This window comes from Snodgrassella alvi (assembly GCF_002777425.1).
GTDB classification, from domain to species: domain Bacteria; phylum Pseudomonadota; class Gammaproteobacteria; order Burkholderiales; family Neisseriaceae; genus Snodgrassella; species Snodgrassella alvi_B.
On sequence record NZ_MDVC01000115.1, the window covers coordinates 115,344 to 202,531 of the forward strand.

Here is an 87,188-nt window from a genome sequence, read left to right on the forward strand (position 1 = left end):
ACAAATAAAAATGGATTACAGATAATTGAAATCAGGGCACTGCCCAGAATCAGGTCACTGGCCAATGGTGGCAGAATGTTGTATACCGCCCCCAGACTGGCAATCATAAAGGAGAATTCACCAATCTGTGCCAATGCCACTGCGATTGTCAGTGCAGTTTGTGGCGGATATCCGAATACGCGCACAATCAGAAATGCCCCCAGACTTTTGCCTATGACCACCACCAGCAGGGTTGCCAATAGCAATAATGGTTCACGAATAATAATACTGGGGTCAAACAGCATGCCTACTGAAACAAAAAACAGTACGGTAAAAAATTCGCGCAAGCCACTGGAAGCATCTTCAGCAGTATGGTTCATGCTGGTTTCACTGATAATGGCGCCAGCAAAAAAGGCGCCCAGTGCAAAAGATACGCCAAAAAGATAATTTGCCAGTATGGCACAGCCCAAAGCAACGGCAATCACGGCCAGCCGGAAAAGCTCAGGACTACCGGTGCCAACCACCCGCTGTAACGACCATGGAATCAGTCTGCGCCCGAGAAACAGCATCACTAGGACAAAGGCGATAATCTGGACACTGGTTTTGCCAAGCAAGTAAAGCAGATTAGCACCTGAAACACTACCCTGCCCGGATAGAACCGGTGCCAGTGCTGGAATCATCACCAGCACAAATACCATGGCTATGTCTTCAACAATCAGCCAGCCGGTAGCAATTCGTCCCTGAGAAGAATCGCCCAGATGCCAGCGTTGCAAAGCCGCTATCAGCACAACGGTAGAAGCACATGATAGTGCCAGCCCAAACACTACGCCCGCACCGGTACTCCAGCCGGCCAGCCAGGCCAGTAGCCAGCCCAGCAGGGTAGCCAGCGCTATCTGAATCAGCGCACCCGGTATGGCCACACGTTTTACAGCCAGTAAATCACGGATAGAAAAATGCAGCCCCACTCCGAACATCAGCAAAATCACGCCCAGCTCAGCCAGCTGCTGCGACAAGTGCATATCAGCAGTAAAGCCTTTGGTATAAGGGCCAACGATTATGCCTGCCAGCAAATAACCAACGAGTGGAGGCATACGCAGTTTATGCGCGATATAGCCAAGTACAAAGGCAAAAAATAAACCACCAACGATGGTTTCAACCAGTGGAAATGAGTGATGCATTGCTTTCCCAGAGTAATAATTAGTAATAGTAAATAATCTATACTAGCGAAAAAATCCCAACAAATAAAAGCTTTTATAAGATTTTAGGTTATAATTATTGTTTCTTATCCAGATTTTTCATATCTTATGCTTAAATAGCCCTATTTATTTACTGCGTTGCTGAAAAGGGTAACTAAGATGGCCAGATTTGTTACCAGAGTTAATCAGCCAGACTGAAAAAGGTTATATTGCGGTTTTTTCCGGAACACGGTTAACAATATTTAATTTTATGCCTGTTTTGTACTTAATAACGCTTGTTAATTTCACTATAATATTGGTTTAGGAAAGTATTTATTAATGACAATAGACCGAATACCGCCGGTTGTAGCCAATCCGGGTAGAAGCGCATTATTTATTACCCTTGGCATTCAGGATAATGATGCGGCCATTGCCAGATTGCTTGAATTCATCACCGGTTTCTCAGCTTTAGTACGCAGTATGCATGGCCGTTTTCACGATGAAAACTTCAATGCATTAATGGGGATTGGTTCGGATGCATGGGACAAATTACGCCCGGGAAAACCGAAACCAAAAGAGTTAGTGCCCTTTACCGCTATCAAAGGCGCCAGACACACAGCCGTAGCCACACCAGGCGATTTGTTTTTTCATATTCGCGCAGACCGTCAGGATATTTGTTATGAAATGGCTGCAATGATTCATGAATTGCTGGCAGACGCTACTTATTCTATTGATGAAGTAAGTGGCTTTCGTTATCTTGATGGACGCGCCATTATTGGTTTTGTTGATGGTACGGAAAATCCGGAAGATACAATCAGAACTGATTATGCACTGGTAGGTGATGAAGACCCGTTGTTCCGCAATGGTAGCTATGCCTTTACCCAGAAATATCTGCATAATATGCAGACGTGGCGGCAATTATCAGTGGAAGAGCAGGAAAAAGTCATTGGCCGCCGCCGTTTCAATGATATTGAACTGTCTGATGAGGAAAAACCGCCAACGGCACATAACAATGTCAGTAAAGCTTATGATGCTGAAGGCAATGAGCTGAAAATTGTTCGCGCCAATGTTGCGTTTGCTCATCCATCGAAAAATGAGTATGGCACGTTTTTTATCGGTTATGCACGTTCTTTTGCGGTAACACGCCAAATGCTGCAACATATGTTTACAGGTAATGCCGAAGGGCATGTAGACCGCCTGCTGGATTTCAGTACCCCGGTTAGCGGCAGCCTGTATTTTATTCCGGCACCGGATTTGCTGGATGAATTTGATTCGTAGGTTACTATTGCATGTTTTGATTCAAGGGGAACTTGCTACAAGACTGCGCCAGATTCGAATCAACAACGATTTATTACAACATTTCAATAAAGGAAAACTGTTTGGATGGGTAGTGTACTTTTTTTACAGGCAATTACGGTTATTTTTTCGCTGTCTATTGTCACCACGCTTTTAAATAAACGTTTATTTGACATGCCGCAGGCCATTGGTGTGCCAATTGTCTCCGCGATTCTGGTATTTTCCCTGCAATGGGGTATGAATCTGTTCGGGCGCAATCATTTTATCCATGTGGATATCATGGCACTAAAAGCCGCCGTTAGCCATATTAACTTTTATGATTTTCTGGTAAACGGCGTAATCTGTTTTATCCTTACCTCTTCTGCCCTCAAGTTCAGGATTTCCGATCTGAAACGCTACTGGCGCCAAATTCTGATTCTGGCTACATTGGGCTTGCTGTTATGCTCGACACTCTTTGGCAGCCTGCTTTATGCATTCCAGTTCTTGGTTGGCGATCATGTGCCCTTGCTGGTATTGTTACTGCTGGGTTCGGCGCTTGGGGCTACAGACCCTATCGGCATTAAGGGTGTATTAAGCTCAGTGCGCACACCTCGCCACTTAATGGTAAAGCTGGAAGGTGAATCATTATTCAATGATGCCATGTGTATCGTGGTATTCATGACTATTCTTACCCTGATTAGCGGACAGCATGTTTCACCAATTGGTGTGGTGGAGAATTTTTTCTATGAAATTGTGGTCGCGGTGATTATCGGGTTTATTTTCGGTATTGGTGCACTGCGCCTCTTGCATGGCAAACATGAAAATGAGTCACTGATTCTGGCAACAGCACTGCTGGCTTCCGGTTCCTACCTTGTGGCTTATTTTGCTCATGCATCCGGCCCGATTGCCTGTGTGGTAGGCGGCCTGATTGTCGGCAACAAATGGCAGGAAGTATTACAGAAGAAAGAAATTGATGATGTTAACAATTTCTGGCATGCGGTAGAGGGTATTATTAATTCGTTTTTGTTTACCCTGATTGGCCTGGAACTCTTCATTGTTGATATGAGCAAAACGCTGGTTATCGGCGGTATTGTGGCGTTTGTATTGCTTCATTTAAGCCGTTTTATTGGCAATATATTGGCATTTATGCTGTTTCCGAAAGTGTACAAGAAAAGCTATCATGGCAGCCTGACCATTTTGTCATGGGGCGGTGTACGCGGTGGTATTTCACTGGCTTTGATTCTGGCTGTAGCCAATATGCCGGCACTGGCCAAATACAGTGATATTCTGGTTGGATACACCTTTATCTGTGTACTGCTTTCCGGTGTAGTATGTGGTCTTGGTTTACCCGAAGTGCTCAATGCGTTTTATCACAATCCAAATGAGCCGAAAACTGGTTTTCGCGGCTGGTATCAGCGCCAGTGTCACCGCTTTAACCGCAGTGGTGTTATGTATACCATTGAAGAGCGCTCCGATGGTTCAGAGTACATTTCCGTCTATAATCCGATAGCTGTGGCCACAGCGGCCGCTGATCCGAGTGAGGAAATTGCGCTGACTCCAGAAGAGTTAAAACAGAAAGTAGATAAACTGGAAAATCCAGATAATTTCTAAATGAAATCAGTAAAGGCCAGCATAAGTATGCTGGCCTTTCTTTATGATACACAATTGCAAAAACAAATTCCGATTGGCTGGTTTACTTACTCCAACTGAGCTTCTACAAACTGTTTAACCGCAGCAGTATCATTATCCATCACGGTAACATGTTGAGGTAAATCCTCTAATCCGGCAAGATTATCAGGGCGCGGAATCACCACGCTATCACCGACTGCCTCATGAATGGTTTGGGCAAATTTGGCGGCCTGCGCAGTTTCCAGACAGATAATGATTTCGCCCGCTTCGCGCAACTGCCGCGCCACCTTTACCCCATCTGCTGTATGCGGATCAATCAGTTCACCATCTTGTGCATACACTTGAGCAATGGTTTGCAGGCGGTCAGCATGGGTACTTTTACCGGCAGCAAAGCCATACTGATGCTGAATTTTATCCAGCAGATGGCTTAAATCAAATCCGCTGCCCGTAGCCACTTGCTGCCATAGCTGCTGAACCTGTGCGCCATCATGGTCGAGTAAGTCGTAAACAAAGCGTTCAAAATTGGATGCTTTGGAGATGTCCATTGATGGGCTGGAAGTTACAAAAGTATGCGCTGCATCGCGAGGACGGTAATGACCGGTATTGAAAAACTCGTTCAATACATCGTTTTCATTAGTAGCCACAAGCAGACGATGAACAGGCAAGCCCATACTACGGGCAATATGTCCGGCCAGTACATTGCCAAAATTACCACTGGGTACACAAAATGATACTTTCTGCTCATTAGTACTTGTAGCGGCAAAATAGCCTTTAAAGTAGTACACTACCTGTGCCACAATCCTTCCCCAATTGATGGAGTTAACTGTACTCAGGTGATAATGAGCTTTGAAGGCATGATCATTTTGCAATGCTTTCACAATATCCTGACAATCGTCAAACATGCCCTTAATGGCAATATTGAAGATATTACTGTCCTGCAAACTATACATCTGCGCACGCTGAAAATCGCTCATTTTGCCAAATGGCGATAACATGAATACATTTACCCGTTCTTTGCCACGCAAAGCATATTCAGCAGCAGAACCGGTATCGCCACTGGTAGCACCAATAATATTCAGATAACGGTTTTCACGCTCCAGCACGTATTCAAACAGATTACCCAGCAACTGCATGGCCATGTCTTTAAATGCCAGTGTTGGCCCATTCGAAAGCGCCTCAATGCGGATACCATCATGTAATGTTCTCAGCGGAGTGATTTCATTATTACCAAACACTTCTGTGGTGTAGGTTTGATTAATGATTGTCTGCAAATCTGCTTTGGGAATATCGGTAGCAAACAGACTGATAATCTGCATGGCCAGCTCGGCATAACTTAATGAACGCCAGTCATGCAGGGTAATTGCATCAACATGCGGATAGTTTTGTGGCAATAATAAACCGCCATCATCGGCCAGACCGGCCATTAATGCCTGACTGAAGCCTTTTGGCGCTGTCTGCCCTCTGGTACTAATGTATTTCATTATTTCTCCTGTATGATTATCCAACCATATCTGGACCAAGTTAATAACACTATATTTATAAGCTACATACCTCAGCCTGAGATGCAACAAATCCAGCTACTCTTTGCTGGCGCACCTGAGGATCAACCATTTTTGCAACTTCTTTGATATTAAGCTTGCGTTTGTTGCGTTCAGCAACACAGCTACAATATGGCTTACGCTCTCCTGACAAGTCAATTGTTCCTAACCCTTGGATACGCAGCGGCTTGCTCAACTGACGCTGACATTCCTGATTAATCATATATCCGGCAATGCCAGAAACCAGCCCATATTCTGAGTTCTGGTCATATTTAATGCAAACCCCTATCACCACCAATATAAAAATAAGCAAAAACAATATCTTATTCATTGATTTCCTTAGTTCGATTAAAATCAGACTAAAATACAACTGTCCTTTTTATATGTCATGTAATCAAGACGATTATACACATAGTGCAACAGTTATATACCGAGCAAAATTTATACAATCAGGTACAATATATTACACTAACTACCGTGTACTGAATGACACGACATGGATTTATTTAATCAGAAACCTTTACCACCACTGGCAGAACAGCTACGCCCGCAGAATCTGGATGAAGTAATTGGCCAGCAGCACCTGATTGGTACAGGTAAACCATTACGGGTTGCTGTAGAAACCGGACATCTGCACTCCATGCTGCTTTGGGGGCCACCAGGTGTAGGCAAAACCACGCTGGCACGTATTCTGGCACAAAGCTTTAATGCCCAGTTTATTCCACTGTCGGCGGTTTTTTCAGGGGTAAAAGAAATCCGCTTGGCCGTGGAAAAAGCCCAGCTGGCTTTACAGCACGGCCAGCGTACCATCCTGTTTGTAGATGAAGTACACCGCTTTAATAAATCACAGCAGGATGCATTTTTACCCTATGTAGAAAACGGCGTGTTTACCTTTATCGGCGCTACGACAGAAAATCCCTCTTTTGAAGTTAATCCGGCACTTTTGAGCCGGTCGCAGGTTTACACCCTCCATTCACTCAGCATCGAAGAACTGCAACAGCTACAGCAAAAAGTTTTCAGCCTGCCTGAATTCAAATCTTTCACCATTGCTACCGATGCGCAAACATTAATCCTCAACAGTGCCGATGGCGACGGCCGACGCTTTCTCAACTTACTTGAGCAACTGATCCATACTGCGCAGGCACAACAACAGACTGAAATCAGTGCAGCCTTAACAGCCAGTACTCTGGGCACTCAGTTACGCCGTTTTGATAAAGGTGGTGACAGCTTTTACGAACAAATTTCAGCATTACATAAATCTGTGCGTGGTTCTCACCCCAATGCTGCCCTATACTGGTTTAGCCGTATGCTAGATGGCGGTGCAGATCCGCGCTATCTGGCACGGCGGATTATCCGCATGGCTTGGGAGGATATTGGTCTGGCTGACCCGCGGGCAATGCAGATAGCCAATGATGCTGCCCTAACCTATGAACGGCTTGGCAGCCCTGAAGGTGAACTGGCTCTGGCACAGGCAGTGTTGTATCTGGCTTGTGCTGCCAAAAGTAATGCAGGTTATGTGGCTTATAATGAGGCGCGTGTATTTGTCAAAAAACATCCGTCCAGTGAAGTACCAGTACACTTGCGCAACGCTCCTACCAAACTGATGAAGGAACTGGGTTACGGTCGTGAATACCGTTATGCCCATGATGAACCGCATGCTTATGCGGCCGGTGAAACCTATATGCCGGAAGGTATGGATGAACCGGCATTCTATCAGCCAGTAACACGCGGACTGGAAATTAAAATCGCGGAAAAACTGGCTTTTTTACATAATCTTGATGAAGAGGCCGGACAGAATGAAACAAAATAAACAATCATTGTGTACGATTGATACGCAACCATTCGGCTTGATAGATGACGAAAGCACTACTCTGTGGACACTGGCAAACAGTGATGGCATGCAGGTATCGATTATGGACTTTGGTGCCATCATTACTTCGATTGTGATGCCTGATAGAGACAACAAGCCGATAGAGTGTGTGCTGGGCTTTGATAGTGCTGAAGACTATGCCAGCACCAGCTATCGTAGCAACAACCCGCATCTAGGCGCGGTAATTGGCCGCCATGCCGGCCGTATCAGCCATGCCCGTGCGCCACTCAATCAGGAGCTTATCCAGCTCACCCCCAATCAGGGTGAACATCATATGCATGGTGGCTATACCGGCTTCGACCAGAAATGGTGGACAGTCAGTGCTACCTACGCAGATGAACATGCAGCTTCTGTTACCCTGCAATTATTCAGTGCCGATGGCGAAGAAGGCTACCCCGGCAACCTGAATGTACAGGTATGTTATACCCTGACTGCGAACAATGAATTAAATGTTGATTTTAGCGCTCAATCAGACCGAGATACTTTTATCAATCTTACCCAGCACAGTTATTTTAATCTGGCTTTGCATGAAAATACTGTCAGCGAGCATCAGTTGTGGCTGTTACCACAGGAAATTATCGTTACCGATAAAGACATGATGCCAACCGGTGCTATTACCAAAGCATCGGCGGCACTTGATTTTCACTCTGCCCGTCCAATCGCTAACAGTGTTATTGATACAGCCTATGTATTACCACTGCATTCAGCCAACAGCATAATCGCACGCATAAGCGCACCAGATACTGGCCTGTCCATGGCGGTTAAAACCGATGCATCAGTGATGGTGGTTTATAATGCCCAGCATCTGCCCGAACAGCAGCTACCCAAGCGTAAATCACTCCGGCCATTTGCTGCTATCTGTTTTGAGCCACAAGGCTATACAGATGCTCCTAACCAGCCTGCTTTCCCGAATAACATTCTGCGCGCCGGTGCTACATTTAAACAGCAGATTACCTACATATTCAGCCGCGATCCTATGCAATCCATTATCAGTTAATGGCTAAGGCAGGCACTACTATTTTTGCCACACCAGTTTCATATGCAAAACAAAAACGATTGCCAAACGGAGTAAATGTACAGTAGCGGGCAGCCATATCTGCAGTATGAACGTGATAAAATAGGGACTTCTTTTACTCAATCAACACTGCCTATCATGAAATGGAATGATATTCATGCCATTGCATTCGATCTGGATGGCACTCTGGTCGATTCAATTGCCGATTTATGTGCTGCTGCCAATCATATGCGCGCTGAGCTGAACTTATCGCCGCTACCGGCTGCTGAATTGACCACCTACGTAGGCGATGGCCTGTCCAGTCTGGTACACCGTGCACTCAGCGGCAGTAAAGATGGTCAGGTAGATGAAACAAGCTGGACGCAGGGCTTTACTGCCTTTATCGCTTATTATCGTACTCATTTAAGCGTTCATACCCGCCCGTATCCAGAAGTAGAAACTGCGCTGGCACTGTTCCGTGCCCGGGGACTACCTTTAGCGGTAATCACTAATAAAAATGAAATTCTGGCCGTGGAACTATTGTGCCAGCTCGGGCTGGCTGATGCATTCAGCCTGGTTGTGGGCGGTGACACACTGGCCGAAAAGAAGCCCTCCCCCATGCCTTTATTACACACGGCGGAAGTATTAGGCGTGCCAATCGCAAATTTATTGATGGTGGGCGACTCAGCCAATGATATTCTGGCTGCCAAGGCTGCCGGTGCATTAAGCTGTGGGGTAACTTGGGGCTATGCCGACATGGGACAGCTAGCACAAAATGCCCAAACCAAACCAGACATCATCATCGATAACCTGCCACAGATTGATGATGGTATGCGTCATCATGGTGACAGCGATATCCGTGCATGAAGCAAAAAATCAGTTTACGCGCCCGTGCCATTACCATACTGGCACGGCAGGAAATCAGCCGTGCCGAACTGGCACGTAAACTGCGTCCCCATGTTGACGAGGGCGATGATCTGGAAGCCTTACTGGATGAGCTGGAACAGCGGCACTGGCAATCAGATGCACGTTATGCTGAAACCTATATCAACAGTAAAAGCCGGATGCATGGCAATCTGCGTTTACAGCAAAGCCTGAAACAAAAAGGGGTAGATGCTGAGCTGATTGCAGACTATTTACCAGACAAAGATGAACAGATAAGTAATGCTGTAACTGTATTGCAGAAAAAATACCGTAAGCCGCCGGCTGATTTGAAAGAAAAACACAAATACATGCATTTTCTTGCCTATCGTGGCTTTAGTATGGATATTATTCATGCTGCAATTGAGCAGGCATGGGCAGATACTGCCCTGCCTGATGAAGATGAATACTGGCAATAGCAACGGAACCAATACAAGATACATCAGATTTCATGTATAACCATGATAAATCAGCCAGCCATGTATCCTCAATTCAGCAAATCATTATCTAAAAAAAGCCCGGTTAAATAACCGGGCTTTTTTTATCGATGCCTAACCTCAATGCAAACTAACATCTTCACGTTTTAGATGGTCGTTACTGGTGCCTGTGGGCTTACCAGACCAGTAGCTAGCCAGAAACGAACCGGAAATATTATGCCACAACGAAAATATTGCACCGGGCAAGGCTGCCATCGGTCCAAAGAAGCTGGAACCCAATACAGCGGCCAGACCAGAGTTCTGCATGCCTACTTCCAATGCCAGCGTGCGACAGACGGATTTGTCAAAACCAAACAAACGGCCACCCCAGTAACCGCCAATCAGCCCCAAGGCATTATGCAGAATCACCCCAATGACAACAATGGCTGTTTCAATCCCGATTTTATCACTACTCAGTGATACCACAGTAGACAATACGATGATAATCAAGCACATGGTAATCAATGGTAGTGAAGGTACAACTTTTTTTACCAGTTGCGGCGCAAAATAATTAATGGTTACCCCGAAAGTGATAGGTAAAGCCACAATCAGTAAAATCTCCTTCAGCATACTCATAACTGGTACAGCAATAGATGCAGCAATATACATTTTTGCTAATAATGGCGTTGCAAAGATACCCACTATGGTAGACAAAGCACTAATAGTCACCGATAGTGCTACATCACCCTTGGATAAAAACACCATTACATTGGAAGCAGTACCGCTGGCCACACACCCTACCAGCACCATGCCTGCCTGCAATTCTGGCGACATATCCAGCATCTTGGCAATCAGCCATGCTGCCAGCGGCATAATCAGGTAATGCAAACCAATACCGGCCACTATAGGAGTCGGCCGTTTCAGTACTCGAGTGAAATCCTCAATTTTCAGTGTCATGCCCATGGATAACATCACCAGCATTAACATTTCAGAAATATAAGGTTTTAGCGGAATAAAAACAGCAGGATTACGATAGGCAAAGATAGAACATAAGGCTGCCCACAATGGGAACAGCCTTGTAATAATGGCAATCACGAGAATCGTCTCATGCGATGATAGAAATCAGCTTAGGCAGCCATAGCCTTGATTTTGGCAGCCAAACGACTTTTATGACGTGCTGCTTTGTTTTTATGAAAAACACCTTTATCAGCAATGCGATCAATCACTTTAACGCTTTCGCTGTAAGTAACCTGAGCGGCAGCTTTATCACCTGCTTCAACGGCTTTCAATACTTTTTTAACCGCAGTGCGAAAAGCGGTACGCAAGCTGGCGTTGTGAGCACGTTGTTTCAGTGCCTGACGAGCGCGCTTACGAGATTGTGCACTATTGGCCATCAATATCTCCTAACATACATATACAAATCATGAAACGCAGAATTTTAATGACTTCGCAGCATAAAAGCAAGTGCCCCTGTTGTTTTTTAGCTGGAAATCTATGCAGACAAGTAATTAAGATTGCTTGTCTTAGTCTGTTTTCTCGTCCTTAATGATGGCATTTTCCGGCAGCTGGCGAAAGTAATCACTGCGCCAGTATGCCTGTGTTCCTTCCTGAATCAGTACCAGACACACAGCTGCCAGTGGCAACGCCAACAACATGCCAACAAAACCGAGTAGCTGCCCAAATGCCATTAACGAAAAAATCACCCAGAATGGTGACAGGCCAATCCGGTCACCCACAATTTTTGGAGTAACAAAAAAGCTTTCCAGAAACTGGCCTACTGCAAAAACACCCCACACCATTAATAGTCCTGTCCAGCCATCAAATTGCAATAATGCCGCCAGTGTTGCTAGTAACAGACCAGTAAAAGCCCCCAGATAAGGCACAAATACCAGTAAACCAGCAACCATACCAATAGCAAATCCGGATTCCAGCCCCACCAGTGCCAGCCCCAACCCATAAACCATTCCCATGATTACCATAACCAACAATTCACCACGCAGGAATGCACCCAGTACCGTGTCCATATTGGTAGCTATGCGGTTGTAAGTTGGTAAAGCGCGGCGAGGAATCAAATGGCGGATACCTGATGTCCAGCGATTCCAGTCCAGCAGAAAATAATACAGTAAAAAAGGCAATAGCAGCAGATTGGTAATCCATTCCACCATGCCACTGCCATGCTGCCACACCATGGGCAATACCTTCGATGCAGCATCCTTAATGCTGGCATTATGGGTTTGAATCCATTGCCCTACATATCTGGACATATAATCCACATCCCAGCGAATGCGTATATGAAAAGTCTGATTCAACCAGGGAATAAGCTTATGATGAACCCAGTTGAGAAAATCGGGTAATTTAGCATAAATACTGTCAAACAAATTAATCAGCATCGGTATAACAATCAGCAACAAAATCACAATCACGCTCAGCCCAAGCAACATGACCAGCATGGCCGCTACCGAACGGGACATTTTCAGACGATGGAGTTTTTCTACCAGCGGATTCAAAATATAAGCCAGTACTCCGGCCGCCGCAAAGGGCATCAGAATTGGCTTCAATCCGATAAACAGGCCGATGGTGACCAATAGCATCAGTCCACCAATAATCCACGGGGTGATATTAGAATGCTTCTTGCTGTTGATATTCATTAAACTTGTACTCAGACTGATTATTAATAAAAATATAAGCCCACAGCAATATGCAGACAATGATTTAGCTGCACATTATTTCTGATAATAACTGAATAAATACCGTTCTGGAATGACTAAGTGCATCTTTATAGTTAAATTTATATATTATTTGTATATATAATTAATATTGAGTAAGCAAAATTTACCTATTAACAACAGTGTATTTCCTAGCCAATAAAAAAGCTGTTCGATAATACTCGAACAGCCTGCAATACAAGCATTTACTGCTTATTTTTTGCGTTGGGGCGGCAAATCAGTACAAGTACCCATCGCCACTTCAGCAGCCATGCCTATGGATTCACCCAGTGTCGGATGCGGATGAATTGTGCGGCCGATATCGTCTGCGTCACAGCCCATTTCGATGGCCAGACAGATTTCACCAATCATATCGCCGGCACTTGGACCAACAATAGCGCCACCGATAATCAAGCCACTGTCCGCATCAAAAATCAGTTTGGTAGCACCCTCGCTGCAACCATTGGCTACAGCGCGGCCGGAAGCTGCCCACGGGAATACCGCTTTGGTGATTTTCACACCTTCTTTTTTGGCCTGATCCTCTGTCATGCCTACCCATGCTACTTCTGGATTGGTGTAAGCCACGCCCGGAATCACGCGTGCATCAAAGTAAGCCTGATGGCCGGCACAGTTTTCAGCGGCCACGTGAGCTTCATGCACAGCCTTATGCGCCAACATCGGCTGACCAACAATATCACCAATAGCAAAAATATGCGGCACATTGGTACGCATTTGCTTGTCAACATTAATAAAGCCACGATCAGTTACGGCTACACCGGCATTTTCAGCACCAATCAGCTTACCGTTAGGTGCACGACCAGCAGCTACCAGAACCAGATCATAGCGTTGTGGTTCAGTCGGCGCCTTGGCTCCTTCAAACGTAACATAAATACCATCTTCTCTGGCTTCAACAGCCGTGGTTTTGGTATTTAGCATAATATTATCGAAGCGATGTTCGTTTTTCTTCTGCCAGATTCTAACCATATCCCGGTCAGCGCCCTGCATCAGACCATCCATCATTTCCACCACATCCAGACGTGCGCCCAGTGTACTGTACACCGTACCCATTTCCAGACCGATAATGCCACCGCCGATAATCAGCATTTTTTCAGGCACAAATTTCAGTGCCAGTGCGCCAGTTGAATCAACAATGCGTGGGTCTTCAGGAATAAACGGCAAATTGACCACACGGCTACCGGCAGCAATAATGCTGTTCTTGAAAGCCAGTGTTGTTGTTTCACCAGTTTCAGCCCTGCCTTCACCTGAAGTCAGTTTTACTTCAATATGATGTGGGTCAATATAGCGGCCATTACCACGGATAATATCCACTTTACGGGTTTTAGCCATGCCAGCCAGCCCACCAGTCATTCTGGCTACAACTTTTTCCTTGTAGCTGCGCAGCTGATCAATATCGATTTTCGGTGCCGGATATTCGATACCGTTGGCTTTGAGTTCTTTAACTTCATCAATTACCGCTGCATTGTGTAGCAAAGCTTTGGAAGGGATACAGCCCACATTCAGACACACGCCACCCAAAGTAGCATAGCGTTCTACAATGGCGACTTTCAAGCCTTCATCGGCCGCTGCAAAAGCAGCAGAATAGCCACCCGGACCACCACCGAGCACAACAACATCATATTCGGCATCACTGCTGCCACTGTAACTGGCAGCCTGTGGTGCGGCGGCTGGTGCACTTTCCGTTACGGGAGCTGCTACTGCTTCTGCTTTGGCCGCAGCTTCTATCACTGCAATCACACCACCTTCAGAAATTTTATCACCAACTTTAACTTTAACTTCCTTCACCACCCCGGCAGCTTCTGCCGGTACATCCATAGTAGCCTTGTCAGTTTCCAGCGTAATCAGCGTATCATCTACCGCAACGGTATCGCCCGGTTTGATTTCTACCGCAATAATATCGACATTCTGATAATTGCCAATATCCGGTACTTTTAATTCAATTAAGCTCATGGTCTAACCTTTTGCCTAGCTGTTGCAATTAACACAACAGAATTTACCTGTATTTCATGTATGCAGGCTGCCAGAAACCCAATTGTTTTCAGGCAGCCTCTAATTAAAGACTTACAGAGATACGCGGCGGAAATCAGCCAGCAACTGACTGATAAATACCAGAAAACGCATACCGGCTGCACCATCAATCACACGATGATCAAAAGACAGTGACAGCGGGCATTGTAAGCGTGGTTCAAATTCCTTACCATTCCAGCTCGGTTTAATCTGGGATTTGCACACACCCAGAATAGCCACTTCCGGCGCATTAACAATCGGCGTAAAGCCAGTACCGCCAATACCGCCCAAAGAGGAAATGGTAAAGGAAGCGCCCTGCATTTCCTGTGGTTTGAGCTTGCCTTCACGAGCACGTTTACTCATGTCGGCCAGTTCCTGCGTGATTTCCTTCAGGCCTTTCTGGTCGGCATTCTTGATAACCGGCACCACCAAACCATTCGGCGTATCCGCAGCAAAGCCAATATGGATATATTTTTTCAGAATCAGGTTATCGCCATCAAGCGAAGAATTGAATTCTGGAAATTCCTGTAAAGCTTTCACGCAAGCCAAGATAATGAAAGCCAACGGAGAAACTTTAATACCGGCACGTTCCCATTCTTTGTTCAATTGTTTGCGGAATGCTTCCAGATCAGTCATGTCTGCATCTTCATGCAAAGTAACATGAGGAATCATTACCCAGTTACGTGCCAGATTCTGACCAGATATTTTCTTGATCCGTGACAGCTCTTTAACTTCGATTTCACCAAATTTGCTGAAATCTACTTTAGGCCACGGCAATAAATCCAGCCCACCGCCAAGTGATGCACCTGCACCACCCTGTTCAACTTTCTGCATCACAGATTTAACAAAGCTACGCAGGTCTACCGGTGTAATACGTCCTTTACGGCCACTACCAGTTACACGTCCCAGGTCTACACCCAGTTCACGAGCCAATTTGCGTACAGACGGGCTGGCATGGGCTTTTGCAAAACCTTTTTCATCAATATCAGAGCTACCAAAGGCCTGTGGAATATGGCTCTTGATTTCGGCACGCAAATCATTGTTTTCAGCCGTTGGAGTTGCAGCAACCTGTTTTTTGATTTCTGCGGCTTCTTTTTGTGCCGGCGTTGCTGGTGCAGCCGCATCAGCACTGGCAGATGCAGCAGCCACTTCAATCAGGGCACTGCCTTCAGAAACCTTGTCACCTACTTTCACATGTACCGCAGTTACCTTGCCGGCAACTGTAGACGGTACATCCATGGTGGCTTTATCAGTTTCAAGTGTAACCAGTGTCTGGTCAACAGCCACTTCATCACCGACTTTAATATCCACCTCAATCACATCTACATTCGAGAAATTGCCGATATCAGGCACGTTCACCGCAACAGCCTGTGTAGCTGCATTGGTTGTTTCACTGGCCGCCGCTTTGGCTGGTGCTTCAGCTGCTGTGGAAGGAGCGGTTGCAGCATTGGCTGCTTCCACTTTCACAATTACAGTACCTTCAGAAACTTTATCACCCACCTTAACCAGCACTTCCTTAACCACACCAGCATGGTCAGCAGGCACATCCATAGTGGCTTTATCGGTTTCAAGCGTAATCAGGGTATCATCTACCGCAATGCTATCGCCAACCTTGACCGCCACATCAATAACATCGACACCAGTATAATTACCGATATCTGGCACTTTTATTTCTACAATCTGACTCATCATTATGTCCTTTGGTGACAGCAGGCTTACACCTGCGTCCGACAATCGTTAGCCTCTAAGCCAACAAAACCTGCCTGAAAGGCATATGCATTCAGGCAGTCGGTTCATTAGCGTGTCCAGCTCGGCTCTACATCAGCCTTGATACCATATTTATTGATGGCATCCTGTACAACCTGTTTGCTGATCTTACCTTCATCAGCCAGGCCACTCAGGGCAGCCACCGCCACGTGGTAACGGTTGACTTCAAAGAACTCACGCAAATTGTCACGAGAATCACTGCGACCAAAGCCATCAGTACCCAGCACAGTAAATATATCCTGTGGTACATAGGCACGGATACGGTCAGCAAAGTGACGTACATAATCAGTTGAAGCCACAACCGGGCCTTCGTGACCAGACAGCAGTTCAGTCACATAAGACACTTTCTGCGTATCAGTCGGATGCAGACGGTTGTAGCGCTCAATATTAATACCATCACGATACAGTTCGTTAAATGAAGTTACACTCCAGATATTCGCATCTACATCAAAATCCTGTTTCAGCAATTCTGCAGCAGCAATCACTTCCTGCAAAATCACACCACAGCCCATCAACTGTACTTTCAGCTTGCCGCCAGTTCCTTCCTGCAACAGATACATACCTTTCAGAATCTGCTGCTCGATACCTTCACGCTGTGGCATGGCCGGATGTTTGTAATTCTGGTTCATCAGGGTGATGTAATAGAACACATCCTCACGCTCTACATACATACGGTGCATACCGTGCTGAATAATCACAGCCACTTCATAGGAGAAAGACGGGTCATAAGAAATACAGTTTGGAATCAGCTCAGCCTGAATATGGCTGTGGCCGTCCTGATGCTGCAAACCTTCACCATTCAGTGTCGTACGGCCAGCGGTGCCGCCCAGCATAAAGCCGCGGGCACGCTGATCACCAGCAGCCCAAGCCAGATCGCCAATACGCTGGAAACCGAACATTGAATAGTAAATATAGAACGGAATCAGTGGATAATCATTATTGGAATAGCTGGTAGCCGCTGCAATCCACGAGCTCATGGCACCCGGTTCATTAATACCTTCCTGGAAAATCTGACCATTTTTTGATTCTTTATAGAACATTAGCTGGTCATGATCCTGAGGCGTATAAATCTGGCCTTTCGGATTCCAGATACCATACTGGCGGAATAGGCCTTCCATCCCAAAAGTACGGCTTTCATCCGGTACAATCGGCACCACACGTTTGCCAATATTTTTATCTTTCAGCAACGTACTCAGAATACGTACAAACGCCATTGTGGTAGAGAACTCACGGTCACCACTGTCCTGCAACTGCGGAGCAAACTCACTCAGTGCTGGAACTGTCAACTGTTCGGAATCAGGATGACGATATGGCAGGAAGCCACCGAGCTGAGCACGACGCTCTTTCATGTATTTCATTTCTTCACTGTCTTCAGGCAGACGGAAGAACGGCAGAGTATGTTCCATCTCTTCATCAGTTACCGGAATCTGGAAGCGATCACGGAACTGTTTCAAAGATTTCATGTCCATTTTCTTGGCCTGATGGGCAGTATTTTGTGCTTCACCGGAAGCACCCATACCATAGCCTTTAATGGTTTTAGCCAGAATCACTGTCGGACGGCCATCCGGATTATTCACTGCTTCGTGGTAAGCCGCATACACCTTGTGCGGATCGTGACCACCACGGTTTAGTGACCAGATTTCATCGTCTGACATATTTGCCACCATGGCTTTCAGTTCAGGCGTATTGAAGAAGTGTTCACGCACATAGGCGCCATTTTGTGATTTATACATCTGATAATCGCCATCAACACATTCTTCCATGCGTTTTTTCAGCAGATTATCCTTATCCTGTGCCAACAGGGCATCCCATTTGCTGCCCCAGATTACTTTCAATACATTCCAGCCTGCGCCACGGAAATTGCCTTCCAGTTCCTGAATGATTTTTCCGTTACCACGTACCGGGCCATCCAAACGCTGCAAATTACAGTTCACGACAAAAATCAGGTTGTCCAGACCATCACGTGCAGCCAGTGCAATTGCACCCTGACTTTCCGGTTCGTCCATTTCGCCATCACCACAGAATACCCATACCTTACGGCCCTGAGTTTTGGCCAGACCACGGGATTCCAGATATTTAAGCAAACGTGCCTGATAAATACCCTGTATTGGTCCCAGCCCCATGGATACAGTCGGAAATTGCCAGAAATCAGGCATCAGCCATGGATGAGGATAGGAAGACAGACCATTACCATCAACTTCCTGACGGAAATTACGCATCTGTTCTTCAGTCAGGCGGCCTTCAACGAAAGCACGGGCATAGAAACCAGGTGCACTATGCCCCTGAAAGAATACCAGATCGCCTTCCTGGCTGTCTGTTTTACCATGCCAGAAATGATTAAAACCAACATCGTATAAAGTGGCGCAAGACTGGAAGCTGGCAATATGACCACCCAGCTCAAGATTCTTCTTGCTTGCATTTAACACCAGTGCTGCTGCATTCCAGCGCACCAATGAACGAATGCGATGTTCTAATTCATGATTGCCCGGTGATTTTTTTTCTTTACCAACAGGAATAGTATTCAGATAGGCGGTGGTAGCACTGAACGGCATATAAATACCTCGGCGGCGAATATAGCGCACCAGGTTTTCCATCAAATAATGAGCACGTTCAGGTCCCTCTTCTTTCAGCACCGAACTGAGCGAGTCCAACCATTCCTGGGTTTCAATCGGATCGATATCTTGATCATGGAAGTCAGCAGACATAGCAATATCCTCTTTCATATGGGATTGAGTCATGAACAAAACACTTTATGTTGTTGCTATTTCATCTAATATTTTCTTTTTTTAACCAATTGCTTTACCAAATTGATTAGAAAAAATACATATAAATTCAAACAACTTACAATAAATCTGCATAATCTTAATTCAACAAAAGCATATATTATTGTGATGCAACATACTGTATTTTAGCCTAAATCGTACCAGTGTAATGCGTAAACAGCAATGTCTTTTTACACCAATTTTCTGATTTAAAACAAACAAACAAATAATCACAAATTAATATATATCAGCTACTTAACAGCCCTTTTTTATGCCAGAATTCGGTAATCAGATAAAAAAAAAGTAAATATAAATAGTTAAAATTGTAATAATAAACAATTGTCATTAACATAAACTATTATTCATTGTACTTTTTCAAGAACAAAATCTGTACAGCAATTCAATACAATGATTCACATGGACTAACTGTAAAAAAACATTCTCCATATAAACATTGTGACTATGGCTAATCAAACTTTCTCACCATATAATCACAAACAGCATAATCCCAATAAAATAATTTGTATACTTTTAACTATAAAAGCTTAATTTGTAAATTCTTAACCATTAATGCAGTATAATTTTCAAATTATCCTAATTTATTTAACCAAAATTTATACATCTGGTTTCGATTAGTCCAATATCGGAAAGTTGTTTTCTGCTGCGCCATAGCTATTTAGCCTGCCACATTGTGCACAGGATTGCGAAACAACCGTCGATAATTCTTGGCAAAATAAATTTAGTTATATGCTAACAAAAATTAAAAGATAGCAGCCAAAATCACATAACCCATCCTCTGCTAGCGCAGCACATCCCTTTAAACTTTAGCTTTATGCCCCCAACTTTAATAGTATAGTAATTTGAAAATCTAAAGAAATTTCCGCAAAGGATAGAACATGGCTGAACGCAACTATTATGAAATTCTGGGTGTAGACCGCAAAGCCAGTGATGACGATATAAAAAAAGCCTATCGCAAACTGGTACGTAAATATCATCCCGATGTCAGCAAAGAACCCGATGCCGTCGCCAAAACCAGCGAAATCAACATCGCCTATGAAACCCTGCACAATAAGGAAAAACGCGCAGAGTACGATGATATGCTGGCTAACCCTTTCCGGCATGGCAACCAGCAAAATAGTGGCGACCGTGGTGGCTATGACTACCAGCAATACGACTTTGATCCAAGCCATTTTGGTCAGAACGGAGCTTTTGGTAGCGGAGATTTTCGCTTTGATGACCTGTTTTCTGCTTTTGGCAGCAGTGGCCGGCATGGCTTTCAGCAGAATCGTACCGACCCGATGCGCGGTGAAGACCAGCATGCCGAGCTGGTGATTGATATTGCTGCGGCCTATCAGGGTGCTCAGCGCAATCTGTCACTGGATATGCCCACATTGAATGCTCATGGACAAATGACATACGAGCGCAAAACCCTGAATGTAAAAATTCCGGCAGGCATCACTGAAGGGCAGCAGATTCGGCTTGGTGGTCAGGGACTACCGGGCTTTAACGGCGGTGTCCCCGGGGACTTATACCTGAAAATCAGCTTCCGTAATGAAGAAAATCTGTATGTCCAAAATCGCAAAGATGTTTACCAGCGCATCAATGTTGCACCATGGACAGCAGCTCTGGGCGGCAAAACCGATATCACCACCCCAGCCGGAGCGTTAAGCGTGAATATTCCAGCCAATAGTCATAACGGTCAGAAAATGCGCCTGAAAGGTAAAGGGATACCAGCAAAAGAAGCCGGCGACTTATATCTGCTGATTAATATTGTGCTGCCACAAACCAGTACCGAAGCCGACCGTGCCGCATGGCAGGCACTAGCCTCACATTATGCTGCTTTTCAGCCCCAGAACCACGTTTGATAGCAGGAGCGCAAAATGAATAACAACCAACAAGATGTAGAATTAAGCTTTGATGATCTGGTTCGCGCCTGCGACAATCAAAGTAACTGGATATTAAGTTTGATTGCCGAAAGTGTTATCCCCGTTGAACAGGAACCACAATTGGCGCGTTATACCGGCTATCACATGGCTATAGCCCGCCGTGCATGGCGCATCCATCGTGATTTCGATGCCAGTGCCAGCGCAACAGCCCTCATTTTGCAACTACTCGATGAAGTGGAAGACCTGCGCCGGCGCAGCTAGTCTAGCTTAAATTATTATCAGATATGCTGCGCCATTACCGGTCATTATCCGGCAATTGCGCTGAACCCATCCGCCGTAAGATCACATTGGCTTTACGGTGGATTTCCTGATCATGCGGATGGTCGATATAATAAAGCGGTCTGGGCACACGAACAGCCAGTTTCGCCGCCTGTTGCGCAGACAGTTGCATCGCGGTACGCCCATATATCGTTTCACTTGCAGCTTCTGCTCCGAATACCCCATAGCCCCATTCAATCACATTCAGATATAAAGCAAAAATTCGGTCTTTATTGGTCGTAGCCTCAAGCAAAGAAGTAATCACCGCCTCTTCAGCCTTGCGCCAATAATGGCGGCTTTCAGATAAGAACAGATTTTTAGCCAATTGCTGGCTAATAGTTGAACCACCTGCCTTAATCCTGCCCTGATGTTGATTTTTTTTAATTGCCGTGCGAATACCATTCCAGTCGAAGCCGTCATGCTCGGCAAAGCGGGCATCTTCCGAAGCAATCAGGGCTTTTTTCAGATTGGGCGAAATCCGGTTATAAGGTACCCACTGATAATTTAATTGGGTATCTGGATGGGTTGTGGCCAATTGTTGCATACGCAATAGCATAAACATAGTGCGGTGTGGCGCTACAGCACGATAAGTTAACAGACTGCCATACACATAGGTATTAAACAGCAAAAATATCGTCACCAGCATAATTAACAAATTGCGCACTAGGCTCATGACTGCTCCATTTCCTCGCGCATCTGTCTACTTACCGGCCGAATATCCGGCCTGAACCCATGCCATAACTCATACGAAGCTGCCGCCTGAGCGACCAGCATACCGAGACCATCTGCCAGCTTTGTGCATCCGGCCGCCTGTGCCTGGAGCAAAAAAGGAGTCAGCTTTTGCGCATACATCATATCGTATACCAGTTGCGCCCGTGCCAGTACAGCTGGTGGCACAGGTAATTCCTGCCCATGTAAACTGCCAGAGGTAGCATTGATTATTACATCATAATGCGGCTCAATCTGAGTTAACTCACACCAGTTCACCGCATGCTCCTGCGCCAATATCTGTGCTTTTTCTACAGAGCGGTTGGCAATCATCAATGACGCTGGCTGTTGCTGCAAAAGCGGCAGAATCACGCCACGGGCTGCTCCACCCGCACCCAACAATAATATATGCTTGTTATGCAATGAAAAAGACAGTAACTCTTCAATTGCCCGCACCAGCCCGATACCGTCAGTATTGTCCCCCAGCAAATGCCCATCGCGCCAGAACAGCGTATTGACCGCTTTTGCAGCCTCTGCCCGTGCAGTTAACACATCAGCCAGCCTGAAAGCCTCGTGTTTGAAAGGCACAGTCACATTGGCTCCCATCCCGCCTGTAGCAAAAAACTCGCGCGCAGTTTTTGCAAAATCATCAAGTGGAACCAGACGCCGTTCGTAGATTAATTTACGTCCTTCCTGAGCTGCAAAAGCCTGATGTATTTGTGGAGAACGGCTGTGCGCTATCGGATTCCCAAATACTGCAAACATACCCTTTTCCTCCCCTACTGCGTAAATAATTATTACTATTATCCAGACTACGCGCACGAATAGCAAAATAGCAACCAGATTCAGAAAGCAATTTATTGCCTCCCCTTCAGCATATAAAAACCGGCACCGCCACAAAATATCAATTATTTTGATATATCGATTAAGCACAAACTAGCGTATCGACCATAGTTTTATCCTTTATCTAACAGTACCCTGCAAGACATATCTGCTGATATTTATCCCGTAAAGTAGCCAATTTTGCAACAATTAAAAAATTTCTTTATATTTAACCTAAATTTGCTATATTATCTATAAATTACCAACTATTTTACATTTTTATTATCCTTCAACTCTAATATAGCCTGATTACATCCAGGTAAACACATAACTACTTATCAATTCGCTGGCTTTAATTAACCTGCTAGTTCAAAAAATAACCTGATAACTGGCCAACACCTAAACCCTCAATTTATTGGTTTTGCGCCTGCATAGTGCAAAGCAATTGATACAGTATTTATCCGGGATGAATCATGCATACTCGCCAGATTGCCGTTCTTCAAGCATCAAATAAATTACCAGTCCACGTTAAACTGGGCTACGCCATCGGGCAGATGGCAGACTCACTGGCCTATAATCTCTTTTATGTTTTTTATCTGTTTTTCCTGACTAATGTTGCCAACATCCCCGCCGGGCAGGCTGGCACAATTGTCCTGATTGCCGTTATCTGGGATGCAGTTGCAGACCCGCTGGTGGGTCAGTTTTCAGATACCCTCAGCTCGCACTGGGGACGACGCAGACCATTAATGCTGGCTGCTATCCTGCCATACACCCTGTTAATGCTCCTTTTATATACAGATATCTCAATCTTCAGTGTGAATCAAAAAACAGTATATTTCACTGTAATCGCCATTCTGTTCTGGTCTGCTTACAAAATCTACGTGATTCCTTTCTACACCCTCGGTGCGGAAATGACCAACGACTTTGATGAGCGTACTTCTCTGCGGGTATGGGCTAGCTATGCCCTTAATCTGGCGGTACTTGTTTCATCTTCCGCACCACCACTAATTGTCAAAGGGATTGTTGGTGCAGGTTGTAGCGTGAGCACTAGCTGGTTTGGAGTCAGCCTGATATTTGCCATCCTAACCCTGATTAGCGGCCTTACCTGCTGGTATCTTACCCGAGGTTATGAACTGCCTGCCCGGAAGAGACAATCTGAAACAGATAGCCAATACCGTCCTTTGGCCTTTATCGGTGAAGTTTTTAACAATATGTTTGAAATTGGCCGCCTTTCATCCAGCCAGTTTCTTGGTGCTTCGGTTTTTTTCTGGTCGGCGGCCTATGCACTCAGTACCGGCGCACTTTATTATTTATTCCTAAACAATATGGCTTACAGTGAACAGGATGCAGCAATCAGTTTTCTGATTTTTAGCCTGCTGGCTCTGGCTTGGCTGCCAATAGTGAATTACACCGCCCAAAAATTTGATAAGAAAAATGTCTATTATTTGTCCATGCTTATCAGCTCCATAGGCACAGGGCTATTCTATTTTTGTGGTTTTCCCAGCAGAACCATGCTGCTTATCTATTTAATCTTACTACAGCTTGGCAACAGCTATTTCTGGACGGTTTATTATTCAATGATGTACGACATATGTGAACTGGATGATTTTATCAATAACAAGCGGCGGGAAGGTGCCATTACTGCCTTAATGTCGTTTCTACAAAAATTCGGTAGCGCACTATCTATCTGGTTTATCGGTTTTTATATAGACAAACATGGCTATATTTCTTCCAGCGGGCAACAAACCATTACTCAGCCACCACAAGCTTTGCACGCTATTTTGGAGTTGAATACCTGGATTCATGCACTAGCAGGATTGCTGGCCGCACTTTTTGCCATTGCCTATCCCCTGACCCGCAGCCGTTATCAGGCATTACTCACAGCCCTACAGGCCAAAAAAGAGCAACAACCCTACACCACCAGCGATTTCAAACAATTGTTATAAGCATCATCATAAAATTGCCATACAACCAAACAATCAACAAATTATGAAATACAACTATGCCTACTGTTTTCCGTATCTGCTTGAAACCGGATAGATAACCACACCACCCTAATAACATCAGTTAATAGTTCACAAAATCTGATATAAACTGGAATAAATATCCACAACAACATGTTTTTAAATAAATTAATTTAAAAGACATCCCAAAGCCGGCCTTTTTTTACATCAGTGCGTTTTTTTTGCAAAGCGATTGTGGCAGAATCAAGCTAACTTAAAGAGAGTACACTACTCTCCAGACCTTAATGGGAGTCCTGAAATGTCAGTAAAAGATGTAGTAAGCCTGATTGAAGAAAACGAAGCCAAATTCATAGATTTGCGTTTTACCGATACAAAAGGCAAACAGCAGCATGTATCCGTACCAGCCCGAATTGTGCTGGAAGACCCTGAAGAATGGTTTGAAAATGGACAGGCTTTTGATGGTTCATCCATCGGTGGCTGGAAAGGGATTCAGGCATCTGATATGACCCTGAAACCAGATGCGTCTACAGCATTTATTGACCCTTTTTACGATGACACTACCGTGGTTTTAACCTGTGATGTCATCGACCCAGCCAATGGACAGGGTTACGATCGCGATCCTCGCTCCATCGCCAAGCGTGCCGAAGCTTATCTGAAATCCACCGGCATCGGTGACACCGCCTTCTTTGGTCCAGAACCAGAATTTTTCGTGTTTGACGGCGTAGAATGGCAAACCGACATGAGCGGCACCCGCTACAAAATTCATTCTGAAGAAGCAGCATGGTCTAGTGGCGAATCTTATGATGGCCAGAATACCGGCCATCGCCCGGGCGTTAAAGGCGGCTACTTCCCAGTTGCACCAGTTGATTCCGGTCAGGATTTACGTTCAGCCTGCACCCAGACTCTGGAAGCCATTGGTATCCCGGTTGAAGTACATCATCATGAAGTGGCTACTGCCGGCCAGATGGAAATCGGCACCCGCTTCAACACACTGGTTCGCCGCGCAGACTGGACACAGGACATGAAATACGTGATTCAGAATGTAGCGCACAACTTTGGCAAAACCGCTACCTTTATGCCGAAACCCATTCTTGGAGACAATGGTTCCGGTATGCACGTGCATCAGTCTATCTGGAAAGACGGCCAAAACCTGTTTTCCGGCGATGGCTATGCTGGTCTGTCTGACTTAGCACTGTATTACATCGGCGGCATCATCAAACATGCCAAAGCACTGAATGCATTAACCAATCCGTCAACCAACTCCTACAAACGTCTGGTACCGCATTTTGAAGCACCAACCAAACTGGCCTACTCTGCCAAAAACCGTTCAGCTTCAATTCGCATTCCGTATGTAGCCAGCGCCAAAGCACGCCGCATCGAAGCACGCTTCCCAGATCCTACCGCCAACCCTTATCTGGCTTTCGCCGCATTGTTAATGGCCGGTCTGGATGGTATCCAGAACAAAATTCATCCGGGCGACCCATCCGATAAAAACCTGTACGACCTGCCACCAGAAGAAGATGCATTAGTACCAACCGTATGCGCATCTCTGGAGGAAGCACTAGAAGCCCTAAAAGCTGACCACGAATTCCTTACCCGCGGTGGTGTATTCAGCCAAGACTGGATTGACAGCTACATCGAATTCAAGAGCGAAGATGTAAAATGCATCCGCATGGCGCCACATCCGCTTGAATTTGAAATGTATTACAGCCTGTAATCAGACATATTAGCATCAAGCTAACTCATCAGACCGTTCACTTCAGGATACAAGCCTAACCGGCACATTCATCCTGCCAGTGCAACGGTCTTATTCATATCTGCTTATCGGCCTACCAATAAAATAAGCCTGTAGCAACTTATCTCCTGCTAGAATCTTTCAGCACAGGTATACAGAAAAAGCATATTCTTCCCAGTTCTGACACTTTCTGTACAACTCAACATAAATTTTCCTAACACAACAATAACCCACATCATAGTAAAAATAGTAAAAACAGGCGGTTACTTGTGTATCATTCTCGCTATTAACCTATCACATCACAGCCATTCATAGCAGTGATGCTAGCTATACGGTAACATTATACCTATCTGAAGCCGAAACAATTTCATTATGACCGCGCAAGACATGCTCGCCACCGTAGACCTGGGTTCCAACAGCTTTCGTCTCCAAATCTGTCACAACCAGAATGGCCATTTGCAAGTAGTAGATTCCATAAAGGAAATGGTGCGACTGGCCGCCGGACTGGATGAACAGAAGAAGCTTGACCAGGCTTCCCAGCAACGCGCATTAAACTGTCTGGCCAGATTCGGGGAAAGACTGCGTGGTTTTGAACCTGATCACGTACGGGTTGTTGCAACCAATACTTTCCGTGTAGCCAAAAATATCAGCCAGTTTATCCCACAGGCCGAAGAAAAACTGGGTTTTCCCATTGATATTATTGCCGGACGTGAAGAAGCACGCCTGATTTATACCGGTGTCGTCCATACCCTGCCACCCAAGGGTGAAAATATGCTGGTAATCGATATCGGTGGAGGTTCAACTGAGTTTGTTATCGGACATGAATTACAACCAGCCATCACCGAAAGTCTCAGCCTGGGCTGCGTGTCCTACAGTATGCGCTTCTTTCCACGCGGTAAAATAAATAACAAAAATTTTCAGGCAGCTGTCAACAACGCCCGTGCCGAAATCCAGCGTATCTCAGTAGCACTAAAAAATATTGGCTGGGACTACGCCATCGGTACATCAGGTTCGGCACGTTCCATTCGCGATGTCATTGCTGCTGGCGATGAATCCATTGATGCCATCACTGCCGCCCAAATGCACAAAATTGCTAACCACATTATCACTGCGGGCAGCACCAAAAAAGCCAAACTGGAAGGATTGAAATCAGACCGGATGGAAGTCTTTGCAGGCGGTCTAGCCGTCATGATTGCTGCTTTTGCCGAGCTGAACATCAGCGAAATGACCGTAACCGATGCGGCACTGCGTGATGGCGTATTTTACGACATGATCGGACGACAACTGGGCGACGACATGCGCAACCAAACTATCGCCGACTTTCAGAAACGCTACCATGTCGACACCATTCAGGCACAAAGAGTCGCCAGTCTGGCACAAATGATATTCAACCATCTAACCTCCGCCATTACCCCGGTTCATTTGGAACAGTGGCAACAATACGTACGCTGGGCGGCACAACTACACGAAATTGGCCTAGACATTTCCCATACCGGCTTTCACAAACACGCCGCCTATATTCTTGATCAGGCTGATATGCCCGGTTTTTCCCGCAAAGAACAGCACATTCTCGCCACCATGGTACTGGGGCAACGCGGAGACCTGCGTAAAATTGCAGAATTCACTCAGCAGGAAATGCTGTGGCTGGGCATACTTTCACTACGACTGGCTGCATTATTCTGCCGGGCACGGCAGGATATTCAGATACCGGTAAACCATTGTGACATCCATTACCACAAAGGCGATAAACAATTGATTATCAGCATCAGCGCAGAATGGTTAAAACACAATCCGCTTACCGCAAGTGCCTTATTGCAGGAATCTGCTTTATGGCACAAAATTGACTTACAGTTAGAAATCAAGGCTATCTAAACCCTATTTAGTCAAGGATGTCATATGAGTACACCGCCACGTGTTTCCAGTAATAAACAGGCTCAACTACATAACCTGCCCAGTCTGGCACATCGCAGCAATGTCAACAATATGCCGGCACAATCACTGACTATTACCCAGATTACATCCAGACAACTACTCACTCACAGCTATACCGGTGCCGATATATGCTGTGGAAACATACCAGCCCCTACAAAAGACAGGCTTATCTGGATTCATCTGATCGGAATTACCGATAATGAGCAGCTACACCAGCTATTACAAACATTTAACATCCATGAACTGGCCATGGAAGACATCCTCAGTCGCAAACAGCGCCCGAAAATCGAAAATTACGGACATTATCTGTTTGTGGCCGCACGTGTTTTTGCCTATAAAAAACAGAAACTGCAATACAACCAGATTTACATCATCATCGGGCAAAACTACATCATCACCTTCCAGTTCGAACCACTTGGATTACTGCAAGTGATCCGCGAATACATCCAGTACAATTACAGCGATATCTACCACAAAGGCATTGATTTTCTCGCTTATTCATTACTGGATCGCATTGTCGATGATTACTTCGTTACAGTAGATGAATTTGATAATCGCGTCGAAGGTTTAGACAAACAATTATTTAGCAACAGCAACAAAAACCTGTTGGTTTCCATCCACCAACTGAAACGCGATGCCATCAACCTGCGGCGTACCCTGTCACCCATTCGAGATATTGTCGGCCGTATCGTACACAATGAGTTTCCCCTGTTCAGCAAAGACATTCACGTCTATTTACTTGATGTTTACGACCATACCCAGCAACTAATGGAAACCCTTGACAGCGCACGCGATACCGTAATGGGCATGATGGATGTACATTTATCCTACCAGTCCAACCACCTCAATGAACAAATGCGCATGCTCACCGTGTTCACCATTATCGTAATGCCACTGAATGTCTTAACCGGCATATATGGCATGAACTTTGACAACATGCCTGAACTGCACTGGCACTATAGTTACTATGTAGTACTTGGCCTCATGGTCACCATCATCATTACCATGATAGCATATTTCCACAGGCGCCACTGGTTATAACCATTGGTAATTTCTATAAAAATAAACAATCTTCACAGAAAGAAACTAATTGACATATAAACACTCATATCAAAAGTAATTCCATCATACCTACACCATGCCTACCGCAAGGTGCGCAACATCAATTCGCCATGCCGGTACTAATTACCAAAGTATTAGCAAACTTCATGGTAATGTACATGGTGGCAATTTACTCAAACTGCTGAATCAGCTAGCCTATACCTATGCCAGTCGTTATTCTGGTAAATATGTAGTAACATTATCGGTGGATCAGGTAATATTTAAAGTACCTATTCACGCAGACGAGCTAGTTATCTTCTACGCCTCAGTCAATCATGTAGGACGTACTTCCATGGAAGTAGGCATCCGAGTAGAGGTGCAAGATATTCAGCACCGCAGTGCCTGTCATACTAATAGCTGCCATTTTAGCATGATAGCTGTTGATAAAAACGGTAAGCCCACTGTAATACCACCACTAAACATAGACAGCGAAGAACAGGCTCGCCGTTTTCAGGAAGGTGTCATTCGCAAAGAAGCACGCTTAAAGGCTGCGAAAACCAAACACAAACCATATATCTGATTATTATTGAAAGTAGAAATAAATGTTTACAGGCATCGTTCAGGGTTTAGGTATCGTCACCGCCATCAATGAGCACCATCAGCTACGTACACTACAGGTGCGCCTGCCTCAAGGCACCAGTGACAACCTCTGTATTGGCGCTTCCATCGCCAATAATGGCTGCTGCCTCACCATTACTGCCATCAAGGGCGATGAAGTATGTTTCGATGTAATGGCAGAAAGTCTGGCCAAAACCAATCTGGGACAACTCCAAGTGGGCGACGCAGTGAATATTGAACGTGCAGCACGTTATGGTGATGAAATTGGCGGCCATGTCATGAGCGGTCATATTTTTACCACCACTACCATCAGCCGGATTGAAGACACCCCGCACAATCGTACCGTCTGGTTTAACCTCCCGGATAACGCCAAACCCTATATCCTCACCAAAGGCTTTATTGGCCTCAATGGTTGCAGTCTTACTATCGGAGATGTAACCGAAACTGAATTTAATGTACATCTGATTCCCGAAACCATGAACCGAACCCTGTTTGGAAGCTGTCAGGTAAATGATTGCATTAATCTGGAAATAGATGCACAAACGCAAGCAATTGTTGATACCGTGCAAAAATACATGCAACAGCATGCAGCTAAATCAAATATTAATTAATTTCCGAATCTGTTTACCACGGTTGGGCAACACCGTGGTTCCACCATATAATTTTTATAATCAAATCAATTAGAAAATTATCATATAACTCACATCTTAACAATGTAACATGCATAGAATAGGCTATATTAATAAATTGGGTGATAAGCATTAAAAACACTTAGTAAACAACATCTCTCTTGCGGAACTGAACTGGTGACTTACCTTCTAACATTGACTGATTTCATCACTAGTCCTGTTCCAAAAATACCAGCCAGTAAGGTATATTGACAATATTACAGCTGGCAAAATTAACAATCCCATTCCAAAAGCCATCGTTCCAGACAACAGACAGAATAGAACATTAGGTATACCACAGCAGTGGCCATGATTATTAAATATCCATTCAAAGCAAACTCTAAAAAGCACCGCATATAGCATAATTAAGAATATTACTGTTACAAAAAAGCCACTACTTCTAATGGTAAAGTAAAGGTCTTCATAAATATCCATATCTTTATCGCATAGATAAAACATTCAAAATTTATAGATTGGAAAATTTTTTTACTGCTTTCTCCTACCCCCCTATAAAAAACAAAAACATCCTATCAAAATAGAGTATTAAAAGAACATGAGCTGTAATGACAATGTGGTAACAATTTATACTATTCCATATCAAGTCTTACTAAAAATTTATAATTTTCAAGTTTCTATATATCCAGTATCTATTCATCTGATATAGCAACAACAATTATCAATAAAAAATAATTAAAACAATTTATTAGCCATAAGAAGATTGAAAACATATTAATAAGCTGTACTGGTATCAATACTACTTAATAAGGAATATAGTTAAAAGATAAGAATATTGAGATAAAATCTAAATTGTTAATATTTATTAATTTATATTAAATATTAACAAATATTCCATATTTAGTTTATTTATATTTAAAATAATACTTTTATTGCAGTATTTTATTTATTTAAGTTAAAAAAGAGGATAAAGCAATATGAATTGGTTCATCAGTTGTGTTACCACAAACTACCTAAACTTTCAAGGTCGTGCTCGCCGTAAAGAATATTGGATGTTTACATTAGTTTATTTCTTAATAGGTTTGGCACTAGGCATACTTCTGAAAATTTTGGGAATGCAAGGTTTAGCTAAACTGGTTCAAGTAATTTTAATACTGGCGTTTTTTTTACCAAGTCTGGCAGTTACAGTACGCCGCTTACATGATACAAACAGGTCTGGTTGGTGGTGTTTAATAACTATGGTACCATTTTTGGGATCAATAATATTATTTATTTTTATGCTGTTAGACTCCACCCCGGGTGACAACAAATATGGCGTAAACCCAAAAGAATAGAATGTCTCACAACCTCATCAAGGTTCTTGATGAGGTTAATCGAGCTAATTTTCATACACAGTAATTTTATCAGAGCTATTCTTAATTAAAAAGTTGTTAATTGCGTATACAAACTTTTATTTGCATCATTATAAACACTGCTTAGCCAAGCTTAATCTTCATTTTCAACGCAGGTTTAACTTCAGGTTGATACTTTGCCCCTCCCCTTAAATACCAGCGAACCAAATAACAAGCCAACAATGTTGCAGGCAAAATTAATAAACCAACTCCCATAAGCATACTGCCGATTGTCAGGCATACAAAAGCATTAGGTAAACCACAGCAACAACCAATAACAACAAGAACTTTTAGAAAACGATTAGAAGAAACATTAAATATCCACCCGAACATCATAATTAATAATATTACTGTTGCAAAGAAAGCCATCACACCCAGTGTAAAATAAAAAATATCTCTATTATCCATGTATTCAGGCATTGGAAGAATGCGCAAAAAACGTAAAACTGGAAAAGCTTTTCCATCTCCTACAATTCCGATAAAGAAACATGGTGAACCGATAATCAAGGAACCTAGACATATCAAAAAACGTTTTACAAATGTGGTATTGGTATATTCTTTTTCCATATCGACCTCCATTTAAATATGTATGTTAACTTAAAGAACCGTTTATCAAAGATAATACATAAACTAAACATAGCTTCAGATAATTTTTTATATAAAATGATTTTAATTACATCTCATACTATTAATGACTTTTAGGTTTTAAAAGTTATAACTTCAAATGCAAGCTTTTATCCGCATTAAGTATAAATTCGAATTAGCCTAGCTTAATCTTCATTTTCAACGCAGGTTTAGGTTCAGATACATAAGGTTGCCAACCTTTCAAATACCAATACACCAAATAGCAGGCTAATATATCCAGAGGTAAGATTACTATTCCAGACAAATTAATAAAACTGATCACTACATGGGGAATAGCACAACATGTCCCTGTAATAACCATGACTTTAAAAAATAAATTTGGTTTAACATTAACTATCCAACCGATTATCATTACAATAATAATGACCGATGCCAAATACGCTGACCAGCACCATAGTAAATGTGAAATTTTTTCATTCTTATCAACAAGATTTAAAATAACAAAATAGATAAAAATCCAAAAGGGAGCAACAGTTATAAACAATGCAAAAATTGAAAAAGCTAAACGAGAAAAAAATATTGATGATTTAAAATAATTCATAATACCGCCCATTGCTTTCTTTTTAACACACATTAATTTACATTAATATACAAATTATAATTTTAATAGTCAATAATTTCTTTAGCTATTTCAATATACCTTTATCGTCGCCAAGTTTAGTTTTCTTAAACAAATAAAATTAAATTTATATTTCTAAATTACATTATTTCACTTATATATCAAATTTATAATATAACAATTGCCTTTTATCAACAGCCCTATGTGCAGCAATATAAAACTATCTCCATTTTACCGCACACAATTATTTGTAAGCATTTAGTTGTTTAGCAAAATTATATTACTCCACATAAAATATTAATTTTTGTAATTTTATGAAAAATTGGTTATAATAAAAAAGTCCCTTATGATATTAAACAGTATGTTAAAACCTTACTTTTTTGATTACTGAATCATCAGATTTTGATTAGGTTTATTGTAATAAGCGAGAATAAAAATGACAAAAGAATGTATTGGTGCAGTTTTCTTACAGCGCGTAATATGCTCTTTATCCACTTTAATCTTCAGTTCGTGGCCTATGTTGCTGGCACTCATTGCAGATGGCGGGAAAATGCCTATTTTAAAGTTGGTTAAAGTATTTACCGACGATATAACACTAAATTCAGGTGATATTTTATTCATCATGGCCTTTTTTGCCATATTGATACTTTTAATCATGATAACCGGCTGGATTTTTAATGTTACGTCTAATTTGTTCTTAAAAATACTGGTTGTTATTGGCTGTATTTGTGGCATACCTAACACAATTATATCGCTGATACTATTTATCGGCGGCGGCTTTCTGATTTTGCCAGCAGCAATTTTGGCCGTATATCTTACTAACTGGTATTTCAAAGGTGGTGCAGATTATCCCATTGAGCAGAAACCTAATATTATTCTGAAAATAAAAGCCTGATAAATATTTCACACTTCGCTCGATAAAGCCAATGCAGTAATCATGCTGTTATACATACAGCAATCCGCTTGATATTAATTTATAAATTATTCGTAGTTTCCTAGTTTCATATATTGAGTTTAAAGAGCAGAGAAAAACAAAAAAACAGAATTAATTTATTATTGATATTTTAAGTATCAGCCTTTTGATAAAAGCAAGCTGCCGCCACCAATCCAGAGTACAATAGCGTTTATTTTGCTAAGAAAGCGTTGTCTACTATCATGAGTATTGCCACCATCCCAGAAATCATTGCCGATATCAAAGCCGGCAAAATGGTTATTCTTACAGATGCGGAAAACCGTGAAAACGAAGGCGATTTAACTATGGCCGCACAGTTTGTCACACCAGAAGCAATAAATTTCATGATTAAACACGCCCGCGGCCTGGTTTGTCTGCCTTTGGAAGAAGAAATTGTCGACCGCCTGCGTTTACCTCTGATGACCCAGAATAATGGTGCTCAGTATGGTACTAATTTTACCGTTTCCATTGAAGCAGCACACGGTATTACTACCGGTATTTCGGCCGCAGACCGCGCTCATACCGTACAGGCAGCAGTATCTCCTACGGCCAGAGCAGAAGATATTGTTCAGCCTGGCCATATTTTTCCATTACGCGCGCAAAAAGGCGGGGTTCTGGTGCGCACTGGGCATACCGAAGCCAGTGTTGATTTAGCCAAACTGGCCGGTTTGATTCCGGCTGCGGTTATCTGCGAAATCATCAATGACGATGGTACTATGGCACGCATGCCGGAATTAATGCTTTTTGCAGAAAAGCATGGGATTAAAATCGGTACCATTGCTGATTTGATTGAGTATCGAAGCCGCCATGAAAGCTTGATAGAAGAACTCGGCGTTAATAATATCCATACTACCTGGGGTGATTTCACTCAGCATGTATACGTGGATCAATTATCAGGTGAAACCCATCTGGCTCTAGTAAAAGGCAATCCGGCAAATGCTGAAGAAGTACTAGTACGGGTACATGAACCATTCAGTGCCATGGATTTTCTGCAACCAGACCAACTGCATACCTGGCCACTACCTGAAGCCATGGCACGCATACAGCAGGCTGATGCCGGCGTAATCATTCTGATGCACCGCACTGAAACAGGTGCCACCCTACTCGACCGCACCTTACCCAAAGGTACACACCAGGCTAGACAATGGGATAGTAAAACCTATGGTATTGGCGCGCAGATATTGGCCGGCCTGCAAGTAAAACGCATGCGAGTTATGGGCAAACCTTCAGCCTTTACCGGCCTGAACGGATTTGGCCTTGAAGTAACCGGATTCGAAGAGCCAGCTAGATAATATTTCTTTACTAAACAAGTATATATTTTAGTAGCACATTTGAAATACAATACGCCCCCTCAGGCTGTCTAAATGATGGGATGTTACCGGATAGGGACATTACATCATTCAGACAGCCTATTGTAATGGCTGTTTTTCAAGGATGGTATTTAATGCAACTGACCCCGCAAAAATGGGCTGCTTTCGGTTTAACTTTTGGCTGCATTGTATTCGGGCTGGGTAGCCTGATTGTCAAATTTGTCTCCATTGGTTCCTATGCTATCGCCTTATGGCGCGTATTGATTGGTGGTATTGTTTTTCTGTACCTCAGCCGGCATTTTGGACAAAAATTACCCACAAGCGGCAAAGCAAAACGTTTTTGCATTCTTTCCGGCGTATTTTTAGGCTTTGATCTAGCATTCTGGCATGAAAGCATTCACGCCGTTGGCCCGGGGATATCTACTTTACTCAACAGCATGCAGATATTTTTTCTAGCTGCAATTGCGTGGTTTTTCTTTGGCGAGCGCCAAAATAAACTGCAACTATTCAGCATGCTACTGTCTGTCGTCGGCATTTTACTGATTGCCCATCCAGAGCTCAGACATAATACCCATGGTGGATACGGTATCTTTATCGGCTTAATTTCCGGTGCAGCCATGGCTGCCTCCATGGCCTGTATCCAGCAGGCGCATCAGGCAGAAACGGTTTCATTATTTCCACTGATGCTACTGATAAGTGTTGGTGCAGTTAGTACTTTAATTGTGCCAAGCATATTGATTGATTCAAGCCATTTCTGGCCGACGAATATGGCAGATGTACTTATGGTCATAATATATGGTGTGGTTATGCAGTGCTTTGCCTGGGGGTTGATTGCTTATGCGGTGCCGCTACTGTCGTTAACTTTAACTGGCCTATTATTATTAAGTGAGCCGGTAGCCGCCATTTTAATTGATTATTTTTTTCTTAATAAACCAATTAATACAGTGCAGTGGACTGGCACAGCACTAACCTTACTGGCCATATATCTGGGGTCACTCAAACCCAGAAGCAGCCAGAAAAAAACCGCTTAAAGATTCCACGCTATCGACAAATTCGGTAAAATCAGGATGCTAAACATTGGCGTCTGAATGCTCACTATAAAAGTATTTTATTCTGGTTCACCTACCACGCCAATGGCATAACTGAAGAAAAAGGAAATCAAATGAATACCATCACCCCAGAATACAATGGTTCTGGCCTACGCATAGGCATCGTACAGGCACGTTTCACTAATCCAATTGGTGCTCAATTGGTTAAAGCCTGTACTGAACGTTTGGTAAAACTGGGGGTTAAGGATAGCGATATTACGCTGGCCACCGTGCCCGGGGCATTAGAAGTACCGCTGGTATTGCAAAGCATGGCACACAGCGGTAAATTTGACGCATTAGTAGCCATCGGTGTAGTTATCCGCGGTGAAACCTATCATTTCGAACTGGTATCCAATGAAGCAGCCGCTGGCGTGTCTCGTGTTAGTCTGGATCACCAGATACCAATTGCCAATGCCATCCTCACCACTGAAAACGATGCTCAGGCACTGGCACGTATGCACAATAAAGGCAGCGAAGCAGCAGTGGTGGCAGTAGAAATGGCCAATCTGCTCAAAACCCAATATTGATTATTTACTTAACAAGGACATTGTATACATGTCAATGATTACCCCTCGTCGCCGTGCACGTCAGTTTGCCGTACAGGCGCTATATCAGGCACAGTTGAACAAAGAAGAATCAGCAGCCATTATTGCGCAGAATATCCGTGACAATGAATATTTTGCCAAGGCAGACGGCGAGTTGTTTGCCCAGATATTTTTTGGTGCCTATAACAACCAGCGCGATTACATGAAGCGTATCCGCCCTTTGCTTGATCGGCATGAAGATGAACTCAATCCGGTAGAACGGGCGGTATTGTTAATGGCCTGCCATGAACTGTCAGCCATGCCAGAAACACCACATCCGGTAATTATTAACGAAGCTATTGAAATCACCAAAACTTTCGGTGGTACAGATGGCTATAAATTTATCAATGGCATTCTGGATAAGCTCTCAGCAGAATTGCGTGTTCCTTCATAAAGAATCTGGCACCCCAAAAGTGAAAACAGACAGGTTGATCAATCAACCTGTCTGTTTTTTATTAATCACAATTAAAAATATATATTTTACATATTATTTCATCAAAAATCAGTATTGCAGGATACTCATCATTTACTTACAATAAAACATCTTTTATTACATATATTATCAAAATACTGATATGCGAAAACAATATCGTATCAAACCAAGCGCATCAGGTTCTGATCAATACATAGAATCTATGCCGGCATTGGCAGATGGAAAACTAGAGCTGGCCACACCTGCCTATCGCCTGTGTGCAATAACCATCAATCAGCTATTCCAATATATCATTTTTTTGCCTATATCTATCTATTCACTATCAGCATTATTTGAAGCTATGGAGGAAGAGTATGATTCAGATGAGTTAACAGAGTTTTTTCTGGACTGGCTTACACTACCGCAAACGCTGACTATAATCTGTTTAACGATAATGGCACTGATTATTTTTACTGCATGGCAAATAAACTGGATGACTAAATATGGTCAGTCAATAGGTAAACGCATGCTAAATCTCAGGGTAATCAGAACCAATGGTGATAATCCCGGCTTTGTACGCAATGTGATTTTGCGTGAAATCGTATATCAGTTAATAGTAGTAATAATAGGTTCATTAACTTTAGGTATTGGTTATTTTGTCTTTATGTTTTTTCCGGCTATGGTATTTATTAATAAATGGCAGCGACGAACATTACCGGATTTTCTGGCTGATACAATAGTTGTCAGAGATAGAATGGCTGAGAAGCCTATAAAAGTTAGAATTCCCAAACGTTAATCAGATATTCTAATTGTAGGTGTTACGGTATTGTTACTAAGTCTGTATAAGATATTTAATACTCAGTATGGATAGCGAATCAATAGTTCAAACCAGCAATCATTTAATCGCTCAATAGAAAACCGGTTAATTTGAACAATAAAAGTTGTCATTGCTATTCATCAAGCACCACCCATCACTAACTGTAACGTAATTATTTATACTCTATCGAAAAACTGATAAGAGTATAAAAATCGAAGTTGAATATTGATTACAAAAAATTATAGAATTGATAAGCAATATTCTTTAAAATATTTAACAGTATTTTTTATAGTTTTATGCATACTAATTGAAGCAGAAGTAACGATTAATGTTATTTACTCAATTTCCATCAACTAATTTTTAGAAAAATCAACTATGTCTAATACCCAAGAAAACTTTTCAATAAATAATCATGAATATGACCATACAGCAGATATGGAAATTGAAGTGGAACTTGCCAGTCCCTGGAACAGAATTAGCGCATATATTATTAACAGTCTATTATTAACTTTGGTTGCATTTATTGGCGTTATACTCTCTCTTTTTTTTGTTAAATTTGTCTTACGATCTAAGTCTGAAGATATTGTAATTCTAAGTTTAATAATATGCATTTCTATATCTCTATTAATCTATGCTATCTTTCAATTTATACAAATGAGCAAAACCGGACAATCTTTTGGCAAACGTCTGATGGGTATTAAAGTTATTGGCATTGACGGACAAAATCCAGGTTTTGTTGGTACTGTATTACTGCGTGAAGGTATCTTTAATATAATTGCGGAAATTATTTCAGTTACTTTTGTAGCTATATTTGTTCATTTATTTAACTTTCCCGAGCTAGCTACTGAATTGTTATTTGCTTATCTGCTTCCGTTTATTTGCCTAATTATGCTTTTCCGAAAAAGTACAAATCAACGTACCCTTCAGGATTATTTAGCCAGAACAATAGTTATAAAAGTAGAGAAATAGTCATATAATAATCATATAGATAATATATATTAACATATACTATCTCGAAAAAATAAATCTAGGCTTACACTGGAAATTTGTTGGCAAAATTACTGTAATCAAAAGTCAGCCTTGAATCTACAAACATCAATGGCCCGCATATGCTGGTGCGCATATATTATGCTGGATAACTAGTGCTGCCGATTAGAATACTGCTCATTCATGCTTTACGTAAAGAACTGTTTTTCGAAACCGACCGCTATATTGTTAAATTAGATAAACTATATTATAAACAGGATGATAGTATTATCCATACCGCTACTACTGATGCAAGGATTACTAATATCGATCAGTTAAGCCGCCATATCTCCTGTCTGTGTAAAGTTGTACCGGCTACGCTAAAATATTATATGGAAGAAAGACAGTATCCATTCAGAATTGGAAAAGTGCGATAAGTCGATTTATCATAAAATTTAGTAACAGAATTAACAGTTATCTATAAAAGCAAAACATACAAAATTTGGGATAGATTCAATGATAGTAAACACACAACAACATTCAGATTCAAATAATAATCAATCAAAATTGTTTATGACTGAATCCCGTGGATCAGTTGCAGTTGAATTGGCTTCCCCGTGGAGGAGAATTGCAGCATACTTAATTAATAATGCAATATATTATTCTATTATTTTTATAGGTCTGCGCATTTACAACGCAACATTTGATTTTGAATCTGAGGCCTTAGGACAAAATATTGTACGACCTTTTGAATTATGGTTTCTTTCTGACTATCAGTCTACTGAACCAGTCTCATCTGTTTTTGGATTGCTGTTTGTTTTTGAAAAAACACATGATCTATCAAGTATATTTTTATATATTATTTTACCAGTAACCATTTTTGCACTTTGGCAAACTATACAGATGAGTATCACAGGACAATCTATTGGTAAACGATTCATGAAAATCAAAGTCATCAAAACCACTGGACAAAATTCTGGGTTTGCTAGTACGGTACTGATGCGTGAGATTTTATTTAATATTCTCGTGGGATTAGCATTATTATTTATATTCACACCAACAAGCATTAACTTCATACTATCCTCATTTAATACGCAATTCACTTTGATTATAATTATATATTTACGTAAACTTATATTCCCATTTATTTGTTTAATTATGCTATTTTTCAAAAAGACTAATCGCCGTACTTTATAAGATTATCTTGCTAACACAATTGTAATCAAAGTATAACGTCATAGTGACATAAATATTCATCGCTACTAATACACCAATTATCATTAATCAGTTAAGTTAAATACAGAGCTGCTAAATAACACCTGCAAAAGATTTTATAGATTGAATAATTACTTTAATGCTTTCTAATTAAGTAGAAATTTATAATTACAGTTGCATTACTATTTATATAAACAGCAGATATATCCGTTCAGTTAATGATTTATATTTTGTCAATTTAGCTATAAGTTAACAAATTAAATATAAAATATTATTTATTCTGTAAAAATAAATTTTTTATTATATAACTTTAATATATCTTATATTTATTTATGGATAATCCTACATATGATTAATTTTTTTCCTCTTCATCCAATAGTAGCCTAGCAGATGATTATGAAATAGAAGTTGAACTAGCCTCTCCGTGGATACGTATTGCTACTGTTTTAATTAACTGGCTCATTTTTCATCTTAGTATAATTCTGGGCACACTTTTTTGGGCTTTTAGCCAAAATGTTGCACAGTGCCCTAGCCGAGAAAATATGTATAATACTGGCTGCTTTAGTTCCATTATTAATGTATTTTATTGGTCAGTGCATTATGATGAGTACAAAAGGTCAATCTTTTGGTAAAAAATTGATAAGAATAAAGGTTATCGGGATAGATGGTAGTAATCTCGGTTTTATTGGAACTGTTTTACTCCGTACAATAATTCCTGCTGTTGCCTTAACCATAATAGGTCTGTTATTGAATCTGATTTTTTATCCAGATATCTATACTGTACTAAGTAAGCCTAACTTTATCTCGTTATTTTTTTATATTATTTGTCTGTTTATGTTATTTCGCACCACAACCTATCGGCGCACTTTAGAAGACTATCTGGCCAAAACCATTGTAATTAAAGTTTAATCCTGAGTTTACAAATATCAACTGCCTGCGTACCATGCTGGCAGTTGTTTTACATTTACAGATAAAAAAACATTACAAGGGAATGATCATGCCACAATACCGTTCACAGACTTCTACACACGGGCGCAATATGGCTGGTGCGCGTGCACTATGGCGCGCAACTGGGGTTGCCGATCATGATTTCGGCAAACCTATTATTGCCATCGCCAATTCTTTTACTCAGTTTGTTCCCGGCCATGTGCATTTACATAATATTGGTCAGTTGGTCGCACGCGAAATTGAGCGTTCCGGTGGTATCGCAAAAGAATTTAATACTATTGCCGTAGATGACGGCATTGCCATGGGTCATGAAGGGATGCTGTACAGTCTGCCTTCACGCGACCTGATTGCCGATAGCGTTGAATATATGGTTAATGCCCATTGTGCAGATGCACTGGTGTGTATATCCAACTGTGACAAAATTACCCCGGGCATGCTGATGGCGTCGATGCGCCTGAATATTCCAACCATATTTGTGTCCGGCGGCCCGATGGAGGCCGGTAAAATCATCGCCACGACTAGTGGACAGCAACAGATGCGCAAGCTGGATCTGATTGATGCCATGATTGAAGCCGGTAACGATAAAATCAGCGATGAAACTGTGGCCAGTATAGAACGCAGTGCCTGCCCTACCTGCGGCTCCTGCTCCGGCATGTTTACGGCTAATTCAATGAACTGTCTGACTGAAGCACTGGGCTTATCTTTACCCGGTAATGGTTCTTTACTGGCTACCCATGCATTACGTAAAGAACTGTTTCTCGAAGCTGGACGGCGTATTGTTGAATTAGCCAAACGCTATTATGAGCAGGATGATAGCAGTATTCTTCCTCGCAGCATTGCCACCAAGGCAGCGTTCAATAATGCCATGAGTTTGGATATTGCTATGGGCGGTTCTACCAATACAGTATTGCACCTGCTTGCCGCAGCTACCGAAGCTGGGGTTAATTTCAAAATGGCCGATATTGACCAGTTAAGTCGGCATGTACCCTGTCTGTGTAAAGTTGCACCAGCTACGCAGAAATATCATATGGAAGATGTACATCGCGCTGGCGGAGTAATGGCCATTCTGTCCCAGCTCAATCGTGCCGGCCTGCTAGATACCAGCGTGCATACTGTCCACATGCCCACGCTGGCAGATGCGATTGCACACTGGGATGCAAGCGATCCGGCCAATACAGAGGCAAAACAACGTTATCAGGCAGCACCGGGTGGTGTACGTTCAACCGAAGCTTTCTCACAAAACTGTATGTGGCCATCGCTTGATCTGGATCGCGCAAATGGCTGTATCCGTGATAAAGAACACGCCTACTCACAGGATGGCGGTCTGGCGGTTTTGTTTGGCAATCTGGCTGAACGTGGTAGTGTGGTGAAAACCGCCGGTGTAGACGATAGTATTCTTAAATTTAGCGGTCGTGCCCGCGTATTTGAAAGTCAGGATGAGGCGGTTGAAGCCATTCTGGGCAATCAGATTGTGGCAGGTGATGTGGTTATTATCCGTTATGAAGGCCCTAAAGGCGGCCCCGGCATGCAGGAAATGCTTTATCCAACCAGCTATCTGAAATCCAAAGGCTTAGGTAAAGCCTGTGCCCTGCTCACCGATGGCCGTTTTTCTGGTGGCACATCCGGCTTGTCGATTGGCCACGCTTCGCCAGAGGCAGCTGAAGGGGGCAATATTGGTCTGGTACACGAAGGCGATATTATTGAAATTGATATTCCTGCACGCCGGATTCATCTGGCTGTATCCGATACTGAATTACAGCAACGCCGTGCAGAGATGGAAAGCCGCGGTGCCCGTGCATGGAAACCTGTACAACGTCAGCGCCATGTTTCCGTTGCTTTACGCGCCTATGCCGCAATGACTACCAGTGCTGATACCGGTGCAGTACGTGATGTAACACAAGTAGAACGACAGGATTAATGGCTTCTGAAAAGCTACCCGTTTTGCTACGGAAAAAAATTACCGGTTAGCAAAACGGGTTTATTTTTGTGGTAAACAAACCTGTTAAATAATCGCCAGTCATTTATCTGTCATCAACTGAGGCAAAGCCAGCCAGAATAGCGATATGCGGTTAAACATGCTATGGTAACAATATTGCATTATGTCTTTTAACTGTTTCACCATGTCTACTACTGCTTTTCCTTTTCCAGTTAGTGCCGGCACTCTTGCCAAACTGGCCAAGCTCAATATCAGTAATATCTGGGATTTGGCTCTGCACTTGCCTTTACGCTATGAAGACGAAACTCATATCACTCCAATTGCTGATGCCCAGACGGGTGCACCGGTACAGATTGAAGCAACGGTAATCCATCAGCAAATACAATTTCGTCCACGCAAACAGTTAGTAGTACAAGTCAAAGATGTGTCCGGCCATGTTTTGTATCTGCGTTTTCTACATTTTTATCCTAGTCAGCAAAAACAACTGGCAGAAGGCAATGTGATTCGTGCGCTGGGTGAAATCAGACATGGTTTTTTTGGTGATGAAATGGTACATCCCAAAATTCGTACTGATATCGACAAAGGATTGGCCGAAAGCCTGACACCAATCTACCCTACAGTTAATGGACTGAATCAACCCACTTTACACCGCCTGATTCAGGCTGCGCTTAAGCATCTGCCTGCCGACGATACCCTGCCAGCCGAGCTATTACAACAATTGCAGTTACCGCCCTTTCTGGAAAGTCTGACTTTTTTGCATTCTCCCCCACCCGAGTACACGGCGCGGGACTTACATGAAGGTACTTTACCAGCATGGCAGCGGCTGAAATTCGATGAATTGCTAGCACAGCAATTGTCAATGCGGCTGGCTCGCCAGCAACGTTTGAGTGGTCACGCCACAGCTTTATGTGGTGACGGACGCATCAGTCAACCTTTACTGGCTAATCTGGGTTTCGCCTTAACCACGGCACAACAGCGTGCCATTGCTGAAATCACTAATGATTTGGCACAAACACATCCGATGCACCGTTTATTGCAGGGAGACGTGGGCAGTGGCAAAACTATTGTTTGTGCACTTGCTGCCGCGGCAGCAATGGAAGCGGGTTTTCAGGTAGCGGTAATGGCGCCCACAGAAATTCTGGCTGAACAGCATCACCTGAAATTTCAGCAATGGTTTGCGCCATTGGGAATCAGGATTGCCTGGCTTTCCGGCAGTGTGCGCAAAAAAGCCCGCGAAGAGGCCAAAAATGAGCTGGCAAACGGTACGATTCAACTGGCCGTTGGTACGCATGCGCTGTTTCAGGATGATGTGGCTTTTCATAATCTGGGATTGGTTATTGTTGATGAACAACACCGCTTTGGTGTAGCCCAGCGTCTAGCCTTAAAGAATAAAGGAGATGATGTACATCAGTTGATGATGTCTGCCACACCGATACCGCGCACACTGGCAATGAGTTTTTTTGCTGATCTGGATGTTTCGGTGATTGATGAACTGCCGCCCGGGCGCACGCCGGTAGTAACCCGTCTGGTGAACAGTGCGCGCCGGCATGAAGTGGAAAAACTTGTGAAGCATACTTGCGCTCAGGGGCGGCAGGTATATTGGGTATGCCCATTGATTGAGGAATCGGAAACCTTACAACTACAAACAGCAGTGGATACTGTTGCCCAATTACAGGCTGCCTTGCCGGAACTGACCATAGGCCTGATACATGGCCGTCTGAAACCTACAGAAAAAGCGGCTGTGATGGCGGCATTCGTCGAAGGCAGTACTCAGGTACTGGTAGCAACCACTGTGATTGAAGTGGGTGTGGATGTGCCTAATGCCAGCCTGATGGTTATCGAACACGCGGAGCGTATGGGACTAGCGCAATTGCATCAACTGCGCGGGCGTGTGGGTCGTGGCGCTGCGGCCAGTCGCTGTGTATTGCTGTTTAGTGAGCCGCTGGGCGATTTGGCTAAAGCGCGCCTGAAAGTAATTTATGAAAATACTGATGGTTTTGAGATTGCCAGACAAGATTTAAACATCCGTGGCCCGGGAGAATTTCTGGGAGCACGCCAAAGTGGTGTGCCCATGCTGCGTTTTGCCAATCTGGAAGAAGATTTGCCATTACTGGAAAAAGCTCGTGATCTGGCACCGATACTGATTAGCCAGCAACCAGAAGTAGTCAATAAGCATTTGCAACGCTGGCTGTCTCAACGTGCCGCTTATCTGGGTGTATAAGTTGAGTTCCGCTGTATCCGCAACATGATTAAAACTTATCCAGTTAGCACACTAATAAGTAAGGTTTTTGAAACAAATAGCAGCCTGATAAATACATCACAGCGACAAATTATAAACAAAATAAAAAACCTGCTTGAAAAAATCAAGCAGGTTTTCAGAATCTGGCACGCCCACGGGGAATCGAACCCCGGTTACCGCCGTGAAAGGGCGATGTCCTAACCGCTAGACGATGGGCGCGTTGGCTTGATGGTGCACCCGGAGCGATTCGAACGCCCGACCCTCTGGTTCGTAGCCAGATACTCTATCCAACTGAGCTACGGGTGCATTGCTTTCGAACTCGTTTAAGAGTCACCGAAAATCAAGAAGCGCGATAATACGCAATAATCTGTTCTTTGGCAAGCAAAAACGGGGGTAAAAATGAAATAAATATTTATATTTATGATTTATATAATTATTTTATATAAGCTTCAGGCACGAGATCTACAACATACCAATACCGGATACCTCACGCGCCAGTTTCGCTGCGGTGTTATCCGTCATGCCGCCGACAAAATCCAGCACTTTCATATAGGCCAGATACAAACCATCGTCTCTGCTTAGCTTCTGCTCCTTCAATAAGGATAAGGCCAGCTCCTGCCGTTTGCTTAATTTATCGGTTTTAATAAATGCATACACAGCCGGTACCAGCAAGCCCAGTATCGAACCAAGACAGGGAAAAGTAGCGATTTCCGTAATCAGCTTACTCTGGTGGCGGAATATCCTTGTCCGTGCCAGCTCCTTGGCTGCATGCAGTGCCTCATTTACGTCCGGGCTGGCCAGAGCAAGTAAATCTTTGCCGCGAAAGGAGCCATTTAATAAATCACCGTGGTGTTTGATAAAAGTATGCGCAATATCATCTACCGCGCGGCCAATAGCAATACCACGCAAACGAGCACAACGTTCCTGACTAGCATACGAATGCCATTCATATTCTTTATTGGTTAGTCTGGACAGGATTTGCTCTACTTCATCAACCTGTAATAAGCCCAGCTCCACTGCATCTTCCAAATCCAGCAAGGCGTAACAGATATCATCGGCAGCTTCCATCAGATAAGATAATGGATGCCGTACCCAGTGATTTTTACCTGACTGTGGTAGGCCAAGCTGCTGAGCAACACAACGGATAAAAGGCAGCTCTGTCTGATAGATATTAAACTTATGCCGTCCCTGCTCAGCCGAACTTGTCCAGGGGTATTTCAGCAAGGCACCGATAACTGCTGCGGTGAGCCGCATACCGCCATCGTTCTGATACATTTCCAGACTGGCCACCAGTCGCAGGCTATGTGCATTACCTTCATAAGTTTCAATATCATTGCGCTCGGCAGTGCTTAGTTGCTGTAAATAATGCGCATGCTGCGGGTCACGAAACCATTCTCGCAGTGCATCTTCACCGGTATGCCCAAATGGCGGATTACCAAAATCATGCGCCAGGCAGGCTACCTGTACTATCGCACCAATATCGGCAGCATGACTGCCCGGTGGTAAAAAATTACCGGCAGCCAGCATAACGCCGACACGATTGCCCAAACTACGCCCCACACTGGCTACTTCAACACTATGAGTGAGGCGGTTGTGCGTGTGGTCATGCAAAGCAAACGGATGCACCTGCGTTTTACGTGCCAGACGACGAAAACCGCTGGAAAACACCACACGATCATAATCTATGTGAAAATCAGTACGTAAAGCCTCCGCGCCTTCTTCACTGGAAGCGGTCACAGTAGGCACGATACAGCCATTATCCGGTTTAAAACGTTGGGCACTTAATAATTGTGTCCAGTTCATACAGTATGGCGAAGTTGTTTTCATATTCAGACAGGTTGACAGGCTGAAAGCGCCATAAATCTTTCACTGGCCGATATCATCAATTGTTATCATTCAGCCCTGTTTCAACTCATATATTCCTTCATTATTATGCTGGCTCAATGATAACATGCTGTAACCTATACCGTAATCAAAAACGGTTTTTCCATTCCCGCAAACAGGTAAATACTGCCAGTGGCTCAGTGGACTGCTGCTCAGGCAATCCTTTCTGCACTACTGAAGTGATAACTGGCAGCTGGCTGGTACGCAAAAAAGGATTGATATCACGTTCATGTGCCAAACTTACCGGTAATGTGGGTAATGTTGCTGTCTGCGATAATGCCTGCCTGATTGCCGGATTATCAGGCTCTACAGCCTGAGCAAATTTTAAATTAGCTGCCGTATATTCATGTGCCGGATAGAATAAAGTATCTTGTGGCAAGCTGTTTAAGCGCTGCAAGCTGGCAAACATTTGTGCCATAGTTCCGGTAAATACCCGCCCACAACCGGCACTAAACAGCGTATCACCACAAAATACCCGTTGCTGGCCGGCAGAATCAGCCAATATATAAGCCAGATGATCAGCAGTATGACCGGGAATATGCCATACAGCTACCCGTTGTCCAAAGGCTTCAAATTCGCTACCCTCATTTACTGCCCTGTTCACCTCGGGCCACTCACCCCAACCAACAACCTCACACTGGGGATAGTGTTGCTTTAACGCTGCTACACCACCAGTATGGTCATGGTGTGCATGGGTAAGCCAGATAGCATTCAGGTTTAACGCCTGTGCAGCCAGATAATTCTTCACCACGGCCGCTTCACCCGGGTCTACTACTATTGCCTGATTCCCTTGCCGCAACAACCAGATATAATTATCCGACAAGGCTGGTAATGGAACGATTTGCATCATGGCTTACTCCTGTTTTAGCAATACAATAGCCAGTACTGTAAGGCAATCAGAGTTTTGCCGTCATGAATCTGGTTATTAGCCAATGCTGTACGCACTTCATCCCGACTTAGTAGCAATGGTTCAAGAATCTCATCTTCATCTGCTGCCAGTGCACTATTGGGCTGCACATTTTCCGCCAGATAAAGATACATTTTTTCATCACCGAAACCGGGCACAGTATAGAAAGTATGAATAAGTTTAACTTCTGCTGCGGTATAAGGGGTTTCTTCCGCCAGCTCCCGCAAGGCTGCATCAGCCGGATCCTCATTTTTGCCATCCAGCTTGCCCGCCGGAATTTCCAGTAATGCCTCTCCCACCGGATAGCGCCACTGCCTTACCAGTACCACTTTCTGTTCAGCAGTCACGGCCAGTACCGCAGCAGCGCCGGGATGCTGTACTACTACCCGCTGTGCCTGATTGCCATTCGGCAAACTGACTGTATCCTCAAACACATTTAAAAATGAACCTCGATAAATTTCTTTGCTGGTAATTTTGGTTTCGGTTAAATTCATATTAATACTTTTTACAGTGACTAAAACCCTAGCGTAGTCATTTCAGTTGCTCATAGCAATATAGGATACTGCTTTAGCGTAAAATAAATAACTCTATATCCATATTTTTTACTGAATTCATTATGTATTTATCTTTATTCGCCATCGCCAGCGGAGCTGCGCTGGGCGCCATTTTGCGCTGGCTGCTGGGTATCAGCCTGAATTCACTTCATTCCTGTCTGCCGTATGGCACCTTAGTGGCCAACTTGATCGGAGCCTATCTGATTGGCCTATCCAGTGGCCTGTTTATGCATTTAGTGAATATTGCACCCGAATGGCGATTGTTTGTCATCACCGGTTTTCTTGGCGGACTGACTACTTTTTCAACTTTTTCGCTCGAATCTGTGCAATTACTCCAGTCACAACGCTATGCTATTGCCATAACCCATATGCTGCTGCATACAGGCGGTTCCTTACTGCTCACCATACTCGGTTTACTAAGCGTACACTGGTGGCTGAAAATCGCCTGAAACAGCATCATGTGTTTATCAGCCGTCCACAGGCTGCGCTGGTGTTTCCAGAATGAGCTGGTATAGCGCCGCATCCAGCCAGTGGCCGAACTTGAAACCAATCTGCGGCAATGTGCCCACATGTTTGAAGCCAAGCTGCTCATGCAGGCCTATGCTGCCACTATTGGCTGCATCAATTACACCCATTAATACATGCATATCTGCCTTTTGTGCACGCGTAATCAGCTCCTGCATCAGCTTGCGTGCCAGCCCCTGCCGCCGGCAGTCATTGCGTACATACACACTGTGTTCTACAGTATATTTATTAGCCGGATAATCTCGGAATGCACCCCATGAAGCAAAGGCCAGCAGTTCTCCCTGCCCGTTTACTGCACCAATTACCGGACAGTTGCGCGCACGCTTGGCTGCAAACCAGCCTTCCATGAATGACAGTGAGCGCGGTTCATAATCATACAGAGCAGTAGAACCAGCAATAGTATCGTTAAAAAGTGCCAGAATGGCTGCCGCGTGTTCTTTTTCCGTACAGTCTACCAGCTTTACCGTATCATTCCTGTCTATATTCATTATCTTTCTCCCATATAAAAAAACTGCCTGTAAACACAGGCAGTCAGCACACAATCAGACCAAACCTTTTTTGGCCAGATAGCCTTCATAATCACCCAGATAATACTCAAAGCCGCCTTCACCATCCAGCTCAAGAATCTGCGTAGCCAGACTGGAAACAAACTGGCGATCATGAGATACAAACACCAGCGTACCCGGGAATTTTTCCAGCGCCATATTTAACGCTTCAATGCTTTCCATATCCATGTGGTTAGTGGGTTCATCCATCACCAGCACATTCGGTTCCTGCAAAATCAGCTTGCCATACAGCATACGGCCTTTTTCACCGCCCGACAGTACTTGCACCTGCTTGCCCACTTCATTGCTGCCAAAAAGCAAGCGCCCCAACGTACCGCGAATTACCTGCTCATCATCGCCTTCTTTACCCCACTGGCGCATCCACTCAGTTAAAGTCATCGGTACATCAAAATCATTTTCGTGGTCTTGCGGATAATAGCCTACCTGTGCTTTTTCCGCCCATTTAACTGTACCTGTATCTGCCTTGATACCTTCGTTACAGGCTTCATCGTATGCACCGGCCAGTAATTTCAGCAGAGTGGATTTACCGGCACCATTCGGGCCGATAATGGCCAGTCGTTCACCAGCATCCAGCATCAGACTTAACTTGTTAAACAATTGCCGGTCGAACCGTTTGGATAATTCCTGCACTTCCAGCGCCTGTCGGTGCAGTTTTTTCTTATCGTCAAAATTAAAGCGGATAAACGGACTCTGACGGCTGGATGGCTTCACTTCTACCATATCGGCCTTGATCTTGTCTGCCAGTTTGGCACGACTGGTTGCCTGCCGTGCCTTGGATTTATTGGCAGAAAAACGCGCCACAAACTCCTGCAATTCCTGTAGTTTTTCCTTGGCTTTGGCATTGTCTTTCAGGGTACGTTCACGAGCCTGAGTTGAAGCCAGCATATAATCATCATAATTCCCCGGATACAGTGTAATGCCACCATAATCCACATCGGCCATATAAGTGCACACTTCATTTAGGAAGTGGCGGTCGTGTGAAATAATAATCATAGTAGATTCATAGCTATTCAATACCCCTTCCAGCCAGCGAATGGTATTGATATCCAGATTATTGGTGGGTTCATCCAACAGCAGCACATCCGGTTTAGAAAACAGTGCCTGCGCCAGCAGTACGCGCAGTTTAAAGCCGGGCGCCACTTCACTCATACTGGCATTATGTAAATGCTCATCAATACCCACACCGGCAAGCAATTCGGCGGCACGTGCCTCAGCCGTATAACCGTCATACTCGGCAAACTTAGCTTCCAAATCAGCCGCGCGCATATAGTCATCTTCAGTAGCATCTGGATTGGCATAGATAGCATCACGCTCTGTCATAGCTGCCCACATTTCCGTATGCCCCATCAACACCACGTCCAGCACCCGCATATCTTCATATGCAAACTGATCCTGACGCAGCTTACCCAGCCGCAACCCCTGATCGATGGCAACTTCACCACTGCTAGGTTCCAGATCACCACCCAGAATTTTCATAAAAGTTGATTTACCTGATCCGTTGGCACCAATCAAACCATAACGATGGCCGCCACCGAATTTCACTGACACATTTTCAAACAATGGCTTAGCGCCAAACTGCATCGTAATATTATTGGTACTGATCACAGGAATGTTTCCTTTAAAATCCTGACAAAATAGCTTAATTTTAGCACAGACACATGCCAAAATTCGGCAATCCCTGTACTGACGTTTACAATATAGTCATTTAAAATATAAAAAACACTTTTTATCTACTACAAATTCATAGTGATATGGCCAAATTAAGCCCTAAACTAATAGCCTTATTATTGCTCTGTGGTGCCATTGCAGGTGTGGCCGGCATGGCGCTTATCGGCTTATTGCATCTTATTCAGCAGATAGTTTACGGAATTTCCCGCGTTAATGGCATCACTTTTCGTAACATAGTCGAACAAACCAGCGCTACACATCGGCTACTGGCCTTAAGCGGCTGTGGCGTGGTTGCCGGCACAGGTTGGTTCTTACTACACCGTTATGCTTCCAAACTGGTTGATATCAAACAGGCAATCGGTAACAGTGCCACGCCTATACCACTAACTACCACCTTGATTCATGGCCTGCTCCAGATATTTACCGTAGGTATGGGTTCTCCCCTTGGACGTGAAACAGCACCACGTGAAATCAGTTCGGCACTTGCTGATTATATTAGCCGTCGCTTATCTATCAGCACTGAGGAGCGCAAAATCCTGCTGGCCTGTAGTGCGGCTGCCGGTCTAGCTGCAGTTTTTGATGTGCCACTAGCCGGTGCCCTCTTTGCGCTGGAAACCTTACTATTCAGTTTTCAGCGTAATCATGTTATCGCTGCTTTAATCTGCTGTACGACTGCTGCCTGGGTCGCCCGTCTGGGGTTAGGCAGCTTGCCAGCCTATCAGCTACCAGTCTTTACTTTGAACAGCCCTCTATTAATTTGGGCACTGCTGCTCGGCCCGGTAATCGTTGCCAGCTCATGGTTGTTACAACGCCAGCTGGCCTACTGTAAACCAGCCGCTCGTAGTAATCCCAAACTGATTTTTATCAGTATAGCTGCTTTTATATTAATTGGTGTCATGGCTATATGGTTACCAGAAATACTGGGTAATGGCAAAGCCGGTAACGAACTGTTGTTTAATGACAGTATTGGCTGGCATTACGCTCTGGCACTGCTAATCAGCAAATGGCTGGCACTGCTGCTGGCAACCCGTGGCGGCGCTTATGGTGGCTTTATTACCCCCTCAATGATGCTCGGCGGGCTCATCGCATTACTGGCAGCCACAGCATGGAACAGCGTACTACCATCAGTGCCCGTTATTGCCGCAGTGGTGACTGGCGCCACCGTTTTTCTGGCCATACAGCAAAAAATGCCCCTCACCGCCATATTATTTGTACTGGAAATAACCAATATCACACCAGACTTTATCATGCCTGTGAGCCTGTGTCTGCTTACCGCATTACCCTGCCAACAGCTCTTAAACAAACAGTAAACCAAAAGGATTCGCTATCAGCCTAAACCGGACAGGTTTCGGCTTCTGCCAGCCAATCGTGTATACGCAAATATTCTGCCAACTGGGTTTCAGCAGAACCCATTCCTGGTTCGTACTGGTATTCAAAGCGGGCTAAAGGCGGCATTGACATCAGAATTGACTCAGTGCGTCCGCCGGCATGCAAACCAAACTGCGTACCGCGGTCGCACAACAGATTAAATTCAATATAGCGCCCGCGCCGGTATAACTGAAATTGTCGCTCCCGTTCTCCATAAATCATATTTTTACGTCGTGCCACAATAGGCAGGTATGCCTGTAAATAAGCTGCACTTACCGTCTGTACAAAAGCAAAACACTGTGCAAAATCCCAACGGTTTAAATCATCAAAAAATAAACCGCCCACACCTCGTTGCTCCTGCCGATGTGGTAGATAAAAATAACGATCACACCACTCTTTAAATTCGGTATATACCGTTGTACCAAATGGCAAACACGCCTCACGCGCCACCTGATGCCAATGCACCACATCTTCCGTAAATGGATAAAATGGCGTCAGATCAAAACCTCCGCCAAACCACCAAACCGGCTTGGCCTGTTCAGGATAGGCCACAAACAGACGCACATTGGCATGGCTAGTTGGAACATATGGATTACGCGGATGTACTACCAGTGATATCCCCATGGCTTCATACGGAGCACCAACCAGATACTGGCGTTGCTGTGTTGCTGAAACTGGCATCGCTTTACCCGTTACATGGGAAAAATTTACGCCAGCCTGCTCAAACACAGCACCGTCTTTCAGCACCATACTGCATCCCTTGCCCAGACCACCAGACCATTCATCTGCCACAAACCCCGCAGCACCATCCTCCTGTGTCAGAGCTTCAGTTAAACTTGCCTGTAAATTTTTAAAAAAATTTAAAACTTGATTAAACTCATCACAACTCATGAAAAAACCGTGAACTAAAATTAATTAATATATGTATAATATCAATTAATTCTTATTAAAAAATAATTCAAAAAACCAGATTTTTTAAAATTAAAAATATTATGTAAAGAAAGTATTTTACTGCACATTTATCATCATCAAGAGGCTAATTACAACATTCATACCTAATAAATGTGTTCCAGACAGCGCAAACAGCATCTCTTTAATTCACACAATATACTAAACAAGGAAACCAGAATGAAACTTTATCTTTATGACCATTGCCCCTACTGTGTACGTGTCCGCATGATATGTGGTAAAAAAATCGTACCAGTAGAAAATATTTACCTGCTCAACGATGATGAAGACACACCTAATAAACTAATCGGCACGAAAATGGTACCGATTTTGATGAAAGACGATGGCAGTGCCATGGGTGAAAGCATGGATATTGTGCACTATATCGACCAGCTTGCCGGTGATACTTTATTAAACAGCACAGTTCGCCCCGAAATTGAAGGCTGGATAAAAATTGTAGATACTTACCGCAATTTCCTTACCTTGCCGCGCTGCATCAGTATTAATCTGCCCGAATTTGCAACTCAAAGTGCCATAGATTATTTTGTTAACAAAAAAACAGCTATCTATGGCGATTTTCAACAACATCTGCTTAACAGCCAAATCTATATTAAGCGCCTGAGTGCCGATTTGATTGCATTGTCACCATTACTTATCAGCGATTGCGGTGCCAGCGGTACATTTGGCATAGAAGATATTCTGTTATTTCCATTACTGCGCAATCTGACCATGGTTAAAGGTGTTGAATGGACGGCACCAGTACTTGACTACATGCACAGCATCAGCCGCATTACTCGAATTCCGCTGTTTGATGACCGAGTCATCTAAAATTTCTTCTTTGTCCTAATTGGCAGGCGATACTATGTATCGGCTGCCTTTTTTATTAGATGATATTCATAAATATCAACTTATAATGAGTTTACCAACATTCTAGTGTTGCAAATTACTCACTGCCACAATAAATATTGATAAAAGATTAACATTCTGCTTAAATTTACTGTATACATAAACAATATAGAAAATATAACCATGTGATTATCAAGAAAACTATTTATTCATTTTCTATCTATTAATGAATAATCAACTTTAGAGAAAATACATCATGTTTAAAACCAAAACCGTTTCAGAAGTACTGATTGATGTACTGACCGCAGCAGGAGTAAGCAACTGCTATGGCATCATCGGTGACACCCTAAATTTTGTCGGCAAGGCCATCGAAAAAAGCAGCATTAACTGGATACATACCCGCCATGAAGAAGCTGCTGCATTTGCCGCCGGTGCTGAAGCCTTGATTACCAATAAACTCACCGCCTGTGCCGGTTCATGTGGTCCTGGCAGCCTGCATCTGATTAACGGTCTGTACGAATCCAATCGCAACAATGCTCCTGTCATTGTGATTGCCAGCCAACTGGCGGCCACATCAATGGGTACTGGATTTCCTCAGGAAGTGGATTTCCTCAAAGTTTATCAGGACACCAGCGTATTCTGTCAGATGGTTAATCAGCCACAGCAAGCACAGCGTATCTTCATCCAGGCAGCTCAGACAGCAATTAATAAGCGCGGCGTAGCCGTTGTTATCCTTCCCAGCGACATCAGCAAAATGGAAGTAGTCGAACAACCGATAAAAATCTGGCAGCCGCAGCCAGTTACCCGCCCGAATGATAATGAAATCGAAGAACTGGTTAAAGCCATCAATCAGGGTAATAAAATCACCATTTATGCCGGTTATGGTAGTAAAGATGCGCATAACGAAGTGATTGCCCTGGCTGAAAAACTTAAGGCACCAGTTGTACACACTTCACGCGCCAAGGACAGTATTGCCTGGGAAAACCCCTATCAAATAGGCATGACCGGCATGTTTGGCACCAAAGCCGGCTATGAAGCAGTCAAAAACTGCGACACCTTATTATTACTTGGCTGCGGCTTTGCATGGGCAGAATACTATCCAGAAAACGCTAACATAATCCAGATTGATCACGATGCGACTCAACTAGGTTTACGTCATCCAATCAGCCTGGGACTGGTAGGCGATATTAAAACTACCCTGCAAACTGTTTTACCCAAAATTCAGCCACATAGCGACAGCAGTTTTCTGGATCACCATACCGCTTTATTTACCAAAATCATGGATAAATATGAAGCTTATGCCACACCAGACGACAAACATCCAATTCATCCGCAACAACTGATTGAACTGATAGACAAGCATGCCGACGACGATGCCCTGATTACCGCTGACGTGGGCACTCCTATGTTATGGGGTGCACGCTACCTGACCATGAACGGTAAGCGACGTTTTCTTACCAGCCTGAAACATGGCACCATGTCAAACGGCATGCCTCAGGCTTATGGATTGCAGAAAGCTTTCCCAGCACGGCAAGTAATTTCCTTATCTGGTGATGGTGGCCTAGCCATGCTGATGGGTGACCTGCTTACCGCCAAACAGGAAAATCTGCCGATTAAAATAGTTGTTTTCAACAACAGCTCCCTCAATTTTGTTGAACAGGAACAAAAAGGCGAAGGACTTGTAGAAGTATTTGTTGATTTGAAAAATGGTGATTTTAAAACCATTGCCGAAGGCTGTGGCTTCAGCGCCCAGAGTGTCAGCAAATCTTCCGAACTGGAAGCCGCAGTACAAACCTTTCTGGCACATAAAGGCCCCGCTCTGCTGGATGTCGTAATCAGCGATAAAGAACTGATGCTGCCGCCAGCAATCAGCTATGAGAATGTGAAAAACATGGTTTGGTATGGTTCCAAGGCCATACTTGAAGGCAAAGGCAAAGACGTTATCGACATGATAAAGAATAATATCTGAACTTACCAAACACAGGCTCACTGCTTAGACTTTACCATAGCAGTGGGCTTTATTTATCGCTGCAAGTATGCAAGTGCTGCTGCATAACTTCCATATCAATACCAGCTTATCAGGAGTACATACTGAATCTGCTCGCCAGCTTACAATAGTATTTATAAAATATGAAACAATGAAAGGATATTAATTTAAAATATTTAGAACATTAATATGCTTTAATTCTGCATATCAAGTTTAGTAATATTCAAATCAGCTGTTGCTATCCGCACTGAAAATATCATCAAAAGATTGATTGCCCATAACCCTACCAAGTTTATGTTTAAGTATCGTAGATATATTAGAAAATAAACAATCTCCCATGCTGATCCGTTTAACACCTAACTCTTTGAGCTTTTCAAAACCAGGTAGATCAGGCATAGCCATAACATTAATAGGTAACCGAGATTTATCTACAAGAAATTTAATATCTGATTCATGCACTAAACAAGGGATAAAAATTCCATCAGCACCAGCTTTTGTATACAGTTCAATGCGTTTTTGGGTTTCATCCAGCTTATTCGGAACATTTAATAAATAAGTATCTGTTCGGATATTAAGAAAAATATTTAGATTAGCTTCATTAAGTCTGCTTTTAACCTCATGAATAATATTAGCGAAGCTTTTACCATCAACCAGTATTCGTTCTTCATTCACAATACTATCCTCAAGATTAATTCCTGCAATTCCATATGTAGCCAGCTCCTTAATATTATTGACTATTTCAGTTGGTATTCTGCTATACCCTGCCTCCATATCAACTGAAAGAGGTAAAGATGTGTTATCAGCAATTCTTTGTATAACATAACACAACTCCTTAAATTGCATCTTTTCTCCATCTTCATAGCCAAGCATACAAGCAATCGCAGCACTGGAAGTACCAATAGCCTGAAAACCTAGTTTTTCGGCTATCCTGGCACTATTTGCATCCCAAACATTACATAGTATTAAAGGATAAGAATTTTTATGTAATTCATTAAATGTCATAATAAAACCTCAGAAGTTATTGATGACATTAATAATAGAATTAATAAATTGAATACGACAACCTAAGAATTGACAAGTATTTTTTTATTTAGAGCACTAATCACATATAGCATTGATTATTAAACATTATGTACTATAAAATAAATAAGACTACTGAAACTTTCAACCCAGCGGCGATTTGCATCAAAGTCATTTTCAATATCATTCAAAAACAAAAAAATATTCCTGATACATTATTTTATCCATATAAATATTACAGCATTAAATGATTAATTTCAGATACAAAAGTACTCAAGCTATTCTGAATTATTCATCTGCCTGAGTAGCCGGCAATCAGCCTCAAGTATAAAAAGATAAATACTTCATTTTTAACAACACTCAATCTAAATTTAATAACCATTAAAATCATATAGTTAAACATTAACACTAATTAATCCTTTTCAATCAAAATAATTTAAAGTATTGTTATTTCTTAACCTTTATTCAACATGAATAAAGGTTATCTGTCAGCAGGGTTTTCGAACAGTCAGGCATTTTTGACAATGCGGGAAAACTTCTGGCTCTAAGATTAATATGATCATTCAACGCTGTAATAGACTACCCAGCCATTGATATAGAATCAATAGCTGGGTAGTTTTCGCTTTACCATGTTTATATTTAGATGCTGCAATGTCAGTCTGAAAATAATCAGACACTTGAAACTTTTGACCTTTTATATAGGTAATTTTATAATAAGCTAAAGTAAAGAAATTGCAAAGGAGGTATATATAAATGCCGGCAAAGGTGACATTTACAGAGGCTAAAAACTTATACGAATCAAAATTTCCAAATAATAAACTGATTAAGTTTGAATCAGCATCAAGACCTTGTTCTATATTATGTTACAAACATGGCTTGGTAGAAGATTTAGGTTTCAGGAATTTAAGGCTCTCCAAATTTGGTTGTCCTAAATGTGCACGGGATCATCGTAGGCGAGGCGTTGACGCTAAAATTAAGCAGTATTTAGATATGAATTCTAGTAAACGTTTAAATAAGGTTAAGAAATTTGGTGATACCGTACCTCGTAGAACAGATAAAACCAGACGGATCAAGTCCTGTACCTTAGCAGAATCTCCGGTGGAGTATAGTAGTAAAGGATCTACTGCCAAACACGCTTTAAGTAATAAAGCGCGTACTGGGCAACTTTCTTCATCTCATGTACAGCCAGTATTCGATGATAAGCCAGAAGATTTACCAAAAAACAACTTTGCTCTAGTACCGTATCATAGTGATGTAAAAGTGGCTGCCGGATTAGGGCGTTTTAATAATACTCTTGAAACTTTGCCTATTCCTTTAAGTCTACCTGAGCTACAAAAGTTAGGCGTTCAACCAAATAACATTATTTGTTGTCGAGTTCCTGATGATAGTATGGATCCAATACTACAAGATGGTGCTTTGGTAGGAATTGATACGGCGGAAACTGAGATTCGTAGTGGAAAAATTTATGCGTTTATTGACAATGATGGTTGGTCGTATATAAGAATTTTAGTTAAGACGGACGATTCTCGTATAAAGATTCATAGTTACAATTATTCTTATGAAACAGAGATAGTTATTCCTGAATCAATTCGTGTTATTGGCCGTTTGTTCTGGGCTGCCTCAATATTTTAGGCAAATTGTAATCAATTGCTGCATCAAGTACGCCATCTTATGCATTACAAATATTCAAAATATTGACCAATGCTTCAGGTTTGACAGGATTTACCTATCTACTTAGCTACCGAACAGGGTTCACCTAAAAACATATAGATGCTTTAATTATCACGATAACCGGCGAACAGCCTGCTTTACTTTACGATACCATGCACGCTGTTGCCGTTTTTCCGGCATACCGGCAGCTCCATACTGCCAATTAATATATTGAGCCAGTAAAGCAGCCAAACTATCATTAAGTAAACCATGTTCAGCCAGAATAGCCTGTAGTTCCAGCGGGCCGATGGCCGATAACTCCGTCTCGTCCCCTTCTATAACAGCCTGCTTAAGCAGATTGATACCATCAGTCAATGGCTGCGCCTGCATATTTCCCTGCTTACGCAGCCAGATAATCAGTGGCAGCGCAGTAATCATAATCGCAATCGCAATCACCAGTAACAATGCTGACTTGGGTATATCTTTTAACTTAAGCCAGTCCAGTATCGAATTTTGGCGGCCAGAGTCATAGTTAACTACCCATTGCTGCCAGTAAAACTGGCCTTTATCCAGATATTTTTGTAATAATGGATAAGGTGAAGACAAACCAGCTCGCTGTTCTGCTGGCAAAGCATTTTCCACCCCGTTTTCCACCCGTACTGATGAAACAGCACTGGTTGGGTCTACCCGCTGCCATTTACCTTTTTCTGCTATCCAGATTTCTGTCCATGCATGAGCGTCCTTACTGCGAATCTGCCAGAACTTTTCATCAGGATGGTATTCGCCTCCCTGATAGCCAATCACAATTCGTGCCGGAACACCTACCGCACGCGCCAGCCATACAGTAGCATCTGCATAGTCTTCACAAAAACCTTCTTGACTACTAAATAAAAAATAGTCGGTTTTATTCAGAGATTCATGACTGCGTTTTGGTGTTAGCGTATATTGAAAACCACCATTACGAAAATAAGCCAGTATATGGCGGATAAATTCCTCACTGCTGTTGGACTTCTTAGCCAATTGTTGCGCCAGCCGGCGGGTTTCAGGATTAAGTCTGGCCGGCAGTTGGGTATAGTAATTCAGCAAACTCCGATCCATTTGCTGATGCAGATAAGGTACCAGCTGAGAATATAAATGCACCCGGCGCAAGCCTTCCCGACTTTTATTCACCCGTACCACATTTCCCACCCGCCGGCTTAAATCAGACTGACTGTCTGCCAGTGGCTGATCCAGCGCCGGTATACGACCATGATCATCCTGAATAATCAGCTGATAGCCCACCAGCCTGCTATCAGGTCGCTGTGCTAAAACAGCCCTGTCTGACAACTGCAAAGTATCTTCATCGGTATACTGTTCTTTCACAGCATGCCACTGCCCGTCCTGATTATTACCCATCACCATCACGCGCCAGTATAGATCGGCATTGCGAGGCATCACATCATTATCAAAAGTAACATTAAACGCCAGTGCATTACTCGGAATCAGATTACTGATACTGCCAGCGTCAAGCGTATCTGATAACCCAGTTATGGAAGATTGCTGTGGCTGCGGTACACCCCATAATGGCGCATCCTTGCGCGGTACCACCATAAACAGAATCACGGCCAGCGGAAAAGACAGAACCAAAACCAGTGCGCCCTGCCGCATAGCGGCAACCGGATTAATACCAGCCAGTAAGCCCAGCGAAGAAATCAGGCAGAATAAAGCCGCAATCAGCCATGGTGCCATCAGCATGCTTTGATTAAACAGCAGGCCGCCACCCATTAAGATCAGCTGTGCCAGTAACAATATCTGCCAGTCGCGCAGAGTTTCGCCCTCAAAAGCCTTAAGGACAATCATCAGCATCAGCAGCGAAACACTGGCATCGCGGCCTATAATTGTTCCAATACGAAAATATACCCATACAGCAGTAGCCACCAGCAATAACACCAGTGCCCACAGCGGCAGCTTTTTAACATTGGTAAAAAGCAGGGCTACACGCACAATCAACAGCACAGCAAATGCGGCGCCTACGCTCAGTGGCAAATCAAATAATAAAGGTAAAGCTACCCACGCCAGCATCAGCAATAAAATAAACTGCGTACGTACCGGAGGAGATTTACGTAAAAAAATCGGATCAGCAAGCCACATCACCATCTACCCAAAGCATTCAGACATTGTGTCCGCTGAGCAGTAGCTGCCTCATAGCGCTGCCGCGGTAATTCCAGTATATACTTTTCTCCACTGACATCTGCTGCCAGAACACGATAACACATCATACTGGCCATTTTTTCCAGACTGGTACCCTGCGGATAATCACGATAGGAAATCAGCAGTGGCTGTACCTGCGTACTACCCTGCTCAAAATACTTATCCAGTAAATCACCTGTTTTGGCATAGTGCTTCCATGCAATCTGTCGCGGTGAAGTGGTATTCTGATGTGGCAGCAAATATGCCGGGTCCTGACCGCTCAAACTGATTTGTGTACTCTGCTCATCGCCACTGGCTCTTGCCGTAGGGATATTGTGCTCAACGGGTTCGGGAAAAATCACAATCTCATCAGTAAATTCCCAATGTGTTTTAATCATCAGCAACCCAAATGGTGCCATACTGGCACCAGCCAGCATCAGCGTGGGCAGAATCCCGCGCCGCTGTGGTGGTAATGTCCAGACAAAATCTGTATTTTCGGGTGTAATCGTCCATAACTGCCAGTCGCTGGCGGTACCGGTTATCTCCTGTGCTGTTTGCAGCCACAACCAGCGCGTGCGTTTACAGCTATCACAGGCACGTAAAGTCAACACACAATCTTTACCGGCAAAGTATTCCTGCTGCGGCACAATAGCCAGTACCAGCCCAGTAAGCTGACGTATACCGGCAAGTGCACCAAACAGCAATATACCCAGTAACCAGAATACCAGCGCATAGGCCACATTTACCTGATAATTAACCGCCATAATCCACAACAGAATACAGGCGATAGCCAGTCCCCAGCCCATGCGTGTCAGATTAATGCGCACATTACGGGCACGCAAAGCAGTATGCCCATCAATAAGCGTGGGTGCCGGTACCTCAGACCACTGCAACATAATCCAGCATCTCGGTGAGCAGCGTACTGCTTCTGGCTTGACTTTGTAAAGGTTGCAGACGGTGCGCAGCCACTGCTACCCATACTGCCTTCACATCTTCCGGTACCACATGTGCCCGCCCATGCACCCAGGCATAAGCCTTGGCTGCCTGCACGACAGCCAATCCGGCACGCGGGCTGAGGCCAACAGCAAACGTACCCGGTGTGCGCGTGGCCGCTACCAGACGGTAAACATAATCTGCCGCTGCCGCAGATAAATTAACTTTAGCTACTTCCGCCTGCCACTGCTGCAATATTTCCCCATTGCAGACAGCTTTAAGACGCGGTACAAACTGACGACGCCCGCCTGAAAGATAGAGCTGCTTTTCTTCTTTTTCTGCCGGATAGCCAATACTCAGACACATCATAAAGCGATCCAACTGCGATTCAGGCAGGGGATATGTACCCAGTTGTTCAGTTGGATTCTGGGTAGCAACTACCAGAAACGGCTTTGGCAGTGCATAGGTTTTACCATCTACAGATACCTGTCCTTCTTCCATCGCTTCCAGTAAAGCCGATTGCAGCTTGGGCGAAGCACGGTTAATTTCATCTGCGAGTAAAAAAGAATTAAAAACTGGCCCCGGATGAAAAATAAATTCACTGGTTTTCGGCTGAAAAACACTTACACCAAGTAAATCAGCAGGCAGCATATCGTTAGTAAACTGTACACGCTGATAATTTAATCCCAATACGGCGGCCAGTGCGTGTGCCAGTGTAGTTTTGCCAACACCTGGCACATCTTCAAGCAAAATATGCCCGCGCGCCAGCACACAGGTAACAATCTGTATCAATAATTGCTGCTTACCCAGAATCAGAGCATTGAGCTGTTTGAAAATTGGTTCAAGTTTTGGATTCATGTTTTAACGCAGTTGTAAGAAAAAATCCGGCAGCATCATCAAACATGGACATACTGCGGTAACAATTAATAATAAACCCTGCAATACTTACACCATCATTGCTTAATACCAACATTATCTGAAAACATACACGCTTTACCGCAATAGCTCAGACTATAAATGCCATATAAAAGCAAAATTACTAACTAGATTTAACATTATGCATGATTAAGAGCAGATTAATCAATGCGAACATACTCTACTGCCAGTATTTCAATATTTTCCACACCATCAGGACCATGCAAACGTACTTCATCGCCCTCATGTGCTTTCAGCAAAGTACGCGCTAACGGTGATACCCATGAAATTTTATTCCGCGCAGTATCAATCTCATCTGTACCCACAATATGCACGGTCTGCTCCTGCCCGTTTCCGCGCAAAATGGTTACCGTCGCACTAAAAAACACCTGATCACTGGCTTCACGTGTCTCTGGGTCAATCACCTGTGCGGCTTCCAGCCGTTTGGTTAAAAAACGAATCCGGCGGTCGATTTCACGCAACCTGCGCTTACCATACAGATAATCACCATTTTCACTGCGGTCGCCATTACCGGCGGCCCAGTTCACTACATTCACTATTTCCGGACGCTCCTTATGAACCAACTGATAAAGTTCATCCTGCAAAGCCTGATGGCCAGCAGGAGTAATGTAATTGGGCGCTGTCGGCACATTAGCCATAGTGTATCTCCCTAATTGATACAAAAACAGGCTGTCTGAAAAAATACAGACAGCCTGCTTGATTTTACAACAAACTCAGCGATTATTTACGCTGTGCATCCACTGCTGCCAAAGCTACCATATTGACAATACGGCGTACAGAAGCCATTGGCGTAACAATGTGTACAGATTCATTCATACCCATCAGAATCGGGCCAATAGTGACGCCATTAGATGAAGTACGCAACAGATTGTAACTAATATTAGCCGCCTCAACATTTGGCATTACCAACAGATTAGCTGCGCCCTTGAGCTCGCAATCTGGCATCAGTTTCTGACGCAGTTTTTCGTCCAGAGCCAAATCACCCTGCATTTCACCATCAACATTCAGCTCAGGATCGGCTTCTTTAATCAAAGCCAGCGCTTGCTGCATTTTACTGCTGCTTGGTTGATTCAGTGAACCAAAGTTGGAATTGGACAATAAGGCTACTTTAGGTTCAATACCGAAGCGTTTCATTTCCTTAACACACATCAGTGTATTAGCAGCAATCTGCTCGGCAGTAGGCTCTGGATTAACATAAGTATCAGCAATGAACATATTGCCTGAAGTCATAATCAAAGCATTCATGGCACAAGCATTGTGCTCAGGATTGTTATAACCAATAACTTCTTCCAGAATATTGAAATGGTCATGGAAGCGGCCTACCGTACCACACAACAACGCATCAGCACTGCCCATGCGTACCAGCATAGCACCAATCAGAGTAGAGCTGCTAATCATGCGGCGACGAGCCATTTCCTCAGTTACACCATGGCGTTTACGTAGCTGATAATAAGCCTGCCAGTACTCGCGGTAACGCGGATCATCCTGATTATTAACAATTTCAAAATCTTTGCCCGGCTGAATAGTCAGCCCCAGCTGTTTCGAACGCGCTTCAATGACTGCCGGCCGGCCAATAAGAATCGGAAAAGCCAGTTTGTGGTTAACAATATGCTGGGTAGCATGCAGAACACGCTCATCTTCACCCTCACATAACACCACACGTTTAAGCTCTTTCTTAGCCTGAGAAAATACCGGTTTCATAAACAGGCTGGACTTATAGACAAACTGACTCAGTTTTTCTACATAAGCATCCATGTCGTCAATCGGACGGGTAGCCACACCAGAATCCATAGCCGCTTTAGCTACAGCAGGAGCCACCACAGCAATCAGACGAGGGTCAAATGGCTTCGGAATCAGATATTCACGTCCAAAAGACAGCTCGGCATTACCATAAGCAGCAGATACTTCATCACTCAGCTCGGCCTTGGCCAGTTCAGCAATGGCATGCACACAGGCCAGCTTCATCTGTTCATTAATGGTGGTGGCGCCTACATCCAGCGCGCCGCGGAAAATAAACGGGAAGCACAATACATTATTTACCTGATTCGGGAAATCAGAACGACCAGTACCGATTACAGCATCTGGTCGGGCAGCTTTGGCTTCCGGCGGCCAGATTTCCGGTGTCGGATTGGCCATGGCCAGAATAATCGGGTCTTTGGCCATGGTATTGAGCATATCTACGCTCAATACATTCGGACCAGACAAGCCCAGGAAAATATCTTTACCATGAACAGCATCAGCAAGGTTACGCTGACCATTATCCGCAATGGCAAACAGTTTTTTCGATTCCACCATGTTTTCTTCGCGATTCTGATAAATAACACCTTTGGAATCGCACACAGTGATATTTTCACGCTTCATACCCAGCGCAACCAGAAGTTCCAGACAGGCAATAGCCGCTGCACCTGCGCCAGAGCACACCAGCTTAACCTCGCCAATGTCTTTGCCGACAACTTCAAGGCCGTTTTTAATCGCTGCGGCAGTAATAATTGCCGTACCATGCTGGTCGTCATGGAATACAGGAATATTGCAGCGCTCGCGCAGTTTTTTCTCAATATAGAAACATTCAGGGGCTTTAATGTCTTCAAGGTTAATACCGCCAAATGTCGGCTCCAGCGAAGCAATAATATCTACCAGCTTATCCGGATCAGTTTCATTAACCTCAATGTCAAATACATCAATACCGCCAAATTTCTTGAACAGTACACCCTTACCTTCCATTACCGGCTTACCGGCCAGTGCACCAATATTGCCCAGCCCCAGTACCGCCGTACCATTCGAAATCACAGCAACCAGATTACCACGTGCCGTATATTTGTATGCATTCAGGGGGTCACGGTGAATTTCCATACATGGCGCAGCCACACCCGGTGAATAGGCCAATGACAAATCATATTGAGTAGCCAGTGGTTTGGTTGGCGTAACCTGAATTTTACCGGGACGGGGTTCTTCGTGAAAATGTAATGCTGCTTCTTTGATTAATTCATCCATATCTGTTCTCAGTCTTAGGTTTTTCAACACCAGTAAGCTGTTCTTGAAAGAGCGCGCTAAAAGTCATTTTTATCTGAGCAATTTATTAAACATGGCCAAGATAAAGGTTATTCACATTATAGCGTTATTTAACAAAATCATGCACCGCTTTATTATCAGTATAATCAACTGCCATTAATTGTAAGTGCATGACCCATCCCATTTCACCAGCCTGAATAGAGACAATTATTTTGTAATACTAAAACTGCATATCCCGGTTTCTGCCGGCAAGTCAGCCCAAAATAACCAAAATCATTTATTTTGATTTACGCATAAACTTTCAGGACTGGTTCTCAATATTCCTGCGAGCAAAATCTACTGCCATACTGATAGCAGTTTTGGCTTGTGGGCTATTTTTCCAGCAACTGCTGCCAACCAGACTGGCTGCCTGCTCAGTAATATCCTGAGGATTTGCCTGTGCCAGTTTTGCCAATGAATCAATGCCCATTTGCTCCAAACGCAAAATCACTTTTTCCCCAACCCCTTTTACCGTCAACAACACTGCTTTTTCAGTTGCATTAAATGCCATTTAACCTCCGTCTATTTACTCATGATTAATCTAAATATAGAAAAATTAGTAGATATTAAACAACTCGGCAAAGTATGACTAACCAAAGGTAATGCAATTTACCGGATAAATCACCACAAATAAATGATAACAAAAAAAGAGCGAGTATTTAACTCGCTCTTTTTGCTATTTAATGCTTAGAACCATTGTCCAAAGCGGCGAATGTACCAGCGTTTCACTATCTGAGTAACAACACAGTAGCTGCCCAGCGTGAGTACCAGCCACGGGAAATATTGCCATGGTAATGCAGTCAGGCCAATCCAGTTGCTAATCGGTGAAAACGGAATACAAATTCCGATTACCATAATCAGCCCTGTCATCAGTAATACTGGTAAAGCAGCGGTGCTTTGTACAAACGGGATTTTGCGCGTGCGTAGCATATGCACCACCAGCGTTTGTGACAGCAATCCTTCCACAAACCAGCCGGAATGAAACAGATTCTGTACTTCTGGTGCATTGGCATGGAATACAAACCACATCAGTGCAAAAGTACTGATATCAAAAATAGAGGAAATCGGGCCGATAAACAGCATAAAACGGCTGATATTGGAAACATCCCATTTGCGTGGTTTACGCAAAAATTCCTCATCCATTTTATCCCAAGGTAGTGACAACTGAGAAAAATCATACAACAGATTCTGAATCAGCAACTGAATCGCCAGCATGGGCAGAAATGGCAAAAAGGCACTGGCAAACAATACTGAAAATACATTGCCAAAATTAGAGCTGGCCGTCATATTCAGATATTTAATAATATTACCAAAAGTTTCACGCCCTTTGATTACCCCCTCTTCCAGCACCATCAGGCTCTTTTCCAGCAGAATAATATCGGCGGATTCCTTGGCAATATCAGTGGCCGTATCTACGGAAATACCAACATCGGCATCGCGCAAAGCAGGAGCATCGTTAATACCATCACCCAGAAAACCCACTGTATGCCCATTTTCCTGCAACAGGCGGATAATGCGCGATTTCTGCAATGGTGTTAGCTTGGCAAATACAGTATGCTGTTCCAGTAATGGTTTCAGCGCCTCATCACTCAATCCTTCGATATCATTGCCCAGTAAAGGCTGTCCGGCTTCGATACCAACTTCATGACAGATTTTGCGCGTCACAATGGCATTGTCACCGGTCAACACTTTCACAGCCACACCATTTTCACTCAATGCAGCAATGGCTTGGGCTGCGCTGTCTTTCGGTGGATCAAGGAAAGTCAGAAAGCCAAACAAAGTCAGTTCAGTTTCGTCCGCCACCGCATACTGTGCTTTCTGTGCTTCCGGAGCGATATACTTTTTACCAATCGCCAGTACACGGAAACCTTCCTTATTGTAACTTTCAGCCAGTGCCAGTAACTGCTCACGCCGTGCTGTATCCAGTGGCAGATATTCACCCTGTTCATACACGCAACTGGAAATTGACAGCATTTCCTCAACAGCACCTTTGCAAATCAGTACATGGCGCTGCTCATCATCCCGCAGCACGACAGACAAACGCCGGCGTATAAAATCAAACGGCAGCTCATCTATCTTGCGATAACCACCATCATTGATAACAGCACTGTTTTCCGGTTCCTGAGCAAAGCGCACAATCGCCTTGTCCATCAGGTTTTTCATACCACTCTGATAGGAGCTGTTCAACCATGCCAGCTGCAAAACTTCACTATCATTATTGCCATTGATATCAGTGTAATGCTCGAGAATAATTTTATCCTGCGTTAATGTGCCGGTTTTATCGGTACACAACACATCCATGGAACCAAAATTCTGGATAGCACTCAGGCGTTTTACCACCACCTTACGCCGCGCCATCGCCATTGCTCCCTTGGCCAGATTGGCACTTACAATCATCGGCAGCATTTCCGGTGTCAGCCCTACCGCTACAGCCAGAGCAAACAGAGCAGCATCACCCCAGTCACCTTTGGTAAAACCATTTATCAGCAATACCACCGGTACCAGAATCAGCATAAAGCGAATCAACAGATGGCTGACACTGTTTACACCACGGTCAAAAGCAGTCTGGCTGCGTGTACCAACAATCGATTTGGCCAGCGAACCAAAATAAGTATCACTACCCGTAGCCACCACCACTGCTTTAGCCGTACCGCTCACAATATTGGTACCCATAAAGCAGATATTTTCTGCATCCAGCGGATTGGCTGATGACGGTTGCTGCTGTTGAGCAGCCGCATTTCCATTCATACCAACAGTATCGGATTTTTCTACCGGAATGGATTCACCAGTCAGCACCGCCTGACTGATAAACAAATCGCGTGATTCAATCAGACGCACATCAGCCGGAACCATATCACCGGCAGACAGCAAAATAATATCGCCCGGTACCACTTCCTTAATCGGTACTTCAAGCTGCTCGGCACTGATATCATGATGGCTGCGACGCAACACCGTAGCAGTGGTGCTAATCATTGACTTCAGCGCCTGAGCCGCCTTATTGGAACGATATTCCTGCCAAAAGCTGAGCAAACCACTAAGCAGAACCATCACCAGAATAATGCTAATTCCACTCAAGCTGGTTTCTTCACCACTGCGCAAAGGAATCAGATAATCGGTAAAAAAGCTTACCAGGGCCAGCGCCAGTAACACAAAAATAAAAGGATTCTTAAACGCCAGCAACAATTGCAGCCATGCAGACGGCGCTTTATCGTGCACCACATCATTGCTGCCAAAACTGGCCAGCCGTTCTTTAACATCGTGCTCGGTCAGACCACTCAGACTGGTCTGTAATTTGGACAGTGTGCCGTCAAGGCTGTTGCGAGACTCCAGCACAGCCTTGATTACTACTGGTTGAGAAATGATTTTTTTTAGTTTTTTCATAAACAGTACCTCACCGACCATGCTGTTTCCCGGTCGGCAGACACTGTTAACCCGGAAACATCAACGGCCTAGTTGCAGTTGTGGTATCAATAAAATAAACGGTCGACTCGAATCTTCTTCCATTGTTTTATTCCCGGTTAAATAGTTAGAAGCTCAATGCACAGCATTTAGCTCACCTGTACTGAAATTACTGTTTTCCGCTTTTATCCATATAACGTGAAATAGCAAAAAGACAGCCACATTTCAGCAAGATAGCGTTTATACGTGACAATAATGATAGCGTCAATTAAATTTACCCTAAATAGAGTAAAAAACAATATTCACTGCGATTTATTCACATAAATCAGACAAAATTAAAAATAAACATGCTTTACAAGCATAAAAAATAATTATGCCATTAAATTAAAATAGAATTAAAATTAAAACAGTCTGCTTTGTACAGCATTCAGATAATCATGTAATGGTTTAGGGATACCATAAGCTGCCAGATTATCAAATGACACCCATTCACCAGCTACTGGTATGGATTCTATCGGCTGCCCGCTTGCCTGCACCGTAAATGGCACAATAAATAACTGGCGATGGGTTAAACGATGGCTGATTTCAGCGCCTTCGCTCAAATCTTCAGCTGCAAAGCCAAATTGTGCCGCCAGCTCATACAAAGCAGCCAGACTGTCCACACAGGGCACACACCATAAACCACCCCAAATACCTTTGGCTGGGCGCTTGTGTAAGAATACCGCTCCATCGCGATTACGCAATACCAGCCAGTATAGCGACAGATTTCTTACCATTACCGCAGTTTTCTTGCGTGGTAATTCAGTAATACGGTCTTGCGCCCGCGCCAGACACATGTCATTCATGGGGCATACAGAACATACCGGCTTACTGCGCTTGCATACCGTAGCGCCCAAATCCATTAATCCCTGAATATAGGCCGGCATATCAGCAGCATTCGGTGGCAACAAAGCTTCGGCTGTGCGCCAGAGTGTATCTTCAAACGCCTTGCTGGCAATATCACCATCCAGCGCTAGCAACCGGCACAACACGCGCTTTACATTGCCATCCAGAATCGTTTCACGAGCATTAAAACAGAAAGCGGCAATCGCCGCTGCCGTACTGCGCCCTACTCCGCACAAAGTTTGCAGCTCAATCCGGCTGCGCGGAAACTTGCCGGCAAACTCGGTTACCACCTGTCTGGCAGCCTTATGCAAATTCCGCGCACGACTGTAATAGCCCAGCCCCTGCCACAAGCCCATTACCACATCTTCATCGGCGGCCGCCAAAGCCTGCACATTTGGAAAAGCAGCCACAAACCGCGGATAATAATCCAACACTGTCGTTACCTGTGTTTGCTGCAACATAATTTCCGACAGCCATACCAGATACGGCTCACGCGTCTGCCACGGCAAACCATGCCGACCATACTGCCGTTGCCATTTGACTAAACGGAGAGCAAATTCCGGCATTGGTGCTGCTTGTTCATTCATAACGGATTAATCTTGAAATAACCAAATTGTTAGCAAAGAAATATGACTGTTACAGATAAAAAGCTAATATTGGTGACAATGGCCATAAAACAAGCAACAAATTTTGCAAAACCAGATTTATCGCATCCATACAAAAATCATGATTCACCAGATACTCATTATGGATAATTTCAACGTTGTTTTTATCTGGTAACTTATAATATATAATAAAGAAAAATATTTGATAAAAAAATAAAGCTATTTTTTATTTCAATTGCCCATATATCTCGCAGGCTTCTTGTTTACCATTTTCACAGCTTTTTCTAAGCAATTCCATAGCCATACGCTTATTTGGCTTTACACCAGTACCATTTAGATAGATTAATCCTAAAGTAAATTGGGCATTAGCATCTTCCTGCTTTGCAGCCAACTGGTAATATTCAACGGCTTTTGCATAGTCCTGCACTACTCCATGGCCATTTTCATACATATTACCTAAATTACATTGAGCAGAACTATTTCCCTGATTAGCTGCAAGCAGATAATATTCAAGTGCCTTGATATAGTCCTGTCTTACACCTTTCCCAGTGTCATACAAATACCCCAAATTAGCCTGAGCAGCAGCCTCTCCCTGAGCAGCAGCTAATTGAAAATACTCAGCAGCTTTTTCATAATTCTGTTTGCTCGCTTTGCCTTCGAAGTACATTAGTCCAAGATTATATTGTGCAGTGGCCAACCCATCTTTAGCAGCCTGATAAAAACACTGGAATGCCTTTTGATAATCCTGTTTAATACCCTTACCGTTATATAACATCAGTCCTAAATTATAAATAGCATAAGAATAGCCCTGTTTAGCTGCCAGCTGGTAATATTTCACAGCTTCAACATAATCTTATTGCGTAATCTGACCATTTTCATAAATAACACCAAGATTATATTGGGCAATAATATTGCCCTGTTCGGCCGCTAACTGATAGTAGCTAAGAGCTTTTTTATAATTCTGTTTTATACCATAACCATATCTATAATATACTCCGAGATTAAACTGTGCAGTTACATTACCTTGCGCAGCAGCAAGATGAAAATATTTTACTGCTTGTTCATAATCCTGCTTTACTCCTAATCCATCACTATACATAAGTCCCAGATTAGTTAAAGCATCACTACACCCCTGATTAGCCGCTAATTGATAATATTTTAATGCCTGAACAAAATCCTGTGCTGTGCCTGTACCATTATGGTAAATCAGTCCTAATTTATATTGTGCATCAACATTTCCCTGTTCAGCAGCAAGGTAATAATAATGCATTGCTTTATCATAACTTTGTTCTATTCCTTCACCATGATAGTACATTATCCCTAAAATATATTGGGAAGTAATTTCACCCTGCTCAGCTGCCAACTGAAAATAGTTGGAAGCTTTTATATAGTCTTGTTTTACACCTTCACCCAAGTAATACATCAATCCTAAAGAAGATTGGGCTTTAGCTTCATTCTGGACAACTGCTAGCTGAAAATATTTTAGCGCTTCAAAATAATCCTGTTTTACCCCATTGCCATTCTTATACAGCAATCCAAGACTACATTGAGCCGAAGCATTGCTCTGTTTAGCAGCCTGAATAAAAAATTCTTTAGCCTTAACATAGTCCTGCTGTACACCGTCGCCATTTTGATACATAACGCCCAGAGCAAATTGTGCATTAACGTTTCCCTGTCTGGCTGCCATGCTGAAATATCTGGCAGCTTTCTCACAATCCTGAGATACTTCCTCACCTGCATAATAAAATATACCCAAGTGAAATTGAGAATCTGCATCACCCTGCTGCGCCTGCATTTCAATATATTCTAACTCATTAAAATTATTTTCTTTTTCTTTTGAAAAATCTCCCACCCTAGTTTTAGAAATACTTTGTTTTGCTGTATGTTTTACATTAGAAAGTTGCAAAAAAGGAATATATTTTGACAAGGACAACACAAATAGAATTAACTTTTCTTTCATCAATTACCCCGTCATTACAAATAAATTATGTATGGATTAAGTTAAAAACCATATCAATATATAGTTACCCATGATAATCAATTCAATTAAGATTAGAATTAATCAACGCAATTACCAAAACTAAAATCTTTTCAAACACATTATAATTACAGCCAAAAAACAGAGTAACTTTATCAGTTTCATCATTTAAGAACAAATCATCATGGAACAAGTAAAGACCGCTATACTGCGCTGAATATTCCATTAAAAAAATTCCAACCAGCAATGGTTATTACTAAATCAGTTAAATTAAGGCTTCACCGCAGGTAAATTTTTATTGCCTACTGGACACAAGTTTGCCCTGTTTCAGCTTAACCACCGAAACCAGCCCATTAAAACCATGTTCAGTTAAATCAAGATTACGCAATATGGTTAAAGGCAAACAGAACTGTGTATTTACGCATTGACAAATCCAAACAAACTACCCATTTCCACCCAAAAATTTATGATTGATGATTATTTTTTTCATGATTAATAAGCCATTGTTTGCGCGCCAATCCACCACCATAGCCAGTTAATTGGCCATTAGAACCGATTACTCTGTGGCAGGGAATAATGATGGCGACACGATTAAAGCCGTTGGCGCTAGCAACAGCTCTAACTGCTTTAGGATTATTTAGCTTTTCTGCCTGTTGCTTGTAAGTAGAGAGTTCGCCATAAGGTATTGTTCTCAAACAATCCCAGACAGCTTGCTGAAAATGCGTTCCGGGTGTATGCAATTGAACAGTAAAGTTTGTCCTTTTACCCCGAAAGTATTCATCCATTTCAAGTCTGGCCTGTAAAATATAATTATTTTCACCAAAGATAATTGTCCCCTTAAGTAAATTTTGTAGCTGCCTGAACTCCGTTTCAAGCATACGTCGGTCAACAAACTCCAACAGACAAATACCCTGTTGAGTAGCACAAATAAACATAGGGCCAATAGGCGTGGTTAAACGATTGATAAGGATAAGATTCTCATTTGAATAATTGGAAGGTGATTTTTTGACAATCTTTTTATAGGTATAAGCAAAGCCACTTAATGATTCATATCCATTATCAAAAGCTGTATCCATTATCTTTTTACCCGTTTTCAACTCCTGATAAGCCTGATTAATCCGGTACATTCTTTGATAAGCCTGAAAAGTAATACCATAATTTTTTTTAAACCAGCGGCGAACAGTTTCTGGGCTGATTTGATGCTCTCTTAACAGCGCATCAGATATTCTTATCTTTGGATTTTCAGTACTGATTCTTATAGCATCAATCACCTGTTTGGGTGCTTCATTAGCATTCTCTGCTGGCCGGCAGATTTTACAGGGTCTGTAGCCTGCATCAAGAGCATCTTTAACCGTGCGAAAAAATTCCGTATTTTCAAATTTTGGCTTTTTTGCTCTGCATGTAGCTATACAAAATATTGAAGTAGTTTTAACACCTACGTAGAAGATACCAACATAGCTTGGGTCTTTTGCGAGTAAAGCTTGGTAGTATTTTTGGATTTCAATTCTATCTGTAAGCGGCTTCATTGGTCATACTCCCTTTACTTCGGATTATCGCGGTAAATCTGGTAGACCATTCATATCTGGCTATTCTGATTCATTTGTTTTCTGCAATCCAGCGCATAAAAGGATATTAAAAATTTAGTAGCAATAATGACAACCGAAAAATGGACAACTATTTTTTAAGCACAAAATAACTTATCTGCCATGATTGTTTATTTGTACTTTTCAAATAAGAGATGGGGACTACGAGCTAAATGTACTAAATATGTACTATTGGAATAAAATAAAGCGGCCACAAAACAAGGTAGCAGACAGACTGCAATACAGTTACTGTACAGGCTCATCAACCAATAGCAATAAAACGATATTACGTTTAATCGTGGTTACTACTCTAGCCCAGCCAACCAGTAGATACAACTAATTAAACGATCTTTGTATCTAAAACCGGCTTTTATAGCTAGCTGGCAGTAAATAACTGAAGCAGATTTAAAACGCATAAACCAGATTCTATAAACTAATCAGCTAACCCTGAAATCAAATCAGATAAATACTTCAAAACCATTTGCATATTTACTTGGCGCAAATTCAATCACCTCATATTCAGCAACCTGATGGATATAAAACGGATCCTCCTGCAATATAGCCTCAGCAGCAGCTTTACTACTGGCGCGACACAGAATTCCCCCGCCAACACGTGGTACTTGCCGGCCGGAAGCAATAAAATGACCCATATTATAGTATTCCTGCAAATAGGCCAGATGAGCAGGTAAATACTTCTCCACCTCTTCTATCGATTGCAGATAGGTTAACTTAAAAACAAATATAGCATTCCCTGTGCTAATTATTAGCAATATGCAGACATAAAACTTGCTTTTTCCAAAGGTGCAGCTACACACTTAATCACCCAAATTTGCGCGCCAGAAAGTACAAACAATAGTCAACACCTAAACTTCAATATTACAATCATACTATTCAAACATGCATAAACAAGTTTAGCATGTCCTTTCCCTCTTAATTAAAGTATTGCATGAATTCATATCCTCTTTTCGTAAGCTGTCCGCGTGGGCTTGAAACCATATTAAATCAGGAGCTAGTTACACTGGGCTGCAAACAGATTCACAACCACGATGGTGGTGTTGCTGTTGATGGTGATTTAGCCAGCGTTTACCGGATTAATCTGTACAGCCGCGTGGCCAGCCGTGTGCTCATTCGCCTGAATACCGGCCACTTTCGCAACGAAAACGACATTTATCAGCAGGCCAGAAAAATTAACTGGCCAGAATGGTTTGACGTTAACAAAAACTTCAAAATTCACATAGAAGGCAAACAGGCACAAATCAACAGCCTGAACTTTGCCGCACTCAAAGTAAAAGATGCACTTTGCGATGTATTTCGCGACAAAACCGGCAGCCGCCCCAGCGTAGAGAAATTTCGCCCGGATGTACGCATTCATGTCTTCATCGAAAAAAATGAACTATCCATCTATCTGGATAGTAGTGGTGAAGCCTTATTCAAACGCGGCTATCGCAGCGATACCGGCGAAGCACCATTACGCGAAAATCTGGCGGCCGGCCTGTTATTACTGGCTGGTTATAATGGCAGCCAGCCATTTATGGATCCATTCTGCGGTAGTGGCACTCTCGCCATAGAAGCAGCATTGATTGCCACCAACACAGCACCCGGACTAGAGCGAGCTTTCGGGTTTGAAAACCTATGCAATTACAATGATGCCTTATGGCAACAACAGCGCCGTGCTGCTTCAGCCGCTAAAAGCCAGCCTCAAGCACCCATTTTCGGCGCAGATATTGATAGCAAACTAATCAAACTGGCACAAAACAACGCCCGTTACGCCGAAGTAGAGCAACATATTCAATGGCAGATAACCGATGCACTGGATACTCGCCCAAATGGTACCAATGGCATCATGATAAGCAATCCGCCTTATGGCGTACGTCTTTCAGAAATCCAGCTATTACACGCTTTATATCCGCAGCTTGGCAGTTGGCTGAAACAACATTTTGCCGGCTGGCTGATTGGCATGTTCAGTGCCGACCGCGATATGCCCAAACTGATGCGCCTGTCACCCAAACGCAAAATTCCCCTCTTCAATGGTAATCTGGATTGCCGCCTGTTTCTGCTGGACATGGTAGCCGGTTCAAATCGACAGAAAGAGCATAAAGCATGACAACAACAGACCAAAATGAACCACAACGCCTATCCAAGCGCATGGCACAACTGGGCTTATGCTCGCGCCGCGAAGCTGATAGCTACATCGAGCAGGGCTGGGTAAAAGTGAATGGCGTTACCGCAGTACTGGGGCAGAAAGTTGTCAACTCCGACCGCATCGACCTCGACCGGCAGGCACATCGCCAGCAGGCCGAACGCGTTACCATTCTGTTAAACAAACCAGTAGGCTATGTCAGCGCGCAGCCAGAAAAAGGCTACCGTGCCGCCGTCGAACTGATTACCGAAGCCAATCACTGGCAGGAAGACAAAAGCCGTATCCAGTTTCAGACAGCCCATACCCGCCATCTGGCACCGGCTGGCCGGCTGGACATAGATTCAGTAGGCTTACTGGTGCTTACACAGGACGGGCGCATCGCCAAACAGCTTATCGGTGAAAACAGCGGCATCGAAAAAGAATATCTGGTACGCGTCAGCGGCAAGCTTAGCGACAATGGTCTGGCCTTACTCAACCATGGCTTGAGCCTGGATGGCGAAAAACTGCGGCCGGCCAAAGTCAGCTGGCAAAATCAGGATCAACTGCGCTTTATACTCAAACAGGGTAAAAAACGCCAAATCCGGCGCATGTGTGAACTGGTAGGTCTGCGCGTTACCGGCCTGAAACGAGTACGCATGGGCAAAATCAAACTGGGCGCCCTGCCACCGGGGCAATGGCGCTATTTAAGTGCGCAGGAACAATTCTGATACCAGTAAGCTCCTACATAAAGCCTGCGTAATTAAAAATTTTACACTTTTAGCTAATATATTTTTGACATAAAACAACAGTCTCAATATACTCCACCCAACACATTTAACTTAAACAATCATGAATAAACTTTATTTAACCATATTAAGTGCAGTTCTATTATCTGCATGCGCAACCGAAAGCTCTCAGGTTCTGAACGTTCCAAAAGTAGAAACCTATCAGCAGGCCTACAATGGCGTAAAAGCACCGCTGGCTGTAGGCAAGTTTGATAGCCGTGGTAATCTGGGAGGCGGTATTTTCAGTAATAGCAACAATCAGCTTACCAGTCAGGCCAAAACCATTTTAATGGCAGATTTGCAGCAAACCGGTCGTTTTTCAGTATTAGACCGTGGCAATCTGGATGAAATCAAAAATGAAGCGAATATTAAAGGCCTGAATCAGAAAATAAAGGGCGCACGCTACGTCGTTACCGGTGCCATTACCGAATTTGGCCGTAGAAATATTGGTGACCAGCAACTATTTGGTATCCTAGGTCAGGGTAAAACACAGGTTGCTTATGCCAAAGTTACCCTAAGTATCGTTGACGTACAATCCTCCGAGATTGTCTTCTCCAGTCAGGGCGCTGGTGAATTCAAACTATCTTCACGTGAAATCCTCGGCACTGGTGGACACACCAGCTACGACGCTACTCTCAATGGCAAAGTGTTGGATCTGGCTATCCGAGAAGCTGTAAATAATCTGGTACGCGGCATCGAACAAGGTCAATGGAAGCCACAACCCTAATATCCATCAGGTATAACAGATATGAAACACATCCTGACAACGGCCGTAGCTGCCTTGTTATTAACTGCCTGCGCAAATAATAATCAGCCGGCCAACTCACTTTACTACTGGGCTGACTTTAACAAACAGCAATATCAAACCTTGAATAATGCTCTTACACCTCAGGAACAGATTGCCAACATGGAAAAATACTTTCTTGATGTACAGAGCAACCATGCCAAAGCAGCACCCGGTACACATGCACATCTGGGGATGCTCTATGCCAAAGTAGGCAATCTGGCTGGAGCCAAAACCCAGTTTAAGATGGAAAAACAGGCGTTTCCTGAATCGACCACCTATATGAATTTCTTACTCAAAAACGTAGTAGGAGAAAAATAATAATGCGTTTATTACGTCAATTATTACTGCCTTTATCTGTTGCCGCCATCCTGTCTGCCTGTAGTACTACTAGCCATAAACAGCCTTACGATTACAGCAAATTCCAGCGCAGCAATCCCCGCTCCATACTCGTGGTACAGCCAACCAGCTCTTCAGTAGAAGTAAAAGCACCAAATGCAGTTATGGCACAATCAACCAGACCACTGGCTGAATCCGGTTACTATGTGTTTCCAGTTGCATTAGTTAACGAAACTTTCAAAGAAAATGGCCTCAATGAAGGAGCAGAAATACAGGCTGTTGGTTTGAATAAAATCCGTCGGGTATATAATCCTGATGCCATTCTGTATATGGATATCGACGATTATGGTACCAAATATCAGGTAATTAACAGCACTACTACTGTAAGTGTTAAAGCCAGACTCGTAGATGCCAAAACTGGCGATGTTATCTGGACTGGTGCAAAACGAATCACCGTAAGTTCAAGTGACAACAAGCAACAAGGCTTTCTGGGTGCGGTTACTTCAGCACTTATCACCCAAATTAAAGACAAGGTAAAAGATAGCGCTTTCGATCTGGCTGGAACCGTTAATGCCAATCTGCTCTCGGCCGGTGCTACCAATGGCATTCTCTACGGACCGCACCACCCAAGCTACCAAAAGCCAGCCACAGCCACCATAACACCCGTTCAGAATCCATAATTAAAACCAAAGCCCCTTAGTAAACCTAAAGGGCTTTTTAATTATCAAAGTAAGCAGTTTAAATACAGGTAAAACGCAATAGTCTCAAAAACGACTATCCGATAAATTGATAACCATGCAATTTCCCGTAGCTGGCCTGAATATCAGTTATCAAAACTCAAAGTAGATTTTTAGCTTTCTGCATATACATGAAACAAAATACCATCAAACCAGCAGATTTTTCCATTGCCACCACTGCCGTTTTCACCTAAATTGTCACAAGACAAAACTGCTAAAAGTAAAGTTAATCAGTTAAAATACCCCACTCATAGCCCTACCAATTTAACGCCAGCAGAGCGGAACGGAACACATCAATGAGCACACAAGCCAGTCAGCGTATACGCGAAATCCCCTACAACTACACCTCCTATTCCGACCGGGAAATAGTCATCCGCCTACTCGGCAGCCATTCATGGGATTTACTGCAACAACTGCGCGGGCAAAGACGTACCGGCCGCTCAGCGCGCATGCTGTTTGAAATACTGGGCGACATCTGGGCAGTCATCCGCAACCCCTATCTCATCGACGACCTGCTCGAACACCAACAACGCCAGCAGGCACTGGTTAAAGAAATGCGCCACCGCCTGCACGAAATCCAGAAACGGCGCGACAACAACCAGCAAGTTGCCCAACTGATGGAAAGTACCGAACAGGCCATCAACGATTTTGACAGCAGCTTCGGTAAAACCCGCAACAAACGCGAACAGGTATTCAACCGCCTGCGCAAAATCACCCACAAAGACAACATCATGTTTGACGGGCTGGCACGCGTTACCCATGTTACCGATGCCACCGACTGGCGTATCGAATATCCATTTGTGGTTATCAATCCAGACCACGAAAAAGAAATTGCCCCACTCGTACGCGCCCTGATTGAACTCGAACTCACCATCATCCCGCGTGGCGGTGGCACCGGCTATACAGGCGGCGCCATACCCATGGATGCCATGAGTGCCGTAATCAACACCGAAAAACTCGACCAGTACAGCCCGGTAGCCTTACAGCAACTGCCCGGACTGGAAGGTACCCACCCCGTTATTACCTGTGGTGCCGGCGTCGTTACCCGCCGCGTAGAAGAAGCCGCTACCGCAGCCGGCTGGGTATTTGCCGTCGATCCCACCTCCGCCGATGCCTGTTGTATCGGCGGCAACATAGCCATGAATGCCGGTGGTAAAAAAGCCGTACTATGGGGCACAACCCTCGACAATCTGGCATGGTGGAAAATGGTCAACCCACTGGGTCAGTGGCTGAAAATCGAGCGCGTGCGTCACAACTTTGGCAAAATTCACGACGAAACCACCGCCATCTTCGACATACACACACTAGATGACGACGGCTATTCCATTATCAAAACCGAGCGCCTCGAAGTACCCGGCCAGCGATTCCGCAAAGTAGGCTTGGGCAAAGACGTTACCGACAAATTCCTTGCCGGCGTGCCCGGTGTGCAAAAAGAAGGTACCGACGGCATCATAACCTCTGCCGCCTTCGTACTGCACCGCATGCCCAAATACACCCGTACCATATGTATGGAATTTTTTGGCACCGTAGCCAACGCCACCCCGTCCATTGTCGAAGTACGCAACTACATGCTCAACCACCCAAGCGTCAAACTGGCGGGGCTGGAGCATCTGGACTGGCGTTATGTACGCGCCGTCGGCTATGCCACCAAGGCCACCGGCAAAGGCCGCCCGAAAATGGTTTTACTTGCCGACATCGTTGCCGACGACGAAAACGAAGTACAGGCCGCCGCTGCACATATCGTACGACTGGCCAATGCCCGCTGTGGAGAAGGCTTTATCGCCGTTACCCCCGAAGCACGCAAAATCTTCTGGCTCGACCGTTCCCGTACCGCCGCCATTGCCCGCCATACCAACGCCTTTAAAATCAACGAAGACGTCGTTATCCCGCTGGAACAGCTTGGCAGCTACTCCGATGGCATCGAACGCATCAACATCGAACTGTCCATACAGAACAAACTGGCCTTGTGTGCTGCCATCATCGACTACCTGCAAACCAAACTGCCGGTAGACAAGCTCGACACCGACCTGCCGAGCACCGAATTACTCGGCTCACGCAAACAGCATGCACTGAATCACGTTACCGGCATCCAAACCCGCTGGACATGGCTGCTCAATCACCTTGATGCCCCGCTGGCCGACTACCTCAAACAGTTCCCGCAAAAACTTGAAGACAACGAACCGGCAGGCGACCAAAGCTGCTTTATCGCCATGCGCGACTTCCACCTGCGAGTATCCGTAAAACGCGACATCATGCAGCCGCTGGCAGAAATTTTCAGTGGCAAAACCGATACCCTGATTCTGGAAAAACTCGACCAAATCCACCGCCATATCATCCGCGGCCGCGTCTTCGTCGCCCTGCACATGCATGCCGGTGATGGCAACGTCCACACCAACATACCGGTAAACTCCGACGACTACGACATGCTGCAAACCGCCCACCACGCCGTAGACCGCATCATGGCACTGGCGCGCAGCCTGAACGGCGTTATTTCCGGCGAACACGGCATCGGCATTACCAAAATCAACTACCTCACCGCAGCCGAAATGCAGCCCTACTGGGACTACAAACAACAGGTAGACCCGCACGGCTATTTCAACCGCGGCAAACTGATGCCCGGTGCCAACCTCGACAAAGCCTACACCCCCTCCTTTGAGTTGCTGGGCGTAGAATCCCTGATTATGGAACAATCCGAGCTGGGCAAAATCGCCCATGCCATCAAAGACTGCCTGCGCTGCGGCAAATGCAAACCCGTATGCAGCACCCACGTACCGCGCGCCAACCTGCTCTACTCCCCACGCAACAAAATCCTCGGCGTAGGCCTGCTTACCGAAGCCTTCCTGTACGAAGAACAGACCCGCCGCGGCGTATCCCTGAAACACTTCGACGAACTCAACAGCGTGGCCGACCACTGTACCGTATGCCACCGCTGCATCAAGCCCTGCCCAGTAAAAATTGATTTCGGCGACGTAACCGTAGCCATGCGCAACTACCTGCGCAAGGCCGGTAAAAAGAAATTCAACCCCACCGTCTACATGGGTATGGCTTTCCTCAACGCCACTGACCCGAGAACCATCAAAGCCCTGCGTCAGAGTGTAATCAAAACCGGCTTCAGATTGCAAAACTGGGGCTATGAAATGGGCAAACACTTCAGCCTTGGCTGGCTCAAACGCCAGAAAACTGCCCCGCGTGCCACCACCGGCAAACCAGAAATCCGCGAGCAAGTTGTTCACTTCATCAACCGCCCGTTACCGCGCCACATACCAATTAAAACCGCCCGCGCATTGCTGAATATCGAAGACAACACCACCGTACCGATTATCCGCAATCCACAGGTAAGCGAAGAAGCCGAAGCCGTCTTCTACTTCCCCGGCTGTGGCTCCGAACGCCTGTTTAGCCAGATTGGTCTGGCCACACAAGCCATGCTGTGGCATGTAGGCGTACAAACCGTACTGCCACCGGGCTACCTCTGCTGCGGCTACCCGCAAACCGCCGGCGGCAACAAAGACAAAGGTGACCAAATCACCATGGACAACCGCGTCCTGTTCCACCGCGTAGCCAATACCCTCAACTATCTGGATATCAAAACCGTAGTCGTAAGCTGCGGCACCTGCTACGACCAGCTTACAGATTACCATTTCGATAAAATTTTCCCCGGCTGCCGTATACTCGACATCCACGAATACCTGCTGGAAAAAGGCCTGAAACTGGACGGCATCAAAGGCCAGCAATACTTGTACCACGACCCCTGCCACACACCAATCAAAACCAACCAGCCAATCAGAGTAGTTAACGAACTGATGGGACAAAACGTGCCCCTGTCCGACCGCTGCTGCGGCGAATCCGGCATGTTTGCCGTCAACCGCCCCGATATCGCCACACAAGTACGCTTCCGTAAACAGGAAGAAATCGAAAAAGGCAAAGCCAAACTGCCGCAGAGCGAACCGGTAAAAATCCTCACCAGCTGCCCCGCCTGCCTGCAAGGCCTCAGCCGCTACAGCGATGACACCAATATCAAGGCCGATTATGTCGTGATTGAAATGGCCAAACATATACTGGGTGAAAACTGGCAGGAAGAGTTTGTGCAAAAAGCCAGTAATGGGGGGATTGAAAAAGTGTTGTTATAAGTTCCTAACTAAGGTGGCATGTAACAGTTAAATAAATTTTACATATAAAAATTTATTTAACTGTTTATTAATATAAATCAATTAATCTAATATACTGATATTAATAAAATAGCTAACTAATTTTTCATTTTAAATATGGGAGGTTATATTGGATATATCACAATCTGCACCAGAAAATAATCCTCTTGCTTGCCCACAACGCGAAAATGCTGGTGCATTGACTTTCGAAAAATTTGAATATCAGTATCATTGGGCTTTATGCAGAATACTTGAAGCACATGAGGTATCCAAAGATTATGTAATATTTATGGAGTTACATGAAGATGTATTATTCGCTACTTCAACGGATATAACAAATGCCGAATTTGAGTTCACTCAGGTAAAAAGCATTAGTTCTTCGCCATGTACAGCTACACAATTAGTAAAATTACAAGGTTCTAATAAATCTAATTCATTATTGGGAAAAATGCTTTCTGGAATAAAAGATAAACCATTTATTTCAAGATTGAAAAATGTGGATCTCGTTTTAACTTGTGGATATAAAATAGATCTTAAAAAAGAAAAAAAAAGTTATAAATTAAATATTATTACTATCAATGACATTGATGAAAATTGTTTACAAAAAATTCAAGATGCTATTAATAAAGAGCTAGGTGATTATCCATTACCACAATCATTAAGATTTGTTATACCAGAACTTCCATCTATAAGTTTTCAAGATACAACCAAAGGAAAAATAATAAATCTTATTGATAAAATTTATCCTAATTCAAAATGTTCACCGCTTACAATTTATAGAGCCATAATAGATGATTTACATCGTAAAGGTACAAACCAAAATAACTATTTAAATTGGGAAAAAATGATTAAAACCCAAGGAATTACCTACTCTCAAGTTCAAGAAATTATTTTGGTGAATACTGATTTTAATAAAGAACGTTTCATCCAAACGTTCAATGAGCTAATTCCAGAATTGGGATTAAATAGATTAGAGAAAATAAGTATCCGATTTGACTTCGACAGATATATGAATACAATACATATAGGACGTTCGCTTGATACAGTTAATAATAAAAATGAGATTATAAAAGTAATTGACAATAATTTTCAAACATTTAAAAATTATTCATTTAAAGACTTTATAGAAGCTACATTAAATGACTTACCTCAAACAATTAAAAATAATTTTACAGATAGAACCGAACTTTTAGCAGCGATAACTTATGAATTGATAAATAAAATCTATGAAAAAAGAACCTACAATCGATAATTACAAATTACTTATAAGAAATCTAAGGACAAAACAATATGAAAAACTTAGTATTCCAACAACTTGTAGTAATATCAAAGTCAAAAAAACTGGGAAACCTGTTCAAGTTCAATCCTCATCTGAATTTGATAACAGCAAAGAATAATAGCTTTGGTAAATCAACTTTAGCTAAATTATTAGTATGGACTTTAGGGTGTGAGCCATATTTAGATCCAACATGGAAGAACCTCGAAGTACATTGCCGTGTTGATTTTAATATAGGAGAAAATAATTTTAGAATAGAACGTTATAAAAATACCATAATAATATATTGGCCTGATAATTCTCAAAAAAAATATTCAAAAATATCAGGGGAGTATGCTGAAGAATTTGCTAAAATTGTTGGTTTTAGAGCTCTTTTACCCCAACGTACGAAAAATGGTGAAGACGACTTTATATTAGAGACACCTCCACCAGCTTTTTACTATTTACCTTTTTACATTGATCAGCAATCTAGTTGGTCTAAAACATGGATAGGTTTTTCTAGCCTAAATCAATATAGAGACTGGCAAAAGACTATTATACAATATCACACTGGATATCTAGTGCCAGAACACTTTGCAATTCAGAAAGAAATTGCTCTAGAAAACAAAGAAAAAAAAGCTCAAATACAAATTCAACAAAAAATTGATACAGCCATTGAAATAGTGAATACATATTTTCCCACACCTTCTAAAACTATAGCTTTAACTAATGAAGAATTTGATATTTTAAAAAAAGAAGTATCGGAAGATATATCTAAACTTCAAGCTGAACAAGAAGAATTATTTAATATAATAGCTAAAGATAAAACAAAACGTACCTATTTGTTAAGTCAGTTAGAGTTAGCTAATATAGCAGTAGACGAATTAGAAAAAGATTATTTATTCTCTATCGAATATCATAATGATGATGAGCTTTTATGTCCGTTATGTGGGACAATCCATAATAATTCCTCTCCTTATAGAGCTTCTATTCTTGCAGACAAAGACCAAGCCATTAAATTAGTTCAATCCTTAAAAAAAGAAATTGAGCTTATTGATAAAAATTTATCAGACAAAAATATTAAAATTACAATACTTCGAAGCAAAATTAATCAAATAAGAAACAAATACATTTCGAAAGACTTAGTTTTAGAAAAATCAAGTATTGGGATAGATGATATTAACATCTTTGATATGTTAACAGTCAAAAATGTTGAAAAGCATGTACAACAGGCCAGAGCTAATAGCTTATTACTAGCAGAAGAAAATGAATTAGAGATAGAAAGGTTAAACCAAAAACAAAAACAACTTTTATCAAAAGAGCAACGTCTTTTCATAAATAATAATTTTTTAAAATATTTAAATGATTATATCGACAAACTGGATGCAAAAGGAGTTAATTTAAAACCAATTAAATCCCCTATAGATTACAACAAACTGCATGGAAGTGGTGGCGCTGCTGAAAGTACTAGAGGACTACTCGCATATTATATGGCCGTACTGAAATTGATAGAAGAAGCAGAAAATGAAGTTTTTGCATCTATTATCATTGATACACCAAATCAACAGGAACAGGCTAATTTTAATTATAAAAATATTTTAAATTTTCTTATTAATACAATTCCACCTCAAGCTCAACTTATTTTATGTGCAATGGATTGTAAAGAAATTAATTGCTTCAAGGAAAAAGCTAATGTGATTGAATTAGATGAAGAAAAAATTTTGAAATCATCTGAATTTATAAAGGCTAAAAAATTATTAAATATGGACATATACCTATAATTTAATATCTCATTATTCC

General features: G+C 43.3%; 68 protein-coding genes, 2 tRNA genes and 4 pseudogenes (1 of these 74 only partly in view). 39 read left to right on the top strand and 35 right to left on the bottom strand.

All coding sequences use genetic code 11. From position 1 onward, the window contains the following. A protein-coding gene (locus tag BGI33_RS12475) for a cation:proton antiporter domain-containing protein (protein WP_100091495.1) crosses the window boundary here: on the bottom strand, window positions 1–1,157 show its 5' portion. Its footprint begins 583 nt before the window's first position; 1,157 of the gene's 1,740 nt are visible here — the first part of the coding sequence; its start codon is at window positions 1,155–1,157; the stop codon falls past the left edge of the window. A gap of 336 nt (window positions 1,158–1,493) precedes the next feature. Here BGI33_RS12475 and BGI33_RS12480 point away from each other — a divergent pair, with 336 nt between their 5' ends. Both BGI33_RS12480 and BGI33_RS12485 read left to right on the top strand, forming a co-directional pair. Continuing rightward, window positions 1,494–2,432, top strand: a complete 939-nt coding sequence (locus BGI33_RS12480; protein WP_100091496.1) for a Dyp-type peroxidase — start codon at window positions 1,494–1,496, stop codon at window positions 2,430–2,432. Between the two features lie 105 nt (window positions 2,433–2,537). Continuing rightward, window positions 2,538–4,040: a cation:proton antiporter gene (locus BGI33_RS12485; RefSeq protein WP_100091497.1), complete on the top strand. Its 1,503-nt coding sequence runs from the start codon at window positions 2,538–2,540 to the stop codon at window positions 4,038–4,040. A gap of 86 nt (window positions 4,041–4,126) precedes the next feature. Here BGI33_RS12485 and thrC read toward each other — a convergent pair whose 3' ends face one another. Continuing rightward, window positions 4,127–5,539, bottom strand: a complete 1,413-nt coding sequence (gene thrC / locus BGI33_RS12490; protein ID WP_100091498.1) for a threonine synthase — start codon at window positions 5,537–5,539, stop codon at window positions 4,127–4,129. Window positions 5,540–5,594: 55 nt separating this feature from the next. Continuing rightward, a complete protein-coding gene (locus BGI33_RS12495) occupies window positions 5,595–5,927 on the bottom strand; it encodes a hypothetical protein (RefSeq protein ID WP_100091499.1) in 333 nt (110 codons plus the stop codon). A gap of 165 nt (window positions 5,928–6,092) precedes the next feature. On the opposite strand from BGI33_RS12495, the gene BGI33_RS12500 reads away from it, so the two are divergent. The 4 genes from BGI33_RS12500 to recX all read left to right on the top strand — a co-directional run bounded on the left by BGI33_RS12500 (window position 6,093) and on the right by recX (window position 9,800). Beyond that, a complete protein-coding gene (locus BGI33_RS12500) occupies window positions 6,093–7,406 on the top strand; it encodes a replication-associated recombination protein A (protein WP_100091500.1) in 1,314 nt (437 codons plus the stop codon). Next, complete coding sequence (locus BGI33_RS12505) at window positions 7,393–8,463, top strand: aldose epimerase family protein (protein WP_180297048.1); 1,071 nt, start codon at window positions 7,393–7,395, stop codon at window positions 8,461–8,463. The genes BGI33_RS12500 and BGI33_RS12505 overlap by 14 nt, the downstream gene beginning before the upstream one ends. A 156-nt stretch (window positions 8,464–8,619) precedes the next feature. Further along, the gene (locus BGI33_RS12510) at window positions 8,620–9,327 is read left to right on the top strand and encodes a phosphoglycolate phosphatase (RefSeq protein ID WP_100091565.1); all 708 of its coding nucleotides are present in this window, start codon (window positions 8,620–8,622) and stop codon (window positions 9,325–9,327) included. Further along, the gene (gene recX / locus BGI33_RS12515; protein WP_100091502.1) at window positions 9,324–9,800 is read left to right on the top strand and encodes a recombination regulator RecX; all 477 of its coding nucleotides are present in this window, start codon (window positions 9,324–9,326) and stop codon (window positions 9,798–9,800) included. Before BGI33_RS12510 ends, recX begins: the two co-directional genes overlap by 4 nt. Window positions 9,801–9,938: 138 nt before the next feature. Here recX and panS read toward each other — a convergent pair whose 3' ends face one another. The 6 genes from panS to aceE form a co-directional block, all read right to left on the bottom strand. Beyond that, a complete protein-coding gene (gene panS / locus BGI33_RS12520) occupies window positions 9,939–10,892 on the bottom strand; it encodes a ketopantoate/pantoate/pantothenate transporter PanS (RefSeq protein WP_100091503.1) in 954 nt (317 codons plus the stop codon). A 32-nt stretch (window positions 10,893–10,924) separates the two neighbouring features. Beyond that, window positions 10,925–11,191 (bottom strand): 30S ribosomal protein S20, encoded by a 267-nt coding sequence (gene rpsT / locus BGI33_RS12525; RefSeq protein ID WP_025330392.1) that lies wholly within the window; start codon window positions 11,189–11,191, stop codon window positions 10,925–10,927. A 129-nt stretch (window positions 11,192–11,320) separates the two neighbouring features. Then, the gene (locus BGI33_RS12530) at window positions 11,321–12,439 is read right to left on the bottom strand and encodes an AI-2E family transporter (protein WP_370520824.1); all 1,119 of its coding nucleotides are present in this window, start codon (window positions 12,437–12,439) and stop codon (window positions 11,321–11,323) included. Window positions 12,440–12,715: 276 nt separating this feature from the next. Continuing rightward, complete coding sequence (lpdA, locus tag BGI33_RS12535) at window positions 12,716–14,470, bottom strand: dihydrolipoyl dehydrogenase (RefSeq protein WP_100091505.1); 1,755 nt, start codon at window positions 14,468–14,470, stop codon at window positions 12,716–12,718. 111 nt (window positions 14,471–14,581) lie between these two features. After that, the gene (gene aceF / locus BGI33_RS12540; RefSeq protein WP_100091506.1) at window positions 14,582–16,216 is read right to left on the bottom strand and encodes a dihydrolipoyllysine-residue acetyltransferase; all 1,635 of its coding nucleotides are present in this window, start codon (window positions 16,214–16,216) and stop codon (window positions 14,582–14,584) included. Window positions 16,217–16,323: 107 nt separating this feature from the next. Continuing rightward, entirely contained in the window at window positions 16,324–19,032 is a 2,709-nt protein-coding gene (gene aceE / locus BGI33_RS12545; RefSeq protein WP_373884591.1) for a pyruvate dehydrogenase (acetyl-transferring), homodimeric type, read from the bottom strand. A gap of 920 nt (window positions 19,033–19,952) precedes the next feature. Between aceE and BGI33_RS12550 the strand changes: the two genes are divergently transcribed. Further along, window positions 19,953–20,921: a DnaJ C-terminal domain-containing protein gene (locus tag BGI33_RS12550; protein ID WP_100091508.1), complete on the top strand. Its 969-nt coding sequence runs from the start codon at window positions 19,953–19,955 to the stop codon at window positions 20,919–20,921. Window positions 20,922–20,936: 15 nt separating this feature from the next. Further along, a complete protein-coding gene (locus BGI33_RS12555; RefSeq protein ID WP_100091509.1) occupies window positions 20,937–21,203 on the top strand; it encodes a chaperone modulator CbpM in 267 nt (88 codons plus the stop codon). Between the two features lie 34 nt (window positions 21,204–21,237). On the opposite strand, the gene mtgA is transcribed toward BGI33_RS12555, so the two are convergent. Next, window positions 21,238–21,933 carry a monofunctional biosynthetic peptidoglycan transglycosylase gene (gene mtgA, locus BGI33_RS12560; RefSeq protein ID WP_100091510.1) on the bottom strand — a complete coding sequence of 232 codons (696 nt, stop codon included), beginning with the start codon at window positions 21,931–21,933 and terminating at the stop codon, window positions 21,238–21,240. After that, on the bottom strand, window positions 21,930–22,733 hold the full coding sequence (gene aroE, locus BGI33_RS12565) for a shikimate dehydrogenase (RefSeq protein WP_100091511.1): 804 nt from the start codon (window positions 22,731–22,733) through the stop codon (window positions 21,930–21,932). The genes mtgA and aroE overlap by 4 nt, the downstream gene beginning before the upstream one ends. 530 nt (window positions 22,734–23,263) lie before the next feature. On the opposite strand from aroE, the gene BGI33_RS12570 reads away from it, so the two are divergent. From BGI33_RS12570 to BGI33_RS12600, 7 genes and pseudogenes are all read left to right on the top strand, one after another. After that, window positions 23,264–24,736: an MFS transporter gene (locus BGI33_RS12570; RefSeq protein ID WP_100091512.1), complete on the top strand. Its 1,473-nt coding sequence runs from the start codon at window positions 23,264–23,266 to the stop codon at window positions 24,734–24,736. A 316-nt stretch (window positions 24,737–25,052) separates the two neighbouring features. Continuing rightward, window positions 25,053–26,471 (top strand): type I glutamate--ammonia ligase, encoded by a 1,419-nt coding sequence (gene glnA, locus BGI33_RS12575; RefSeq protein ID WP_100091513.1) that lies wholly within the window; start codon window positions 25,053–25,055, stop codon window positions 26,469–26,471. A gap of 390 nt (window positions 26,472–26,861) precedes the next feature. Then, window positions 26,862–28,361: an exopolyphosphatase gene (ppx, locus tag BGI33_RS12580; RefSeq protein WP_100091514.1), complete on the top strand. Its 1,500-nt coding sequence runs from the start codon at window positions 26,862–26,864 to the stop codon at window positions 28,359–28,361. A 24-nt stretch (window positions 28,362–28,385) separates the two neighbouring features. Next, window positions 28,386–29,462, top strand: coding sequence for a magnesium/cobalt transporter CorA (gene corA, locus BGI33_RS12585; RefSeq protein ID WP_100091515.1), 1,077 nt, complete (start codon window positions 28,386–28,388; stop codon window positions 29,460–29,462). A gap of 131 nt (window positions 29,463–29,593) precedes the next feature. Then, window positions 29,594–30,042: pseudogene (locus tag BGI33_RS12590) on the top strand (acyl-CoA thioesterase). A 22-nt stretch (window positions 30,043–30,064) separates the two neighbouring features. Further along, window positions 30,065–30,691: a riboflavin synthase subunit alpha gene (locus BGI33_RS12595; RefSeq protein ID WP_100091516.1), complete on the top strand. Its 627-nt coding sequence runs from the start codon at window positions 30,065–30,067 to the stop codon at window positions 30,689–30,691. Window positions 30,692–31,680: 989 nt separating this feature from the next. After that, on the top strand, window positions 31,681–32,037 hold the full coding sequence (locus BGI33_RS12600; RefSeq protein WP_100091517.1) for a DUF805 domain-containing protein: 357 nt from the start codon (window positions 31,681–31,683) through the stop codon (window positions 32,035–32,037). A gap of 141 nt (window positions 32,038–32,178) precedes the next feature. Here the strand turns inward: BGI33_RS12600 and BGI33_RS12605 are convergent, their stop codons facing one another. Together BGI33_RS12605 and BGI33_RS12610 are read right to left on the bottom strand one after the other, a co-directional pair. Then, complete coding sequence (locus tag BGI33_RS12605; protein ID WP_100091518.1) at window positions 32,179–32,661, bottom strand: hypothetical protein; 483 nt, start codon at window positions 32,659–32,661, stop codon at window positions 32,179–32,181. A 193-nt stretch (window positions 32,662–32,854) separates the two neighbouring features. Beyond that, window positions 32,855–33,313 carry a hypothetical protein gene (locus BGI33_RS12610; protein ID WP_100091519.1) on the bottom strand — a complete coding sequence of 153 codons (459 nt, stop codon included), beginning with the start codon at window positions 33,311–33,313 and terminating at the stop codon, window positions 32,855–32,857. Window positions 33,314–33,848: 535 nt separating this feature from the next. Between BGI33_RS12610 and BGI33_RS12615 the strand changes: the two genes are divergently transcribed. The 11 genes and pseudogenes from BGI33_RS12615 to recG all read left to right on the top strand — a co-directional run bounded on the left by BGI33_RS12615 (window position 33,849) and on the right by recG (window position 45,747). After that, window positions 33,849–34,193: a hypothetical protein gene (locus tag BGI33_RS12615; RefSeq protein WP_100091520.1), complete on the top strand. Its 345-nt coding sequence runs from the start codon at window positions 33,849–33,851 to the stop codon at window positions 34,191–34,193. Between the two features lie 266 nt (window positions 34,194–34,459). Beyond that, window positions 34,460–35,542, top strand: a pseudogene (gene ribBA / locus BGI33_RS12620) (bifunctional 3,4-dihydroxy-2-butanone-4-phosphate synthase/GTP cyclohydrolase II); the annotation flags it as partial. 152 nt (window positions 35,543–35,694) lie between these two features. Further along, the gene (locus BGI33_RS12625) at window positions 35,695–36,591 is read left to right on the top strand and encodes a DMT family transporter (RefSeq protein ID WP_100091521.1); all 897 of its coding nucleotides are present in this window, start codon (window positions 35,695–35,697) and stop codon (window positions 36,589–36,591) included. A gap of 131 nt (window positions 36,592–36,722) precedes the next feature. Further along, complete coding sequence (ribH, locus tag BGI33_RS12630; RefSeq protein WP_100091522.1) at window positions 36,723–37,175, top strand: 6,7-dimethyl-8-ribityllumazine synthase; 453 nt, start codon at window positions 36,723–36,725, stop codon at window positions 37,173–37,175. Between the two features lie 34 nt (window positions 37,176–37,209). After that, the gene (gene nusB / locus BGI33_RS12635; protein WP_100091567.1) at window positions 37,210–37,626 is read left to right on the top strand and encodes a transcription antitermination factor NusB; all 417 of its coding nucleotides are present in this window, start codon (window positions 37,210–37,212) and stop codon (window positions 37,624–37,626) included. 181 nt (window positions 37,627–37,807) lie between these two features. Beyond that, complete coding sequence (locus tag BGI33_RS12640; RefSeq protein WP_100091523.1) at window positions 37,808–38,440, top strand: RDD family protein; 633 nt, start codon at window positions 37,808–37,810, stop codon at window positions 38,438–38,440. Between the two features lie 396 nt (window positions 38,441–38,836). Further along, the gene (locus tag BGI33_RS12645; protein ID WP_100091524.1) at window positions 38,837–39,430 is read left to right on the top strand and encodes an RDD family protein; all 594 of its coding nucleotides are present in this window, start codon (window positions 38,837–38,839) and stop codon (window positions 39,428–39,430) included. Window positions 39,431–40,000: 570 nt separating this feature from the next. Further along, complete coding sequence (locus BGI33_RS12655) at window positions 40,001–40,624, top strand: RDD family protein (RefSeq protein WP_180297046.1); 624 nt, start codon at window positions 40,001–40,003, stop codon at window positions 40,622–40,624. Between the two features lie 516 nt (window positions 40,625–41,140). Next, window positions 41,141–41,551 (top strand): annotated as a pseudogene (locus BGI33_RS12660) (RDD family protein); the annotation flags it as partial. A gap of 88 nt (window positions 41,552–41,639) precedes the next feature. Next, a complete protein-coding gene (ilvD, locus tag BGI33_RS12665) occupies window positions 41,640–43,508 on the top strand; it encodes a dihydroxy-acid dehydratase (RefSeq protein ID WP_100091568.1) in 1,869 nt (622 codons plus the stop codon). A 202-nt stretch (window positions 43,509–43,710) separates the two neighbouring features. Beyond that, on the top strand, window positions 43,711–45,747 hold the full coding sequence (gene recG / locus BGI33_RS12670) for an ATP-dependent DNA helicase RecG (protein ID WP_100091569.1): 2,037 nt from the start codon (window positions 43,711–43,713) through the stop codon (window positions 45,745–45,747). Window positions 45,748–45,909: 162 nt separating this feature from the next. Here recG and BGI33_RS12675 read toward each other — a convergent pair. From BGI33_RS12675 to BGI33_RS12695, 5 genes are all read right to left on the bottom strand, one after another. After that, window positions 45,910–45,984 (bottom strand) — tRNA-Glu (locus tag BGI33_RS12675). Window positions 45,985–45,994: 10 nt separating this feature from the next. Further along, window positions 45,995–46,071 (bottom strand) — tRNA-Arg (locus BGI33_RS12680). A gap of 156 nt (window positions 46,072–46,227) precedes the next feature. Then, window positions 46,228–47,568, bottom strand: a complete 1,341-nt coding sequence (locus tag BGI33_RS12685; RefSeq protein ID WP_100091570.1) for a deoxyguanosinetriphosphate triphosphohydrolase — start codon at window positions 47,566–47,568, stop codon at window positions 46,228–46,230. Window positions 47,569–47,737: 169 nt separating this feature from the next. Then, window positions 47,738–48,496 carry a hydroxyacylglutathione hydrolase gene (gene gloB, locus BGI33_RS12690; RefSeq protein WP_373885456.1) on the bottom strand — a complete coding sequence of 253 codons (759 nt, stop codon included), beginning with the start codon at window positions 48,494–48,496 and terminating at the stop codon, window positions 47,738–47,740. Between the two features lie 17 nt (window positions 48,497–48,513). Further along, window positions 48,514–49,050 carry an NUDIX hydrolase gene (locus BGI33_RS12695; protein ID WP_100091529.1) on the bottom strand — a complete coding sequence of 179 codons (537 nt, stop codon included), beginning with the start codon at window positions 49,048–49,050 and terminating at the stop codon, window positions 48,514–48,516. A 122-nt stretch (window positions 49,051–49,172) separates the two neighbouring features. On the opposite strand from BGI33_RS12695, the gene crcB reads away from it, so the two are divergent. Further along, window positions 49,173–49,559 carry a fluoride efflux transporter CrcB gene (gene crcB / locus BGI33_RS12700; protein WP_100091530.1) on the top strand — a complete coding sequence of 129 codons (387 nt, stop codon included), beginning with the start codon at window positions 49,173–49,175 and terminating at the stop codon, window positions 49,557–49,559. 18 nt (window positions 49,560–49,577) lie between these two features. Here the strand turns inward: crcB and BGI33_RS12705 are convergent, their stop codons facing one another. After that, the gene (locus BGI33_RS12705; protein ID WP_100091531.1) at window positions 49,578–50,123 is read right to left on the bottom strand and encodes a GNAT family N-acetyltransferase; all 546 of its coding nucleotides are present in this window, start codon (window positions 50,121–50,123) and stop codon (window positions 49,578–49,580) included. A 54-nt stretch (window positions 50,124–50,177) separates the two neighbouring features. Continuing rightward, window positions 50,178–51,806 carry an ABC-F family ATPase gene (locus BGI33_RS12710; protein ID WP_100091532.1) on the bottom strand — a complete coding sequence of 543 codons (1,629 nt, stop codon included), beginning with the start codon at window positions 51,804–51,806 and terminating at the stop codon, window positions 50,178–50,180. A gap of 146 nt (window positions 51,807–51,952) precedes the next feature. On the opposite strand from BGI33_RS12710, the gene BGI33_RS12715 reads away from it, so the two are divergent. Then, window positions 51,953–53,179 carry a chloride channel protein gene (locus tag BGI33_RS12715; RefSeq protein ID WP_100091533.1) on the top strand — a complete coding sequence of 409 codons (1,227 nt, stop codon included), beginning with the start codon at window positions 51,953–51,955 and terminating at the stop codon, window positions 53,177–53,179. A gap of 22 nt (window positions 53,180–53,201) precedes the next feature. Here BGI33_RS12715 and hemF read toward each other — a convergent pair whose 3' ends face one another. After that, a complete protein-coding gene (gene hemF / locus BGI33_RS12720) occupies window positions 53,202–54,128 on the bottom strand; it encodes an oxygen-dependent coproporphyrinogen oxidase (protein ID WP_100091534.1) in 927 nt (308 codons plus the stop codon). Window positions 54,129–54,365: 237 nt separating this feature from the next. Between hemF and grxB the strand changes: the two genes are divergently transcribed. Next, window positions 54,366–55,013, top strand: coding sequence for a glutaredoxin 2 (gene grxB / locus BGI33_RS12725; RefSeq protein WP_100091535.1), 648 nt, complete (start codon window positions 54,366–54,368; stop codon window positions 55,011–55,013). Between the two features lie 274 nt (window positions 55,014–55,287). After that, entirely contained in the window at window positions 55,288–57,000 is a 1,713-nt protein-coding gene (locus BGI33_RS12730; protein ID WP_100091536.1) for a thiamine pyrophosphate-dependent enzyme, read from the top strand. A gap of 246 nt (window positions 57,001–57,246) precedes the next feature. On the opposite strand, the gene BGI33_RS12735 is transcribed toward BGI33_RS12730, so the two are convergent. Next, complete coding sequence (locus BGI33_RS12735; RefSeq protein ID WP_100091537.1) at window positions 57,247–58,020, bottom strand: isocitrate lyase/PEP mutase family protein; 774 nt, start codon at window positions 58,018–58,020, stop codon at window positions 57,247–57,249. A gap of 771 nt (window positions 58,021–58,791) precedes the next feature. On the opposite strand from BGI33_RS12735, the gene BGI33_RS12740 reads away from it, so the two are divergent. Continuing rightward, window positions 58,792–59,670 carry a DUF723 domain-containing protein gene (locus BGI33_RS12740; RefSeq protein WP_100091538.1) on the top strand — a complete coding sequence of 293 codons (879 nt, stop codon included), beginning with the start codon at window positions 58,792–58,794 and terminating at the stop codon, window positions 59,668–59,670. 150 nt (window positions 59,671–59,820) lie between these two features. Here the strand turns inward: BGI33_RS12740 and BGI33_RS12745 are convergent, their stop codons facing one another. The 13 genes and pseudogenes from BGI33_RS12745 to BGI33_RS12800 all read right to left on the bottom strand — a co-directional run bounded on the left by BGI33_RS12745 (window position 59,821) and on the right by BGI33_RS12800 (window position 76,039). Then, window positions 59,821–61,824: a transglutaminase family protein gene (locus BGI33_RS12745; RefSeq protein WP_100091539.1), complete on the bottom strand. Its 2,004-nt coding sequence runs from the start codon at window positions 61,822–61,824 to the stop codon at window positions 59,821–59,823. Continuing rightward, window positions 61,818–62,753, bottom strand: a complete 936-nt coding sequence (locus BGI33_RS12750; RefSeq protein ID WP_100091540.1) for a DUF58 domain-containing protein — start codon at window positions 62,751–62,753, stop codon at window positions 61,818–61,820. The genes BGI33_RS12745 and BGI33_RS12750 overlap by 7 nt, the downstream gene beginning before the upstream one ends. Next, window positions 62,737–63,648 carry an AAA family ATPase gene (locus tag BGI33_RS12755; protein WP_100091541.1) on the bottom strand — a complete coding sequence of 304 codons (912 nt, stop codon included), beginning with the start codon at window positions 63,646–63,648 and terminating at the stop codon, window positions 62,737–62,739. Before BGI33_RS12755 ends, BGI33_RS12750 begins: the two co-directional genes overlap by 17 nt. 218 nt (window positions 63,649–63,866) lie before the next feature. After that, a complete protein-coding gene (gene greB, locus BGI33_RS12760; RefSeq protein ID WP_100091542.1) occupies window positions 63,867–64,364 on the bottom strand; it encodes a transcription elongation factor GreB in 498 nt (165 codons plus the stop codon). Window positions 64,365–64,446: 82 nt separating this feature from the next. Continuing rightward, window positions 64,447–66,717, bottom strand: coding sequence for an NADP-dependent malic enzyme (locus BGI33_RS12765; protein ID WP_100091543.1), 2,271 nt, complete (start codon window positions 66,715–66,717; stop codon window positions 64,447–64,449). Between the two features lie 319 nt (window positions 66,718–67,036). Next, entirely contained in the window at window positions 67,037–67,285 is a 249-nt protein-coding gene (locus BGI33_RS12770) for a helix-hairpin-helix domain-containing protein (RefSeq protein WP_100091544.1), read from the bottom strand. A 176-nt stretch (window positions 67,286–67,461) separates the two neighbouring features. After that, entirely contained in the window at window positions 67,462–70,155 is a 2,694-nt protein-coding gene (mgtA, locus tag BGI33_RS12775; RefSeq protein ID WP_100091571.1) for a magnesium-translocating P-type ATPase, read from the bottom strand. Between the two features lie 419 nt (window positions 70,156–70,574). Continuing rightward, window positions 70,575–71,645 (bottom strand): A/G-specific adenine glycosylase, encoded by a 1,071-nt coding sequence (gene mutY / locus BGI33_RS12780; protein WP_100091545.1) that lies wholly within the window; start codon window positions 71,643–71,645, stop codon window positions 70,575–70,577. 244 nt (window positions 71,646–71,889) lie between these two features. Further along, window positions 71,890–72,360 (bottom strand): tetratricopeptide repeat protein, encoded by a 471-nt coding sequence (locus BGI33_RS12785; protein ID WP_257379125.1) that lies wholly within the window; start codon window positions 72,358–72,360, stop codon window positions 71,890–71,892. A 12-nt stretch (window positions 72,361–72,372) separates the two neighbouring features. Then, window positions 72,373–72,516 (bottom strand): annotated as a pseudogene (locus BGI33_RS14310) (SEL1-like repeat protein); the annotation flags it as partial. Continuing rightward, window positions 72,517–73,623: a tetratricopeptide repeat protein gene (locus BGI33_RS12790; RefSeq protein WP_100091547.1), complete on the bottom strand. Its 1,107-nt coding sequence runs from the start codon at window positions 73,621–73,623 to the stop codon at window positions 72,517–72,519. It lies immediately after the preceding pseudogene. A gap of 482 nt (window positions 73,624–74,105) precedes the next feature. Then, on the bottom strand, window positions 74,106–75,167 hold the full coding sequence (locus tag BGI33_RS12795) for a bifunctional transcriptional activator/DNA repair enzyme AdaA (protein ID WP_100091548.1): 1,062 nt from the start codon (window positions 75,165–75,167) through the stop codon (window positions 74,106–74,108). Window positions 75,168–75,682: 515 nt separating this feature from the next. Beyond that, on the bottom strand, window positions 75,683–76,039 hold the full coding sequence (locus tag BGI33_RS12800; protein WP_306807482.1) for a YciI family protein: 357 nt from the start codon (window positions 76,037–76,039) through the stop codon (window positions 75,683–75,685). Window positions 76,040–76,170: 131 nt separating this feature from the next. Between BGI33_RS12800 and BGI33_RS12805 the strand changes: the two genes are divergently transcribed. The 8 genes from BGI33_RS12805 to BGI33_RS12840 all read left to right on the top strand — a co-directional run bounded on the left by BGI33_RS12805 (window position 76,171) and on the right by BGI33_RS12840 (window position 87,169). Continuing rightward, a complete protein-coding gene (locus tag BGI33_RS12805; RefSeq protein WP_100091549.1) occupies window positions 76,171–77,328 on the top strand; it encodes a THUMP domain-containing class I SAM-dependent RNA methyltransferase in 1,158 nt (385 codons plus the stop codon). Beyond that, entirely contained in the window at window positions 77,325–78,071 is a 747-nt protein-coding gene (locus BGI33_RS12810; RefSeq protein ID WP_100091550.1) for a pseudouridine synthase, read from the top strand. The genes BGI33_RS12805 and BGI33_RS12810 overlap by 4 nt, the downstream gene beginning before the upstream one ends. A 121-nt stretch (window positions 78,072–78,192) precedes the next feature. After that, window positions 78,193–78,855: a CsgG/HfaB family protein gene (locus BGI33_RS12815; RefSeq protein WP_100091551.1), complete on the top strand. Its 663-nt coding sequence runs from the start codon at window positions 78,193–78,195 to the stop codon at window positions 78,853–78,855. Between the two features lie 21 nt (window positions 78,856–78,876). After that, the gene (locus BGI33_RS12820) at window positions 78,877–79,233 is read left to right on the top strand and encodes a DUF4810 domain-containing protein (protein ID WP_100091552.1); all 357 of its coding nucleotides are present in this window, start codon (window positions 78,877–78,879) and stop codon (window positions 79,231–79,233) included. Between the two features lie 2 nt (window positions 79,234–79,235). Then, on the top strand, window positions 79,236–79,931 hold the full coding sequence (locus tag BGI33_RS12825; protein WP_100091553.1) for a DUF799 domain-containing protein: 696 nt from the start codon (window positions 79,236–79,238) through the stop codon (window positions 79,929–79,931). 353 nt (window positions 79,932–80,284) lie between these two features. Further along, entirely contained in the window at window positions 80,285–84,115 is a 3,831-nt protein-coding gene (locus BGI33_RS12830; RefSeq protein ID WP_100091554.1) for a DUF3683 domain-containing protein, read from the top strand. Window positions 84,116–84,263: 148 nt separating this feature from the next. Beyond that, complete coding sequence (locus BGI33_RS12835) at window positions 84,264–85,385, top strand: DUF4297 domain-containing protein (protein WP_180297045.1); 1,122 nt, start codon at window positions 84,264–84,266, stop codon at window positions 85,383–85,385. 38 nt (window positions 85,386–85,423) lie between these two features. Continuing rightward, complete coding sequence (locus tag BGI33_RS12840) at window positions 85,424–87,169, top strand: hypothetical protein (RefSeq protein WP_100091556.1); 1,746 nt, start codon at window positions 85,424–85,426, stop codon at window positions 87,167–87,169. Window positions 87,170–87,188 lie beyond the last annotated feature (19 nt).

Excerpts from the sequence above, each read along its gene's own strand:
- BGI33_RS12790 (WP_100091547.1), bottom strand. The coding sequence starts at position 73,623 with ATGAAAGAAAAGTTAATTCTATTTGTGTTGTCCTTGTCAAAATATATT.
- BGI33_RS12735 (WP_100091537.1), bottom strand. The coding sequence starts at position 58,020 with ATGACATTTAATGAATTACATAAAAATTCTTATCCTTTAATACTATGT.
- glnA (WP_100091513.1), top strand. The coding sequence starts at position 25,053 with ATGTCAGTAAAAGATGTAGTAAGCCTGATTGAAGAAAACGAAGCCAAA.
- ribH (WP_100091522.1), top strand. The coding sequence starts at position 36,723 with ATGAATACCATCACCCCAGAATACAATGGTTCTGGCCTACGCATAGGC.
- BGI33_RS12505 (WP_180297048.1), top strand. The coding sequence starts at position 7,393 with ATGAAACAAAATAAACAATCATTGTGTACGATTGATACGCAACCATTC.
- mtgA (WP_100091510.1), bottom strand. The coding sequence starts at position 21,933 with ATGAGCCTAGTGCGCAATTTGTTAATTATGCTGGTGACGATATTTTTG.
- BGI33_RS12695 (WP_100091529.1), bottom strand. The coding sequence starts at position 49,050 with ATGAATTTAACCGAAACCAAAATTACCAGCAAAGAAATTTATCGAGGT.
- BGI33_RS12600 (WP_100091517.1), top strand. The coding sequence starts at position 31,681 with ATGAATTGGTTCATCAGTTGTGTTACCACAAACTACCTAAACTTTCAA.
- BGI33_RS12645 (WP_100091524.1), top strand. The coding sequence starts at position 38,837 with ATGTCTAATACCCAAGAAAACTTTTCAATAAATAATCATGAATATGAC.
- BGI33_RS12815 (WP_100091551.1), top strand. The coding sequence starts at position 78,193 with ATGAATAAACTTTATTTAACCATATTAAGTGCAGTTCTATTATCTGCA.
- BGI33_RS12830 (WP_100091554.1), top strand. The coding sequence starts at position 80,285 with ATGAGCACACAAGCCAGTCAGCGTATACGCGAAATCCCCTACAACTAC.
- ppx (WP_100091514.1), top strand. The coding sequence starts at position 26,862 with ATGACCGCGCAAGACATGCTCGCCACCGTAGACCTGGGTTCCAACAGC.
- BGI33_RS12755 (WP_100091541.1), bottom strand. The coding sequence starts at position 63,648 with ATGAATCCAAAACTTGAACCAATTTTCAAACAGCTCAATGCTCTGATT.
- gloB (WP_373885456.1), bottom strand. The coding sequence starts at position 48,496 with ATGCAAATCGTTCCATTACCAGCCTTGTCGGATAATTATATCTGGTTG.
- BGI33_RS12625 (WP_100091521.1), top strand. The coding sequence starts at position 35,695 with ATGCAACTGACCCCGCAAAAATGGGCTGCTTTCGGTTTAACTTTTGGC.
- recX (WP_100091502.1), top strand. The coding sequence starts at position 9,324 with ATGAAGCAAAAAATCAGTTTACGCGCCCGTGCCATTACCATACTGGCA.
- BGI33_RS12485 (WP_100091497.1), top strand. The coding sequence starts at position 2,538 with ATGGGTAGTGTACTTTTTTTACAGGCAATTACGGTTATTTTTTCGCTG.
- BGI33_RS12550 (WP_100091508.1), top strand. The coding sequence starts at position 19,953 with ATGGCTGAACGCAACTATTATGAAATTCTGGGTGTAGACCGCAAAGCC.
- BGI33_RS12640 (WP_100091523.1), top strand. The coding sequence starts at position 37,808 with ATGCGAAAACAATATCGTATCAAACCAAGCGCATCAGGTTCTGATCAA.
- greB (WP_100091542.1), bottom strand. The coding sequence starts at position 64,364 with ATGGCTAATGTGCCGACAGCGCCCAATTACATTACTCCTGCTGGCCAT.
- BGI33_RS12715 (WP_100091533.1), top strand. The coding sequence starts at position 51,953 with ATGGCCAAATTAAGCCCTAAACTAATAGCCTTATTATTGCTCTGTGGT.
- BGI33_RS12740 (WP_100091538.1), top strand. The coding sequence starts at position 58,792 with ATGCCGGCAAAGGTGACATTTACAGAGGCTAAAAACTTATACGAATCA.
- grxB (WP_100091535.1), top strand. The coding sequence starts at position 54,366 with ATGAAACTTTATCTTTATGACCATTGCCCCTACTGTGTACGTGTCCGC.
- BGI33_RS12820 (WP_100091552.1), top strand. The coding sequence starts at position 78,877 with ATGAAACACATCCTGACAACGGCCGTAGCTGCCTTGTTATTAACTGCC.
- nusB (WP_100091567.1), top strand. The coding sequence starts at position 37,210 with ATGATTACCCCTCGTCGCCGTGCACGTCAGTTTGCCGTACAGGCGCTA.
- BGI33_RS12730 (WP_100091536.1), top strand. The coding sequence starts at position 55,288 with ATGTTTAAAACCAAAACCGTTTCAGAAGTACTGATTGATGTACTGACC.
- BGI33_RS12685 (WP_100091570.1), bottom strand. The coding sequence starts at position 47,568 with ATGAACTGGACACAATTATTAAGTGCCCAACGTTTTAAACCGGATAAT.
- BGI33_RS12495 (WP_100091499.1), bottom strand. The coding sequence starts at position 5,927 with ATGAATAAGATATTGTTTTTGCTTATTTTTATATTGGTGGTGATAGGG.
- rpsT (WP_025330392.1), bottom strand. The coding sequence starts at position 11,191 with ATGGCCAATAGTGCACAATCTCGTAAGCGCGCTCGTCAGGCACTGAAA.
- hemF (WP_100091534.1), bottom strand. The coding sequence starts at position 54,128 with ATGAGTTGTGATGAGTTTAATCAAGTTTTAAATTTTTTTAAAAATTTA.
- BGI33_RS12825 (WP_100091553.1), top strand. The coding sequence starts at position 79,236 with ATGCGTTTATTACGTCAATTATTACTGCCTTTATCTGTTGCCGCCATC.
- BGI33_RS12770 (WP_100091544.1), bottom strand. The coding sequence starts at position 67,285 with ATGGCATTTAATGCAACTGAAAAAGCAGTGTTGTTGACGGTAAAAGGG.
- ilvD (WP_100091568.1), top strand. The coding sequence starts at position 41,640 with ATGCCACAATACCGTTCACAGACTTCTACACACGGGCGCAATATGGCT.
- BGI33_RS12500 (WP_100091500.1), top strand. The coding sequence starts at position 6,093 with ATGGATTTATTTAATCAGAAACCTTTACCACCACTGGCAGAACAGCTA.
- BGI33_RS12595 (WP_100091516.1), top strand. The coding sequence starts at position 30,065 with ATGTTTACAGGCATCGTTCAGGGTTTAGGTATCGTCACCGCCATCAAT.
- BGI33_RS12605 (WP_100091518.1), bottom strand. The coding sequence starts at position 32,661 with ATGGAAAAAGAATATACCAATACCACATTTGTAAAACGTTTTTTGATA.
- BGI33_RS12805 (WP_100091549.1), top strand. The coding sequence starts at position 76,171 with ATGAATTCATATCCTCTTTTCGTAAGCTGTCCGCGTGGGCTTGAAACC.
- BGI33_RS12750 (WP_100091540.1), bottom strand. The coding sequence starts at position 62,753 with ATGTTGCAGTGGTCTGAGGTACCGGCACCCACGCTTATTGATGGGCAT.
- recG (WP_100091569.1), top strand. The coding sequence starts at position 43,711 with ATGTCTACTACTGCTTTTCCTTTTCCAGTTAGTGCCGGCACTCTTGCC.
- aceE (WP_373884591.1), bottom strand. The coding sequence starts at position 19,032 with ATGACTCAATCCCATATGAAAGAGGATATTGCTATGTCTGCTGACTTC.
- aceF (WP_100091506.1), bottom strand. The coding sequence starts at position 16,216 with ATGAGTCAGATTGTAGAAATAAAAGTGCCAGATATCGGTAATTATACT.
- BGI33_RS12555 (WP_100091509.1), top strand. The coding sequence starts at position 20,937 with ATGAATAACAACCAACAAGATGTAGAATTAAGCTTTGATGATCTGGTT.
- BGI33_RS12655 (WP_180297046.1), top strand. The coding sequence starts at position 40,001 with ATGACTGAATCCCGTGGATCAGTTGCAGTTGAATTGGCTTCCCCGTGG.
- BGI33_RS12745 (WP_100091539.1), bottom strand. The coding sequence starts at position 61,824 with ATGGTGATGTGGCTTGCTGATCCGATTTTTTTACGTAAATCTCCTCCG.
- BGI33_RS12705 (WP_100091531.1), bottom strand. The coding sequence starts at position 50,123 with ATGAATATAGACAGGAATGATACGGTAAAGCTGGTAGACTGTACGGAA.
- BGI33_RS12840 (WP_100091556.1), top strand. The coding sequence starts at position 85,424 with ATGAAAAACTTAGTATTCCAACAACTTGTAGTAATATCAAAGTCAAAA.
- lpdA (WP_100091505.1), bottom strand. The coding sequence starts at position 14,470 with ATGAGCTTAATTGAATTAAAAGTACCGGATATTGGCAATTATCAGAAT.
- BGI33_RS12765 (WP_100091543.1), bottom strand. The coding sequence starts at position 66,717 with ATGGATGAATTAATCAAAGAAGCAGCATTACATTTTCACGAAGAACCC.
- corA (WP_100091515.1), top strand. The coding sequence starts at position 28,386 with ATGAGTACACCGCCACGTGTTTCCAGTAATAAACAGGCTCAACTACAT.
- crcB (WP_100091530.1), top strand. The coding sequence starts at position 49,173 with ATGTATTTATCTTTATTCGCCATCGCCAGCGGAGCTGCGCTGGGCGCC.
- BGI33_RS12795 (WP_100091548.1), bottom strand. The coding sequence starts at position 75,167 with ATGAAGCCGCTTACAGATAGAATTGAAATCCAAAAATACTACCAAGCT.
- aroE (WP_100091511.1), bottom strand. The coding sequence starts at position 22,733 with ATGTTTGCAGTATTTGGGAATCCGATAGCGCACAGCCGTTCTCCACAA.
- BGI33_RS12510 (WP_100091565.1), top strand. The coding sequence starts at position 8,620 with ATGAAATGGAATGATATTCATGCCATTGCATTCGATCTGGATGGCACT.
- BGI33_RS12480 (WP_100091496.1), top strand. The coding sequence starts at position 1,494 with ATGACAATAGACCGAATACCGCCGGTTGTAGCCAATCCGGGTAGAAGC.
- BGI33_RS12570 (WP_100091512.1), top strand. The coding sequence starts at position 23,264 with ATGCATACTCGCCAGATTGCCGTTCTTCAAGCATCAAATAAATTACCA.
- thrC (WP_100091498.1), bottom strand. The coding sequence starts at position 5,539 with ATGAAATACATTAGTACCAGAGGGCAGACAGCGCCAAAAGGCTTCAGT.
- mgtA (WP_100091571.1), bottom strand. The coding sequence starts at position 70,155 with ATGAAAAAACTAAAAAAAATCATTTCTCAACCAGTAGTAATCAAGGCT.
- mutY (WP_100091545.1), bottom strand. The coding sequence starts at position 71,645 with ATGAATGAACAAGCAGCACCAATGCCGGAATTTGCTCTCCGTTTAGTC.
- BGI33_RS12615 (WP_100091520.1), top strand. The coding sequence starts at position 33,849 with ATGCCTATTTTAAAGTTGGTTAAAGTATTTACCGACGATATAACACTA.
- BGI33_RS12610 (WP_100091519.1), bottom strand. The coding sequence starts at position 33,313 with ATGTGTGTTAAAAAGAAAGCAATGGGCGGTATTATGAATTATTTTAAA.
- BGI33_RS12810 (WP_100091550.1), top strand. The coding sequence starts at position 77,325 with ATGACAACAACAGACCAAAATGAACCACAACGCCTATCCAAGCGCATG.